Raw genomic sequence first — 114,061 nt, 5'->3', positions numbered from 1 at the left:
TCAGCTGCTGCTCTTCTCGGGCTGCCGAGCTTCTCAGCTGTCGGGTCTGCTCAGCTGTCGCCGATCATCAGGGCTTGCCCCTGCCATCCACCCTACGGCGAAACACGCCCCCGGCGCGGCCCTTTGCGTTACTCGGTCGGGCTGCGCTGCCGGGGGCGTGTCGCGGTGGTCGTCCGCCGTCTCAATGACGGTGGGCCGTCAGATGTCTCGATGATGGTGGGGTTGGCCGGCTCGGGGATCGGTTGGCCGGGGTCGGGGGATCAGAGGCCGCTGAGCCGCTGTCCGGCCCGTACGACCGCCATCGCGTGCCGGTCACCCGGGCGCCGGCCGAGTCGTTCGATCGGCCCGGAGATGCTGATCGAGGCGATGACCCGTCCGGTCCGGTCCCGGATCGGAGCGGAGACGCTCGCCACACCCGCCTCCCGCTCGGCGACGCTCTGCGCCCAGCCGCGGCGTCGTACCTCGGCCAGGGTGCGACCGGTGAACTTGCACCGGGGCAGGAGCGGCATCACCGCCTCCGGCGGCTCCCAGGCGAGCAGGACCTGGGCGGCCGATCCGGCGGTCATCGGCAGCACCGAGCCCACCGGGACGGTGTCCCGTAGCCCGCTGGCCCGCTCGGCGGCGGCTACGCAGATCCGCTCGTCTGCCCGACGCAGGTAGAGCTGGGCGCTCTCGCCGGTGGCGTCCCGCAATGCGGACAGCAGCGGCTCGGCGGCGGTCAACAGCACATCGGGTGCGGCGTTGGCCAGTTCGCCCAGCCTGGGGCCGGGTCGCCAGCGTCCCTGGGTGTCCCGGACCAGCATTCGATGGATCTCCAGTGCCTGCGCCAACCGATGTGCGGTGGCACGCGGCAACTTCGTGCGCTCGACGAGTTCGGCCAGGCTGGCGCCGTCGACGCAGGCGGCCAGGATGACCACCGCCTTGTCGAGAACGCCGACACCGCTCATACTGTGTCCCACAAGCCGAAACATACCTCCCAGAATTTAGGATGTCCAGATGGTGGGAGTCACATCGAAGGCGGCATCGCCAAGGACCCTGGCCGAAAAGGTCTGGGACGCCCATGTGGTGCGATCCGCCGAGGGCGAACCAGACCTGCTCTTCATAGATCTGCACCTGCTGCACGAGGTCACCAGCCCGCAGGCCTTCGACGGCCTACGAATGGCCGGCCGTCGGGTACGCCGGACAGATCTGACCCTCGCGACCGAGGATCACAACACCCCAACCGGCTACGCCGACCCGGCGTTCCAGGCCCGGCGCGGCGACCTGCTGACCATCGCCGACCCGACCTCGCGTACGCAGATCGAGACCCTGCGCCGCAACTGCGCCGAGTTCGGGGTCAAGATCCACCCGCTCGGCGACGACAACCAGGGGATCGTGCACGTCATCGGCCCCCAGCTGGGCCTGAGTCAACCCGGCACGACCATCGTCTGCGGCGACTCGCACACCGCCACCCACGGTGCCTTCGGGGCGCTGGCCTTCGGCATCGGTACCAGTGAGGTCGAGCACGTCCTCGCCACCCAGACGCTGCCGCAGAGCCGCCCCAGGACCATGGCCGTGACGGTCACCGGAGAACTCAGGCCGGGCGTCACCGCCAAGGACCTGGTGTTGGCGCTGATCGCCCAGGTGGGCACCGGCGGCGGGCGCGGCCACATCGTGGAATACCGGGGCGAGGCGATCCGCAAGCTCTCCATGGAGGGCCGGATGACCATCGCCAACATGTCCATCGAATGGGGCGCCAAGGCTGGCATGATCGCGCCGGACGAGACCACCTTCGCCTACCTCAAGGGCCGCCCCAACGCCCCGCAGGGCGCGAACTGGGACGCGGCGGTGGACTACTGGCGCAGCCTGCCCACCGACGAGGGGGCGACCTTCGACACCGAGGTCTTCCTCGACGCCAGCCAGATCAGCCCATTCGTCACCTGGGGCACCAACCCGGGGCAGGGCATCGGGCTGGCCGAGGCCGTGCCGGACCCGGCGAGCTTCGGCACCGAGGCGGAACGGACCGCCGCCCAGCGGGCCCTGGAGTACATGGACCTGCGCCCCGGCACCCCGCTGCGGGACGTACCGGTGGACGTCGTCTTCGTCGGCTCCTGCACCAACGGCCGCCTGGAGGATCTCCGCGCCGCCGCCGACGTACTACGCGGGCACAGGGTCGCCGACGGAGTACGGATGCTGGTCGTGCCCGGCTCCGCCGCCGTACGGGCCGCCGCCGAGGACGAGGGGCTGGACAAGGTCTTCACCGAGGCCGGTGCCGAGTGGCGGTTCGCCGGCTGCTCCATGTGCCTGGGCATGAACCCGGACACGCTCACCCCGGGGCAGCGTTCCGCCTCCACCTCCAACCGAAACTTCGAGGGCCGGCAGGGCCGGGGGGCGCGTACCCACCTGGTCTCGCCACCGGTCGCCGCCGCCACCGCCGTGGCCGGTCGGCTGGCCGCCCCGGCCGATCTGTGAGGGGCAGACATCAATGGAAAAGTTCACCGTTCACACCGGCACCGCAGTTCCACTCCGCCGATCCAATGTGGATACGGATCAGATCATCCCGGCCGTGTATCTCAAGCGGGTAACCAGAACGGGCTTCGCAGACGGGCTCTTCAGTGCGTGGCGGGAGGATCCGCAATTCGTGCTGAATGATCAATCCTATTCCGGATCGTCGATACTTGTGGCCGGTCCGGAGTTCGGCACCGGGTCGTCGCGAGAGCACGCCGTATGGGCGCTGCGGGACTGGGGCTTCCGAGCCGTACTCTCCCCCCGCTTCGGTGACATCTTCCGGGGGAACGCACTCAAGGAAGGGCTTCTCCCGGTCGAGCTTGAATTGAGTGTCATCGAAGAATTGTGGGCGCGGATCGAGGCCGAGCCGGCCACGCCGATCACGGTCGACCTGATCGAGCGGCAGGTCCGGGCCGGCGCCTCGGCCTGGGCGTTCCCCATCGACGACTTCAGTCGTTGGCGCTTGATGGAAGGCTTGGATGACATAGGACTTACCCTTCGGCATGAAGCTTCCATCACCTCCTACGAGCAGCTCCGGCGCCCCTTCCTGCCGGTTGTGAGATAGCCCTTACGCCTGTCGCAGAGCGATTTTCGCCCCCGTCGGATCATCCGGCGGGGGCGAATCCGTTACGACACAACGGCTTTTTTCCAGCAGATGTTTGTGTCCCGGTGGCACAGGGCATACCGTGCGCGCAGAATGGCTCGCGTTGAGTCCAGTTGCACATATGGGAGGAAGTCGTGAACAAGGCCGAGCTCATCGAGGCTCTCGCCGTACGCCTGGGGGATCGTAAGGCGGCGACGGCGGCGCTCGACGCGGTCCTCAACGAGGTTCAGACTGCGGTCACCAAGGGCGACCGCGTGGCGATCACCGGTTTCGGGGTGTTCGAAAAGCGGGTGCGGGGCCCACGAACAGCGCGCAACCCACGTACCGGTGAGGCGGTGAAGGTCAAAAAGACATCGGTGCCGACCTTCCGCGCGGGGGCCGGCTTCAAGGAGATGGTCGCCAGCGGCAAGGCACCCAAGAGCGCCGCGCCGACAGCGAAGAAGACCGTCGGTACGACCGCAGCGAAAAAGACCACCGCTGCCAAGACCACCGCTGCAAAGACGGCCACCAAGAAGGCCGCCACCAAGAAGGCAGCAGGGACGAAGGCGGCCACCAAGACCGCTACCAAGAAGGTGACCACCGCCAAGGCCACTCCGGCCAAGAAGGCGGCCACCGCGAAGACCACGACGGCCAAGAAGACCACCGCGGGGAAGAAGACCACGGCCGCCAAGAAGACCACCACGACCAAGAAGACCACTGCGGCGGCCAAGAAGGCGCCAGCGAAGAAGACCGCGACCAAGAAGGCCGCGACCAAGCGCTGAAGCCCGCTCCAGCGCCGATCCAGGAAGGGCGTCCGCCAACCGGTGGGCGCCCTTTCACCGTCTTCCGGTCCGGCACCTCCACCTCCTCCGGTCCGGCACCGCCACCTCTTCCGGTCCGGCACCGCCGGTGGGGCGAGCTCGAACCGAGCGGGTACGCCACACCGCCGCCATTGACCCGACCGGCCCAGGGGCAGACAATCGCCGGCACATCACGATCCCATCGCAGTCCTCCTCGCCCCCGGGAGTGCCGATGCGCCGCCCCGCCCCCGCCACTGTCGCAGTCTGCCTGGGAATTCTCGTTCTCGTGGACGTCCTGCGGATCTGGTTGCCCGGCATCATCACCATCTTCGGTCAGGCCGCGTCCACCCCGGCCGAGCTGATGGGAGCCTTCGCACTGCTGTGGTTCCTGCTGCCACTGGCCACACCAGTGCTCATCCGGCGCACCGGTCCCCGGCCCGTCGCGAGCATCGCGGTGGTCGTACTGGCCGCCGCACGGCTCGCCCTGACCAGCACCCCCGGCGGGCAGCTCCAGCTCTACCTGGCCAGTGTCGGCCTGCTGGCCGGGCTGGTGTGGCTCGCGGCGACCGCCGCCACGACCGTACGACCCGGCCCGGGACTGGTGTTCGGGCTGGCCCTCGGTGCCGCCCTGCACACCGCGCTGGACACGTACGACCTGGTGTGGCGGGGCGGCTGGCTGGCCTGGACGGTCAGTGCCGTACTGGCCGTGCTCCTGGTGGCGGCACAGATGGCCGTACCGGCCCCGGAGACGGCCGCTGCCGCCCGTACCGCCTCGGGGGGTGGTGATGTCCGCACCTGGCTACTTGTCGGCCCCACGGTGCTGTTCACCGGCATGGTGGCCCTGTCCCCGGCGGTGGCCGGCAGCACCGCGTCCTACCTGTTCGCCGACAACGCGCGGACCCCGGACAACGCATGGATCGCCCAACCGTCGTACCTGGCGGATCTGCCGCAGGGGGCACTCGTCGGGGGCTCCGTCGGCCTCCTCGTCCTGACCGCGCTGGCCCGGCCGGTGCGCGGCGCCCTGTGGACGGCACCGCTGACGCTCGTCATCGGTGTGGGTGGCCTGGCCACCAGTCTGCCCCGGCTGTGGGGATACGCGATTTGGTGGACCGCCTACGGTCTCGGACTCTGTCTCGCCCTGACCGGCACCACCGCGCCACCCCCGGCGGCGGCAGCGTCGGGCACTGCGGGCACGTCCCCTCCGTCGCCGGTGCGGGGCACCGTCGACCCCGCTGGACTGCGGCGTAGCTTCGCCGCCCTGGCCGGAATGCTCGGCTTCGTCGTCGCGGCCATCGTCTACTACGCAGCCTATGACCTTGGTTATCCCAACTGGCGGGTGCCGATCGTGATGGCCGGGCTGGTCATCGCGGTCACGCTCTGGGACACGAAGGCCGTCACGGGTAGCTGGTGGTCCAACTTTTCCACCCGTCCGCCCGAGCGGATCGCCGCCGCAGGGTTGGCAGGACTCACCCTGCTTGCTGCCGTCGTCATCCCCGGCCACCTCCGGGAACCAGCCCCGGACCAAACCTCCGGACCGGTACGACTGGTCGCCTACAACATCCGGATGGGCTTCGGTCTGGACGGCCGCTTCGACCTGACCGGACTGGTGGACGTCATCGCGCGGCAGCGGCCCGACGTGGTGGTGCTCAGCGAGGTCGACCGGGGCTGGCTGCTCAACGGCGGGCACGACACCCTCGAACTGCTCGCCCGACGGCTCGACCTGCCCTACCGGTTCGCCCCCGCCGCCGACCCGGTCTGGGGCGACGCCGTGCTGACCCGCCTGCCGATCCGGCACAGCAAGTCGCTGGCGCTGCCCCGCGTCGGCGCACCGACCGGCGCGCAGGCGCTCGCGGTCACCCTCGACCTCGCCGGCCGGGAGGTGGTGGTCGTCTCCACCCACCTGCAACCGCCACCGGACGACGGACCGGTGGTGCAGGCCCGTGCCGTGGCCCGCTTCGCCACCGAGTACGCCGCCGGCCGGCCGCTCGTGGTGGCCGGGGACATGAACACCGAACCGGGGGAGCCGGCATTCGCCGAGTTCACGAACGCCGGGCTGGTCGACGCGCTGGCCGCCGCCCGGCCGCTACCCACCAGCCCGGCAGACAGGCCAGGACAGCAGATCGACCACGTCTTCGTCTCGGCCGGAATCCTCCCCAGCGAGGCGGGCGCAGCCCGTAGCACCGCCTCCGACCATCTCCCGGTCGCGGTGACCCTGGCCGTCAACTGACCCGCTACAGGCGGTCGGCGGCGAGTAGCCGATCCCCGGCGAAGGCAAGCAGCCAGCCGGTGCCGGTGGGGGTGGTGTAGTCGCCTGAGGCACTGGTCAACCGTTCCAGCGCGTCGGGAATCACCCTGCCCTGGCTGCACACCGCCACTGGCTCGCCGGCCACCGCCAGCTCGACGAGCCGGCCGGCGGCGGCGAGGCCGCATTCCTCCGGCAGGTGCGTGGTGAGGCCGCAGCCCTCCGGCAGGTGCCCCGGCGTCGGCTCGTCGAACGCGCCGTCCACCTCGATCGGCAGGTCCAGCCGCTCGGCCGTCGGATCGAGGGTCTGTACGCACCGGCGGGCGGAGGCGGACAACAGTCGTACCGGGCGGATCAGAGGTACCAGGCGGGCCAGTTCCCGCGCCTGCGCCCAGCCTGTCTCGTCCAACGGCCGGGCGGTGTCCGGCCCCGACCAGGTGTCCCGGGTGCCGGCGGCGGCGTGCCGGACCAGGATCAGCGTCACGCTCACCGGAGGCAGCTCGGCGAAGGAACGCAGCACCGTGGCGTCGTGCGGATAGCTGACCAGCCGGATCGCGTCGGCCACCGGCAGCCAGCGCAGCTGGTCGACCTCGGTGTACGGCTGGAACCCGCCGACCCCCACCGCCCGCATCGACCAGTATTCGACGATTTTCGGGTGGCCGTTGCTGACGTACCGGGTGGTGTCCAACCGGACCTGCGGCACTGCTTGGACATCCGCCTCTTCGGCGATTTCCCGGACGGCGGCCAGCAGCGCCGGTTCGCCCGGATCCAGCTTGCCCTTGGGCAGCGACCAGTCGTCGTAGCGGGGACGATGCACCAGGCAGACCTCGACGACACCGTCGTCACCGCATCGCCACGCCACTCCACCGGCGGCCCGGATCACCGGGTGCTCGGCAACCGTGGCCCGCCACCTTCCACGTGCCATTTTGTCAGGGTATGTCGGCTGCCTACGCCGGGTAGCCGCGATGTGTCAGCTCTGCTGCCGGGTAGGCCGGCCGACGCCAGGTCAGCCGGTGCGGGTCAGCGGAATGTTGGCAACGTGATCCGGGTCAAGGCACCCGAGTCGTCGTGCTCGAGGCGTACCCGCTGGCCGAGGCGAAGCAGCCGCAACCCAGAGGCGTCGAACGCGGCGGCCGGAAACTCGACCTGAGTGCCATCGTCGAGCAGCAGCGTGCCGGAACGTAGCTGCGGGTCGAAAGTCGCCACGGTGCCCTGCATGCCAGCACCGTACACCGGGCCGGCGCGCTCCAGCAGCGCGCCGGTGTGCCCGCCCAGCCCCAGCGCGGCGGCGGCCATCAGGTCGGCCGGGGTGTCCACATCCCGACGCAGCGTTGGCCCGACGGTCGGCAACGCCACCGCCCCGGAGCCGGCGTGCGCAGCGGCCGAACCCACCCCGAACCGGGGCGACAGCGGCACCCCGGGCGGGGCGGTGAGCAACGTCGTACCGGTGCCCGGGGCGTCGGCCACGAACCGGCGTACCCCCGGGTTGTCGGCGGCAGCGGACCGCAACGCCGCCGCCAGCTCCACCGGCCGCAACGCCGGCAGGTCGGCGGTGAGCGCCGCCACCCAGCGCCCGGCAGCCTGCGCCGCGCCCGCGACGAACGCCGGGTTGAGCCCGGCCTGCGGCGGCTCCGGCACGGTACGCGCACCCAGCGCACGCAACGTCTCCGAGGCGGTACGGTCAGCGGTCACCACCAGCACCTCGCCGACCAGCGGGCAGGCCAGCGCCGCCCCCACCGTGTCCTGCGCCAACGCCAACGCCAACGACTCGTGCGGCACCCCGTCCAGCGCACCCCGCAGCCGACTCTTCGCCGCGTCGAGCCGCTTCACCGGCAACACCACAGTCCAGGACGGCTCCACCACACGCCAATCCTGCCAGCCGGCCAGATGGCGCTCCTGCATGCCGGCCCCATAACGCTCCTGCCAGCCAGGCTGAGGAGGGCCCTCGCTAGCCGTACCCGGGGCGAACAGGCATGATTTCGCTGCGGACGTTGGCGGCGTCCGCAACGCTGCCGGCATACGTACCGGCGTTGCCGGCACACTGATCGGCAAGGTCAAAGGCATGACGAGGAGGGGCCGTGGCACGGCGCAGGCTGGGAATCTGGCGACGGTTCGCCGTGATGTTGGTCAAGCCGGTGATGACCGGCTGGACCCGGCGTACCTGGCGCGGGATGGAGCACCTCGCCGGCGACCAGGGCATCATCATCGTGGCCAACCACCTTTCCCACGCCGACCCGCTCGTCCTCGCGCACTACATCTACGACGCCGGCCGATGGCCGCAGTTCCTCGGCAAGGCCAGCGTCTTCCGGGTACCCGGCATCGGCTGGCTGCTCCACAAATGCCGACAGATCCCAGTCGAACGCGGATCGGTCGAAGCCGTTCGCTCCCTGGACAAACTGGTCGAGGCCGTCCAGGCCGGCGGAGCCGTGGTCATCTACCCGGAAGGCACCACCACCCGGGAACCCGACCTCTGGCCGATGCGCGGCAAGACCGGCGCGGCCCGGCTCGCCCTGACCACCGGAGCCCCGGTGATTCCGGTCGCGATGTGGGGGCCCGAGAAACTGTTCGACCCGCGCACCAAGAAACTAGGCTTGCGACCCCGCCTACCGGTGACCGTCGTCACCGGGCCGCCGGTAGACCTGAGCCGGTGGGCCGACGCCGCACCCTCCAAGACGACCCTGGACGAAATGACGGACGAGATAATGCTGCGACTGCGGGACATGCTGGCCGAGCTCCGGGGCGGAACACCACCACCGCTGTGGGCACCCGCAGCCCGTACCGCCACCGACGCCCAGGCAACCGCCGAACAGCGACGGGACAGCGGCACCGCCACCTCGGGCCTGGGCGGCGTGGCATGAGCGGCACCAGCGCCGCCGTCCTCGGCGCCGGATCCTGGGGTACGGCCTTCGCCAAGGTGCTCGCCGACGCCGGCACCGACGTACGCATCTGGGCCCGCCGCGAACAGGTCGCCGCCGCCATCAACGACACCCGAACCAACCCCGACTACCTGCCCGGTCGACGCCTACCCGACCGGATCACCGCCACCAGCGACGCCGCCAAGGCAATCGACGGTGCGGAGATCGTGGTGCTCGCCGTACCGTCGCAGACCCTGCGCCGCAACCTCGCCGAATGGGTCCCCTACTTCGCCCCCGACTCCACCCTCGTCTCCCTGATGAAGGGCATCGAACTCGGCACCCTCAAACGGATGAGCGAAGTGATCGTGGAGGTCACCGGCGTGGCCGCCGACCGGGTAGCCGTCGTCTCCGGCCCCAACCTGGCCCCCGAGATCGCCGACGAGCACCCCGCCGCCACCGTCGTCGCCTGCACCGACACCCGCCGGGCCACCCTGATCCAGGCGGCGATCAACACCCCCTACTTCCGGCCGTACACCAACGACGACGTGATCGGCACCGAACTCGGCGGCGCGGTCAAGAACGTCATCGCCCTCGCATACGGCATGGCCACCGCCATGAACCTCGGCGACAACACCAAGGCCACCCTGATCACCCGGGGACTCGCCGAAACCTCCCGGCTCGGCGTCGCCCTCGGTGCCGACCCGCTCACCTTCGCCGGCCTCGCCGGCATGGGTGACCTCGTCGCCACCTGCTCCTCCCCACTGTCGCGTAACCGCACCTTCGGCGAACACCTCGGCCGCGGCGAAACCCTCGAAGAGGCTCAGGCCGCCACCAAGCAGACCGCCGAAGGCGTCAAGAGCTGTCTGTCGATCCGGGACCTGGCCCGGCGCAACGGCGTCGAAATGCCGATCACCGAACAGGTCGAACGGGTCTGCCACGAGGGCCTCTCCCCCCGGGTGGCAATGACCGCCCTGATGTCCCGCTCCACCAAACCCGAATAATCCTCTCGGAGGTACGGATGGTCGACCGGCCCGACCACAGCTCTGACCATGGCTCCGACCACAGCTCTGACTATGGCGACGGCACCCGGTGCTCCCACGCCGGGCTGCCCGACCCGGTCCCCGGACAGCCGTTCCTGCCAAGCCCGGTCTTTGCCGCGCCCTACCACATAGGAACCGGGCCGGACGTGGCAACCGCCGGCTACGACGGCTACGCCCGTACCGGCAACCCCACCCGACGCCACCTCGAAACCGCCATCGGTGAACTCGAAGGCGGCGACTGCCTCACCTTCGCCAGCGGACAGGCCGCCATCACCGCACTGCTGCTCGCCGTGCTCCGCCCCGGCGACACCGTCATCCTGCCCGCCGACGGCTACTTCAGCGTCCGCAAATTCGCCGCCGTCACGTTGGAAGGCATCGGCGTCACCGTCCAGTACGTGCCCACCGCCGGGCCGTACCCCAGCTTCGACGGCGTACGCCTGGCCCTGGTCGAAACCCCGGCCAACCCCGGCCTGGACGTCTGCGACATCGCCGCCCTCGCCACCCAGGCCCGCGCCACCGGCACCCTGCTCGCCGTCGACAACACCACCGCCACCCCGCTCGGCCAACGCCCCCTCGACCTGGGCGCGGACGTCGTCGTCGCCTCCGGCACCAAAGCCCTCAGCGGACACTCCGACCTGCTGCTCGGCTACGTGGCCACACGCAGCCCGGAACTGCTCGACAAGATGAGCACCTGGCGGGACACCACCGGCGCGATCCCCAGCCCGTTCGACGCCTGGCTCGCCCACCGCTCGCTCGCCACCCTGGACCTGCGGCTGGCCCGGCACACCGCCAACGCCGAGGCGATCGCGCGCGCACTGCGCGCACGCTCCGACGTGGAGAACGTACGCTGGCCCGGCCTCGCCGACGACCCGTCGTACGCCGTGGCGAGCACCCAGATGCGCCGCATCCCCGGCATCGTCGCCTTCGACCTCGGCACCGCCGAGCGAGTCGAACGCTTCCTCAAGGCCACTCGGCTGATCTTCGCCGCCACCTCCTTCGGCGGGCTGCACACCACCGCCGACCGGCGCGCCCAGTGGGGGGACGACACCACACCCGGTTTCATCCGGCTCTCCTGCGGCATCGAGGACGCTGCGGATTTGGTCGCCGACATCACCACCGCCCTCGACGCCGCCCGGTAACCGCCGACCGCTGATTCTCGCTCGATAGCCACGGCAGGGCGCGGAGACTCCGCGCCCTGCCGATCCTTCATGGGCGTCGTCGCCTAGGCCGTCCGCTCCGCTTGTCGCTAGTGTCAGTAATCCGCACCCAAACCCTTCGACGCTTCTGGATAAACTGTGCACGAACCTTGAGGAAACCTTGAAAGCCCTGGACAAGCGCCGACCAGCATAGGTAGCAGCCAATGGCGATGGAGTTTGCTTTGCTCGGTGAAGTCGAGGCGCAGCTAGCCGGAGAACAGGTAGATCTCGGACACGCTCGGCAGCGATGTGTCCTGGCGGTACTGCTCGTCGAAGCCAACCGGGTCGTCCACGTCGACCAGTTGGTGGAGCGGATATGGGCGGGTGATCAACCACAGCGAGCCCGAAATTCGCTCTACAGCTACCTCTCCCGACTCCGTAGCTGTCTGGAGGCGGCCGACGGCACGACCATCACCCGCAGGTCAGGTGGCTATCTACTCACCGTCGACCCGGCGCTGGTGGACCTACACCGGTTTCGCAACCTGATCAGCCAGGCCCACGCCGCAGAAGACGACGAATCGGCCCTACGCATGTTCGATGAGGCGATCACGCTGTGGCGGGGCGAGCCGTTCGCTCAATTGGACACCCCATGGTTCAACACGATGCGTGAGGTGCTGGAGCGGGAACGGCGAGCCGCAGAAGCTGACCGGACAGACGTCGCCCTACGCTGCGGTCAACACGCGGCCATCCTCCCCGACCTGCTACGCCGCATCCAGGAACAATCATTGGACGAGCGGCTGACCGGGCAGGTCATGCTCGCCCTCTACCGCGCCGGCCGACAGGCCGAAGCCATCGACTACTACCAGCGGCTGCGGCGCGAGTTGGCAGAGGTGACCGGCGTCGACCCAGGACCAGAGCTACAAGAGACCTACCTGCGGATCCTCGACGCGGACCCGGCCGTGGCCGCCCCGCCGGCGACGTCGGTAACCGGCCCGGTGCAACATCCAATACCTCGACAGCTACCGCCACCGCCACCGCTGTTCAGCGGTCGCGAACCCGAACTGGCAGAGCTGACCATCGCCCTGAATGCGGATTCCACCGACAATGACGCCGTCATGATCACCGCGATAGCGGGACCCGGCGGCATCGGCAAGACCTGGTTGGCCCTGCGCTGGGCGTACGACAACATCGACCGATTCCCGGACGGACAGCTCTACGTCAACCTGCGCGGGTTCGACCCGTCCGCCGAACCGATGCCGCTGCTGGCTGCGCTACGCGGCTTCCTCGACGCGCTCGGCGTAGCACCGGATTCGATCCCGGTCGGGGTGGACGCACAGACCGGTCTCTACCGCAGCCTCATGTCCAACCGGCGCATCCTCGTCGTCCTCGACAACGCCTACGACACCGCCCAGGTCGTTCCCCTGCTTCCCAACAGCGCGACCTGCACCGTACTGGTGACCAGCAGACGGCGACTCGGTGGCCTTGTCGCCGCCCACGGCGCACACGCACTCGCCCTGGAGGTGCTCGACGACGAAGCGGCCCGGCGTTTACTGCTCCGGCGGCTCGGTTCCCGTCGCGCCGACGACGAAAACGGCTCATTGACCGCACTCCTACAACGGTGCGGTGGACTACCGCTCGCCCTGAGCATCGTGGCAGCCCGTGCGGCCACCCACCCCGACCTGCCGCTGAAAGCCTTCGCCGAGGAACTGTCCGAACACGCCACCCGGCTGGATGCACTCAGCATCGGTGAACTCGGAGCCGACCTACGCGCGGTCTTCGCCGCCTCGTTACGGGCACTCACCCCCGAGGCCGCCAACACCTTCGGACTACTCGGCCTCGTCCCCGGACCCGACATCGGCCTACTGGCCGCAGCCAGCCTGCTCGGTGAACCCCCGACCCGTACCCGAGTAGTGCTGCGTGAACTGCACGAAGCGCACCTGATCCACCAGCACGCTCCAGACCGCTACCGAATGCATGACCTCGTACGCCTCTACGCCACCGAGCGAGTCGACCAAGACCAGTCGCCCGAAACGTGTCAGGCCGCCCGGCATCGCATCCTGGACCACTACCTCCTGACCGCACACGTCGCGACCACACTGATCGAACCGAGCCGAAACCCGATCACGCTGTCCCCAGCCGTACCCGGCGTGGCCACCACCCCACTCACCGATGAGAAACAGGCGAGCAGCTGGTTCAACACTGAACGGCAAGGACTGGTCGGCCTCGTCGACTGGGCCGCGAACAACGGCTTCGACACGCACAGCTGGCAATTGGCCTGGGCGCTGGAAAGCTTCCTCGACGACTCCGGCCACTGGCACGACTGGACAGCGACCCAGGAGACGGCGCTGCGCTCGGCGTACCGTCTCGGGGCGCGGCCCTGGCAGGCGCAGTCCCACCGCAGCCTCGGACTGGCCCACACCCAACTGGGGAAACTCGACAGCGCGCACGACCACCATCAGAAAGCGCTCCAGCTCTACGGCGAGCTGGGTGACCTGGTGAGCCAGGGACACACCCACCGGGCCCTCGGCTGGGTGTGTGACCAGCAGGACCGATGGCGCGAGGCGATCAGACACAACGAGCTTGCCCTGGAGCTGTACCGGCAGGCTGGCCACCAGGCCGGACAGGCCATGGCACTGAACAACGCCGGCTGGCTCCTTGCCCAGCTTGGCGACCACAAAGCGGCGATCAGCTACTGCGAACAAGCTGTCACCATCAACCAGGAGATCGGCGATCAGAACGCCGAGGCCGGCGCCTGGGACAGCCTGGGCTACGTCCACCACCAGCTCGGGGCCCACCAGGACGCCATCCACTGCTACCAGCAGGCCCTACTCCTGGTACGACGGTTCCACGACCGGTTCAACGAGGCAGACATCCTGGCCCACCTGGGCGACAGCTACCTCGCCATCGGCGAAGTCGACGCGGCCCGACACTCATTGCGGCAGGCCCGAAACATCCTCCACGAGATCGGGCACCCCGCACTGAAGGAAGTCGACATCAAGCTTCGCAGCCTTGACCAACGAGCCGAAGCGGGCGCTGGCTGAAGTCAGGCGGCGGTCAGGTTTCGTCGATTCAAGGTTTTCTCAGGGTTCGCCCAATGTCGCACCGGCAGAGTCGGGTCACATAGCCGGACCCGGGGGACGATCCCGATCGATGGGGGAGCGGTGCCCACGAGTCCGGACACGACGGGGCTCAGGAGGTTGAAATGATCCGTACCACTGCCAGACGGATGACCGCCGGCATGGCGGTCGCCGTTGCGGGATCGGTCACGGGGGTCATGCTCGCGGTGCCCGCCGCTGCCGCACCGACCGCTGCCCCTGCGACCGGTGCGCCCACGGCAGCTGCGCCCGCCGCTGCTGCGGCGCCAACCGAGCAGGACTTCATCGACTTCTCGCTGCGACGTCAACCGTATCCTGCGGCACAGGCCATTCCGTTGGACAAGGCCAGCATGACCTCGGTTATCGACAAAGGAAACTACCAGATCAAAAAGGCAACAAAGAAAAACTGCGGAAAAGCCATCAAGAGTGCGAAGCCGACGGACGCGTACTGCTTCGATGCGAAGGACGAGAGTAGCCATAGGTCGGAGACGGCAGCGGCACGCGCATGGGTCCCGCAGGGAGTGACCTCGTCGGCGGACGCGAACAACAACGAGCGTTGGAACAGTCGCGACGTGATGATTATCGGCTGGTACGACAATGCCGATACGCAGGGTGTCCGGATCACCGTTCTTAACAAGCGCACCAAGAAGTATCGGCACGTGTTGTTGGTCAACCCAAGCTACAATAGCGCCGGCATTCCGGACTACCGGCCAGTCGATGTCATCTCGCCAGATCCGCCGGCCAGAGAGTCGGTCCACGCGGGTGGTATCGCCTGGTACGGCACCCGACTCTATGTGGCAGACACCAACTACGGTGTTCGCGAGTTCGACCTGAGTAACATCTATGACCTTGCGACCTCGGGCAACGGATATACCGATCAAGGGCACCTCATCGGCTATCGGAAGCCGAGGATCAACGACGACCCGGACCGGTCAGCTGGATACTATGCCCACGGCTACCGGTACATCTTGGCGCAGAGCGCCATGTGGGAACACGGCGGAGAGGTCAGCCAGCCATCAGGGTGGTGCAAGGGTGAAAAGAACCCGCGCTTCTCGTATCTGTCGGTGGACCGCACGTCGACAGCGCACCGCTTGATCGCCGGAGAGTTCTGCCGTACGGGTATCGGCCGGTTGGCCACCTACAACATGGCAAACGGAGGGCCGCAAGCAGTCAACGGCGACTGGGCGCGTCCCACGGGCGTCTACGAATTACCGGTGGCAAAGATCCAAGGGGCCGCCTCCGATGGGCGCTATTTCTACCTCAACTCCAGCAACGGTAAGAAGAACGGCACGCTCAGGCGAGTCGAGATCACCGGTGACACCCTGAAAGTCAGAGGCAAGGGAGTGCGGACCCCGGTCGGGCCCGAGGACCTGTCCTACAGTCGATCCTCGAAGAAGCTGTGGTCGGTCACCGAGTACAAGTCGCCGGGACGAATGATCTACTCGATCCCCACGACCGCATTCCGCCGATGACGGTGGTGTGAGTTTTTAGCACGGTGCCTCCACGCGCCACCGGACAGGACCTCTGGCTCGGCGACCGTGGAGGCACCGGTTTGCATCGGTCGCCCCTGCTGGCTCCATTGTCAGCGGGGGCACCTTCACGTGCGGATACAACCGATAATGCAACGATGATTGACTCGTCGAAGGATCCCGAGCCCGGTTGGTTCTCCGTACGGTGCGTTTTCCGCTTCGCGGGCGAGCCGCAACCCACGTACGAAGAACGAATCACGCTGTGGCGGGCGGACGGGTTTGGGCAGGCAATGACGCTCGCCGAGGAAGAATCGCGGGAGTACGCCGCCATGCTCGACGGCTGCGAGTACATCGGCCTGGCCCAGAGCTACCGAATGTTCGACGAGCCGGTGCACGGCGCGGAGATCTTCTCCCTACTGCGGGACAGCAGCCTCGACCCGGACGACTACCTCACGGCATTCTTCGACACCGGCGACGAACGGCAGGGCAGTATCGACGGTGCATAATCGGTATTTGATACGACCAGCGCGCTTGGCCGCTGGATGCCCGAGTGGCATCTGATCAGGTACATCCCTGATCGGGCTCGGGGTCTGCAGACCCGGGATCTGTCCGGGGCGACGCCGGATCACAGAACGATGCGGTGCGACAACGCTGAAAACATGAATTCCCAGCGTCGGCAGCTGCTCTGGCACCCACGAATGCTCGCCCTGGTCACCGTTGGCGGCATCGCCCTGGCCACCATCTTGACCGTCGTCGCCCACCTCGAACCCAGCCCAGGAATGAGCCCTCTGACGCTGACTTTCTCCGACTACGCGGTATCCAACCGGGGCGGGCCAATGGACATCGCCATGTTCGTCCTCGGAGCGGCCTCACTGGCTCTGCCGCTCGGGCTCCGCGCTGCCCGCGTACGGGTGGGTGTGCTGCCGATGCTGCTGCTGGTGATCTGGGGAGTCGGCCTGGTCATGTCGGCGATCGTGCCCACCGACCCAATCGGCGTGGCGATGACCATGGACGGATACATCCACCGGTACGTCTCGGTCACCGCCTTCGTCTGTCTCCCGATTGCCGCGTTGCTGCTGGTGCGGCGGCTGGCTATCGACCCACGCTGGCAGGTAAGTCTCCGGTCGATTCGGGCACTGGCGATGGCGAGCATGTTGGGACTCGCCGGGCTCTATTACTCGGCCTTCCCCGGAGAACGGTTCCTGATGGGACTTGTGGAACGCTTTCTGGTCGCGGTGGAGGTGGCCCTGCTCGCCGTCATCGCCGTACGGCTCTATCGAGTGGCAGGCCCTGTCCAGCGTGAGCGCACCTCCGCGAGCCGGCCCGCAGAGCTCCAGCCTTCTGTGGCCACTGATTCGAATACCTTGGTCAGAGTGCGTTGATGCGGTCGGGCCACTGCCTCCATGAGCGGTGCGCCGGGTAATTTGAGCCGTTTACAGACGGGACAAGCTCCGCTAGTTGATCTAGGAACCCTCGGCGTGCACGAAAACGCCGTAGGCTCCTAACCCCGAGATGGTAACAAGGTGGACCTTCCGGCTTTTGGGATGGCGGCTAGGTCATCGTTAGATGGCATCTCCGCTGTTTGTGAGCCGCTGCGCCCGGTCTCCGGACCAGGCGAGGATCGCAACTCGTACGCGGTGGCCCAGGCTGGCCGCTTCAGGGGGCTGCGCCCGGTCTCCGGACCGGGCAACGATCGCAACAAGGCTGAGAGAGCTTGTCAACCCCTGTCACCTGCTTTCATCGGGTACGGAAGGCGGTTGGCCTCCTGTCTTGAGGAAGACGGCGGCAATCTCTATGGCTGCTTTAGGCCGGATCCGTAGTCGCTCAGCGGGATATTCAGTGGGTACGCCGCCGAGGTCGAAGCTGACTACTCTGTTCAGGGGCTGGACTGTTGGGTCGTTGAGGTAGTCGCCGTCATCGGCGATGTGTACCGCGAAGGCGTGGGTGGGGTGGCCGAGCCCAATCTGCAGGCCGGGTGGTAGTTCATCGGGATCGTCGGCCGTTTCGTTGAAGATGGTGACCGCGACAGGCTCACCGACCCGTTGGATCTCCTGGAGTAGGGTCTTCAGAGCCGTAGGGTCGGTCAGGTCAACCTCATGCTTGTCGCGGTGGTCGCCTCGGTCGTATGCCCACGTCACCTTCATGCGATGGCCTTTCCGTTGCCGATGTAGGTACGCCAGAGGCGTACCTGTCCGTCATCGTCGCGTACATATACCGTCAGCTGCGCGCCGACTGGCAACAGCCGACAGAGGATCCTGTCGCAGCCGTAGGGGTCGTAGTCGCACGGCGGGTTGTTGACCAGCACGACTGCATGTGTGACCTGTTCGTGGCGCATACGGGCGGCGAGCTTAGCCTCAAGGTGGTCGGTCGTGGTGGCGATGAGTTTGTAGGCCGGTTTGAGGTCAGCAGCGGCGTTCGGGGCCCGACCAGACCTCATAGGGATTTGTTTGCCGTTGATCAACGCGATACCTGAAGTTGGGTCTTTTGCTTGTCGTCGAGGCAGGTCACGCGCGGCCTCCGTCAGCCAACTGGGAAGCCGCTCTGATTCCGGCGCTTGGGTGGGGTCGATAGAGGTGTCGTACGTGCCGGGCGGTCGGGTGATGCCACCGCCCATGATCAGTTTCCCAGTTCACCGACCTGCTGGGCTTGCGTCAGTGCCGTTTCGGCATGGTGCCGTCCCTCGCCTCCCCGAGCCCTGATGGCCGCGAGCTGCTGACTGAGCTGCTGCAGGCGGGCTAGCGTTGGACCGGGCTGACCTCCCTGAAGCGCCGTTGTGGCGAGCTGCTTCGCTTCTTCGATCCCGGCTGCCGCCACCGCGAGTCCGTTGTCGACGGAAGCGAGAGTAGCCATTACCGGCGTAAGCGTGTTGATCGTCTCCTGGGGTGATGGCTGTTGTGGCACTGCGGTGAGCGTGCGTGAGGCTTGCCCCAGGGCTCCGCTGGCCGTCGTCAGTTGTGCACGGGTTCGGCCGATCGCCTCGCGTACCTGAGCCAGCCCCACCGCGATGCCCGCGAAGCCTGCGGCGGCGGCTTGGACGGCGATTTGCTCAACAGCGTGGTCGACCGCAGCGGCCTCCTGCTGCGCTGCGTCGATCCCCGCATGGATTGCTTGTAGATCACTATTGATTTTGTCGATCAGCGACATGGCTACCCCTCAGCCTGACAGCTACAGTTTCTCTTCTCGCTTTCGAGTTGCCAGTGTAGGGATCGAGGTAATTTTCTCCTCGCTAAGTTCTTGCCAATCGATTCTAGTTGGGCGGCTGGTGGTCGGAACCTTAATCGCGCCCTTTGGAGTGACGATGAAGTTGACGATGAAATCGTGAGGCTCGGTGGGAAGGTCGACATCTACGACCTGTAGATCGTGGACCGTGGTCGCGAAGATTGTATTGGGCCCTATGCGATTTGCTTCGTAGAGCAGTGCAACCTCGATGTCTGAATAACCGGCACCTTTGCCCACTCGTATGCCTTTGCGATTTACTGCTACGCTGCCGCAGATGACGATGTCCACCGGGTGCATTTTGGGAATTGAGGTTTTGGGGGCGTGGATTGCCGCCCCGCTGCTGGTGGCGATCTGGTCGGGTGCGTTACCTAGGTAATGCTGATCGAGGACATAGAATGGGCTGATGTTGGCGATCCTTGGTACTGCCATGTAGACGAGCTTGCCTTCGGTCAAGGCTTTGATCCGCACGGGTAGTTGGGCGCTGTCGGGGTTACATTTGATGGTCTGTGCTTTCTGCCATTGGGGCAGTCTCGCGAGATGCTCGGCTGCGAGTTCGGCGCCGGTGAAATCCGGGATGTGGCCATGGACACCAGGCGGGACGACGCCGGCCCGATCGAGGCGAGACCACATCTCTTCGCGTACGGCTTGCTTGGCCTTGAGAATGTCCATTTGAGCCCCTATGAGGAGATGAGGGTGAGGGCGCGGTCTTGGACGTCGTTCACATCGACGCGATCCCGCCAGGGCTGAAGCTCTTTGATGGTTTTGAAGATGACGTTCAGTGCCCCACCACCACGTGTCTGTTCGGTGAGGTCGAGCGCGTAATGCAACGCGACTGTCGCGTCTTGGATTTGATGCTGGCGGACGAGCGCTAACGAGAGGTTGCTAAAAGCGATGGCTCCTACCTTTTGCTGGTCGCCTTGGTGGGAGAGGAGCGGTTGGAGGAACTGTTGCGCCTTAACAGGTTTCCCCAATGAGAGATAGCAGGATCCGGCAAGCCGTTCCAACTGGTGGGCCTGGGCATAATCCTTGCCAGGGTCGGAATCCTTGATCTGAGAAAGCTGGGACTCCGCCATGCTGAGAGTGCGTTCGCAGGACCGCTGATCACCCAGCATTGCGTACGCCTCTCCCACGTGTAGAAGCGCGACGCTGGAAAGAGCGTTGCTGTTGGCGCGGGCGGCAAGTTGGGCGGCCAGGCTAGCTTGGGATAGGCCGGCCTGATGGTCTTGCGCTCCATAAAGGGATATGTAGCTCTTGCGTAGCCATGCGTACGCCTGGAGGAAGTGACTTCCGCCCTGCTGCGCCATGCTGATCGCGTTTTTGTAGTGCGTGGCGGCGGTGGCGCAGTCACGTCGTTGTGAGGCGTCCCAGATGAGCTGGCCCATCAGCAGTGCTGATTCGGATTCGACTACGCACAAAGCATTCTTCACGCCTTCACCGTGTGCGTTGGAGCGCAGGTAGGAAACCTCGGCATGGAGTCTTCCGGTAGCGGTCAGCAGGGCTGTGGACGGAACACTGCTGTAAGCGGTAGTCAGCCCAGCCAGTGTCTGTTGGAGCTGGGCAGCGGTGGCGAGGTCTGCTGAGCGCGGGTTCTTCAGCGCGTGCGTGAGCCGTTCCGGACGGCCGATCGCGATTTCAGCAACGTCAGCGAGCAGCTGAGCAAGTTCGTCTACGGAAACCTGAAGCTCCTGGGCCAAGCCACGCCGTACCCAGGGTTGCGGTTCTGACTCCGCACGCTCCCAGCGGACGACAGTGGTGCGATCCACACCAAGTCGATCGGCAAGACTCTCCTGGGTGTGGCCAACTGCCTTCCGCCGCTGAGCAAGGCTCTGACGTCTTAGGGGCATGGGCGCGCCCTCCAAGTGATCGTGACCCTATGGCGCTTGATGGTTACGCAGGATAGATCGAGATGCGACATTGATGCATCTGCCGCGCCCAGTTTCCGCGCTGGGAACCGATGACCCGAGCCGGAAATCTGGTGGCACGGCCCGGGGCGGGTGCTGGCAAGCGGTCGCCTCCCCACAGGACTGAATCCCGCCCGTCCCGGAGCCGTTCCAACGCAAGGAGCGGAGGAGGGCAGCGTGGCGGAGACGACTGAGGCGATCAACGCAGAATCGGCCGGGGATGCGGCTTGGGCGGTGTGGGAAGGGGTTGCCGAGCTGCGTGAGCTGGTGGTGGCCGTACCGCAGGACGGGAGCGGTGACCGGTCGGCCGTCCTGCACCGGGCGGCGGAAGCCGTACGGAGGGCTGCCGAGGTCGTCAACCGGGTCCGGACGCAGACCGAGGGGGTCGGATCGCAGTTGCCCGAGTGCGATCCGACGGTCGTGACGGCGATGGTGCAGTGGCAGGTGGGGGTGGGTTGTCTTGACCTGCTGACCGCCCGGCTGATGCACGGCGTCGTGACGATGTCCGCGTATCCCGAACCACCCGGCGGGAATCTGCGGCCGATGCGGCGGTCGCAGGTGGTGCGAGGGCTGCGGCAACAGCCCATCCCGCCAACGGATCAGCGGTACGCGGGGGCGGTGGTGGCGGACCGGCTGGTCGGACCGGTCCGCCACCACCCGGGGCCACAGCCCTGCCGCTACGACCAGCGGGTCACGGTGGTCGGCCACGACCGGCTCCTTGACGGGTACGCCGAGTTGGTCGCCGCTGCCTTCCAGCTGGCGGTCGAGCGGCGGTTCGGGGCGGATCGGAGCACCGTGAGCGTGCTTCGCTTCGTCGCCGGGGTGCGAGCGCACTATGACCCGTACGGCGGGGAGCTGGACCTGGCCGCGACGACGGCGCTGGTCCGCGCCGCCATCAACCCGGCCGAACAGGCCGAGCACGTCAAGCAAGCCGAGCCGGAATCGCTGGACCTTCGGCCGACGCAGGTGGTGGCCCTGCGGACGCTGCTGCTGATCGAGTTACTGATGGCTGAGCGCCTGGACCGAGCGGCGTTGGCCGGGTTCTTCGCCACTGCCATCGAAACAGGAGCGGGCCGGTGTTGAGTGGGCCGAGCGCTGGTCAGCCGGCCCCGATTTCGGAGCTGATGGTGGCCCACTACCGGGACACGATGCTCGCCCATGCTGACGATCCGAGTCTGGGGGCTTGTCCGCGCTGTCTGCGTACCCGATGTCCTGATTGGTGGTGGGCGTACGAGCGGCTGGCCGCCGCCGGACGACTGACCGACCTGCCCGGTGCTGCGTCGTCCGGCGGCGGCGTTGGGGCCCCGGAGTAATGCTGGTGGCGTCGGCTGCCGTCAGGCGGCGTCGGCGATCGGGGCGGCCTTGGCGAATGCGGCCCAGGCGGTGGGGGAGAAGCTCAGCGTCGGACCGGCCGGGTCCTTCGAGTCGCGTACGGCGATGGTGTCGGCGACGGCGGCGACCTCGACGCAGGCGCCCTGGTCTCCGCTGTAGGTGCTCTTGCGCCAGTTGGCGTTGCGCAGGGTGTCACTCGGTGTCATCTCAGTTTCCCTTCATGAGTTTGTGGATGATGTCGCGGCTGTCGGCAGGGCTCAGCGCGACGGACCGCAGGTGCTCCATGATCTTCGTGCAGGTACGGAGATCGGCCGGGCGGTCCAGGATCAACTGCCCGGCGACGGTCTCGACCGAGGCGAGGATCGGATCTTCTGGGTCGGCGAATTCGAGGATGTGCAGCGAGCCGCGGGTGCCTCGGTGGTAGCCGGCGGCGAGCGGGATGACCTGCACGGATACGTTCGGCAGCTCGGAGATCTTGAGCAGGTGTTGGAGCTGCGCGTCGTTGATCGCCTTGCCACCGACTGGGCGGCGCAGGGCACCTTCGTCGACGATGGCCTCGATGATCGGCGGGTCGGTGCCGACCAGCCGCTTCTGTCGGTCCATTCGGATGTCGACCCGCTCCTCCACCTCCTTGTCGTTGAGGGTGTGCGGGCCGCCGCGCATGATCGCCCGGACGTAGTCGGCGGTTTGGAGCATGCCGGGGACGATGGATGGTTCGAAGTTGGCGATCGCGGTCGCTTCGGCTTCGACGGCGATGAAGTCGATGGTGCGGCTGTCCAGCAGGTGCGAGTAGGACACCCACCAGCCGGGCTTGCGGGCGTCCTTGGCGAGTTGGACGGCGGCGGCCAGGTCGTCGTCGCCCACCCCGTAGACCGTCAGCAGGCCGTGCACTGTCGCCGGGCTGGGCAGGCCCTGGGCGTTCTCGTAGCGGGACAGGGTGCTGCGGGTGCTGCTGATCTGGTCAGCGGCTTCTTCAAGGGTGAGTCCAGCCGCCTCTCGGTGCTTGCGCAGGGCGATACCGAGTCGGCGTCCGCGAGCGGTTTTCGGGGCCATGTATAGATCCTGACACACGTTTGCGGGAAAGTGTGCATGAGAGAACGGCCGTGAGAGTTGCATTCATGCGTTCGCAGGTGCCAATCTGTTAGTGCGTCCTCACCGCCGGTTGTCGTGGCGACGGTGGTGGTGGGTGACCGCGAGGGGAAATGAGGTGCACGGCGATCGGTTCTCCCCGTTCCCGATCGCCGTGTTCCTCCGCCACCGAGCTGGAGGGAGTCGGATGCCGACCACCGGTTGCTGGCCTCGGGTCTCGCGGTGCCGCTGGTGCGCGAACCCGGTATTACGGGACAACGACGGGGCATGGATCCACGCCAACCTGGCCTACGTCTGCCGGGACAGCTCAGGCGGCCTGGCCGCCACTACAGCCGAGCCCGAGGTGATTCGCCGTGCGGACTGACCAGAGTGGACTACCATGACGCGCTTCCTGGTGGTGCTCACCGATGTCCGGCCGCTCACCATCGCCGGGCGTAACGAACGACTCATCCCGGAGCGTCGTCGTCAGGTGGTCGGTGCGACCAGCCGGGAGGCGGCCGACAAGATTGCTGGCGCGTTCATGGCGCTGGGCATGGTTCGCGCCGGTCGGCAGCGGGTCAAGGTGATCGCGGTCGGTCGGCGGCAGCTGGTCCCGGCCAGCTCTGCGGCCTGACTTCCGCCCAGCTCTGCGGCCTGACTTCCGGCTCTAGTCTGCCGGGCTGACCTTCGGACCGGGCCGGGGGTGCAGCCGGAACCAGCATCGGCGGGCCAGGTAGTAGACCTCGCTGAACAACCAGTTACGCGCCCGCAGGAACAGCAGCAACAGCGGCCAGCCGGCCAGCGCGCTCCCGATCGCCTCCACGGCAGCCGGCAGATATCCGCCGATGATCATCAACAACCCGGCCCCGGCGAGGGAGACCACGCGCAGCGGCCCGGTCACGAAGGTGACCTGAAACCGGTACGTCCGCAGCAGTGTCCGGGTGGCGTGCGGCAACCGACCCAGCCGCCACCGCAGGAACAGGGCCACACCGAGCGTGCCCACCACCAGGGTCGCTGCTGCGCTGGTCGTACCGGCCCAGCCGTCGAGGTTTTCCAGCAAACCGGCGATCGCGATGGTGACCACAATCTGGAGCAGACAGGCCACATCGGTCAGCAGCCACAGCATTCGCCGAGCAGCCAGGATCGAGGTACGCAGGGCGGCCGGATCGTTGGGGGACGTGCTCAATGCCGTACCCAGGGTTGGTGCGGCGCGCAGCGCCCGACCCCGGTCGGCGTCCAGGGCGGCGAGGGCGTGCAGCGTCCTCGGGTCGGCCGGTGCGATGGCCAACGCCCGTTCGTACGCGGCGCGGGCCCGGCCGAACTCGGCCATCCGGCGCTGAACGTTTCCCTCGGCCCGATGGACGTCCACATCCTGGGGTGCCAGTTGCCGGGCTCGGGCCGTACTGGCTGCGGCGGCGAGGATGGCTTGGGTGCCACCGATCGCCAGCAGCGCGTACACCCGCATGATCTCGGCTTCGGCGTCGTCCGGGGCGAGGGACCGGGCCTGGTCGGCGGCGGCCAACGCCTCGGCGTACCGGCCCAGCATCCGCAGCGCCACCGAACGGCTGCGATGTGCTGCCGCGTTACCCGGGGCGGCTGCGACTGCCCGGTCGGCGGCGTCCAGCATCTCGACCGGCTGACCCGCCTGCTGGTGGCAGTACGCCAGCAACAGCAGGGCGAAGACGTGGTTCGGTTCGCTGGCCAGTATCGCGCGCACCGCGTCGAGGGCGGCGGGGATCCGACCGAGTTGGGCGAGGTGCCGGGCCCGCTCCAACTGTGCCGGGGCTGTCATCGGGGCTGCTTCCGCTCGATGGTCGGGGCTGTTTTCGTCCGGCGGTCAGAGCAGTTTGCGTTTCTTCAGGTACGCCGCGAGTTCGTCGTAGAGTCCACTCTCGTTGGCGAACTTGGCGACGTTGCGGGCGCTGGCGAACCAGGATCCGACCGAGGGGCGAACCTCGCTCAGCGCCCGGTCGAAGTCGCGTTGCTCGATCATCCGTACCTCGCCGGAGCGGATGGAGTCGGCCATCGCGAACTCGGCGGCGGTCTCGCACAGGTGGGCCAGGTCCGCGCCGGAGAAGTCCTCGGTGGCGGCGACCAGCCGGTGCAGGTCGATGCCGGCGATCGGCCGGTCCCGCAGGTGGTATTCGATGATCGCGGCGCGGGCCGGCGGGTCCGGCGGGAGCACCAGCACCATCCGGTCGAGGCGACCGGGTCGGCGCAGCGCCGGGTCGACGTCCCACGGGGTGTTGGTCGCGGCGAGCACGAAGACGCCCTCGTTGCTGCCTTCCATACCGTCCAGTTCGGCCAGTAGCTGGTTGCCCAGCACCCGCATCGACGACGACGAGATGTGTGAACGTTTGTGGCCGAGGGCGTCCACCTCGTCGAGGAAGAGTACGCACGGCGCGTTACGGCGGGCGGTCTGGAACAGTTCGTGCAGGTTCCGCTCCGAGGTGCCGATGTACATGTCCAGCACCTCGACGATCGACAGGGAGAGGAACTTCGCCCCCATCTCACCAGCGATCGCCCGAGCCAGGAAGGTCTTGCCGCAGCCGGGTGGGCCGTACAGCATCAGGCCGCCGCGCAGGCTCTTGCCGTACAGCTTGCGCAGTTCGGGGTTGCGCAGTGGGCCGAGGAAGGCCAGCTCCAGGCGTTCCTTGACGTCGGTCATGCCACCGACGTCGGCCAACCGGATCGGGGAGGTCTCCACGTCGAAGGCCCGATCCTCGTTGCCGGTCACCGGTTCCGGCTCGGTGGTGACGGTGGCGAACCGGGGCGGGACGAACTCGGACAACTCCTGCTCGTAGTCGGTCAGCGAGTCCGTGCCGGCCGATGACGACGGCGTATCGGCGGGCGGCGGTGCGGTGGTGGTGGTGCTGGTGGTCGACTCGGGGGCTGGGGCGCGCAGTGCCCGCTGCATCAACGCCTGCGCCTGTTTGCTGTCCGGGTCCCGGGCCAACACCTGCGCGACGTGCGCGATCGCTTCCCCGAGCTTGCCGGTGTCGAGCAGCAGCCCGACCAGGTGCAGCCGCAGCGGAAGGTCGTCCGGGCGGTCGTCCAGGGCGGCGGTGAGACTGACGATGAGGGGTTCGTGGCTCACAAGGCCGATACCCTACCGTTCGTATCCGCATCCGAGGAGAATCCGCTTTCGCCTGACCGGCAGCCGGGACTGATGGGTGGGCAATCGGGGACTGGTGGACGGCCAATCGGGGACTCCGGCAACCCGGGACAGCGAAGCACGATCTGCCCATGACCGGCCTCGGCGCTACGTTCTGTTTGATTAACCACGGTTCCACCGGCCAGGACCCGAAGGCCGGCCACGCAGAGTAGGGTCACCCGCGTGAGCGCGAGGAGCGGGTACGGTCCGGCGGACCTCCTCCTCTTACCGTTGCGGCGTACGTAGTCGCGAACGAGAGGTGACTCTTTGACCACCCCACGTAAGACCCGCGTGGCTGTCGTCTTCGGCGGCCGCAGCACCGAGCACGGGATCTCCTGCGTCAGTGCGGGCAGCATCCTCGCCGCCCTCGACTCGGACCAGTTCGAGGTGGTGCCGATCGGCATCACCCGGGCCGGCCAGTGGATGCTGGCCAGCGGTGATGGCGGCAAACTCGCCATCGACGACCGGCGGCTGCCGGAGATCACCGCCGGCACCGGATCGGCGGTCGTCCTGCCAGCCGACCCGACCGGCAACGGGCTGATGGTCCTGGACGCCCCGGACGGGCCACGTGCCCTGGCCGGCGTGGACCTGGTCTTCCCGGTGCTGCACGGCGCGTACGGCGAGGACGGGACCATCCAGGGGCTGTTGGAGATGGCGGACATCCCGTACGTGGGATCCAACGTCTTCGCCTCGGCCGCCGCGATGGACAAGGAGTTCACCAAGAAGCTCTGCGCCGCCGAGGGCATTCCGGTCGGGCCGTACGCGGTGCTGCGCAACGGTGCGACGCTCAGCGAGGCCGACAAGGAACGGCTCGGGCTACCGGTCTTCGTGAAGCCGGCCCGCGCCGGCTCGTCGTACGGGGTGAGCAAGGTCTCCGACTGGGCGGAGCTGGACGCGGCGATCGAGGCGGCCCGGCAGCTCGACCCGAAGGTGCTCGTCGAAGCGGCGATCGTCGGTCGGGAGATCGAGTGCGGGGTGCTGGAGAGCGACGCCGCCGGTGGCGCGCCGGAGGCATCCCCGCTGGCCGAGGTACGAGTCATGCCGGGGCGTGACTTCTACGACTTCGAGGCCAAGTATCTCGACGACTCCTGCGAGTACGACCTGCCCGCCCGCCTGCCGGAGGAGGTGACCCGTCAGGTCCAGGAGTACGCCTGTCGGGCGTTCACCGCCCTGGACTGCGCCGGCCTGGCCCGGGTCGACTTCTTCGTCACCGACGACAACCAGGTGTACCTCAACGAGCTGAACACCATGCCGGGATTCACCTCGACGTCGATGTTCCCGCGGATGTGGGCGGCGGCGGGGCTGGAGTATCCGAAGCTGGTCGACCGGCTGATCCGGATCGCGTTGAATCGCGGCACCGGCCTGCACTGATTCCATCGACAGGGCCCTCGGTCGACAAGTCGTCGACCGAGGGCCCTGTCGCGTAGTTTCCGTTCTGCCGGCTCAGCCGGTGCAGCCGAACGGGACGTTTTTTGCGGCCGGCACCGAGGAGACCAGAGCCTCGGCGAGCGAGGGGATCCACTGCAACGGGGACTCGTAGGCACTGGGCACCGTGACCTGCACCGGCACCTCACGGTCGACCGTGGTCAACACGGTCGCATCGGTGCCCTCCTTGGCGTGCCAGCACACCGCGTTGACCACCCACAACTTCTCCTCCGGGTGGTACGACGGCAGGGTCGCGCCGCAGGCCACGGTGAGCGCCGGGTCGCCGTACGCGGCGTTCTGCTCGGCACCGGCGGTCACCGGCCGCTGGGCCAGGTCCCGTACGGTCGCCGGCAGCTTGGCCAGCAGTGCGCGGCAGACCACGGTCGCCCGTTCCGCCAGCGGAGGCGCGGCCATCTCGACCGGTGCGCTCGACTGCGCACGGGGAGTGGTGGGCGTCGGGCTCGGCTCGTCCGCCGGGGTGTCCGGGCGGAGCGCCACAAAACCGAGGATTGCGACTAGTACGGTCACTGGCAGGGCGATGATCGTGGCCCACAGCGCAGCACTGCGTGTGGTCCGGTCCTTGCTCTCCTGCTCAGGCCGTACCGGGGTGAGCTGGTCCACTTACAGTTGCACCACCGAACATGTGACGGTACGCGTGATGCCCGGCACCAGTTGTACCTTGCTGACAATCATCTTTCCCAGCTCGTCGACGTTGTGTGCCTCGGTGAGGACGACCACGTCGTACGGGCCGGTCACCGCGTCGACGCGAACGACTCCGGGAATATCCGTGATGGACGCGGCCACGTCACGCGCCCTGCCGACCTCGGTCTGGATGAGGATGTACGCCTGTACCACGATCCGACTCCCGTCCGCCGCCGCAGAGCGGCTCGACCGTGAAACTACCGTACGGACCAGGGCGGATGTCTATCGGTGGTGGAGGAGGCAACAGTGAGCGAGGGAATCGGTCGGTTCGGTGAACGTCGAACTGGCCCGCGACTCGCAGAGCATTACCGCTGGACGGTGGAATCGACGGGGCCGTTCGGCTTGCCGTGCTTCGCGGTGGCGTCCCAGCCGCGTACGCTTCCGGGCGTGAAACGCCAGGATGTGCCGATATGAGTGTCGCGCGGGTCGGCGAGTTCGGGCTGATCGCCCGAGTAACCGCCCGGCTGGGGGTCGGACCCACCTGCCTGCTCGGGCCGGGCGACGACGCAGCCGTGATCAGTGCGCCCGACCAACGGGTGGCCGCCTGCACGGACGTACTCGTGGAGGGCCGGCACTTTCGACGGGACTGGTCCAGCGCGGCGGACATCGGGCACCGGGCGGCGGCAGCCAACCTGGCCGACATCGCGGCCATGGGGGCGATCCCGACCGCGCTGCTCGTCGCGCTCTGCCTGCCGCCGGATGTGGACGTGCGCTGGGTCGAGGAGCTGGCCGACGGTCTGGCTGCCGAAGCGGCCCTGGTCGGGGCGAGTGTGGTCGGCGGGGACATGTCCGCCAGCCCTACCCTCACCGTCGCTGTCACCGCCCTCGGTGATCTGGGCGGCCGGGCACCGGTGGTCCGGGACGGGGCGCAGGCCGGGGACGTGGTCGCCATCGCCGGTCGCCTCGGCTACGCCGCCGCCGGTTACACCGTGCTCTCCCGTGGGTTCCGTACGCCGAAACTGCTGGTGGAGGCGTACCGCCGGCCGCAGGTGCCGTACGCGGCGGGGCCGCAGGCCGCGATGCACGGGGCCACCGCCATGATCGACGTGTCGGACGGGTTGCTGTCCGACCTGGGGCACGTGGCCACCGCCAGCCAGGTCGGGATCGACCTGGTTGCGGACGCCTTCGACGTACCGCAGCAGATGCGGGATGCGGCGAACGCGCTCGGCGTCGACCCGTACTCCTGGGTGCTCGGCGGTGGGGAAGATCATGCGTTCGCCGCCACCTTCCCCGAGGACCACGGGATACCCGACGGTTGGCGGATGGTGGGACACGTCGTACACGGCGGTGGGCTGACCGTTGACGGCAAGCCGTACAAGGGCAGCACCGGCTGGGATCACTTCCGCTGAGCGCCCGCCCTCGCCCACTCCGCCGGCTCCACCCCGCCCCCGCCCTCGCCCCCGCGCTTTGGTGTTAGGAAGGGCCCCTTTATAGGCAGAAAGCGATAACAAGGGGCCCTTCCTTACCGGTGGGTACGCTCTAGCGGTGAGTGAGATCGAGATCCGGACCGTACGCTTCGACTCGCCGGTGGCCCGGCAGTTGGTGACCGCCGCGCTGGCCGAACTTGGGGCCCGTTACGGCGGCAGCGGGGACGACACGCCGGTCGACGCGGCCGAGTTCGAGCCCCCGGTCGGGGCGTTCCTGGTGGCGTATCTGGATGGCGAGCCGGTGGGCTGTGGGGGCTGGCGCAGTCACGGCGAGCCCGGGGACACCGACACCGCCGAGCTGAAGCGGATGTTCACCACGGCGTCGGCCCGGGGCCGGGGTGTGGCCCGTGCGGTGCTGGCCGCGGTGGAGGACTCAGCCCAGGAGTACGGGCGCAAGCGGATCATCCTGGAGTGCGGCGACAAGCAGCCCGAGGCGATCGCGATGTACCGCAGTGGCGGCTACGAGCAGATCGAGAACTTCGGCTACTACCGGGACGCTCCCGGCTGTCTCTCCTTCGGCCGCACCCTCTGAGGACCGATCACCGCCGTACCCTCTGAGGACCGGTCACCGGGTGAGAGTTGCGACTCACCCGGCAGTCAGCTCAGGCCACCGTCACCTGGATCGCATTGGCGGCGGTACGGGCGTTCGTCTCGGCCTCGGCCGGGGTGTCGCCGAGCGCCATGATCTGCCCGATCCGGTCGGTGGAGGCGGTAACGGCGCGGATCTGAGCGTCCGGTTCGACGGTGACCTGGGCGTCCACCACGCCCGGGGATCGGCTCGCCTGTTTGACCCCGGCCACCGCGACCACACGGCCGGGTGGGGCGGTGAGGAACTGCACCGCCGCCGCCCCGGCCGGCTCGGTCGGCAGCCTTAGCTGGTCGCCGCGCAGCACCCGCAAGAAGGTCTCGATGAACCGGAATTCGTAGGCCATTGAGATGAGGGTGCCGATGCTGTCCCCGGGGAGCCGCGCGGCACACTCCACCAGGGTCGGTACGCCCGCCTGGACGATCCATTCGCTGTGCAGGACGCCACTGCCGAAGCGGGCGGCGGCGGCGAGGGCTTCCGCTGAGGCGAGCAACGTGGTGCGTAGCTCGGCGGGGATCGGTGCCGGTACGGTGTGCCCAAGCTCGACCGGGAACCGGCCGGGCACCAGGCGTTTGGCGGTGACGTTGCGGAAGATCACCTCGCCGGCGCTGACCAGCAGTTCGACGCTGAACTCTGGGCCGGTCAGGGCCTGTTCCAGGAGTACGCCGGTGGGCGTACCGGGATCCGTGGTGTCCGGCTCGGCGGTGTGTGCCCAGCATTCGGCGATCTGGGTGTGGGCGTCGATGAACTGCACGCCACTGCTGCCCTGCCGATTGGTGGGCTTGAGCACACATCTGCCGCCGACCTCGGCGAAGAACTTCTCGGCCTCGGCGGGGCTGCGTACCAGTCGGTGGACCGGGTTGGCGATGCCGTTGGCGGCAGCCAGCTGACGCATCTGGTACTTGTCCCGGAAGATGTCTCCGGCCGGCAGCCCGGCACCGGGCAGCCCCAGCCGGTCGGCGAGGCGGGCGGCGGCACCGACGGCGTATTCCCGACCGGGGACGACCAGGGTGGCGTTGGCCAGGCCCGGTTCCCGGGTCAGCAGGTCGTCGAGGTCGAAGTCGGTGCGGTATTCGGCGGCGATGAGCCGGCCCACCACCGGACTCTGCCGGACGACCCGTTCGAAGTCATGGTTGCGGATGCCGTCCGGGGTTTCGATGATCACCACGCTGCGGTCCGGCAGGTACTCCGACTGCCAGGCCAGTAGCCCCAGCGGGCACCCGACGAGTACGAGTTCCTCTTGGCCTAACTGGATCATCAACCCGTCCTCCAGGGCGCAAACGGTTTGTCCCGAAGTGCGCAACTCTGGGGGATCGATGGCACGCCCTCCGGTTTGCGACGTCAGCCGCATCCGTGGCGCCAATTGTGATGCTCGCCCAGCCGGAACTGCTCCCGTGGATGTCCGTCAAACTTCGACTGAAGGTCTACGTAAATCTGTCGATTGATCGAAGGGGAGCCCGCCGGACGGACAGTCCGGCCGGGGTACTGGAAGCCCGGGAAGCTCTCCCACTACGGGCCTCAATAACCCGGGAAACACGACATTGCCGGCGGATCACTTGGATCCGCCGGCAATGTCGAAGTTGACAGGAAGGGCTGAGCCCCGCCTCAGGTCAGGCGCGGGCGACCTTGCCGGCCTTGATGCACGAGGTGCAGACCTGGAGTTTGCGGGTGGTCCCGCCACCGGCCGGGGTACGCACCGACTGGATGTTCGGGTTCCAGCGGCGGTTGGTCTTCTTCTTCGACCACGGCACGTTGTGGCCGAAGCCCGGACCCTTGCCACAGACGTCGCACACGCTAGCCACGGGATACTCCTGGGATTGATCGTTCATGAGGGCGTGCAAAGACATCGCCCTCGGCAACCTGGTCAGGTTACCCGATGCCCCGTAGAGTCGGCCAACCGGCTCCGACCTGCGGAGGAGCCGACCGGTAACGGAGCGGGAAAGGCAACCGGTGATGCTGCGGGAAGAGCGACCGGTGACGGAGTCTAGCCGAGGGCGGCCAGCGCTGTCCGGCAGCCGCGACGCAGCTCTTCGTCGTCGGTGACCTGCGCACTGCTGTAACCGCCATCCATCGCGTTGTGTCGGCGTACCCGGGCCAGTTCCTCGACCAGCAGCGGCCGTACAGCGGCGGCGGCCGAACCGAACTCCGCCCAGGCCGGACCGAACTCCGTTCCTGCCGGACCGATCTCTGCCCGGGCCGAACCAATCTCCGCCCAGACCGAGGCGACGGTCCGACGCGTGTGCGGATTCTGGCGCCAGGCCCGTTCCAGCATCGGCAACGCCGGTACGGGGTCGCGGGTCACCCGCCACAATGCCCGCGCCGCGCTCAGGGGGAGCCAGCCGAACTGGTCCTTGCGGCGGGTGAGCTGCCGTAGCCGGCCAGCCCGGGCCCGTGCCGCCGGTCCCAACTCGGCGAGCAGTTCCACGGCGGCGCGCCGGTCGTACTCGTCGCCGCCGAGATACCGGTCCGCGACCTCGAGTGCGGCGGCCACATCCCCGGCGACCAGCCACAACGCCTTCGCGGCAGCGGTCGCGGTCGCCCGCTCCGGGGACTCCACCGCTCTCCGCAGGATCGGTAGGGCAGTCTCAGCCGTCGGGCCGATCGCTGATGCCGTAGAGCCGATCGCCGCGAGTGCGCGCAGCACGGCCGGGGTGACCGGCAGGTCCAGTAACTCGGGTAGGGCTTCGGCGGCGGCCGGACCGATCCGGGCGAGCGCCCCCACGAGACTGTCCCGCCGGCCGTCGCGCGGATCGTCGGTGGGCAGATCGGCCAGGCGCTGGCGGATGGTCGGCACGAGAGACGCGGCCTGCGTGCCGTAGCTGGCAAGGAGATAGCCCACGTCGCGTGGCAGGTTTTCGCGCTCCAGCGCCCAGGCCAGCATTGGCAGCGCGCGCGGGTCACCGGTACCGGCCAGGGCCCGTAGACCAGGCCCGACAGTCGGCAACTCCTGCGCCCATTCGATCACCCACGGTGGCTGCTCGTTCGTTCCTGAGTGCTGAGCCACCCGCTCGGCGGCGGACAGCGCCGCTGCCAGGGCGTCGGCGGCGGGCGTGGCAAGCTCGCCCAGGTTCTCCAGGACGTGTACGGCACGAGAGCCGAGCTGTGGCGGTTGCCCGTCGCGGAGTTGCTCGCCGATCAGGGCGATCAGCTCGGCGTAGTCACCGCGCCAGCGGTCGATGAGGTTGCCCGCCGGATACAGCGCGTCGAGGCGACACTCCGGCTCCGGTGAGCGCAGTAGGGCGGTCAGCAGACGTACCCGGTCGGTCACCCGATCACCGAACGAGGCGGCGACGGTGCGGACCAACGCGGCTGCCTGGGGAGCGTGTCGTCCCTGATCACTCTGTTCGCGCCGTTGCCGGATCGCGCCGATCAGGGTGTCGGTCTCGAATCCGGCGGGCGGTGTGGTGGGCGTACCCGTCTGGTAGACCGCGTCGATCAGGGGGAGTACGTCGTCGACCGCGACCAGCGGCCCGCCGCCCGGTCGCCCGTCGGATGGGACCGCGCTGTCGGATGGGACCGCGCTGTCGGGCGGGACCACGCCGTCGGCCAGCCCGGTATCGTCCGACAGGGTGGCGAGCTCGGCCAGGACCACCAGCCGTAGCTGCGGGTCGGGTTCGGTCGTGAGCAGCCCGGCGAGCCGCTCACGCACCGGTCCGACGCTCGCCCCACGGCGGGCCAACTCGGCCGCGACCTGCACGATCGCCGCCCGGACCGTCGGATCCTCCTCCTCGGGCAGGCGTTCCAGCAGCCGGGTGACCGCCGCCGACGCCTGATCCGGGCAGGCCGGCAGGACCGTGATCGCCGCCGCGCGCACCTGCGGCTCCGGGTCGTCGGCCAGCAACGCCGCAAACATCGGGTACGCCTCGGCGACCGCCCGGTTGGCCTTCCGGTACGGGCCGGTCAACCCGGTCGGGTCCTCGGCGCTGCCGATGCTGGCCAGTAGGCGGAGTACCTCGGCCCGGCCGGGCAGTGCGGGGCGCCCGGCGATACGCAGCAGGAACGGGATCGTCGCGACCGTGCAGGGATAGACGTCGCCCTGGTGGTGCACCGCGCCGTACATGCCGTCGAGGGCGACTTCCCGAACGGCGGGGTCCGGGTCGGCCAGACCGCGTAGCAGTTCGGGAACCTCGGCGGCGGAACCGTAGGCGTGCCGCAGGCGACCCCAGCGGATCTCGTCGAGGCCGGCGAATGGATCATCCGTCATGCTGCGGCATCCTGCCCGGACGGTCCGACAGCGCCCGTCCGAGGAACGGCGGTAGCTCCCTGGCGTGGCCACGGTGACTCCCCAGCACGGTCAGCGGTGACTCCCCAGCGTGGCCACGGTGACGCTGCGGCGCGGCTATGGTGCCGGAGTCCGTGGTCAGCAGCTCGTCGGGGGACGCCAGTAGGCTTTGCCCATGCTGGAGAGCGTGGACGCCGCCGCCGTACACCGGTGGTGCGCGGACGGGCTCGCGGCCCTCAAACGGCACCAGGGCGAGATCGACGGCCTCAACGTCTACCCGGTGCCCGACGGGGACACCGGCACCAACCTGGTGCTCACCCTGTCCTCCGCCCACCAGGCGCTCGCCTCCGGCACCCCATCGCAGGGGGAGTCGACCGCCCACGGGCGGGCGTTACAGCTGATGGCCCGGGGGGCGTTGCTCGGGGCGAGGGGCAACTCCGGGGTGATCATGGCGCAGATCCTGCGTGGTCTCGCCGACGCGCTGGCCGAGGTGCCACAGGTGCGTGGGCGGGCGTTGACGGCCGCGCTGCGTACCGCAGCCTCGGCGGCCTACGCCGCGGTGGCCCGCCCGGTCGAGGGCACCCTGCTGACCGTGATCGGGGCGGCGGCGTCCGCCGCCGAACGCGCCGACTCCGACGACCTGGCCGAGGTGGTCCGGGTTGCGTCGGACGCCGCTGCCGACGCGCTGGGGCGTACCCCGGACCAGCTGCCCGAGTTGGGCCGCGCCGGCGTGGTCGACGCCGGTGGGCGGGGCCTCTGCGTCCTGCTCGACACCCTGGTCGAGGTGGTTACCGGCGAACGTCCGCACCGCCCGGCCATCGCACCACCCCCGGTCCGGCATGCGGCGATCGCGCCCCGGGAGACCGGCTCCCCGGAGTACGCCTACGAGGTGCAGTATCTGCTCGACGCCGACCACATGGCGGTGGAGCGGCTGCGGGCGGTGCTGGCCGGGCTCGGCGACTCCCTGGTGGTGGTCGGGGACGGGGCGACACCGTCGGAGACGTCCACCTGGCGGGTGCATGTGCACGTCAACGACGTGGGCGCGGCGGTGGAGGCCGGGGTGGTGGCCGGCCGGCCGCACCAGATCTCCGTCACCCGCTTCACCGACCAGACGACCGGCGCCGATCGGGCGGCCGTGGTGTTGGCGGCCGGGGCTGGCCTCACCGACCTGTTACGTGCCGAGGGGGCCACGGTGGTGACCGACCTCCCGTCGGCCGACGACCTGCTGACGGCGATCCGGTCGACCGGTGCCGCCCAGGTGGTGGTGCTGCCCAACGGTCGCGACACCCAGGCGGTGGCCGGTGCGGCGGCCCGCGCCGCCGTACCGCTCGGGGTGAAGGTCAGTGTCGTGCCCACCCGGTCACCGGTGCAGGCGCTGGCCGCGCTGGCCGTACGCGATCCGTCCCGCCCGTTCGAGGATGACGTGATCGCCATGGCGGAGGCCGCCGGGGCATGCCGGTACGCCCAGATCTGCTACGCCAGCCGCGAGGCGCTGACCGTGGCCGGCCCGTGCCAGCCCGGTGACGTGATCGGCCTGGTCGACGGCGAGGTGCACCTGATCGGGGCGGACCTGCTGGCCACCTGCGAGGCGCTGCTCGACCGGCTGTTGGGCGGCGGCGGCGAGCTGGTGACCCTGCTGCTCGGCGCGGACGCGCCGGACGAGCTGGCCGACGCGGTCCAGGCCCACGTGGCCCAGCGGTGGCCCTTCGTCGAGGTGCACCACTACGTCGGTGGGCAACCGCACTATCCGCTGCTGGTGGGGGTCGAGTGACAGAGCCGTTGGTGGGGGTCGAGTGACCGAGCAACAGTCCACGGTGGACACGCCGCTGAAGAAGCTGGTCGGGGAGAAGACGGCCAAGGCCCTGGCCAGCCATCTCGACCTGCACACCGCCGGTGACCTGATCTACCACTTCCCGCGCCGGTACGACGAACGCGGCGAGCACACCGACATCCGCTCCCTGGACGTGGGCGAGGACGTGACCGTACTCGGCCAGGTGCGCCGTACCGCCGTCCGGCCGATGCGCCAGCGGCGCGGCAACCTGCTGGAGGTCACCGTCGAGGACGGCTCCGGCGGCCAGCTCACCCTGACCTTCTTCGGCAACCAGGCGTGGCGGGAACGGGACCTGCGGCCCGGCCGGTGGGGGCTGTTCGCCGGCAAGGTCACCGAGTTCCGGGGCAAACGCCAACTCAACGGTCCCGACTACGTGCTGCTCGGCGACGGCCCGGCCGACGGAGAGGTAGCGGCCAGCGACGAGATCGAAGAGTTCGCCGGAGCGCTGATCCCGGTCTATCCGGCCGCCTCGGCGGTGCCCACCTGGGTGATTGCCCGCTGCGTACGGGTGGTGCTGGACACCTTCACCCCGCCCGAGGACCCACTGCCGGCCACCGTGCGGGCCAGCCACAATCTGATCGGCCTGGGGCAGGCCCTGCGGGAAATCCACCGCCCGTCCACCAAGGAGGACCTCTACCGGGCCCGGCACCGGCTGAAATGGGACGAGGCGTTCGCCGTACAGATCACGTTGGTGCAGCGCAAGCATCGGGCGGCGGCCTGGCCGGCACAACCCCGGCCGCCGCGCGAAGCGGGCCTGCTCACCGCCTTCGACGCGAAACTGCCGTACGAGCTGACTGGCGGCCAGGTCACCGTCGGGGCGGAGATCGCCGCCGACCTGGCCACCGCACATCCCATGCACCGGCTGTTGCAGGGGGAGGTCGGCTCCGGCAAGACGCTGGTGGCGTTGCGGGCCATGCTCCAGGTGGTGGACGCGGGCGGTCAGGCGGCGCTACTCGCCCCCACCGAGGTGCTCGCCGCCCAGCACTACCGGGGCATCCTCGACCTGCTCGGCCCGCTCGGTCGCGCAGGTGAGCTGGACGGTGACCCGGACGGCACCCGGGTCGCCCTGGTCACCGGTTCGCTGAATGCGGCGGCCCGGCGGCACGCGCTGGAGGAGGTCGCCAGCGGCCGGGCCGGCATCGTGCTGGGCACCCACGCCCTGCTCTACGAGGGGGTCGACTTCGCCGACCTCGGGCTGGTGGTGGTGGACGAACAGCACCGGTTCGGGGTGGAACAGCGGGACGCGTTGCGAGCCAAGGCCGAGCAGCCGCCGCATGTGCTGGTGATGACGGCGACGCCGATCCCGCGCACGGTGGCGATGACCGTCTACGGGGACCTGGAGGTCTCCACCCTGGCCCAACTGCCCAGCGGGCGCTCGCCGATCGCCTCGCATGTCGTACCGGCCGCCGAGAAACCGGCGTTCCTGGACCGGGCCTGGCGTCGGTTGCGCGAGGAGGTGGCCGCCGGCCATCAGGCGTACGTGGTGTGCCCGCGGATCGGCGCCGGGCCGGAGTCCGAGGAGGAGCCGCCGTCCGGGGACGAGTCGGCTCGGCGGCCCCCACTGGCCGTCACCGAGGTCGCGCCGCTGCTCGCCGAGGGGCCACTGCACGGGCTGCGGATCGGGGTGCTGCACGGCCGCTTGCCGGCCGACGAGAAGGACACGGTGATGCGTACGTTTGCCGCCGGTGACCTGGATGTGCTGGTGGCGACCACGGTGATTGAGGTCGGCGTGAACGTGCCGAACGCGACCGTGATGATCGTGCTGGACGCCGACCGGTTCGGCGTTTCCCAGTTACACCAGTTGCGTGGCCGGGTCGGGCGAGGTACGGCACCCGGGCTGTGTCTGCTGGTCTCCGAAACGCTGGAGGGTTCACCGGCCCGGGAACGGCTGGACGCGGTCGCCTCGACCACGGACGGGTTCCGACTGGCCGAACTGGACCTGGAGCAGCGCCGCGAGGGAGACGTACTCGGGGCCACCCAGTCCGGGCGGCGTTCGCACCTGCGGCTTCTGTCGCTGCTGCGGGACACCGAGTTGATCCGGGAGGCTCGGGCCGAGGCGATGACCCTGGTCGAGGACGATCCAGACTTGGCGCAACATCCCGCCCTGGCGGCTTCGGTGGCAACCCTGGTCGACGAAGAACGCGCCGGCTACCTGGAAAAAGGCTGACCCCGCCTCGCCCCGTCGATCAGCAAGGACAGGTCTTCCTTGCGTCCAGGCAGGTGGTGGGCCGCGACTTCCGGGCCGAGTCGGCGTTCCAACCGAAAGCACCGGGGGCGGGTCGACCAGTTTCGGTCGACCCGCCCCCAGGCGGTTAACTCAGTTTCGGTGTCGGCTCATCGCCAGAAGGCCAGGTGCAGCCTCAGGCGGTGAACCGCAGCCGGCGGCGACGAGCCACCAGGAACAGCGCCACACCGGCACCCAGCAGGACCACGGCACCGGCCGCGATCCCACCGGCGGCGGCGCCGGTCACGGGCAGGCCGCCCCCGCCACCACCGCAGGTGGCCGGCTTCTCGTAGACCGCCTCGAACGGCTCGACGTCCAGCCCCTCGAAGGTGACGGTCGCGGTGGTTCCGGTTTCCTTGGCCGGGAACTTGACGGTCTTGGTCTCACCCGCCGGCACGGTCACCGTCTCGGTCCTGCCACCGAAGGCGATCTTCGCGGTCGCCGGGGTCACCCCCTCCGGGTTCTTCACCGCGACGGTGAAGTTCTCGCAGTCGGACTCGACGACCACGGTCGGCAGGGCGCAGTTCTCCGGCCGCTGCCAGCGGTAGGTCTTCGGTTCCATGCCGTCGGCGCTCACCACGATCTCGGTGGCGTCACTGGCCGGGACCTCGACGCTCTCAGCCTTGTTGGGAGCGACGGTGACCTTCTTGCTGAAGTTGCCGGCGGTGATGGTGAACTCCACCGCGTACTTGCTGATCTTGCCGTTGTTGCTCAGGTTGACGATCACCGTGCCGTCGCAGTTGGACACAAAATCCATGGCCGGCTGCTGGCAGGCCTTGGTGCCGCCGTTGTACCAGCCCTGCGGGCCCTTGGACCGGTTACCCGGCGCGCCGGGGCTGCCCAACTTCTTGTTGCCGTAGGTCGGGCCGTCCTTGACGATCTCCTCGATGACCTGGTCCCGGCCACCCCAGATCAGGTCGACCTGGGTGTGGCAGTCCGGAAGCTCGACCTTCAGCTCGATCTTGGTCTTGCCGGCCTCGATGGTGTCCGTATCGGGTTCGCCATAGACGTACTGCGGGACGGAGAACTCCGGCCGGGGCGCGAAGTACGACACCAGGGTGAACGACTGCTTGACGCCCTGGCACAGCGGCAGTTCGCCGTCGAGTTCGACGGTGGCGACGCCGTTGGGGCCGTCGAAGGTGTGCTTGAACTTTGCCTGACTCGCCTCGACGCACGGCGGCGGAGCCTGGGAGCAGGTGTCCTTGCCGAGGTTGACCCGGCCCTTGTTGGTGTTCTCGTACTTGTTCTTGCCCTCGGAGGTCTGTCCGTCCTGGGACCAGCGGGCGAAGACGCTCAGCTCGACTGTCCCGGTCGCGTCGCCGGGCACCTCCTGGGTGCCGGAGACCGAGTCGCCCTTCTTGCCCTTGGGGGCGAGGACGGTGCCCTGGATGTCCTTGACCGGAGTGTCGATGCTGGACGTGACCTTGACCAGGGTGGCGTACTTCTTCGTCTCGCTGTGGGTCACGGTCCAGGTGATGATCTTCTTGCCGGTGGTGGGCTCGCACACCACCGTGCCCTTGATTTCAGTGTGGTGGGCGCTCGCAGGCGCGGCGACGGCTACCGCCGCCGTGAGGCCGACGAAGACGGCCCCTAGAAATGCCAGCGGTCGCCGCAGCGACAGCTTTGGACGGATCACGCGTGCTCCTGGAAGAGAGGGGGGTTAGAAGCGTGGCGACAAGGTGGCGATCGCGGGGCTCGGATCTTCTGGAATGAGTGCCGATGCCGGACGGTCGGCCAACCGTGCCCGCCCAGCGCCAGACCTTAACGGTTGCGCACATCCCGCAACGTCCCTCAGGGAATCTTAAGGATGATGTTGTGAAGCCGAGACAATTCATCTACCGAAAGTGAGTGCGTACGCTATTTTCGTCTACTTCCTGTGTCGATCAGGCGACAGTCGACCTTGGCGTAACGTCATCACTATGCAGGGAGGACAGACGTGACCCGGATCATCGCCGGAGCATTCGGTGGTCGGCGCATCGTTGCCCCAGCCGGGGCGAACACCCGACCGACTTCCGACCGGGTACGCGAGGCGCTATTCAGTGCTTTGGACACGATGACCGACCTGACGGACAGTCGATTCCTCGATTTGTACGCCGGGTCTGGTGCGGTCGGGTTGGAAGCATTGTCCCGAGGGGCAGCTCACGTACTACTGGTCGAATCCGATGTCCGGGCCGCCCGGATCATTCGCGACAACTTGTCGACTCTGCGCGCTACTCCGGCCGCGAAGTTGGCGAACGGAAAGGTGGCGCAGATCCTCACCGCCGGCCCGGAGGGCGGGGCGTACGACGTGGTCTTCGCTGACCCGCCGTACGCCGTGCCGGACGAGGAGATCACCACGATGCTGGCGGCGCTCGTCGGCGGCGGCTGGCTGGCGGCGGACGCTGTGATCGTGGTGGAACGTTCCACTCGCAGCGGGGCGGTCGAATGGGTGGAAGGAATCACTGCACAGCGCAGCCGGCGGTACGGGGAGACCACACTTTGGTACGGTCGCCGCTCATGAGACGTGCGGTCTGTCCCGGCTCGTTCGATCCGGTCACCAACGGTCACCTGGACATCATCGGTCGGGCCAGCCGACTGTTCGACGAAGTGATCGTCGGTGTGCTGATCAATCAGTCGAAGAGTGGTCTGTTCACCATCGACGAGCGGATCGCCATGCTCCGCGAGGTGACGGCCTCCTACCCGAATGTCCGGGTCGAGTCGTTCCGCGGGCTCCTGGTGGACTTCTGCCGCGACCAGCAGGCGGCTGTCCTGATCAAGGGCCTACGGGCGGTCAGCGACTTCGACTACGAGTTGCAGATGGCGCAGATGAACATGGGGTTGGCCGGGGTGGAGACACTTTTCATGCCGACCAACCCGCTCTACTCGTTCCTGTCGTCGAGTCTGGTCAAGGACGTCGCCAAGTGGGGCGGGGATGTCTCGGCGCACGTCCCGGACCTGGTTCGCGACCTGTTGCGGCAGCGGCTCACCGCGAACCGGGAGCCCGGTCAGCCCACCTGACCCTGCCGGCCAGCATGTCTGGCCAGCTCACCTGACCCGGGCAGCCTGTGGGTCAGCCCGCCTGACCATCTTCGAACCGCGTAACGGCGGTGGGTAGCGCGGCACCTCGGAGCAGTGCGGGTCCGGTCGGCGCGGGGCGGTCGGGCCTGCGGCGACGCGCCGCGCGGAAAGAGGTTTGGCCACCCGGTCGTATCCGGGACGCATCATTGGGTGAGCTGTAATTCGGTCGGACGTCGCATTATGGAGGTTCGGCTGACTAATGACAGGCAGGAGTGAGGTACCGGTGGACCCGCTCGATCGCATCGACGAGATCATCGCCATGGTGGAGGCGGCGCGATCCGTCCCGATGTCGCGCAACAACTGCATGGTGGATCGCGGTGAGACGATCGCGATTCTCGACGAGCTGCGCGCCGAACTCCCCGCCGACCTGCGCCGGGCCGCTGTGCTCCTGGCGGAACGGGACAAGATCATGGACGCCGGGAAGCGGGAGGCCGACCGGATCATCAGCGAGGCGGAGGCCGAGCATGCCCGACTCGTCTCGGTGAACGAGATCACCGTGTCGGCGGAGCATGAGGGGGCCCGGATCGTCGCGGAGGCGCGGGCGGAGGCACAGCGACTGCGCGAGGAGGTCGACGACTACGTCGACACCGCACTGGCCAACTTCGAGCAGTTCCTCACCCGGGCGCTCGCCTCCATCGAGCGCGGCCGGGACAAGATGCACGCGCTTCGGGAGATCGGCACCTTCGCCGCGGAGGAGAGCGAGCGCCCGCTGTCGTTCTGAGCAGCCCCGGGTGTCGTGCGTGACACAGCGGTGTTGTCCGTGGCCTGGGCGTTATGTGCTGCGCTGGGCGTTGTGGGTAGCCCCACCGGCCACCCCGGCGGCGGCCAACCCGGCGCGGGTGCCCCGGCCAGCCGGCGGCGGCCACCTGGCCTGCCCCGGTGGGGTGCCCCGGTTCGACGCTGGGCTCCCTGCCCAGGTAACCTGATTTGTCGGCCGCACACAGGCCGGAGTCTGACTATGCCTAAACCTTCGCCAAGCTCACTCAGCCCCAGGTCGCCGCTGGTCCTCGACACGAGGGAACTGCCGCGCCGACCTGGCGCTTTGCGTACGGTCGAGCGGGTGGTGCCGGCGCCGGCGGACCTCGGGCTGGAGCTGATCGGCGTGCCGGAAGGCGCGGACCTGAGCCTCGACCTGAGGCTTGAGTCGGTGTCCGAGGGCGTGCTCGTTTCCGGGACCGTTTCCGGTCCGATCGAAGGCGAGTGCGGCCGTTGTCTGCGCCCGATCAGGGACTCGCTGGCTGTCAAAATCCAGGAGCTGTACGCCTACGAGAACAGCACCACGGACGAGACGGCCGATGAGGACGAGGTGGGCCGGATGCAGGGCGATCTGATCGACCTGGAGCCGGTGTTGCGGGATGCGGTGGTGCTCACACTGCCGACCAACCCGCTGTGCCGAGACGACTGCCCAGGGCTGTGCCCCGACTGCGGGGTGCACTGGGACGAGCTGCCGGCTGACCACAGCCACCAGCAGATCGACCCCCGCTGGGCTGGCCTGTCGCAACTGACCCGTCAAGAGGAGTAAGAACCGTGGCCGTCCCCAAGCGCAAGATGTCGCGCAGCAACACTCGGTCCCGCCGGGCGAACTGGAAGGTTGCGGCGGTCGCGACCGTGGCGTGCCCGCAGTGCAAGTCGCCGAAGCTGCCGCACGCCGCGTGTGGTGTCTGCGGCACCTACAACGGTCGTCAGGTTCTCGAAGTCTGACGCCGGACGCCGAGTGACGCCTCCGACCACCGGTCGGGTGGCTCGCGCGCCCTGGCGACTGCCCGGTGCACCGGCTTCCACCAACGCCGGCCGTGAATCCTCGGCCGGCGTTCCCGTGGAGCCGGGCACCGCGCGGATCGCCGTTGACCTCCTCGGCGGGGACGATGCTCCCGCCGTCGTGGTTGACGGCGCTCTGCGGGCGTTCGACGCCGACCCCGACCTGCACCTACTGCTCGTCGGGCCACCCGAAGTGGCCGGCGGGCTCCGCGACGCGCTGCCGCCGACCCGGCGGCACCGGATCTCCGTCCGGGTCGCCCACACCGTCGCCGTAGCCGACCAACCGGCCCGATCCGGCCGAGCCGACACCTCCGTACGAGCCGCCGTGGCCGCCGTCGCCGAAGGTGCCGCCGACGCTGTGGTCTCGGCCGGTGCCACCGGCGCCACGGTGACCGCCGCCGCGCTCCTGCTCGGGCGCTGGCCCGGCGTACGCCGACCCGCCCTGGTCGCCACCCTGCCCGCGATCGCCGGCCCGGTCGTACTGCTCGACGTGGGCGGGTCACTGGAGGCGAGCCCGGCCACCCTGTCCCGGCACGCGGTGCTCGGCGCCGCCTACGCTGCAATCGCCCACGCGGTCGACGAACCCCGGATCGGGCTGCTTTCCGTCGGTACCGAGGCCGGCAAGGGCGATCGGGCCCGGCGAGCCGCCGACCCGGTGCTCGCCGAGCAGCCGCTGCCCGCCGGCGGGCGCTACATCGGCCTGGTCGAGGGGTACGAATTGGGGCAGGGTGAGCACGCCGACGTGGTCGTCACCGACGGGTTCACCGGAAACGTGCTGCTCAAGGCGATCGAAGGGGCGTACGCCATGGCCGGTGGTCCCCCGGCCAGCGGTGGGTCAGCCCGGGCCGCCGCGCTGCTGGGCATCGCCGGTACGGTCGTCGTCTGCCACGGCGCGGCCCGGGGTGACGATGTCGCCTCCGGTATCGCCCTCGCCGCCCATCTACATCGTCGCGGCGCCGCCGCGGCGGTCTCCACGCTGCTCGCCGATCCCGGTCGGGATCTCCGCACGATCAACACCGAGGTAACCGCATGAGCAACGACAAGCGGGTAACCGCATGAGCAACGACAAGCGGCGGCGCGCGCCCGTCGGACATCTGGAGGCGGCGTTCGGCGTCTCACTGGACCCGGAACTGCTGGAACGCGCGTTGACCCACCGGTCGTTCGCGTACGAGAACGGTGGGCTGCCCACCAACGAACGGCTTGAGTTTCTCGGCGACTCGGTGCTCGGTGTGGTGATCACGGCGGCGCTCTTCCACAACCACCCTGACCTGCCCGAGGGGCAACTGGCCAAGCTTCGGGCGAGTGTGGTCAACATGCGGGCGTTGGCGGACGTCGCCCGAGGGTTGGGGCCGGAAGGGCTGGGGCAGTATCTGCTTCTGGGCCGGGGCGAGGAGATCACCGGCGGTCGGGACAAGGCGAGCATCCTGGCGGACACCCTGGAGGCGCTGCTCGGCGCGATCTACCTCCAGTACGGGCTGGACACCGCCTCGACCGTGATCCACCGGTTGTTCGATCCGCTGATGGCGGAGTCCGCCGGCCGGGGCGCGGCGCTGGACTGGAAGACCAGCCTCCAGGAGCTGACCGCCTCCCTGGGGCTCGGCGTCCCGGAATACCGCATCGACGAGGCGGGGCCGGACCACCTGAAGACGTTCACCGCCTGGGTGGTGGTGGCCGGCAACCGGTACGGCGGGGCCGAAGGCCGCAGCAAGAAGGAAGCCGAGCAGCGCGCTGCGGAGACTGCCTGGCGCACGCTCTCCGAGCAGACCGCCGAACCGACCGGGGCCGTGGAGCCGGTGGAGTCGACCGGACCGGTGACGCCGGGGCAGGAGTCGCCGTCGAAGCAGGAGTCGTCACCGGAGTACGGGGGGTCGGGTGCCTGAGCTGCCCGAGGTGGAGACGGTCCGCCAGGGGGTGGCCAGATGGGTGGCCGGCCGGCGGATCGCCATGGTCGAGGTGCGCCACCCGCGCGCCATCCGGCGGCACCTGCCCGGCGCGGAGCACTTCGCCACCGTACTCGTCGGGCGGACCGTGCTGGACGCCTGCCGGCGCGGCAAGTATCTCTGGCTGCCGCTGGACAGTGGTGACGCGATCGTCGGGCATCTCGGTATGTCCGGACAGCTCCTCGTGCAGCCGGCGGAGGCACCGGACGAGACGCATCTACGGGTCCGGTTCACCTTCGACGACGGTGGGCCGGAGCTGCGCTTCATCGACCAGCGCACCTTCGGCGGGTTGGCGGTTTCCGAAGGCGGTGCCACCCTGCCCGCCGAGATCGCACACATCGCCCGGGATCCGATGGACCCCGAGTTTTCCGACGCCGACTTTCTGGCCGGGCTGCGCCGCCGGCGTACCGAGGTGAAGCGGGCGCTGCTCGACCAGACCCTGATCTCCGGCGTGGGCAACATCTACGCCGACGAGGCGCTGTGGCGGGCCCGCCTGCACGGTGCCCGGCAGACCGACACGCTTACCGGGCCGGCGGTCGGCCGGCTGCTCGGGCACATTCGGGACGTGCTCGGTGAGGCGATCAAGGTCGGCGGTACGAGTTTCGACGCGCTCTACGTCAACGTCAACGGCGAGAGCGGCTACTTCGACCGGGCCCTCAACGTGTACGGCCGGGAAGGACTGCCCTGCCCCCGGTGCGGTACGCCGATCCGGCGCGAGGCGTTCATGAACCGCTCGTCGCACAGTTGCCCGCGCTGCCAGCCCCGTCCCCGGGTGCTCGGCGGTAAGGCATGACCGACCATGAGGCCTGACCGGTAAGGCCGGATGGGCCGTAGGACCTGACCGCTCTACCCGCTCGCCGTTGTCTGCCCATTGTGCCCGCTGGTCTTGCTGCTCGTGGCTGGTGCGCGTCCGATAGGCTGCGGTGCCGTCAAACGCCGTCCCTTGTGCATTCACTGCGGCAGCGGTGGCAGCGACAATGCGATTCTCGGGAGCGGGGAGGCAGGAACAGCGTGCGTCGGTGGACTCGAAAGGCTGTCCTGAGTCTGGGCGGCGTCCTCTGCATGGTGCTGGCGACAGCCTGCGCGCCGACCCAGGCCGGGATTCCCCGAGCGGGGGCCTACACGCCGAACCTTGAGGACGAACTGGCGGGTGTTCGTGGGGTCGACATGCGGACCGACTTCGCGGACTCCCCGCAGTCGGTCAATGACTATTGGACCAGTGACCGGGTCAAGGACGCCAAACCGCCAAACCTGCCCGGCCCGGATGGGGACTCGAACGGCGGCGCCGCCGAACCGCCGATCTCGGTGGTTGTCCACCCCTCCATCGGTCCGCTGGGCACGGTGTCGCCAACTGCGAACGGCACAAGCAGCGCCGGCAACCCCTGGTCGATGGCGGGGTTGAGCCGGCGGACCGTAGGGCGGCTCTACTTTACCTTCGATGGCCGGAACTACGTCTGTAGCGCTTCGGTGGTCAACTCGACGTCGGGCAGCGTGGTGGCGACGGCGGCGCACTGCCTGTTCGACACGGGATCGAAGCGGCAGTGGGCCCGGAACGTGCTTTTCGTACCCGGTGACGAAGCAGGTCGGGCACCGTTCGGCCGGTGGACCGCCGCGAGTGGGCATGTCACCCAGCAGTTCCTGAAAAATGCCTTTTCCAGCGACAAGGGCACTCGGGGATCCGGCTGGCAGTTCGACACCGCGTTCCTGAAGATGCGACCCCAGGGCGGCAAGACCATCCAGCAGACGCTGGGGGCGCAGGGCATCGCCTTCGGTGAGGCACCGGAAGGCCTGATGGTGCTGGGATATCCGACCGCGCCACCGTTCGACGGCACCAAGATGCGCTACTGCTCCACGCCCAGCACGCGTACGGATTCGAGGGTCTACGGAGACTACGGACTGACCTGCGTCATGACCCCGGGATGTTCCGGCGGGCCCTGGCTGACCCGGTTCGATCCGGTGAAGGGGGCGGGCTACGTGGTGTCGACCAGTTCCGTCGGCAATGGCCAGCGACTCTACGGATCCCCAATGGGTAAGACGGCATATGACCTCTATCTCCAGGTGGACAAGAAATGACAGTTTCGCTCCACCCTCGGCTCCGTATCACCCGCGCGAGTCGAATCCTGGGGGCGCTACTGGGGTGTGCGCTGCTGGTGGGTTGTGGCGTGACCGAGGACGGGCTGGCGCTGCCCAGCCAGGAGCAGGCCCGGGAGTACCAGGGCGCCAAGTTCACCGAGTCGCTGCAAGGGCTGGTCAAATACTTTCGTGAGGCGACGAACATCAAGGGCACGGTCTTCTCGTTCGCCAGTTTCGAGGGGAAGAAGGCCAAGTCCGAGATGGACACCTACGTGCTCGGTGCGCCGCCGGCCATGTTGGCCAAGTCGCGGTCCGGGCTCGAGGGTGACAATATCGACACCTATCATCCGGCGGGGAGTGACAAGGATCTGCTGCTGCTCGGCAGCATGTATCGCAGTCTCGCTCCCACACCCTGGGTTTCCCACAAGACCAGCTTTCCGGCTGACGGCTACTACATCTGCATCATGGCTGGGGTCATGACCGGCTGCAAGATGCTGTCGGCGATCGAGCTGACGCAGAAGGAGAACCCCAACGGGTTGCTGCGGAAGTACACCAAGCACCCGGATGGACGGGTCGAGTTACTTACCGGCGTGACCCTGAAAGCGTTCCTGGAGGCGCGGGTCTTGGTCTTTCCGGACGCACTCCGCGCAAAGATGACCGACAACATGATGACGCAGATGCTGCCGGTGCGGATCAAGTTCGACCCCGATGGCAGTCTGGACATGTTTGAGGTAAACGGGGTGGTGGAGGGTGGGCCGTCGCCCCTTGAGGTCCAGATCGGCTACGACATCACCGGTACCGCGACCGCTGCCGACTTCCCGCCGCTGCCGTCGGGTTTCGACGTCACCCACTTGGACGATAAAGCTCGGCGTGAGTTCTACGACAAACTCGGTGACATCAAGAACAAGATCGCGTAGTTGTCCACGTAGGACAGGAGCACCTTCGTGACCCAGCCACCTGGCCAGGGCCCTCACCCACCCGTACCGCCGCAGCCCGGGCAGCAGCCACCCTTACCACCCCCGCCTGGTTGGCCCGCGTCAGGTCAGCAGCAGCACAAGCCTCAGCCGGGTCAGCCTCAGCCTGGTCCGCCCCAGCCTGGTCCGCCCCAGCCTGGTCTGCCCCAGCCTGGTCAGCCGCAAGGCATGCCTGGTCAGCCGTGGCCGGCACAGCCGCCGGCTGGTTGGCAACAGCATCCCCACCAGCAGCCGCCTGGCCCTGGCCCTGGCCCTGGCCCGCATCAGCCTGGCCCGCATCAGCCTGGCCCGTACCAGGCTGGACCGCCCCGGCCGGGGCAGCCGTGGCCGGGCCAGGCCGGTCCGCAGCCGACATCGAGCCCGGGGCCGCCGCCAATGCCCGGACATCCAGGGCCCGGACATCCAGGGCCGCCGGCCGGTTGGCAACCACCGCCGGGCATGCCAGATCAGCGGTACGGAAACCCGCCGGCCCCGCCGGTTCCCCCGTCAACTGCTCGGCTGACTCCACCGCCGCCCCCACCGCCGGCAGCTCAGCCGACTTTGTTGCCTCCGCCGCCCCCACCGCCGGCGGGTCGGCCGACTCCACTGCCGCCTCCGCCGCCCTCGCTACCGACTGCCCCAGGGATCCCGCAGCAGCCCGTCCAGGGACAGCGACCGCCCGGTGGGCAGCAGCCCGCCCCGTACGCCGCTCCCGCCCCACCCCGGGTCGGGGCCGGGCCAGGACAGGCCACCGGAGCAGCCCAGTGGGCCACCCCACCACCGGTCGGTGCCCCGACGGTCGGAGCACCGATGGACAAGCCTCGGCGGAAGACCGGCAAGATCCTGCTGATCACCACCGGCGCGGTGGCGGTCGTGATTGTCGCTGCAGTGGTGCTCGTACGTCTGTTCAGCACGCCGGTCTTCGACAGTAAGGCGATGGAACGAGGCATTGCCGGGGTGATTGCCAAGGACTTCGGTGAAGGCGACGTTGCCGACGTGCGGTGTCCCTCGGGTCAGAAGATCGTGAAGGATGCCACCTTCACCTGCACCGCAAAGGTCAAGGGTGCGGAGAAGCGGGTGACGATCAAAGTCCTCAACGAGCAGAACGGCGAGTACGAGGTGGGCCAGCCGCACTAGTCGATCTCTGCCTCGGCAGATCTTGGTGAGATATTGCCCCTCGATGGGCCATTTTTCACCAAGATCTGAGGGCAGGGCAGGGCAGGGCAGGGGCGATCGAGATGCCGTCGAGCCGGTCCGGCTCACCGATTGGGTAAGGGCCTGACTGATCAGTCAGGACAGGGATCGCGCCAGGCATCCAGCGTGCGGTTCTTGCGCATGGATACGAACCCGTAGCCGATCGTCTCCACACAAAAGGCTGCGGGCGGCTGGTCGTACTCGACGTGGAGGACCGGTTTGCCGGCCTCGACGAACGGCAGGAGTCGAGCGCATTCGCGGTTACGGAAGCACCCTTCGTTGACCGCGAAGTCGAACTCGGGCTGCAACGCCATGACCTGGTCGACGTCGTTGGTAAGCCCGGGGGAGAGGTGTAGGGAGCGGATCAGTCCGGCCAGTCGGCGGTTGAAGACGAGTTGGTCGTCGAAGGTGAGCGGAAAGCCGGACCGCTGGGCGTACCCGTCCATGTCGGCCGGCATGACCGCCTCGAACCCCTTGCCCCGGCACAGTCGGAACCGGTCGGCCAGGATCGGCTCGATCACCGCCCACTGGCGGATATCCAGCCAGCGTCCCCCGTCCCGGCTGCCGCCCGTACGAGGGAGACCGGTGGTCGCTCCGAGGATCTGGGCGGGGAAGCGGGCGGCGTCCGGTCGATCCGGGTAGTACGTCCCGACCTCGACGTAGCAGACGAGCCGTCGGTCGCGAGCTACCAACCGGCGTACGTCCTCGGCCGGGGTGGTGAACGGGTCGAGAACGAAGATCCGAGCCGCTGCCTCCGGGTCGAGTTCACCGCTGAGCTGCCACTGCCAGTTCGAAACGGGACCGTGCGGCCACGGGGTCGCGGGTGGGCGATCGCCAGGGATCCGGCACCCGGCGAGCGCCCCGAGCAGGGCTAGCAGGGCCAGTACGACCAGCCCGACGGTCGTGGTCCTCGGGCCGTTCCGGTGGCCGAGGCTTCTGCCCGGCATCTCAGTGCGTTGCGCCCCGCACGGGCACACCCCCTCGCCCGGACAACGATCCGGCGGCCGGTGGCGGCACGGGGAGCCTCGCACTGGTCTGGCTGCTCCTAGTGCGGATCGCCCCGGCCCCGGCCCGGATCAGGAGCAGCTGATCGTCGATGTCAGAGCCAGGCATTACGGTCACTGCCATGACGATGATCCAGACTTACCAGCTTGCCGTACCCGGGGCCGAGCTGACCTACGACGTGCGTGGGCCGCTTCCGCCGGTTGGCGGTCAGCCGGCGCTACTCATGGTCGGTCAGCCGATGACGGCGGAGGGTTTTACCGCTCTCGCCGACAACTTCACGGACCGTACGGTTGTCACCTACGACCCGCGCGGCTTGGGCCGCAGCGTTCGTACCGACGGCCGGTCAGACCACACGCCGCAGCAGCAGGCAGCTGATCTGCACCTGCTGATCGAGGCACTCGATGCCGGTCCGGTCGAGGTCTTCGCGAGTAGTGGTGGCGCGGTGACGGCGCTCGAACTGGTCGCGTCCCATCCTGCCGACGTTGTCACGCTGGTGGCGCACGAGCCCCCGATCAATGCGGTGCTTCCCGATGTCGTAGCCGCCGAGCGTGCCCGGGCCGCCTTCCACGAGGCGTACCAGGCGAACGGCTTTGGCGCGGGGATGGCCGCGTTCGTCGCAATGACGTCCTGGCAGGGCGAGTTCACCGACGCCTACTTCGCCCAGCCCGCGCCCGACCCAGCGATGTTCGGCATGCCGACCGACGACGACGGCACCCGCGACGACCCGCTGTTGTCGAAGGCTTCCTGGGCAATCACCGACTACCGTCCCGACGTGAGGGCGCTCACCGCAGCACCGACCCGGATTGTGATCGCGGTCGGCGAGGAGACGGCGGGGACGTACACGGCGCGTACCGCGCACGGCACCGCGGCACAGCTCGGCCAGCAGGCGGCGGTGTTCCCGAGCCATCACGGCGGCTTCGTCGGTGGCGAGTCGGGTTACGCGGGCAAGCCCGAGGAGTTTGCCGCGAGGCTTCGTGAGGTCCTGGCCACCAGCTAGCTGGCTAGGCGACCGAGCCGAAGACCTGGGTCCAGTAGAGGGTGCCGTCGGCAGCGGCGACGACACCGATGCCGATCGCCTTGGCCTGGCAGTTGAGGATGTTGGCCCGGTGACCGGAGCTGTTCATCCAGCCCTCCATGACCGCAGTCGGGGTCCGGTAGCCGGCGGCGACGTTCTCGCCGATCGCGTTCTGGTAACCGGCCCGCTGCGCCCGCTGTACGAAGGAGCTGCCGTCACTGCCGGTGTGCGACATCTTGTCGTTGGCGGCCTGGTCGGCGCTGTGCTGGCGGGCCGAGGTGGCCAGTTTCGCGTTGATCTTGACGGCACCGCACCCGTTGGCGCTGCGCTCCTGGTTGACGATCGCGAGCACCTGTTCTTCCCGGCTGTCCCCGGCGGAGACCTGGGCCGGGGTCCGGCTGGGGGTCTGCTTCGGGGCGGTGGTGGCCGGTGTCGCCTTGCGGCTGGGTGAGGCGCTGGGGGCGGCGCTCGTAGGGGAGCCGGTGGGCGGTGCCGGGGACGCTGCCGAACTGCCGGAGGGGGTGGCGGCGGTCGGCGAGACGAGGTCGGCGTCGATGGTGGTTTCAGACCCGCCCGTCCCGCCGGGCAGCGTCGCACTGTCGGCAGGGGCGGAGGACGTGGAGGTGCCGGCGAAGTTCGCCGGCAGCTGGGTCGCGCCGAGACCGACGAGGCCCACCAGCGCCGTACCACCGGCGGCCAAGGCCAGTCGGCGGGGGAACCGTCGCGGGGTGCGGTGCCGTCCACGGCTGGACGATGGTAGGACGTGCGGATCCGTAGAAGGCCAGTCAGCCTCGTCGGTGTGGTCGAATCCGTCGGTCCTGTCGTACACGCCGTTGCCTCCGTTGGCTCGTCTTCGTGGGCCGCTGTGACGCTACGTGGGGCGGCCGGCCTGCGGCAACGTGGCTAAGAAAGACCTAAGGAAGGCTGCGAAGATCATCGTTGATGTCTGCGAGGTTTGCCGGCTTACCCGGTTCGGTGTCCGAAACAATGATCTTTGTTTGTGCCGTGCGACGGCTCTCTGAATGGGTGTAGTGGTTGCCGCAAGAGTGACCTGCGCCCCGCTTAACTTGACTTGGGGCGGGGGCAACTCCAATATGTAAGGGTCGCCAGTCGCGCCCAGTCATGCCCGCGTTTGCCTGCGGGAAGATAGTCGCGAACGAGTGGGCGCGCGTTGGCCGGCCTTTCCGGCAGCGCATTACAAGGAGACAATATGGCGAAGGCCCTCTACGGCCACGTTGGCGCGGCGCCCGATCGGCGCATGCTCGACGAGGTCACCCGACTGCGTGCCAGGGTTCAGGCACTGGAGTTCGAGATCACCCGGTTGCGTGCCGAGAATGATCGGCTTGCGGCTGCGGCGGCTGAGGCGGACGACCTGCTACGTCTCGCCGAGCCCGCCCTGACCTGATCTTCAGTGCATCGGTGGAGCGACGCACACACCTGAACATCTGATCGCGCCAAACGAATCGCGCGCCGACACAGAGCCTGTGGCGGCGCGCAGTTTTGTGTCCAGGGTGCCATTCTTGCCCGGCGCGTCCGGGCCGCTCCGCATCGGGTCCGTTCCCGGTCCGCATCGGGTCCGTTCCCGGCCCGTAGCGGGTCCGTTCCCGGCCCGTAGCGGGCTCCGTTCGGGCCAATCCGATCCGAGCACCGACGGTGATCGGAACAGAACAGATCATCGGATACGCTGGTCGCGCGTGCCGCCGCCTGGCAACGGCGGGACCGGGGCTACCCTGCGGTTGGACCACTGGTTGGGGCACCTGCCCGCCCGCGTCCGGCCCCGCAACTGGCTGCCGACGCCGCCGGCGGTCACGTCGGACGAGGATCGGGAACGTGCATCTCAAGACCCTGACGGTGCGGGGCTTCAAGTCCTTCGCCTCCGCGACGACCCTGAAGCTGGAGCCGGGCATCACCTGTGTGGTGGGCCCCAACGGCTCCGGCAAGTCGAACGTCGTCGACGCCATCGCCTGGGTGCTCGGCGAGCACAGTGCCAAAGCCCTGCGGGGCGGCAAGATGGAGGACGTCATCTTCGCCGGCACCGCCGGTCGGGCACCGCTCGGCCGGGCCGAGGTGACCCTCACCATCGACAACACCGACGGCGCGCTGCCGATCGACTACACCGAGGTGTCGATCACCCGGCGAATGTTCCGCTCCGGTGAGAGCGAATACGAGATCAATGGCAACACCTGCCGATTGTTGGACATCCAGGAACTGCTTTCCGACTCCGGCATCGGCCGGGAGATGCACGTCATCGTCGGCCAGGGACAGCTCGACGCCGTACTGCACGCCAAACCGGAGGACCGTCGGGCGTTCGTAGAAGAGGCTGCCGGCGTACTCAAGCATCGCAAGCGCAAGGAAAAGGCGCTGCGCAAGCTCGACGCGATGCAGACCAACCTGAACCGGTTGACCGACCTGACCGCGGAACTGCGCCGCCAGCTCAAACCGCTGGGCCGGCAGGCGGAGGTGGCCCGGCGGGCCGCCGTGATCCAGGCCAACCTGCGCGACGCCCGGCTGCGGCTGCTCGCCGACGACCTGCACACCCTGCGTTCCACCCTCGACAAGGAGATCGCCGACGAGACCGCGCTGCGGGAGCGACGGACGATCGTCGAGCAGGAGCACACCGAGGTGCAGCACCGGTTGGCCGAACTGGAGGCCGCGCTCGCCGAGGACGCGCCGCTGCTGGCCTCGGCCCAGGACACCTGGTACAAGCTCTCCGCACTCCAGGAACGGTTCCGCTCCACCGAGCAGCTTGCCCGGGAACGGCTGCGTCACCTGAGCGCCACGCCGGACGACGAACGCCCCGGGCGGGACCCCGAGCAACTGGCGGCCGAGGCCGAGCAGATCCGGGAACAGGAGGAGGAACTGCGGGAGGCGCTCACCGACGACCAGGTACGCCTGGCCGAGGCGGTGGAGGGCCGTCAGCAGCTCGAACGGCAGCTCGCCGAGGCCGAACGGGCCCTCGTCACCGCCGCGAAGGCGATCGCCGACCGTCGGGAAGGGCTGGCGAAACTGACCGGTCAGGTCAACTCGGCGCGGGCCCGTACCGGCTCGGCGGCCGAGGAGATCTCCCGGCTGGCGGCCGCGCACGCCGACGCCCTGGCCCGAGCCGAGAAGGCCCAGGCGGAGGTGGACGCGGTCGCCGAACAGTCCAGCGAGGCCGACCGGGACAACGCCGACCTCGACGCCCGGCACGCCGAGGCGGTCGCCGCGCACGAGGCCGCCTCGGCGACCGTACGGGCGTTGTCCGATGCCGAGCGCACGGCGGAGAAGGATGCCGCGACGTGGAAGGCCCGGGAGGACGCCCTGGCCATGGGGCTGCGCCGCAAGGACGGCGCGGGTGCCCTGCTGGCCCGGGCGGACCAGGTGCCCGGCCTGCTCGGCGGCCTGGCCGGGCTGCTCACCGTCGCCCCCGGCCACGAGGCGGCGCTGGCCGCTGCGCTCGGGACCCTGGCGGACGCGGTCGCGGTCAGCGGCATCGACGAAGCAGCCGAGGCGATGCGGCTGCTGAAGATCCAGGACGCGGGTCGGGCCAGCCTGTTGGTCGGCGGCCCAGCCGGACCGGGCATGGAAGGATCCGCCGACAGCCTGCGACCCGCCCTGCCAGACGGCGCGCGATGGGCACCGGACCTGGTCGGCTGCCCCGACGAGATCCGTCCGGCGGTGCACCGGGCACTGCGGGACGTCGTACTCGTCAAGGATCTTGAAGCGGCGACCCGGCTGGTCGCCGACAACCAGGAACTGCGCGCGGTGACCCCTGACGGGGACGTGGTCGGGGCCTACGCGGCGGCCGGCGGCTCGGCCAAGGCACCCAGCTTCATCGAGGTACAGGCGGCGGTCGAGGAGGCCCGGACCAACCGGATCGCCGCCGAGGAGACCATCGCCGAGCTGCGCGAACAGCTCGCCGAGGCGCGCGCCGAGGTGACCGCTCGCAAGGAGGAGGTCAGCGCCGCGGCGGCGGTGAAACGGGAGGCCGAGGGGCAGCGCAACGCCGCTGCCCGCCGGCTGGCCGAACTGGGCGCCGCCGCCCGGTCGGCGAAGGGCGAGACCGATCGGCTCGCCGAGTCCCAGGCCCGCGCCGAAGCCGCCCGCGACCGGGACCTGGCCGGCCTGGCCGAGCTGGAGGAGCGGCTGCGGCTGGCCGAGGCGACCCCGATCGACGAGGAACCCTCCACCGCCGAGCGCGACGAACTGGCCGCCTACCTGCCGGCGGCTCGGCAGAACGAGATGGAGGTCCGGCTCGCGGTCCGCACCGCCGAGGAGCGGGTCGCCGCCATCGCCGGCCGGGCCGACTCGCTGCTGCGGCAGGCCAACGCCGAGCGGGCCGCCCGGGAACGAGCCGCTGCCCGCCGGGCCGCCCGGGCCCGGGGGGCGAACATCGCCCGCGCCGTCGAGACCGGGGCCCGGGAGGCGCTGACCCGGCTGGTGGTCTCACTCGCCACCGCCGAGCAGGTACGCGACGAGGTGGCGCAGGCCCGGGCTGCCCGCGAGGCCGAGTTGCAGGAGGTACGCGGCGCGGCCAAGCGGCTCGGTGCGGAACTGGACCGGCTGACCAGCGCCGTACACCGGGACGAGGTGGCCCGCGCCGAGCAGCGGATGCGCATCGAGCAGCTGGAGGTCAAGGCCGCCGAGGACTTCGCCCTGGACGTGGAGACACTGCTCACCGAGTACGGCCCACAGCAGCTCGTGCCGCCGACGGAGGCGGACATCGCCGCCGCCGAGCGGGATGGCGTACCGGTGCCGAAGCCGGTGCCGTTCGAGCGCCCGGTGCAGGAGAAGCGGGCCGCCAAGGCGGAACGGGAACTGGCCCTGCTGGGCAAGGTGAACCCGCTGGCGCTGGAGGAGTTCGCCGCGCTGGAGGAGCGCTACAAGTTCCTCTCCGAGCAACTCGAAGACCTGAAGGCTACCCGGCGTGACCTGCTCACCGTGGTCAGGGACGTGGATGACCGGATCCTGGAGGTCTTCGCCAGCGCGTTCGCCGACACCGCCCGGGAGTTCGAGCAGGTCTTCACCGTGCTCTTCCCCGGTGGCGAGGGCCGGTTGGTGCTGACCGACCCGGAGAACCTGCTCACTACCGGGATCGAGGTGGAGGCCCGACCGCCGGGCAAGAAGATCAGACGGCTGTCGCTGCTCTCCGGCGGCGAGCGGTCGCTGACCGCGGTGGCGATGCTGGTGGCGATCTTCCGAGCCCGGCCCAGCCCGTTCTACATCATGGACGAGGTGGAGGCGGCGCTCGACGACGTCAACCTCGGCCGGCTGATCACGCTCTTCGCCCAGTTGCGCGAAAAGAGCCAGCTGATCATCATCACTCACCAGAAACGCACGATGGAGGTGGCGGACGCGTTGTATGGCGTGACCATGCGCAGCGGCGTCACCGAGGTGATCAGCCAGCGGCTGTCCCGCGAGGAGGAGGACTGATGGCCCGGCAACGCCCGACGGCGCTGCTCATCGACCTGGACGGGGTGCTGCGGCAATGGGACCCGGAGGTCCGTGCCGTGGTTGAGCGGAAGTATGGCCTGACCCCCGGAACGGTCCTCGACACCGCCATGCGATGGTCGCTGCTGCAACCGGCGGTCAGCGGCCAGGTGCGCCACGCGGACTGGATGGCCAGTGTGGCCGACGCCCTGACCGAGACGGTCGGTGGAGCCGACCGGGCCCGCGCGCTGGTGGACGAGTGCGAGATCGACCGGGGCGCGGTGGACGCCGAGGTGCTGGCCTTCGTCCGGGCGGTACGCGCCAACGGCGTCCGGGTCGGGCTGGCCACCAACGCCACCGACGCCCTCGATGCCGACCTGGTCGCACTCGACCTGGTCGACGAGGTCGACGTGGTGGTCAACTCCTCGGTACTCGGCGTGCACAAGCCGACCAAGGACTACTTCCAGCAGGCGTGCCTGGCCGTGGAAACCCCGCCGCAGCGGGTGCTCTTCGTCGACGACGACGATCGGGCGGTACGGGGTGCCCGGGTTGCCGGGCTGTCCGCGTACCGGTGGAGTGGCCCGCAGGGCCTGTCGTACCTGCGGGCCGCATTGGCCGCCTGAGGGTGTTGCCGGCCGGCTGACCGGTTAGTCGTCGTGTGACGTACCGCCCGGTCGGCCGTGCTTGGCGGGCTGGCCGGTCAGCAGTGTTGACCGGTCAGTCGCCGGTGACGCCGTCGATGCGTTCCCGGATCAGGTCGGCGTGGCCGTTGTGCCGCGCGTACTCCTCGATCATGTGGATGTAGACCCAGCGCAGGCTCATCTCGTTGCTGGTGCCGTCGGGGCGTCGCCGCAGGAGCGTCTCGTCCAGTCCGCGGCCCACGACCGCCGCCCGGCACGCGTCGAGCTCGGCGTGGAAAGCGGCGAAGTCGGCCTCGGCGTCGGCCTCGGCCACATCGTCGAAGTCGCCATCGACGTTGGTCGGCGAGCAGTAGAGGTCGTCGAGTTGTTGGCCGGCGAAGCAGCGGCGGAACCACCACCGTTCGACCTCGGCCAGGTGGCGGACCAGGCCGAGCAGGGTCATCCCCGACGGCTCGACGCTGGCGATCTTGAGTTGTTCGGCGGTGAGACCGGCGCACTTGAGCAGCAGGGTCTGCCGGTGGAATTCCAGCCAACCCTCCAGCATGGTGCGCTCGTCACCGAGATAGGGCTCGGTTGCCCGGTTCACTTCAGGGGCGGTCCATGTCATCGGGCCATCATGGCAGGGAAGATCATCCGGGGCGGCGGGATTATTCGGCGGTCGCGTCATGCTGCTGCCTTGGTGCTGATTGGTTGACAGTGCGCTATCGGGCGTCGTCGTTGAACTGGTGCAGCAGTCGGGCGAACTCGGCCCGATCGCCCGGCGACCATTCCCGCAGGATCTGCTGCAACTGTGCGGTACGGGCCTTGCGGGCGTTGTTGAACCGGCGGTGTCCCTCGTCGGTCAGGTCCAGCCGGAAGGCCCGACCGTCCACCGGATCGGCCTGCCGTTGGAGTAGCCCCATCGTTTCCAGGGCGGAGATCTGTCGGCTCAGGTTGCCCTTGCTCATGCGCATCTCGGTGGCCAGGTCGGTGAGCCGGGCCGGTCCGCAGCGACGAAGCCAGACCAGCAGCCCGTACGCGGTCGGCTCCAGCTCCGGATGGACCTCCCGGGCGATCTCCCCGGAGGTGGCCCGCCCCCGGCGAAGCAGGACGGCCAACTCGTGCTCCACTGCCGAGAGGCTGTCATCGTCCACCGGCCGTCTCCTTCACGGGCAGTTCACCGGTCGCCTCGTTCCCGTGCAGGTGGCCTCGGTCCGCCGTCGGATCCGGTGCGTCGGTCAGCACCCGCTGGGCGATGGTACGCAGCCGGCCGTCCTTGTCGGTGCCCTCGATGAGCACCTCGGCCACGGCGTTCCGATGCACCAGGGTGCCCACCGCGTTGCCGAAGTACGGCCCGGCGAGTTTGCGCCAGCGTACGGTCTCCCGACGCAGGCCAGCCGATCGGGCCAGGGCCCGGGTCGCCCCGGTCGGGCCACGCCACCAGCCCAGTCGCATCAGCGGCCGCATCGCGGCGGGCACCTGGTTGTGGATCGGGGAACAGGTCAACTGGTGCACCGGGGTGAGCACCGGGTCGGTGAACCGGGCTCGGGCCACGTACGAATGGTGCACGTCACCGGAGAGCACACTGATCGATGCCGGTGCGGCGTACGCCGGTCCCGCTCCGACTTGGTTGCCCGCTCCGACTTGATCGCCGGTCCCGACTTGATCGCCGGCTCCGATCCGGGCGAAGAGTGCCGCCAGCGCCTCGAAGGACCGATGGAAGGCGGCCCAGTGTTCCAGGTCCAGACCGCGCCGCACCCGCTCGGAGAGCCAGGCCACCCAGCGGTGGGACGAGTCGGCGAGCCGTTCGTTCCACGCCTCAAGGTGGTGGATGCCGGGCGGCAGTAACCAGGGCAGCGACGACCCGACCACCAGGTGGTCGTAGTGGCCGTGTGCCTGGTCGGTGAACCACGCCCATTCGCCGGGGGGCAGCATCGCCCGTTGCCCCGGTTCGAGGACCCGGCTGCACCGGTTGTCCAGCACCACCAGTCGGGTGCGGCCGAGGTCCAGGGCGTAGCTCCACTGGTACTGCGCGGCCCGCCAACGTTCGGTGTCGTGCGCCACGTCCGACTCGGTGTCGACCCGCCGACCGAACTCGGTCAGTATCTCGGTGGCGTCCTCGACGGCGGTGACCTCGCGGTATACCGGGTCGGCCGCGACCTCGTCCGGGCTGAGGTTGCCGAGGTGCTGATAGACCCAGTACGACGCCAGCCCGGCGGTGATCCGTTCCCGCCACCAGGGGTAGTCCCGCGCGTCCGAGCGCCAGGAGGCCGAGGTGTTCCAGTCGTCGATGATCTCGTGGTCGTCGAAGATCATCACGCTGGGCAGGGTGGAGAGCAGCCAACGGATCTCCGGGTCGCGCCACGACTCCAGATAGAGCTTGGTGTACTCGTCGTAACTGACCACCTGATCGGCCGGGGCCCCCTGGGGGCGGCGACGCCGCCGCTTGAGCAGGTGCCGCACCGTCGGCGAGGTCTCGTCGGCGTAGACCTGGTCGCCGAGGAGGACCAGCAGGTCGGGCAGGCCGGCGGCGGGATCGTCCGCGGCCATCAGCCGCCGGGCGTACGCGTCCAGCGCGTCCGGGGGCAGCCGGCGAGCGGTCGCGTGCTGGGTGGTCTCCCGGCACGAGCCGAACAGCAGCTTCACCGGCTGATCGGTGTCGTCGGCGGCCCGGGTCCGGATCACGCTCGGCGGGAAGTCGGCCTCCGGCTGCGGCCAGACCAGCTCGTCGTCGACGTACACCTGGTACGGCGTCGCACTGTCCGGCTCCAGCCCATCCACCATGACCAGGGCGTAGTGGTGGTCGTACGCGCTGAAGGTGGGTGCCTCACCACGGGCGCCGGTGCGGGTCTCCACCCGGACCACGGCGGGGGCGCTGGTCTCCACCCAGATGGTGGCTCGGGTGCCCACGACCCGACGCAACAGCGGACCGATGAGTAGTCGAGAGCTGGACATGCCGGAACCTCCAGAGGCGGGGGGTTCATCCTTCCTACCCTGTCGGTGGCCACGCCAGCCGCGGGTATCGGCTAGTTCACTGGGCTGGGCGGGTGCGCCGGCTGGGCCGCCCGAGCCGCCATCTGTCAGGATTTGCCGCATGGACTACCTCGTCGTCGCGCTGATCCTGCTGGGCGTGCTGGTGCTCGGCACCATCGGCCTGATGGTGCCCCGACTCCGACGCCGACCGGCCCCACCCGAGCCAGCGCAGACCCGGCCCCCGGTGGTGGTCGAGGAACCGCCGCCGACCGAGGTGGCTGCCCCGACCGACGTCGTCGTACCGCCGGTCGAGATCGAGCCCGAGGTCGAGGTGGCACCGCCCACCGAGGTCGAGGTGCCGGCACCTGTCCTGGAGACACCGGAACCGACCGCCGGTCGACTGATCCGACTGCGGGCCCGGCTGTCCCGGTCGCAGAACGTCTTCGGCAAGGGGCTGCTCAGCCTGCTCTCCCGGGACCGGCTCGATGAGGACGTGTGGGAGGAGATCGAGGACAGCCTGATCACTGCCGATGTCGGCATCGAGGCGACCCACGAGATTGTCGACCGGCTGCGGGAGCGGACCCGGGTGCTTGGCACGCGTACCGCCACCGAGCTGCGGGCGCTGCTCGCCGCCGAGTTGGTCAACGCCCTCGACCCGAGCTTGGACCGGTCGCTGAAGACCACCACGCGCGAGGGTGCCCCGACTGTGGTGCTGGTGGTGGGCGTCAACGGTGCTGGCAAGACCACCACCTGCGGCAAGGTCGCCCGGGTGCTGATCGCCGACGGGCGCAGCGTGGTGCTCGGTGCCGCCGACACCTTCCGCGCCGCCGCCGCCGACCAGCTCGCCACCTGGGGCAGCCGAGTCGGGGCCGAGGTGGTCCGGGGACCGGAGGCGGCGGATCCGGCCAGCGTGGCATTCGACGCGGTCCGCCGGGGTATCGACGTCGGCGTGGACACGGTACTCATCGACACCGCCGGCCGGTTGCAGAACAAGATCGGCCTGATGGACGAGCTGGGCAAGGTCAAGCGGGTGGTGGAGAAGCACGGCCCGGTCGACGAGACCCTGCTGGTGCTCGACGCCACCACCGGGCAGAACGGCCTGGAGCAGGCCCGGGTCTTCACCGAGGTGGTCGACGTCACCGGTGTCGTGCTGACCAAGCTGGATGGCACCGCCAAGGGCGGCATCGTGATCGCCGTACAGCGCAAGCTGGGCATTCCGGTCAAGCTGGTCGGACTGGGCGAGGGGCCGGACGATCTTGCTCCGTTCGAGCCGACACAGTTCGTCGACGCGTTGCTCGGCACCGAACCACTTGGCGCGGACGCGTAGCCTGGAGTGATCATCGTGAGCCGGTGTCGCCGATCGGGGGACCGTACGTGACCGCACAGGAGATCCCGCTGCACGGCGGGAACGTCAGCACCGTCGTACGGGTTGGCGACACGGTCCGGCGCAACGTCGGCCCGTGGACCCCGTCGGTGCACGCCCTGCTGCGCCATCTGGAGTACGTCGGGTTCACCGGCTCGCCCCGCGCCCTGGGCATGGACGAGCGCAACCGCGAGGTGCTGTCGTACCTGGAGGGGGAGTGCGGGGAATATCCGCTCGCCCCGCACTGGGTCACCGACGAGGCACTGGTCACCGTGGCGACCATGCTGCGCATGTTCCACGACGCGCAGTACGGTTTCACCCCGGCGCCCAACGCGGTGTGGCGCTCGTTCGGGCCGCCGCCCCCGGACACCGAGGTGATCTGCCACCACGACGCCGCCCCACACAACGTGATCTGGCGGCCGGACGGCACCCTCGCCCTGATCGACTTCGACCTGGCCTCACCGGGGTCACGGATCTACGACGTGGCCTACGCCGCCTGGACCTGGGTGCCGCTCTTCTCCGACCGGGACTCCTACACGCTGGGCTGGAAGCGGCCCAACCGGCCGCGCCGGCTGCGGATGTTCGCCGACGCGTACGGGCTGATCCCGCGTGACCGGCACCGGCTGGTCCGGACCATCCGCAAACGGATCGTCGACCACATCGAGGGGATCCGGCGGATGGCGGCGGCCGGTGAACCGGCCTTCGTCCGGATCGTGCACAAGGGGCACCTACGTCGGCCGATGCGGGACCTGCGGCTGCTCGACTACGAGCGGCACACCCTGGAGTACGCGCTGCGCTAGGCCCACCGTCGGGCAGCGGTCGGGTAACCGATCTCCCGCACGTCAGCCGTCAGATCGCTGAGTTGCACATCCGGGTTCAGCGTCGAGACGATCTCCTCGGTGAGTGGCTTCAGGCCATAGACGTGCGCAATGGCGTCCAGCTCCAGCGGTCTTGCTGAGCCAAAATGCCGCTGGTACGCCTCCGGGGTGCCGGCGATGAGCATCGTGAAGAGCTCGTTCGCGCCGTCGGCATCCTCCTCGTCCTTCTGCTCCTCGTCCTTCGGCATCGTCACGTCCCCGGTGTGCCAGGCGTCAGCGGACACCAGCCGCCAGAAACACACCGTCGCCCGGGGAGTCCCGTCCGACTCGCAGAAGGCGGACGCTCGCAGGAGCGGCTGGAACGCCTCAGGCACGGTGTCGATGAGCCCGGGCCACACCGTCAGCGGGCTGGACCGCCACGGCGACATCCGTGACTCGTGGGCGAACCCGCGAGCAAAGGCCCCGGCCGGGGAGAAGACGATGGAGTAGTCATCCCCACAGCCGTTCCGCATCGAGGCCACCTCCTCGCCCCGGCCCCAGGCCCGGTCGAAGGCGAATGTGCGTAGCCACTCCTGAGGCTCCAGGATCGCGTCCAGCATCGCCAACGCACGACAGCGATCGCGAAGGGTGGCAATGTCGGGCAGTTGACGGATCACCTCGTGAACGGTCACGAGCGGATTGAAGCAACCACCGCTGACACTCTCGTGAAGGAAGGAAAAGGGTTCCGACGAGTAACCACCGCTGCAGTTGTCACACGTCGGAAACAAGCTGTGACCAGTTGGAAACCGGTGCGTGCCCCCTGGCGAAACAGGCGCGCAGGAAGCTTCCGCGCAACCGGCGTACGGGCAGCGCTGCCTCGGTGGGCCGGGAAGGAGGGAACCCCCGACTCTAGGAGGCCAGCGTGCCTGAAGCACCGACGATCGACACCGGCAACACCGCGTGGTTGCTGGTGTCGAGCGCCCTCGTGCTGCTCATGACACCGGGTCTGGCGCTGTTCTACGGCGGCCTGAACCGGTCCAAGGGCGTTCTCAACATGATGATGATGAGCTTCTCCTCGATAGGGCTCATTTCGATCCTCTGGCTCTTCTACGGCTTCAGCGTCGCCTTCGGCGACGACGTCAACGGCGTCTGGGGCAATCTGGGCCAGTACCTCGGCACCAAGACGTTCCTGGCCGAGACCGACCTGTGGGGCGAGACCGGCATCCCGCTCTACGTCTTCATGGCCTTCCAGATGATGTTCGCGATCATCACGGTTGCGCTGATCAGCGGCTCGATCTCCGACCGGGCCAAGTTCTCCGGCTGGCTGCTGTTCGCCTTCGGGTGGGCAACGCTGGTCTACTTCCCGGTCGCCCACATGGTCTGGGGCGGTGGCTTCATCGGCGCGGATATCGGCGCGCTGGACTTCGCCGGCGGTACCGCCGTACACATCAACGCCGGAGCGGCGGCGCTCGCCCTGGCTCTGGTGCTCGGCAAGCGGGTCGGCTGGCCCCGGGAGGGCATGAAGCCGCACAACGTACCGATGGTGGCGCTGGGCACCGGTCTGCTCTGGTTCGGCTGGTTCGGCTTCAACGCCGGTTCGGAACTGACCGTCGACGCGATCACCGGTATCGCCTTCCTCAACACCCAGGTCTGTACCGCCGCCGCCATCCTCGGCTGGATCGTCGTGGAGTGGCTGCGTAACGGCAAGCCGACCCTGGTCGGTGCCTCCTCCGGGGCGGTCGCCGGCCTGGTGGCGATCACGCCCGCCTGCGCCTTCGTCGCCCCCTGGGCCGCGGTCCTGCTCGGTCTGATCGCCGGTGCGGTCTGCGCGTTGGCCGTCGGACTGAAGTACCGGCTCGGCTTCGACGACTCGCTCGACGTGGTCGGCGTGCACTTCGTCGGCGGCTGGATCGGCTGCCTGTGGATCGGACTCTTCGGTACCAGCCAGATCAGCTCGCTGGTGGCGAACGAGGGCCTGTTCTACGGCGGTGGGGTCACCCAACTGGGTGCCCAGGCGCTCAGTGCCCTGATCGTCTCGGTCCTCTCCTTCGTGATCGCCTACGCGCTGGGCTTCGCCATCGAGAAGACCATCGGTTTCCGGGTCAAGGAGGAGGCCGAGGTCGACGGCATCGACATCGCCGAGCACGCCGAGAGCGGCTACGACCTTTCGCCGGCCGGCGGTGGTGGTGGTGGCGGTGGCGCGTTTGCCCTGGCCGGAATCGGTACGCCGAGCAGCAAGCCGGCCGCGGCAGTCGAGGAAGCGGAGCCAGCCAAGCCAGTCAGCGAGAAGGTCGCTGGTTAACGTCTATCCATGGAGGGACTGGACATGAAACTGGTGACCGCGGTCATCAAACCGCACCAGCTCGACGGGGTGAAGGAGGGGCTACAGGCCCTCGGGGTCGCCGGCCTGACCGTCAGCGAGGTGCAGGGGTACGGACGGCAGAAGGGGCACACCGAGGTGTACCGGGGTGCCGAGTACACGGTGGAGTTCCTGCCCAAGATCCGGGTAGAGGTGCTGACCGACGAGATCGACGTCGACAAGGTGGTCGACGCGATCGTCACGGCGGCGCGTACCGGCAAGATCGGTGACGGCAAGGTGTGGGTGACCGCCGTGGAGGACGTGGTGCGCGTCCGTACCGGCGAGCACGGCCTCGACGCTCTCTGATTCCCATGCCCGCCTCGTTGATCAAGAGATTGGCGTCAGCCGGAACCGGTCCGGATGACCTAAATCTCTTGATCAACGAGGCGGGCCTCCTGAACGACGAGGCGGGGCGGATCGGCGAGGCGGGGCGGGCCGGGCGGGCGGTGGTGTGGGAGCGCTGGTTGGCCGGGCTGTTTCCCGCCGACCGGGCCGGGGTGGCACTGGTTGCGGTCGGTGGGCTGGGGCGGCGGGAATGCGCCCCCCATGGGGACCTTGATTTGGTGCTGCTGCATGCCGGGGTGCCCGGGATCGACGAACTTGCTGCCGCCCTCTGGTATCCGATCTGGGACGCCCGGATCGGCCTGGACCACTCGGTACGCACCATCGAAGAGGCACTGTCGGTGGCCGGGGACGACGTCAAAGTCGCGACCGGGCTGCTCGACGCCCGACACCTGGCCGGCGACCCCGAACTCTCCACCCGGCTGATCACCGCCGCCGGGGAGCAGTGGCGACGTACCGCCGTCCGGCGGCTGCCCGAACTGCGCGAGGTGACCGCCGCCCGCTGGGAGGCCCACGGCGAACTCTCCTTCCTGCTCGAAGGCGACCTCAAAGAGGCCGCCGGCGGGTTACGCGACGTCGGACTGCTGCGCGCCATCGGGTACGCCAGGATCAGCGATGCCCTGCGCCCCGCCGTACGGGCCGCACACCGGCGACTGCTCGACACCCGGGACGCCCTGCACATCGCCACCGGACGCCGGGTCGACCGGCTGATCGCCGAGGAACGGGCTGCCGTTGCGGCCCTGCTCGGTCTGGACGATCCGGACACGCTGCTGCGTCGGGTGGCCGGCGATGCCCGTACCGTCAGCCACGCCCTGACCGACGCGTGGCGGGCCGCCGACCGGCTGCGGTCCGGGTCCCGGGCACGTCGGGGCGCCGACGGTCGGCCGGTACGCCGCCCCGTCGCCCGGGACGTGGTCGAACACGACGGGGAACTGGTGTTGGCGCGTACCGCCATCGGGGCCCGCCCCGACCCGAGCCTGTCGCTGCGGGTCGCCGCCGCCGCAGCCAGCACCCGGCTGCCGATCGCCCGGGCCACCTGCGAATGGCTGGCCGCCTACTGCCCGCCGCTGCCGAACCCGTGGCCGCCGGCCGCCCGATCCGCGCTGGTCACCCTGCTCGGTGCCGGCCCCGGCCTGCCCCCCACCTGGGAGACCTGCGACCGGTACGGCCTGGTCGACGGCTGGCTGCCGGAGTGGCCCCGGATGCGCAGCCTGCCGCAGCACAACCCGGTACACCGGTTCACCCTCGACTGGCACCTGGTGCAGAGCGCCACGAAGGCCAGGGCGTACACCCGAGAGGTGGCCCGGCCCGACCTGCTGCTGCTCACCGCCCTGCTGCACGACGTCGGCAAAGGGCTCGACGGTGACCACAGCGTCGTCGGCGCACCGATCGCGGCACAGATCGCCACCCGGATCGGTCTGCCCCCGACCGAGGTGGCGCTGGTCGAGAAACTGGTCCGGCTGCACCTGCTGCTGCCCGAGGTGGCCACCCGACGCGACCTCGGCGACCCGGTGACCGTCGCCAGCGTGGCCGAGGCGGTCGGCGATGTCGACACCCTCGACCTGCTGTACGCGCTGACCCGGGCCGACGCCCGCGCCACCGGGCCAGCCGCCTGGTCGGGCTGGAAGGGACGACTCGTCGCCGAACTCGTCGACCGGGTACGCACCACGCTGGACACCGGGACACCGCCCGCGCCGGCCGTACCCGATCCGGCGCTGGTGGCCGGGGCGCTGCCGGTCGTACACCTGGGGGATGGTCGGGTGGCGGTGGCCGCGACCGACCGGCAGGGCCTGCTCGCCACGGTCGCCGGCTGTCTGACCCTGCACCGGCTCGACGTGCTCGCCGCCGACGCGGCCACCATCGACGGCCGGGCACTGGTCGAGTTTCGGGTGCAGCCACGCTACGGCAGCCCGCCCGATCCTGTGGCGCTCACCGCAGACCTCCGTCGGGCGGTGACCGGCGACGTGTCGGTGCTCGCCCGACTGCGTCGCCGTACGCCAGCCGACGGCGCTGCCGGGGCGGACCCGCGAGTGGTGTGGCACCGGGACGCGGCCACCGACGCGGTGCTGTTGGAGCTGCGTGCCGCCGATGCCCCCGGGCTGCTGCACCGGGTGTGCGCGGCGCTGGACGAGGCGGGCACGCTGGTCCGGGCCGCTCGCATCGCCACCCTCGGCGGCGACGTCGTGGACACCTTCTACCTCGTCGGCACATGGCCCACCGACGACGAGCGCACCCGCCTGGAATCCGCCGTCCTCACCGCTGCGGGGTAAGGAAGGGCCCCTTGTTATCGCTTTTTGCATAGGAAGGGGCCCTTCCTAACACCAAATGCTCGGGGAACCGGTCAGCTCACCACGGTTTCACGCTTCTGACGTCGCCTCGGGTTTGCGCGCCCGTCGCGTCGCGGGCGGCTACGGTGCCGAGGTGATCGTCTGGATCAACGGTGCGTTCGGGGCCGGGAAGACCACGGTCGCCGCCGAGTTGTGCCGACGGTTGTCCGCCACCCTGCCGCCCGACGGGCCGCGGGTCCGTCGGTTCGACCCGGAACGGGTCGGCTTCGTGCTCCGCCGGATCCAGTCGGTGCCGACCGGAGACTTCCAGGACCTGCCGTCGTGGCGACGCTGGGTGGTACGGGTGGGTCGGCTGCTCGCCTGGAACGGCCGGCTGGTGGTCGTACCGATGTCGTTGTTGCGTTCCGACTACCGGGCCGAGGTCTTCGACGGGTTGCGGGATCGTGGTGTGCCGGTCCGGCAGGTGGTGCTCCGGGTGCCGGAGCCGGTGTTGCGGTCCCGCATCGACGGCGACCTGGTGGAGGCCGGGGCCCGGGCCTGGCGGCATTCCCACGTGGTGCAGGCACTGACCGAGTTGGCCGGTGTCGCCGGCCGGGAGTGGGACACCTATGAGATCGACAATCACGGTAGGACGCCCGCCGAGGTGGCCGGGGAGATCATCGTGCGGTTGGGCCTGGCGGGGGAGCCGGGCCCGGGGTCGGGGCCGGCACCCACGCGCCGAGGTTGACGGGCGGTTACCCTTGCAATGGCCTGGCGGCTATCCGCGCCGGCCGCGCTCTGTCCGCCGGAATTCGACAAACGGGATGTTAAGTCGTGTTTGACACCTTGAGTGACCGCCTTTCCGGGATCTTCACCAAGCTTCGCGGCAAAGGACGGCTTACCGACGCCGACATCGACGCCACCGCCCGGGAGATCCGGCTGGCGCTGCTGGAGGCCGACGTAGCCCTGCCGGTCGTCAAGGGGTTCATCGCCGCAATCAAGGAGCGGGCGCGCAGCGCCGAGGTCTCCCAGGCACTCAACCCGGCCCAGCAGGTCATCAAGATCGTGCACGAGGAGCTGGTTGGCGTCCTCGGCGGCGAGAACCGCCGGTTGCAGTTCGCCAAGCAGCCGCCGACCGTGATCATGCTGGCCGGTCTCCAGGGGTCGGGTAAGACCACCCTCGCCGGCAAGCTGGCCCGCTGGCTCAAGGGGCAGGGACACCAGCCGCTGCTGGTCGCCGCCGACCTGCAACGTCCCAACGCCGTCGGGCAGCTCCAGGTGCTCGGTGGTCGGGCCGGGGTCGAGGTGTACGCCCCGGAGCCGGGCAACGGCGTCGGTGACCCGGTGCAGGTTGCCAAGGCGTCGATCGAGTACGCCAAGCGGGCCGCCCGGGACATCGTCATCGTCGACACCGCCGGCCGGCTGGGCATCGACGCGGAGATGATGGCCCAGGCCGCCGCCATCCGGGCCGCCGTCAACCCCGACGAGGTCATCTTCGTCATCGACGCGATGGTCGGTCAGGACGCGGTCCGTACTGCCGAGGCATTCCGTGACGGGGTCGGGATCACCGGTGTGGTGCTCTCCAAGCTCGACGGCGACGCCCGGGGTGGTGCGGCACTCTCCGTACGGGAGGTCACCGGCCAGCCGATCCTGTTCGCCTCCACCGGCGAGAAGCTGGAGGACTTCGACCTCTTCCACCCGGACCGGATGGCCAGCCGGATTCTGGGCATGGGGGACGTACTCACTCTGATCGAGCAGGCCGAGCAGGCCTTCGACGCCGATCAGAAGGAGAAGATGACCGCCAAGCTGATGGGCGGCGAGCAGTTCACCCTGGAGGACTTCCTCGACCAGCTCATCGCGGTCCGGCGGATGGGTCCGATCGCCAACGTGCTGGCGATGATGCCCGGCATGGGGCAGGTGAAGGACCAGCTGGCCGAGGTCGACGACAAGCACTTCGACCGGATCACCGCGATCATCCGGTCGATGACCCCGGGCGAGCGGACCAACCCGAAGATCATCAACGGTTCTCGGCGGGCCCGGATCGCCACCGGTTCCGGGGTCACCGTCATGGACGTCAACCAGCTGCTCAACCGCTTCGCCGATGCGCAGAAGATGATGAAGCAGATGGGCGGGATGATGGGCCTGCCGGGTGGTGGCCGGCGTAAGGCGACGAAGTCGCCGAAGAACAAGCGCAAGGGCACGAAGGGCGGCGGTCGTTCACGCGGGGCGGTGCAGGGCGGTGGCGGCGGGTTCCCGGGTGGGATGCCGCAGTTGCCGCCAGGGCTGGACCCGAGCGCGTTGGCCGGTGGTCAGGGCCTGCCGCCGGGCTTCAAGCTGCCCAAGCTCGACTTCGGCAAGCTGGGCAAGCGGGACAACGAGCCGAAGGGCTGATCCCCGGCGCGTTGTGGACCGTGAGCGATGTTCTAATCGCCTAGGGTGACAGGGTCCCTGGAAGGAGTAGGCCATGACCGCAGCGCCGATTCTGCCGGAACGGCCGGAGTGGACGGTCGACGACCTTGGTGACCTGCCGAAGGACCTTCCTTACGAGTTGGTCAACGGAAGGTTGATCGTGCCCTCGCCCACCCACCTGCACCAAGACCTGTGTGTCCGAATTCTGCTCGCGCTTGAGGTCAACTGCCCGCCGGAGTACGTGGTTAGCATCGACCTGTCGATGCGGATCGACCTACGCAACGAGCCCCGCCCGGACGTGGTCGCGATCCGGCCCGACCACATCAACCGCAGTCCGGTGCCGGTGCGGGACGCCATTCTGGCGGTCGAGGTGATCTCCCCGGAGTCCACCTTCCGCGACATGTACGACAAGGCGCGGGTCTATGCGCACGCGGGTGTGCCGACGTACTGGGTGATCGACCCGCTCCACGAGCGGATGACGCTCACCGAGATGGTGCTCGGCCCGAAGGGCGAATACGAGCCCACCGTGCACACCGACGACGTGTTCGTCACCGAGCGGCCGTGGAAGGTGACCGTCGACCTGCCGGCGCTCACTGCCCGCAGGGCAGGGCTGCGGGAGCGCGGCGAGGCGTGATCGGGTAGGACTGTGCACATGGCTCTGCATGTGCGTGGCGTGGTGCTGCCCGACGACGAGGTACGCGACCTGTGGCTGGTGGGTGACCGGGTGACGTACACCCCGGTCCCCGGGGCGGAGACCGTCGCCGATGGCGGGTTCGTCCTGCCCGGCCTGGTCGACGCGCACTGCCACATCGGCATCGCCCCCGGGGGTGCCCCGATCGGTTCGCTGGACGAGGCGCGGCGACTGGCGACACTCGACCGGGACGCCGGTGTGCTGGCGATCCGCGACGCGGGCTCGCCGTACCCGTACCCCGAATTGGAGGACGAGCCGGAGCTGCCGCGACTGGCTCGCGCCGGCCGGCACGTCGCGCCCCCGCGCCGCTACCTGCGGGACATCGGGGTGGAGGTCTCGGCGGCGGAGGTCGCCGCCACCGTGGCCGAGCAGGCGCGGGCCGGCAACGGCTGGGTGAAGCTGGTCGGGGACTGGATCGAACGCGACGCCGGGGACCTCGCGCCGGCCTGGGACGTGGACACGATGGCCGCTGCGGTCAAGGCCGCACACGCCGCCGGGGCCCGGATGGCGGTGCACACCTTCTCCGAGTCGGCCGTGGACATCATGGTGCGGGCCGGGGTGGACTCGGTCGAGCACGGCACCGGCCTGAGCCTCGACCTGATCGACGAGATGGCCCGGCGGGGGACCGCCCTGGTGCCCACGATGATCAACATTCAGACCTTCGGGTCCATCGCGGAGCGGGCCGCAGAGAAATTCCCCGGGTACGCCGCCCACATGCTCGCCCTGCGCGACGGCTTCCCCGAGGTGGTGCGCTCGGCGTACGAGGCCGGGGTGCCGATCTACCTCGGCACCGACGCGGGCGGGGGCATCGCGCACGGGCTGGCGGCCAGCGAGATGCTGCTGCTGCACGAGCAGGCCGGCATGTCCCCGGTTGACGTGCTGCGTGCCGCGTCCTGGGGGGCTCGGGACTGGCTCGGCTTCCCGGGACTGGTCGAGGGTGGGCTGGCCGATCTGGTGGTCTACGACAGCGACCCGCGAGCCGACCTGCGGGTGGTACGCGACCCGCACCGGATCGTCCTACGCGGCCGGGTTATCCGCTGACGGCGATCCGGTCAAGGTGCTCGGACCGGAGATCCGGGTCAGTTGCCCAGAGCAGCGATCCGATCGAGCTACTCAGACCGGCGATTCGGGCGATTACTCAGACCAGGAACCTGGGCGGTTACTCAGACCAGGCCGTGTCGGACCGCGAAGACGGCCAGCCGTACCCGGTTCGACGCCCCGGTCTTGGTCATCGCCGCCGAAACGTGGGTCTTCACCGTGGTCACGCCCAAATGCAGCCGCTCACCGATCTCCGCGTTGGACAGGCCCGCCCCGACCAGGGCCAAAACCTCCGACTCTCGAGGCGTCAACCGCACATCCGATGGGTGCAGCTCGGCCTCCGCCGTACCGGTATGCGCCGTTACCGCTGCCACTACCAACCGCCGCAGCACCGTCGGACTGAACGGACTGTCCCCGGCGGCGGCCCGCCGGATGCCGTCCAGCAGATCGTCCGGTGCCGCGTCCTTCACCAGGAATCCACACGCGCCCGCTGCCATCGCCGGATAGAGGTGGTCGTCATCGTCGAAGGTGGTCAACACCAGCACCCGTGCCGATGGCCGGGCCTGGATGATCCGCGCAGTCGCCTGTGTGCCGTCCATCCCCGGCATTCGCAGATCCATCAAGATCACGTCCGGCGCGGTACGGGCCGCGAGCTGCACCGCCTCCTGCCCGTTACGCGCCTCGCCGATCACCGCCAGGTCGGGCGACGCCTCGCACAGCATCCGCAGTCCTGCCCGTACCAGGGTCTGGTCGTCGACCAACAGCACCCGGATCACCGCTTGTCCCCTCCGCTGTCACCCGCCGCCGGCAGCAGCGCCGACAACCGCCAACCCGGCCCGTCCCGGCCCACCGTCAGTGATCCGCCCAGCACCGCGACCCGTTCCCGCATGCCGATGATCCCGTGACCGCCCGTCGCGTCCGTGATCGTCGACCCCACCGCCCGGCCGGCCGACAGTTCCGGGTGCTCCCGACTGCCTACCGCGCCTGACGGCAGTCCCGGGTAGCGTTGGCCGCCACCGCCACCGTCGTCGGCGATGTCGACTTGTGCCGTACCGGCCTCGATCAACCGTACCGACACCGTCGTCCGGGCCTGCGGCCCCGCGTGCCGGGCCACGTTCGCGAGCCCTTCCTGGGTCAACCGCAGCACCGCCAGGCCACGCATCGTGTCCAGCCCGGCGATGCCGGGGTCGATCTGTGCGGACACCGACAAGCCGAGCCGTTCTGCCCGATCCACCACCTCGGACAGTGCAGCCGGCAACTCGCCGGGCTCCACCAGCCCCACCTGGCCACCACCGACCGGGTCTCGTAGCACGGTCACCAGACGCCGTAGATCCGCCAGGGTCGCCACCCCGCTGCCGTGCACGTCGTCGAGCACCTCACGCACCTTCGGGTCGGCGTCGTGCAACACGTGCCGGGCCACCCCGACCCGCAACACCATCGAGGCGACGTGGTGGGCGACGAGATCGTGCAGTTCCCGGGCGATCGCCGTACGTTCGTCGGCCCGGGCCGCCCGGGTCTCCGAGCGCCGCCGCAGCCGCTCCTCCTCCGCGCGCCGCTCCGCCTGCGCGGAGAGCAATCGCACCGACCGGACGTACGCCCCGAGCAGCACCGGGACCAGCGTCACCACGGCACCCCGGTAGAGCGTCGACCAGGACAGCTCCACCAGGTACACCGCCAGCAGCGGTACCGCCCCGGATACGCAGTACCAGCCGGAGCGGCGCATCGCCAGTTCGAACAGTGCGACCCCGGCGCCGACCTTCACGATGACCGGGCTGACATCGCCCGCCCACAGGGCCACCGCCAGCAGGACGGCCTGCACCAGAGGACTGGCCAGCGGCCAGCGTGCGCTGCCTGCGTACACCAGCACTGAGGCGCCGGACAGTAGCCAGTCGATGATCGACGGCTCCGCCGAAGGACCACGGGCCAGCAGGTACCCGACGGCCAACGCCGCGAGGATGGCCAGCCGGAGCGGCCACGCCCGGGTCTCGAACAGCACGCTGATCCGCGGGAGGGTCACCCGTGAAAGGTAGCCAGGGCAGGAGCGCGGAAAGGTCCTCCCCGGGCAGGAGCCGCCTCCTGCGAGAGGCCGGCCCGGCGGCCGTACACACCGGCCTGCGGGCCGACGTTGCGGCGTGCGCCCGTACCCAGACTCGAATGCGGCGGGTGAACGTCGCCCGCCAGCCGAGGAAGGGACGTCATGACAACCCCCAACGAACACGTCGAACCGCCCATCGAGTCGACCACCGCCCCCGTCGAGGCGACCGCCCCCGCTGAGCCGGCCACCGCCCGTGCCGAGTCGAGCGCCACCCGCGCCGGGTACAGCCGTCGAAGGCTGATCGGCACCGGGGTGGCCGGGGTCGGTGCCGGAGCCGTCGCCGGTCTGGTCGGCGGGCTGGCCCTCGGTCGTACCGCACCGAGCCCCGAAATCCGCCCCGGCGGCAACCAGCGCTTCGCCGACAAGGTCGTCCTGATCACCGGCGCCACCTCCGGGATCGGCCGCGCCGCTGCCATCCAGTACGCCGCCGAAGGCGGGCAGGTCGGCTTCTGCGGCCGGCGGGAGAACCTGGGCCGGGACGTCGAGCGCCAGATCCGCGCGGCCGGTGGGGAAGCCACCTACGTACGCGCCGACGTCCGCGACGAGTCGCAGGTCCAACGGTTCGTCGACACGGTCGCCGAGCGGTACGGCGGCATCGACGTCTGCTTCAACAACGCCGGCATCACGGTCCAGAAGCCGTTGCACGAGTACACGGCCGACGAGTGGGACGACGTGGTCGGCACCAACCTGCGCGGTGTCTTCCTGGCGCTGAAGTACCAGATTCCGTACCTGCGGCGTCGGGGTGGCGGTGCCGTCCTGGTCACCTCCTCCTCCAACGCCATCTCCACCAGCGGCGGGAAGGCCGCGTACGCCGCCTCCAAGCGGGCCCTCGTCGGCCTGGTGCAGAGCGCCGCCCACGACTACGCCGCCGAGAACATCCGGATCAACACCCTGCTGCCGGGCACCACCAAGACCGACTTCGTCCGGCGACTGGCCGGGGCGGCGGACCTGCCCGATGTGGCGTGGGACGTCATGGCGGCCCAGTTCGGCAAGTCCAGCGTGCCGGGAGTGGGGCGGTTGGCCACCGCTGAGGAGGTGGCCGCATTCGCCGTCGCCCTCACCTCCGGCGACTTCCCGTACGCGACCGGAGCGCAGATGGTGCTCGACGGTGGCAAGACGGCGTACGCCGGGTAAGGGGCGTCGTAGGTCGGCGAATAGGATGTGCGGTTATGGCACGCGTGCTCACTCCCCGGGCGGAAGACTTTCCCCGCTGGTTCCAGGACCTGATCGCCAAGGCGAAGCTCGCCGACAACGGGCCGGTGCGGGGCACCATGGTCATCCGACCGGCCGGCTGGGCCATCTGGGAGCGGATGCAGGCCGAGATGGACGCCCGGATCAAGGTGACCGGGGCGGAGAACGCGTACTTCCCGCTCTTCATCCCGGAGAGCTACCTGAAGCGGGAGGCCGAGCACGTCGAAGGCTTCTCGCCGGAGCTGGCCGTGGTCACCCACGGCGGCGGCAAGCAGCTTTCCGAGCCGGTGGTGGTCCGACCCACCAGCGAGACGGTCATCGGCGAGTTCATGGCCAAGTGGATCGACTCCTACCGGGACCTGCCGCTGCTGCTCAACCAGTGGGCGAACGTGGTCCGCTGGGAAATGCGGCCCCGGATCTTCCTGCGGACCACCGAGTTCCTCTGGCAGGAGGGGCACACCGCGCACATCGACGAGGCGGACGCCCGGGCCTACGCGCGTCGGATCCTGCACGAGGTCTACGAGGACTTCATGGTGCGAGAACTGGGCATCCCGGTTCTGGTCGGGCTGAAGACCGCCCGGGAGCGGTTCGCCGGGGCGACCGCCACCTATACCTGCGAAGGCATGATGGGTGACGGCAAGGCGCTGCAACTGGGCACCAGCCACGAGTTGGGGCAGAACTTCGCCAAGGCGTTCGACATGACCTTCACCTCGGCGAGCGGCAGCGTCGAGCACGCCTGGACCACCTCGTGGGGCACCTCCACCCGGATGCTCGGTGGCCTGATCATGGTGCACGGGGACGACAACGGGCTGCGGGTGCCGCCCCGGCTGGCCCCGGTGCAGGCGCACATCATGGTGGTCAAGGCCGGCGACGGGGTGATCGAGGCGGCGGCGAAGCTGCGCGACGCGCTGCGCGACGCCGGGGTCCGGGTCGCCCTCGACGACCGGGTGGACACCCCGTTCGGCCGCCGGGCCGTCGACGCCGAGCTCAAGGGCTATCCGGTACGCGTCGAGGTCGGCCCCCGGGATCTCGCCGCCGGTAACGCGGTGGTGGTCCGGCGTACCAACGGGTCGAAGACCCCGGTTCCGGTGGCCGACGTGGTGGCCTCGGTGCTCGCCGCCCTCGAAGCGGACCAGAAGGCGCTGTACGACGAGGCGCTGGCCCTACGCGAGTCGCGGACCACGACGGTGGCGACCCTGGACGAGGCGATCGAGGCGGCGGCGACCGGCTGGGCCCGGGTGCCGTGGTCGGCGGTGGGTGAGCAGGGCGAGCTTGCGGCCAACGGCAAGGGTGTCACCGTACGCTGCCTGGTCCGGGCCGACGGTTCGGTGCCGGATTCAGCCGACGAGCCGGACCTGGTGGCCGTCCTGGCCCGCGCGTACTGATGCTTTGATGTTAGGAAGGGCCCTTTCTTATCGCTTTTTGCATAGGAAGGGGCCCTTCCTAACCGCGCAGCGGTCGGAGTGCGGGCGGGCGGTCGCCCTGTGCCGGGGCGGTAGGGTGCGCACATGGGATTTCAGCCCGGCGAAGTGATCCTGCACCGTAACGTCCGCCGTGGGCGGATCGGCTGGGTTCGCCCGGCACGGGTGGTCAGTGACGACGCGCGGGGGCTGCTGCTCTGGATCGCCCGAGACACTCCGGTGGCCAGTGAGGTGGCCGACGATGGTCGCGGCATGCGGAAGATGCCGTTCGCTGAGTGGATCACCCGGTCCTACCAGTTGGCGGTGAGCATCTGGAACGGCCCGCCGCTGCTGAAGTTTCTGCCGACGGAAGGGGCGTACTCGGTCTGGTGGTTCCAGGCCGAGGCTGGTGGGTTTGCCCGGTGGTACGTCAACCTCGAAGAGCCTGGGGTCCGCTGGGACGATGGTGCCGTGGCCGGGGTCGATGTGGTGGACCAGGACCTCGACGTCGTGATCGAGCCCGACCGGAGTTGGTGCTGGAAGGACGAGGACGAGTTCGTCGAGCGGCTCGCCTTTCCTGAGCACTACTGGGTGGCCGACGAGGCGGCGGTACGGGCCGAGGGCGAGCGTGTGATCAAGATGGCCGAGGCGGGGGAGTTCCCGTTCGACGGCACCTGGTGCGACTTCGTCCCGGACCCGACCTGGACCGTGCCGACGCTACCGCCCGGCTGGGACCGGCGACCGGCCCGCCCCTGACGCCAACCGGGTGCTCAGCCCCTCGGCAACCTGTCGTTCGGCAGCGGTGAGCAGGCTCCTCAGCAGGTCGGAGTCGATGGCGAGGGTGCTCCGCGGGCTGACGTGGCCGAGGGGGCGCCTCGGCCGCCGGATCCGTCTGGCACAATGGTGAGCTGGTATCCGGCACGCGTGCGGCGCCCTCTAACCCGGGCGCGTTGCCAGTCCACCCGAGTAGTCTCCGGCTCAAACCCCACTGAGCTGGCCGGCTCTCACCCGCGCACCGCCCGACTGGGCCGGTGAGAATCGCAACAGGAGCGAACACACGTGGCCGTTAAGATCCGGCTCCTGCGGATGGGCAAGATCCGCAACCCGCAGTACCGCGTCGTCGTCGCCGACTCGCGCACCAAGCGCGACGGCCGGGCGATCGAGTTCATCGGCATCTACCAGCCGAAGGAACACCCTTCGGTGATCGAGATCGACTCGGAGCGGGCCCAGTACTGGCTCTCCGTCGGCGCCCAGCCGAGCGAGCCGGTGCAGCGTCTGCTGGAGAAGACCGGCGACTGGCAGAAGTTCAAGGGCCTGCCGGCCCCGCCGCCGCTGCTGGTAGCCCCCGAGCGGGCCGACCGCAAGGCCGCCTACGAGGCCGAGGCCAAGGCGGCGGCTGGCGTGGCCGAGACGACCGCGAAGCCGGCGAAGAAGTCCGCCAAGGCGGAGGCCCCGGCCAAGGCCGAGGCAGCGGCGGAGGTTCCGGCAGAGGCCCCGGCCAAGACCGAGGAGCCGGCCGAGGCGGGTTCCGGTGAGCAGGGCTGAGGTGGCCCTCCGGCCAGCGCTGGAGCACCTGGTCAAGGGCATAGTCGATCATCCTGACGATGTGCGTGTCCGGATGATCGATTCGCGCCGGGGTAAGCGGCTTGAGGTGCGCGTGCACCCCGAGGACCTGGGCACGGTCATCGGGCGTTCCGGGCGTACCGCCAAGGCGCTCCGCCAGGTGGTCGGGTCGATCGGCGGCCGTGGCGTACGCGTCGACATCGTCGATTCGTACTGATGCAGCTGATCGTCGGCCGTATCGGAAAACCGCACGGTATCCGCGGTGAGGTCACCGTGGAAGTGCGGACCGACGAGCCCGAAGCGCGTTTCGCCGCCGGTTCGGTGTTGCACACCGAACCGGCGGTCCCGGTCAGAGGAGCGCCCGCCGCCGTCGCGGACCTTGGTGAGCTGGTACGGGTGCCCGACCAGCTGACCGTCGAGGCCATCCGCTGGCATCAGGGGCGACTGCTGGTCGCCTTCGACGGCGTCTACGACCGCAATGTCGCCGAGGCGTTGCGCGGCACCCTGCTCTGGGTGGACAGCGCCCAACTGGCCCCGCCCAGCGACCCGGACGAATTCCACGACCACCAGTTGGTCGGCCTGGCCGTGGTCAACCCAGCCGGGGAACGGCTCGGCGAGGTGGCCCGCATCGACCATGCGCCCGCCTCGGACCTCCTGGTTCTGCGTCGCCCCGAGGGGCGTACCGCGCTGATTCCGTTCGTTCGGGCGATCGTCCCAGAGGTGGATCTAGCCGGGGGACGGGTCGTGGTTGACCCGCCGGAGGGGTTGCTCGACCTGTGAGTCGTCATGCGCGTTGACGTCATATCCATCTTTCCGGACTATTTCGCCCCGCTGGACCTGTCGCTGATCGGCAAGGCACGGGCCAGCGGGACGCTGGACCTGGCCGTACACGATCTGCGGACCTGGACCCACGACGTGCACCGTACGGTGGACGACACGCCCTATGGCGGCGGTCCCGGCATGGTGATGCGGCCCGAGCCGTGGGGATCCGCGCTCGACGCGGTCGCCCCGGTGTTGGCGGACGGGCCGCCGCCGCATCTGCTGGTGCCCAGCCCGGTCGGGCGGCGGTTCACCCAGGAGTTCGCCTACGAGCTGGCGGCGCAGCCGCACCTGGTCTTCGCCTGCGGCCGGTACGAGGGCATCGACCAGCGGGTCCTGGACCACGCTGCCACCCGGATGCCGGTGACCGAGGTATCGCTCGGTGACTACGTGCTCTTTGGCGGCGAGGTGGCCGTGATCGTGATCCTGGAGGCGGTGACCCGGCTGCTGCCCGGGGTGCTGGGTAACGCCGACTCGCTGGATGAGGAGTCGCACGCGCACGGCCTGCTGGAGGCCCCGGTCTACACCAAACCGCCCGCCTGGCGCGGGCATGAGGTGCCGGCGATCCTGCGTTCGGGCGACCACGGCCGGATCGCCCGCTGGCGGCGAGACGAAGCGCTGTTGCGCACCGCCACCCGGCGGCCGGACATGCTGGCGGCGCTGCCACCCGGGGCGCTGGACAAACGGGACGTCGCGACGCTCACCGGGGCCGGATTTCAGGTGCCGGTCGAGGATGTGGCAAAGTAGTACGTTGCCGCAGTCGTCTGCGGTTGCCGCAGCTCGCCCGCGCCGCGAGCGGCTGCGAGGATCCCCACCGGGTCAGTCGTGAGATAGCTGGTCACGAACGAGACAGCTGGTCACGAACGAGACAGCTGGTCGTGAGACAGCTGGTCGCGAGCTGGCCCACTGGGGTTCAGAATCACCCATTCGCGTACCGACGACCGGTACGCCGCGACCCTTACGAGGATGCAGCGATGAACACCCTGGACGCCCTTGACGCCCAGTCGCGCCGGGCCGACCTCCCTGACTTCCGTGCCGGTGACACCGTCAAGGTGCACGCACGGGTCGTTGAGGGTAACCGGTCCCGGGTCCAGATCTTCCAGGGCACCGTCATCCGGCGCCAGGGCTCGGGCCTGCGGGAGACCTTCTCCGTACGGAAGATGAGCTTCACCGTCGGGGTCGAGCGGACCTACCCGATCAACAGCCCCGCGATCGACCGGATCGAAGTTGTCACCCGCGGTGACGTGCGCCGGGCGAAGCTCTACTACCTGCGTGAGCTGCGGGGCAAGAAGGCCAAGATCAAGGAGAAGCGCGAGAAGCAGCCGAGCTGATCCTCGCTCACTCCGTTCCCGCGTCGATCCGGCTGTCCGCTGGGTGGGCACGGGACACCGTGGTCGTGACGCCATGGTCACGATGAATCATGACGCGATGTTCGTTGACGCCATGATCGTGACGCGATTCGTGGCAGCGGGACACATCTACGCTACCGCCCGGGGAGCCGGTATCAGGGCTCCCCGGGCGGTAGCGTTGTATTCCGGGATCGGGGAGATGTGTAGTGCGTGAAGTGGACGAATCCGACGATGTCGAGCCGGTACGCCGGCGGGCCCGCCGCCCGCGCCGGCAACTGCCCATGTGGCAGGAGTTGCCGCTTCTGCTCATCGTGGCCTTCGGCATCGCGATACTGATCCGCACCTTCCTGTTGCAGCCGTTCTTCATCCCCTCGGGGTCCATGGAGGACACGTTGCTCGTCGGCGACCGGGTGCTGGTCAACAAAATCGTCTACGACGTACGGGACCCTCGGCGCGGTGAGGTAGTTGTCTTCCGGGGCACCGACCGATGGGTGCCGCAGGCAGCCAGCCAACCGGAGACCGGCTTCTTCCAGCGCATCGGACGCACCCTGGGGGACCTGGTCGGATTCGGTCACCCCGGAGAGAAGGACTTCATCAAGCGGGTCATCGGAGTTCCCGGTGACCGGGTGGCCTGCTGCGACGAGGTGGGGCGGGTGACCGTCAACGACGTCCCGCTCGACGAGACGTACATCCCTCGGAACTCGCCGCTGGAGGTCCCACCGAACAGCCAGGAATGTCGGTCCCGCCGCTTCGACGAGGTGGTGGTGCCACCGGGGCAGCTCTTCGTGATGGGCGATCATCGACTCGTCTCGCTGGATGCCCGATGTCAGGGGCCGGTCCCCATCGACAACGTGATTGGGCGGGCAATCGCGGTCGTGTGGCCGTACGACCGATGGACGTCGTTGTCCGTACCACCGATCTTTGAGGACTTGCCCAAGGTCGAGGCCGCCGCAGGCGGCAGTCCGGCGTTACCGGTCGACCGGGGCGCACCGGGTGGCATCGCCGTCGTGATGCCAATTCTGGGCTCGACGCTCATCACCGCGCGTTCGCGACAGCCGCGCACAGCCAGACACCGTAGGCTCCACTCGTGATTGACGAGCAGACCGACAAGCCCAAACCGCGTAGCTCATTCTGGCGAGAACTGCCCATTCTGCTGGGTGTGGCGATCCTCGTCGCGGTCCTGGTACGCGCCTTCGTCGTACAGACCTTCTACATCCCGTCCGGTTCGATGGAGCACACCCTCGAGCTCAACGATCGGGTCCTCGTCAACAAGCTGGTCTACGACTTCCGGTCCCCCGAACGGGGCGAGATCATCGTGTTCCGTGCACCAGTCGAGTGGAGCGGACGGGAGAACGAGGACTTCATCAAGCGGATCATCGGGGTCGGCGGTGACCGGGTGGTCTGCTGTGACGAACAGCAGCGGCTGGTGGTGAACGGCCACCCGCTCGACGAGCCGTACATCTACTCCCGCGACGGCGTCCGTGATCCAGTCGCCGATGAGGAGTTCGACATCACCGTCCCCGCCGGCCGGCTCTGGGTGATGGGTGACCACCGCTCGGCCTCCGGCGACTCGCTGGAACACTGGCAACGGTTCCAGAACATCGAACTGGCGACGATCCCGGAGAAGTCGGTGGTGGGACGGGCCTTCACGATCTTCTGGCCATTCAACCGGGCCACCCTGCTGTCCGTACCCGACCCCTTCAACGGGGTGCCGGATCCGAAGGGCTGACCAGCCGGTAACACCGATCTTTCGGTCTCCTAGGCTTGACCGGTGACCACGTTCACCCCTCGGCGCGCCGCCCGCGTGCTCCTTGTCGATCGCACCGACCGGGTGCTGCTGTTCCGAGGGTTTGATCCGGCACGACCCGACCACCGCTACTGGTTCACCCCGGGCGGGGGCCTGGACGGTGCCGAGGCTCCAGCAATCGGTGCCGCCCGTGAGCTGGCCGAGGAGACCGGACTGCTCCTGGATCCTGGCGAGTTGGGGGAGCCGGTCTGGCAGCAGACGATCGAGTTCTCGTTCGACGGCCGGTGGTACCGACAGGAACAGGTCTTCTTCCTGGTCCGTGTGCAGGACTGGGAGGTGGACACGACGGGCTTCACCGAGATCGAACGGGCCAGCGTCGACGATCATCGATGGTGGACCCTCGGGGAGCTGGCCCGAACGGCGGAGCGGGTGTACCCGGAAGATCTGACCGCGATACTGCGCGGGGCAATGGATGGTGCCGCCAGCGCGGAGGCTGGCGCTCGGACGGAAGCTGCCGTTCCGGCGGAGGCCGGCGCTCACGTGGAGGCTGGGGGCGCTCACGTGGAGGCTGGGGGCGCTCGCGTGGAGGCCAACGGCGCTCGCGTGGAGGCTGCTCGTGCGGACCTTGGCGTTCGGGTAGGCCGGGAGGGGGAGGAGCGATGCTGACCCCATCCCGCACCGTAGTCCGGCGCGACGGCGGCCTCTACGCGCTGGAGCGCGCGTTGCAGCGGCGCGGCTTCGAGCACGTCGCCGGAGCCGACGAGGCCGGTCGAGGTGCCTGTGCCGGCCCACTGGTCGCCGCTGCGGCGGTGCTGCCGGCAGGCCGACGCGGCGAGATCGAAGGCCTGACCGACTCCAAGCTACTGACTGCAGCGGCGCGGGAACGGATCTACGACGAGGTCCTGGCCCGAGCCCTGGCGTACGCCGTGGTGGTCATCCCTGCGGACGAGGTGGACACGCGCGGACTGCACGTGTGCAACCTTGCGGCGATGCGCCGGGCATTGGCGGCGTTGTCGACCCGGCCGGACTACGTGCTGACCGACGGGTTCGGGGTGGACGGGCTGGGCGTGCCGGGGCTGGCTGTCTGGAAGGGCGACCAAGTGGCTGCCTGTGTCGCCGCCGCGAGCGTATTGGCCAAGGTCACCCGGGATCGGATCATGGTGGAGCTGGATGCCCGGTTCCCGGGCTACGGGTTCGGCGAGCACAAGGGGTACATCACCGCCGAGCACAGCGCGGCACTGCAACGGCAGGGACCGTGCCAGGAGCACCGCTTCTCGTACGTCAATGTGGCGACGGTCTCCGGTCGAGCCGGCAGCCCGCCACGGGCCCGGCGGCCGGCGAAGATCGCCGAACCCGGGGGATTGAGGCATCACAGTTAGTAGCCGGATCGTCCGAGCGGAGCACGAAGGGTGCCGGAGCGGGGCGAGCGGCTTCGAGCCAACGGGGCGACCAGCCCCGATAGGGAGTACCGTCGGCGTGGCGTTAGGCGAGCAGCCTCGGCCGTCAACGCCGGTGGGGGAAGATGTGGCCATGGAAGGCGGAGTGCGATGAGCGCGGAAGATCTCGAAAAGTACGAGACCGAGATGGAGCTGCAGCTCTACCGGGAGTACCGCGATATCGTCCGCCAGTTCTCCTACGTCGTGGAGACTGAGCGCCGGTTCTACCTGGCCAATCAGGTGGATCTACACGTGCGGAACTCCGACGGTGAGGTCTACTTCGAGGTGGAGATGCACGACGCCTGGGTGTGGGACATGTACCGCCCTGCGCGTTTCGTGAAGAACGTCAGGGTCATGACGTTCAAGGACGTAAACGTCGAAGAGCTGGAGAAGCCGGATATCTCACTACCGGCGGACTCCGGCTTCGGGGGCTGAGGTGTTAGGAAGGGCCCCTTCTTATCGCTTTTTGCATAGGAAGGGGCCCTTCCTAACCGGCGACGGCATCAGCCACTGAACGGCTCGCAAGCACCCGATAGCAGATCAACTGCCGTTGCGGACGTTTTCCACAGGCGGGTCGGTTGTCCACAGATCGTCGCCGAGGTGCTGCCAACTACGCCAGCGCCGAGCATGCTCGGTGGTCATGCGGATTCCCCAACTGATGTCGGCGCTGCTGGCGTTCATGTCCCTGGTCGGGTCGACTCCAGCACTCCGGATCCCGGCGAATGCTGTCGCAGACAAGCGCATTGCGCCGGTTGCGGATCTTGACCGCGGGACGTTGGCTGACCGGCGTGCGGCAAGGGCGGAGGCGGAAGCCACCAGAGCATGGACCGCTCCGGCTCGGGGCAGCTTCCAGTGGCCGCTCGATGGCCGGCCCCGACCAGTACGTCGGTTCGATCCCCCGCCTCGGCCCTGGCTGCCCGGGCATCGGGGCGTCGATCTGGCCGGCGAAGCCGGCGTCCTGGTTCGTACGGCGGGTGCCGGCGTGGTGCTCTTCGCCGGCATGGTTGCTGGTCGGCCCGTGGTCAGCGTGCTCCACTCCAACGGCCTGCGAACCACCTACGAACCGGTGCAGCCCGCCGTCCGTACCGGGGACCGGCTGGGCCGAGGAGACCCGATCGGCATCCTCCTGTCCGGACACCCGGGCTGCCCGAGCGTGGCCTGCCTGCACTGGGGCCTACGCCAGGGTGACGACTATCTGGACCCGCTCGCCCTGCTCGGACCCGCACGGGTACGGCTGCTGCCGATGGGCGGCCGGACGCCGCCAGTCAGGCTGGCACGGCGAGCAGGGCGGGCAGTCGGTGAGCGAGGCGGTCGTACTCGTCGGCCCGGTTGTAGACCTGCCCGCTCAGGCGCAGCCACCCTCGGCCACCCCACGCGTTGACCGCGACCTCCGTGGCCAGCGCGTCGGCAATGCGTAACCGCAGCGCCGTCGCGTCGGCGACCGTGGTGGCCAGGCCCGCCGGCAGCGGGATGATCCGCATGGCGACTTCCGGACCGCCAGGGTCAGGCAGGTCGGCCGGTGACAGGCCGAGCGCCTCGCCCACCACCCGTTGCCCGTACGCGGCCAGGGCCGCGTTGTGCGCGCGTACCCGATCGACACCGAGGGTACGAAGCGTGTGGAGCCCGACCGGCGCGGCCAGCCAGGACGTGTAGTCCAATGTTGCCTGCCACTCCACACTGCTCGGAAAGCCCGATTCCTGTTCCCAGGACACGACGAGCGGTTCGATCCGTTCCCGCCACGCGGGTGCCACCACCAGCACGGCAGTGCCCCTCGGGGCGTACGCCCACTTGTGCAGGTTGCCGACCCAGAAGTCGGCACCGATCGCGTCCACCGGTAGCGACAGCATGCCCGGGGCGTGGGCAGCGTCGACCAGCACCGCCACGCCATGCTCGTGTGCGGCACCGGCGATCGCGGCCACCGGCAGCAGTCGGGCGGTTGGCGAGGTGATCTGGTCGACGATGAGCAGCCTGGTCCGGCCGGGTCGGAGCCCGGCTCGGACGATCTCGACGATTTCGGCGTCGGTGGCGCGCAGCGGCACCGGCAGGGTACGCAGGATCGCTCCGGTACGGCGGCACTCGCGTTGCACCGCGAGGCGTACCGCGCCGTACCCATGATCGGTGCAGACGATTTCGTCGCCCGGCTGCAGCCCGAGCGACTGGAGCACGACCGCGGAGCCGGCGGTGGCGTTCCCGACCAGGGCGGTGCCGTCTGGGTCGGCGCCGAGGAACGCGGCCAGATGCCGTCGGGTGTGGGTGATCCGATCCACCAGTCCCTGGGTGAAGAACCGTTCAGGGCTGGCCTCGGTCTCGTCGCGCAGCCGCTGCTGGGCGCGCTGTACGCCGATCGGTACCGACCCGAATGAGCCGTGGTTGAGATGGGCGACGGCCGGATCGAGGGAGAAGAGCAGCCGGGCACCGGAAAACGGGTCGGGCGGCTGTGGTTGTCCGGTGCTCACCCGGGTGATCCTATCCCCGGGACTCCCTTGTGCTGGCCGGGTGAAGAACAGGATTCCGGTTGGGAACGAACGCCTACTACCGCCAGCTTGGCGTCCGGGCACAAGCCGGCAGGGGAAGATGACTGTCGGCGGTTAGGCCCGGGGGTGGGCCTGCCGGTAGGCGGCGCGTAGCCGGTCCACCGAGACATGGGTGTAGATCTGCGTGCTCGACAGCGAGGAGTGCCCCAGCAACTCCTGTACCGCTCGCAGATCGGCACCACCCTCCAGTAGATGGGTGGCGGCGGAGTGACGTAGCCCGTGTGGGCTGGTCCGAGGCAGGCCGGCGGCGCGGGCATAGCCGCTTACGATGCGCCGGGCCATTGTGGTCTGCAACCGTCCACCCCGCGCCCCCAGTAGTAACGCCTCCCCGGAGGCGGGGCCGGCCAGGGCGGGACGACCCTGGCGCAGCCAGGCGTCCAGTGCTTGCTGGGCCGGCACTCCGTACGGGACGGAGCGCTCCTTGCTGCCCTTGCCGAGTACTCGGATCACCCGACGACTGTGGTCGACGTCGCCGGTGTCCAAGCCGCACAGTTCGCTGACCCGGACTCCCGTGCCGTAGAGCAGTTCGAGCAGGACCCGGTCGCGCAGCAGTACCGGTTCTGCCTCGTCGCCCGGGGCGGCACCGTCCACGACGGCCGGGGCGGCAGGAGTGCCGCAGTCCGCGACGGCTGCCTCGTTGCTCGGGACGGTGCTGTCCACGGCGGCAGGGGCGTTGGGCGGGCTTGTGTTGCCGGGGGCCAGGACGAGCGCTGCTGCCTGGTCGGGGCGGAGCACGGTGGGTAGCTCACGGTGGGCCTTGGGGCTGGCCAGCGGCGCACCCACGTCGGTGTCGAGCAGCCCGGTGCGGTGTGCCCAGGAGCTGAACGTGCGGGCCGATGCCGCCCGCCGGGCCAGCGAGGTACGGGCGGCCCCCTGGGTACGGAGTCTGGCCAGCCAACTCCGGAGCGCGGCGAGGTCCAGGTCACCGGCGCGGGCACAACCCATCCGGGCGGCATGGTCGAGCAGGGAGACAATGTCGGTGACGTAGGCCCGGACGGTGTGTTCGGACCGGTTGTCGACCCGAGCCAGGTGGCGCGCAAAATCGTCCACCGCGGCACGCATCGGCTCCGGCAACTCCTCGTGGAGGTCCCGGGTGCTCCTACGGTTACGACTCATCACCTCCGACCGTGGCGCGTGGCTTGGGCCGTGTCAAGTTCGGTGGCGGCAGCGCGTAGCCGCCGTCCCGGCGGATCAGTAGACCGAGTCCTTCCAGCAGGGACAGCTTCCGCAGTGTGGTGCGTACGTCCACACCGGCACGGGCGGCCAGGCTGTCCGGGCCGAGCGCTCCACGCCGGGGCACCGATTCGAGGATCAGTGCCGCCTCGTCGTCGAGCCGGTCCTGGGGGCGCTCCGGCCCCTGGACCAGTGGTGCCAGGTCGGCCCCGATCCGTCCGACCTCCTCCAGGATGTGCGTCACCCCGGTTACCAGCCGTGCCTCCGGATGCTCGCGGAGCACTTCGTGTGCTCCGATCGACATGGCGGAGGTGATCGGGCCGGGCACCACCATCGTCGGGCGGTGTAGCGCCAGGGCCCGGTGGGTGGTTTGGGTGGCACCGCTGCGTGCGGCGGCCTCCACCAGGACGGTGCCGACCGTGGCTGCCGCGATGACCCGGTTGCGGATCAGGAACCGGGGGCGCAGTGGCTCCGCACCGGGCATCCACTCGCTGATCAGGAGTCCGGTGTCGGCGATCCGGTCGAAGAGCGCGGTGTTGCCGACCGGATAGGGACGATCGACGCCACAGGCCAGCACCGCCACGGTCGGGCCGCCGGCATTGAGCGCCCCGCGATGCGCGGCGGCGTCGATCCCGTACGCGCCACCGGAGACGACGGTCCATCCCCGGTCGGCCATTCCATAGCCGATCTCGGTGGCGACATGGCTGCCATAGGGCGTGGCGGCCCGGGAGCCGACCACCGCCACCGAGCGGTCGAGTATCTCGCCCAGGGGCCACGAGCCGCGTGCCCAAATGCACAGCGGCGGTGCCGTCTCCTGGTCGACCCGGCGATCGGCACCGGCGAGCGAGAGACGTACCAGGTCCTTCACTCGGGTCGGCCACTCGTCGTCCTCGGGGATCACGATCCGCGCGCCGAGCCGCTCGGTGTGCTCGATCGCGCGCTCGGCGATCTCGCGCGGATCGCCGGCGGCCAGCCGGGCTCGTACGGCCGCGCGCAGCTTCGGGTCGGGTACGTCGCCGAGGATCAGCCGGTGCAGCGCCTCGATCGGTCCGACCCGGCTGGTCAGTCGGTAGACCGAGCGGGTGCCTGGCTCGGCCAGCCAGGTCAACGCGATCCGGGCCAGCCGAACCTCGTCCAGCCGTGGCTCGACGACGCCGACCACGGGAATCGGATTGGGCAGGCTCGCTTCCTGTTCGGTCATCAGGACTCCCCGGTACGCAGTTGGCAGGCCTCGTCCACGTCGTCCCGGTCCGGGCGGTCCCGACCGTCCAGGTCGGCGATGGTCCAGGACAGGCGAAGGACCCGGTCGAAGCCGCGGGCGGAAAGGGATCCGCTGTCCAGCCGCTGCCGCAGGGCACCGGTGGTGTGCGCGGGCAGCTGCCATGGCGGACGTCGCAGCCAGGGCCCCGGTACGTCGGCATTGACCTTCCAGCGCCGGGCAGCCCAGCGGGCGGCTGCGGCCTCTCGCGCGGCGGTGACCCGTTTCGCCACGACTGCGGAGGATTCGGATTCCGTGTCGGTCGCCATCAGGTCGGCGGCGCGGAGCGGGTCGAGGGTCACCCGTACGTCGATGCGGTCCATCAGCGGACCGGAGAGCCGCCCGAGATAACGCCGTCGGGCCAGCGGTGTGCATTCGCAGAACGTGTCGCCAGCGGGTTTCGCGCAGGGGCACGGGTTGGCGGCGAGCACCAGTTGCACCCGGGCGGGGTATTCGGTGCCACCTCGGCTCCGGTTCAGCACTACCCGGCCGTTTTCCAGTGGTTGGCGAAGTGCCTCCAGGGCGTTTCTGCCAAATTCGGGGGCTTCGTCCAAAAAGAGTACGCCTCGGTGGGCCAGTGAGAGTGCTCCGGGGCGGGCCAGTCCGGTGCCGCCACCGACCAGGGATGCGACGGTGGCCGAGTGGTGGGGGGCCTGGAACGGTGGTCGGCGGAGTAGCCGTCCGTCCGACGGAAATCGGCCAGCGATCGAGTGCAGGGCGGTCACCTCCAGCGCGGCCTCGTCATCGAGCGTGGGCAGGATGGAGGGCAGCCGCTCGGCGAGCATGGTCTTGCCGGCGCCCGGTGGGCCCAGCAGGGCGAGGTGGTGTCCGCCGGCGGCGGCGACCTCCAGGGCGCGGCGGCCCAGCCCTTGGCCGGCTACCTCGGACAGGTCCGGCCCGGTCGTCGGCCCGTCGGCCAAGACAGCCGGTGGGGCGAGCAGGGGTGCGTCGTCGCGGATGAAGGCGATGAGCCGGTGCAGGGTGTCGACCGCGCTGACGCGTACGCCGGGCACGATGGCGGCTTCGGCGGCGTTGGCCAGCGGTACGACGACCCGGGGCACTCCGGCCTGGGCGGCTGCCGCCACCATCGGCAGTACGCCCCGCACCGGTCGGACTGTGCCGTCCAGCCCCAACTCGCCGAGGACCACCACCTGTTCGAGGGGGAAGAGTGGTAGTTCGCCGGAGCCGCCGAGCAGGGCCACTGCGATGGCCAGGTCGAAGGCCGAGCCGTGCTTCGGCAGCGGGGCCGGGAGCAGGTTGACGGTGATCCGGCGGTTGGGCCAGCGTTGTCCGGAGTTGACGATGGCGGCGCGTACGCGGTCGCGGGCTTCGTTGAGCGTGGTGTCCGGTAGCCCGGACAGCACGACGGCGGGCAGCCCCGGGGCCAGGTCGGCTTCGACCTCTACGAGATGGCCGGTCACCCCGATCAGGCCCACGGAGAGCACCTTGGCGTAGCTCATCGGGCTGCCGCCTCGGCAGTCGGCTCGTGGCGAGGGTGTGGGTGCGCAGGGAGAATCGTCGCCGGTCGCGATGGTCGCGATGGTCGGTCCTGGCGCTGTGTGTTGCTTGCCTGTCCTGGCGTCATCATGGGCAGACAGTGACCGATGTCCGGGGCGAGCAACAGTCCGATCCGGACGGTCTGTGGATAACCAGGTGCCCTGTGGACAGTCGGACGATCAAGCCTGCCCTGTGCTATTGCCTGCCCGAGGCCCAGCTCAACCTGGCGTCGAGGTGGTCAGAACGCGGCCTTGAGATGCTCGACCCGGGCCGCGCCACGTCCAGACACGAACACCTCGAGCACGTCGAAGCGCACCTCACGGGGCTCAGCGGGATGCTGCGCCAGCCACTGCGCGGCGAGCCGACGCAACCGTCGGGCCTTGGCTGGCACCACCGCCTCGGCGGGGGAACCGAAGGTGTCGCTACGACGCGTCTTTACCTCGCAGAAGGCCAGTATGTCGCCGTCCCAGGCGACGATGTCGACCTCGCCCTGGTCACTGCGCCAGTTGCGGGCCACCACCCGCAGTCCAGTTGCCACCAGGTGGCGTACGGCGCACCGTTCGCCGTACGCACCGACCGCCTGTCTGACCGTCGTCATGACGGCGAGGATGCCCGGACACCCGGCTGACCAGCTACCCCGTGCACGGAGCCTGTGGACAACCGGGCGTTCTGTGGACGGCCGGACGATCATGCCGGCGATGTGTTAGGCCCCGATCGTGCCGACCGTGCCGGGACCTCATCCGGTACGACGTCCGGCTGGACTCGGTTGCGGGCAGGCTGGCGGAGGAAGACCCCGATCATCAGCGCGGCGATCAACGCGAGGCCGGCATTGGCGGCGATGGCGGTGGTGATGCCGGCGAGGACGGTATCAGTGGTCTGCGTATCAAGAGCGTGCATGGTGCCGGTCGCGATGGTGGACATGATCGGAGTGCCCAGCGTGATGCCGACCTGCTGGCTCATCGTGGTCAGCCCGGTTGCCAGCCCCTGTTCCCCGTCGGGCAGGCCGGAGGTGGCGGTGACCATGAAGCCCACGATCGCTACCAGGTTGGCCACCCCACCGGCGAAGGTAGCGATCAGCAGTCCGATGATCCAGGCCGGGTTGGGGCTGAGCAGCACCAGTGGAAGCGTGGCGACGGCTTGGGCGAGGAAACCGACGACGAGCGTCTTCTTGCTGCCGATTCGTCCGATGAGTTTCGGACCGAGGATGCCACCGAGGACGGTGCCCACTCCGAGGACCGCGAACGACATTCCGGCGGCCAGGGCCGAGTAGCCGAGCACCTGCTGGAGATAGAGGGTGAGCAGGAACACCAGGGAGGTCTCGGTGGCGAAGGCGAGCAGGCCGGCGATGTTGCCCCAGCCGAGGTTGGGCCGCCGGAGGATCGCGACCGGGACCAGCGGTGAGCCGACCCGCTTCTCGACCATCCAGAACACCGCCAGCAGGATCACGCCGACGGCCAGCGCGAGCAGCGCCCCGGGGTGGGTCCAGGACTTCTCGCCCGCGGTGGTCAGGCCGTAGACGATCGCCAGCAATCCGAGGGTCACGGTGACCGCTCCGGGGACATCGAGGGCGGGCCGCTGGGCCGGTCGGCTCTCGGACAGCACAGCGGGTGCGGTGGCGAGCACGCCGGCGGCGATCACCACGTTGATGAAGAAGGCCCATCGCCAGCTCAACCCATCGGTGAGGACCCCGCCGAGGATGGCGCCGGTGGTGAAACCGGCGGCCATCAGCGCGCCATTGAGCCCGAGCACCCGGTCGCGCAGCGGCCCCTCACGGAAGGAGGTGGTCAGCAACGACAACGCGGCCGGAGTCACCGCAGCGGTGGCCAGCCCCTGCGCCACCCGGGCGATCAGCAGTACTTCGGGGGTCTCGGCCAGGCCGCCGATCAGGGAGGAGACACCCAGCAGCGCGATGCCGGCCAGGAATATCCGCCGCCGACCGAAGAGATCGGCGACCCGCCCGAAGAGGAGTGTGAAGCCGGCCGCGAAGAGTGCGTACGAGGTGGCGATCCACTGGAGGTTCTCCAGCGAGAAGCCGACGTCGGCGCCGATCGCTGGCAGCGCGACGTTGAGGATCGAGAAGTCCACGGCGAGTGTGAAGCTCGCGGTCATGAGTACGACGAGGATGAGTCGCTCCCGCCGAGTCAGCCGGGTGCGGGCCCGCTCGTCCGATGCGGTGCTGGTCATGATCGGGTCTTGCCTTTCGGAGATCTGGTGACGTTTTCGGATCGTCACCACCCTCGGCCGGGCGGCGTGCGGCAACCAGGTCCCCGATCTGCCTAGCCTGACGCTGCCTGGCACTGACAGGGGTAGGCGGCGGTTTCGACGACCGGGTCATGATGGGGACATGCGGAGTGCAGGCAGCCTGGATGCAGGCACCCTCGGGGACTTTCTACGGACCCTTCGTGCGCGGATCACCCCGGAGTCGGTCGGCCTGATCTCCTACGGTGCTCGCCGAGTGCCTGGACTGCGGCGCGAGGAACTGGCCCAGTTGGCCGGGGTGAGCCCCACCTACTACACGCGGCTGGAGCAGGGGCAGAGCGTGAACGCCTCCGAGTCGGTCATCGAGGCACTGGCCCGCGCCTTGGCGCTGGACAACGACGAGCGGGCCCACCTGTACGAGTTGGCCCGACCACAGCCGGGTCGCCGGAGCCGACCGCCCCGACCGGAGGTGGCCCGACCGGGTACGAGACAGCTCATCAACGCCATGACCGAGGTGCCGGCGGTGGTGCTGGGACTTCGGAACGAGGTGCTGGCGTGGAACCGGCTCGGACATCTGCTGCTCGCCGGTCACCAGGACTTCACGGCACCGGATCGGCCGGCTGATCGGCCGAACCTGACCCGGATGCTGTTTCTCGACCCGCACACCCGTGAGCTCCATGTCCGGTGGGACGAGGAGGCGGCCCGAGCGGTTGCGGCGCTGCGGCTGGTCGCCGGGCGGTTTCCCGACGACCCGGCGCTCGCGACGTTGATCGGCGAGCTCTGCATGAAGAGCCCGGCGTTCGCCGGTCTGTGGGCGAAACACTCGGTTCGTAGTTGTATTTCGGGAACCAAGCAGCTGCGACATCCGGTCGTCGGTCAGCTTGAGGTCGCCTTCGAGGTCATGCACCTGCCTGACGATTCCGGTCAGCGGATCATCACGTACACCGCGGCACCCGGTACCGGGTCGGAGGCGGCGCTTCGGCTGCTCGGTGCGGGGCTCGACCTGCCCGCGTACGCCCCGGCCGTCCGCTGACCAGGGGGCCAGAAGGTCGAACGCGGACAGCGCGACTTCGCGGCAATTCACGACGATAGGGAACGTTTCCGGACAAAACCGCCGGCAGGGGTTTGTGTGCGGGCGGTTCAGGTAGGGGGCGTACACTGGTCGACTGGCGACCGCCTCGTGCGGTCGACCTCGCGTGCCCTCTCCACGGGTCCCCGTCTTCCGGGTCTCCGTGGGGCGCCGACTCCCTGGTCTCGATCTTGATCGAGTCCACCCTGCCGGCGACCAGGCACCAGGGTGCCCGGCCACCGGCCGGGTCATGACAACCAGGGACTTCAAAGGAGCACCCCACCATGGCCGTAGTGACCATGCGTCAGCTGCTGGAAAGCGGCGTCCACTTCGGGCACCAGACCCGGCGCTGGAACCCGAAGATGAAGCGCTTCATCTTCACCGAGCGCAACGGCATCTACATCATCGACCTGCGCCAGACCCTCGACTACATCGAGAAGGCGTACGAGTTCGTCCGTAACACCGTTGCCGAGGGCGGCAGCATCCTCTTCGTTGGTACCAAGAAGCAGGCCCAGGAGGCCATCGCCGAGCAGGCGACCCGGGTTGGCCAGCCCTTCGTCAACCACCGCTGGCTGGGCGGCATGCTGACCAACTTCCAGACGGTCTACAAGCGGCTCCAGCGGATGAAGGAGCTGGAGGCGCTGGGCGACCTGTCCGGCACCGCGGCTGGCTACACCAAGAAGGAGACCCTGCAGCTCTCCCGCGAGAAGATCAAGCTCAGCCGTACGCTGGGTGGTCTGCGGGACATGCAGAAGCTGCCGTCGGCGATCTGGGTGGTCGACACCAAGAAGGAGCACATCGCCGTCGACGAGGCCCGCAAGCTGGGCATCCCGGTGATCGCGGTGCTCGACACCAACTGCGACCCCGACGAGGTCGACTTCCCGATCCCGGGTAACGACGACGCGATCCGCTCCGCCGAGCTGCTGACCAAGGTCATCGCGGCTGCCGTCGGCGACGGCCTGATCGCCCGCTCCGGCAAGCGCCGTGGCGCCGACGAGAAGCCCGAGCCGGGTGTCGTCGCCGCCGACGAGCCGCTCGCCGAGTGGGAGCGGGAGCTGATCGAGGACACCGAGAAGAAGGCTGACGAGCCTGCGGTGGCCGCCGCAGAGTGACCTCGCTGTCTGGTCCGCCGGCCGCCTCGTGCGGCCGGCGGACCGACCGGGTACGACTGCTCCGTCGCACTACCGGGTAACCCCACTATCGGGTAAGCCCCATCGACCACCCAACCAGCCGCGTCACACACGAAGAGAGAGTCATGGCCAACTTCACCGCCGCGGACGTCAAGAAGCTCCGGGACCTGACCGGTTCCGGAATGATGGACTGCAAGAAGGCGCTCACCGACGCCGAGGGCGACTTCGACAAGGCCGTAGAGATCCTGCGCGTCAAGGGCGCCAAGGACGTCGGCAAGCGGGCCGGCCGTACCACCGCCAACGGTCTGGTCGCCCACTCCGGCAAGGCGCTGCTCGAACTCAACTGCGAGACCGACTTCGTCGCCAAGAACGACGCCTTCATCGCGCTGGCCCAGCAGCTGGTCGAGCACGGTGAGCAGATCGGCGCCGCCGATGCCGAGGCGCTGCTCGCCTCGACGATGGCCGACGGCCGTACCGTGGCCGACCTCCTCCAGGAGCAGTCCGCCAAGATCGGCGAGAAGCTGGTGCTGAACCGGTTCGGCGTGCTCGCCGGCACCGTAGCGGTCTACCTGCACCGCAAGAGCCAGGACCTGCCGCCGCAGGTGGGCGTGCTGGTGGAGTACACCGGCAAGTCCGACGAGGCCGCCGACGCCGACGCGCGTGCCGTCGCGATGCAGATCGCCGCAATGCGTCCGAAGTACGTGATCCGCGACGAGGTTCCGGCCGACATCGTGGAGTCGGAGCGGCGGATCGCCGAGCAGACCGCCCGCGAGGAGGGCAAGCCGGAAGCGGCCATGTCCAAGATCATCGAGGGCCGGGTCAACGCCTTCTTCAAGGACTTTGTTCTGATCGAGCAGGCGTCCGTCGCCGACAACAAGAAGTCGGTCAAGCAGGTGCTGGCCGAGGCCGGCATCGACGTGACCCGCTTCCTGCGGTTCGAGGTCGGGCAGGCCTGATCAGCATCCGATGAGCTGGGCGCGGGACCACCGCGCCTGGACCGGGACGACATCGCAGAGGAGGCCGCTGGTGTATGCGACAGGCACCGCGGCCTCCTCGTCACATAGGGTCATCACCGGCAGGTTGGGTGACATCGTGCAGCGGGCATGCCCGCGAAGGAGAGGCGGGTCGGATGACGCAGGTTGTTGATGGTCGGCCCCGGGCGGAAGAGGACCCTACCGCGCCCCCGCCCGGCCGGGCCCGACGCGTGGTCCTCAAGCTGTCCGGCGAGGTCTTCGGCGGTGGCGCCATCGGGGTGGACCCCGACGTGGTCCAGGCCATTGCGCGCCAGATCGCGACGGTCGTACGGCGAGGCATCCAGGTCTCCGTCGTGGTCGGTGGCGGCAACTTCTTCCGTGGTGCCGAGCTGCAGAAGCGCGGTATGGACCGGGCTCGAGCCGACTACATGGGCATGCTCGGCACCGTGATGAACTGCCTGGCCCTCCAGGATTTCCTGGAGAAGGAGGGCGTCGAGACGCGGGTGCAGAGCGCGATCACGATGGCCCAGGTCGCCGAGCCGTACATCCCCCTGCGGGCGATCCGGCACCTGGAGAAGGGCCGCGTGGTGATCTTCGGCGCGGGTGCGGGGATGCCCTACTTCTCCACCGACACGGTCGCCGCCCAGCGCGCGCTGGAGATCCGCGCCGACGTGGTGCTGATGAGCAAGAACGGGGTGGACGCGGTCTACACGGCCGACCCCCGGACCGACCCGACCGCGAGCAAGCTGGACACGATCACCTTCTCCGAGGCGCTGCGCCGGGGTCTGCGGGTCGCCGACGCGGCAGCCTTCAGCCTGTGCATGGAGAACGGCCTGCCGATGCTGGTCTTCGGCGCCGAGGGGGACGACACCATCATCCGCGCCGTCGGCGGCGACCGGATCGGGACGTTGATCACGGCGTGAGCCGTGACCGATAGGGCGAGCACGGCGTGAGCCGTGACCGGTAGGGCGAGCACGGCGTGAGCCGTGACCGATAGGCGGGAACCGGTCTAGGCCGTTCCCGGTGGCGGGAAGCGGCGTGAGCCGTGACTGGTAGCCGGAGGCGGTGCAGGCCGTGACCGGCGGCCGGGTCGGACGTGAGTTGAGCGCCTTCGACGACGGCGCTCAGAAGAAGGAGGCGACGGAAAAGGTGATCGACGATACGCTCCTCGAGGCCGAGGAGAAGATGGACCGGGCGATCGAGCACGCCAAGGAAGAGTTTGCGGCGATTCGCACCGGCCGGGCTCACCCCGCGATGTTCTCAAAGATCGTCATCGACTATTACGGCACGCCCACCCCGTTGACCCAGATGGCGTCGATCGGCGTTCCCGAGCCGCGAATGGCGCTTATCAAGCCGTACGACGCGTCGCAGCTGGGCGCGATGGAGCGGGCGATCCGCGATTCCGACCTCGGGGTCAACCCCAACAACGAGGGCAACCAGCTCCGAATTCTGTTGCCGCAGATGACCGAGGAGCGGCGGCGCGAAATGATCAAGATCGCCCGAGGTAAGGGCGAGGATGCCAAGGTGGCGATCCGCAACATCCGGCGGAAGGCCAAGGAGGAACTCGACCGTATCGTCAAGGATGGCGAGGCGGGCGAGGACGACGGACGGCGCGCCGAGAAGGAGTTGGACGACGTCACCCACAGGTACGTCACCAACGTGGACGAGCTGGTGAAGCACAAGGAAGCCGAGCTGCTCGAGGTCTGATGTCATATTCCGACCCCCACGGCAGGACTGAGCCTCGTGGCTGGCCGCCCCCGGAGACCCCCATCCGGCACTGGGACGACAGCGATGACGAGCCTCCGCGTCGGGTGCGGCACACCGGTGCCGCGCCCGACCCCTATGCCGCCGACTCGCGTTTCGACTTGGGCGAACGTCCCTGGGACGAGGACCCGCCCACCCTGGTTCAGCCTCGCGTCGAGACGGATACGACGCCCGGCGAGGGCGGACCGGATGAGTGGTCCGGTCGGCACGAGGTGCCGCTGTCCGCGTACGCGGAGGCTGTCGGCGACCACGACGTAGCCGAGCCGTATCCGGCGGCCGACCCGGGTGCCGTCCCGATGCCGGACCCGGCCGAGGAGGTCGCCCCGCCACGGCGGGGTCCCGGCCGACGTCGGGCCAGCCGCTCTCGGCCGCCCACCCGGGCCAGCCGGGCCGGCCGGAACCTGCCCGCCGCGATCGCCGTGGGGCTCACCCTCGGTGCCCTCGTTGTGGTGCCGCTCTTCCTGTACAAGCTGGCCTTCGTCGCCGTGATCGGCGCTGCGGTCGCCGTCGGCATCTGGGAGATGACCCGCGCGATCCGGACCAGTGGTGCCAACCCGCCGCTGGTGCCCCTGGTCGGTGGCGGTCTGCTGATGGTCGGGCTGGCCTGGTGGGCGGGGCCGGACGCGCTGAGCCTCGGTCTATTGGTCACCGTGCTGTCGGCGCTGGTGTGGCGGCTCGGTGACGGGCCAGCGGGCTTCCAGCGGGACCTGACCGCGAGTGCTTTGATTGCGGTCTATGTGCCGTTCCTCGGTGGCTTTGCCGCGCTGCTGGCCGCGCCTGCGGATGGGGACCTGCGGGTGCTGGTCACCCTCGCCGCGGTAGTGCTCTCCGACACCGGCGGGTACGTCGCCGGAGTGCTCTACGGCAAGCACCCGATGGCACCGACAGTGAGCCCGAAGAAGTCCTGGGAGGGGTTCGCCGGGTCGGTGACCGCGACCGCGTTGGGCAGCGCGTTGCTGCTGTGGCTTCTACTCGACGTCGCCCCGTGGTGGGGAGCAGTGTTCGGGCTGGCGGTCTCCGGCGCGGCGGTCCTCGGTGACCTGGGCGAGTCGATGATCAAGAGGGATCTTGGCGTCAAGGACATGAGCAACCTGCTGCCGGGGCACGGCGGCCTGATGGATCGGTTGGACTCCATACTGTTCGCGCTGCCGACCGCCTATCTGCTCCTGGCGATCTTCGCCCCGGCGGGCTGACTCGGCAGGATGACCGTGTGGAGTCACACTTTCCGGACCCCGGCCCGAGGAACTGACCCGCTTCGGGCCACACGGCCCCGCACCTTGGTGCGAGAACGTGGGAGACTGGACGGGCCATGACAAGCCTGCCCGTGATCCCGATCAGTCCGGACGCCCCCGTCGGAGCCACCACCGCTTCGCCCCGCGCGTCGATGCCACCCCGCCATCTTGCCGACCTCGACCTGCCCGGGCGGCAGGCGCTGGTCCAGGAGTTGGGCGAGCCGGCGTTCCGCGCCAAGCAGATGTCCACCCATTACTTCGGCCGGCTGGTACGCGATCCGGCACAGATGACCGATTTGCCAGCGGCGACCCGGGATCGGCTCGCCGAGGCGCTGCTGCCCACCCTGCTCCGGCCAATACGGGAACTGGTCTGCGACGACGGTGCCACCCGCAAGGCGCTGTGGCGGCTGCACGACGGTTCGATGGTCGAGAGCGTGCTGATGGGTTACCCGGACCGGGTGACCGTCTGCATCTCCAGCCAGGCCGGCTGTGGCATGGCCTGCCCGTTCTGCGCGACCGGCCAAGCCGGGCTGACCCGTAACCTGTCCACCGCCGAGATCGTCGACCAGGCCGTCTACCTCGCCGGGGTGGCCGCTTCCGGTGCGGTGGCCGGGTCTCCGCCCCGGTTGTCGCACGTCGTCTTCATGGGCATGGGCGAGCCGTTGGCCAACTATTCCCGGGTGATGGCGGCGATCCGACGGCTCTGCGCCCCGGCACCCGAGGGGCTCGGTCTGTCCCAGCGGCATATCACCGTCTCCACGGTGGGGCTGGTGCCGGCGATGCGTCGGCTGGCCGCCGAGGATCTCTCGGTGACGTTGGCGCTCTCCCTGCACGCACCCGACGACGAACTGCGCGACGAGCTGGTCCCGGTCAACCAGCGGTGGAAGGTGGCCGAGGTGCTGGACGCGGCGTGGGACTACGCCGCCCGTACCGGCCGTCGGGTATCGATCGAATACGCGATGATCAGAGACGTGAACGACCAGCCCTGGCGGGCCGACCTGCTCGGTCGGTTGCTGGCCGGTCGGTTGGCCCATGTGAATCTCATCCCACTCAACCCAACTCCGGGTAGCCGCTGGGATGCCAGCCCGAAGCCGGTCGAGCGGGAGTTCGTACGCCGACTGCGTGCAGCCGGGGTCTCCACCACGGTCCGGGACACCCGGGGCCGGGAGATCGACGGTGCGTGTGGGCAGTTGGCCGCTGCGGAGGGGGAGACGTGAGCCTGCGTCGTGGACGACGTGACGACCAAGCAGACCAGGAGACATAGTGGCGGAACAGGGTCAGCGTTTCCGGCGTAAGGCGCTGCGCCGGGGCTACAAGGTCGACGAGGTGGACGACTTTCTCGACCGGGTCGAGGCCATCCTCGCTGGTGAGCAGTCTGGGGCGCCGATCACTGCCGAAGACGTCCACGACGTCGTCTTTCGCGTCCGCTTCAACGGCTATGACGAGTGGCAGGTCGACCTGCATCTGGACCGGGTCGAACGGCAGTTGGCCGAGCTGGAGGAGCGCGGCGGGCGAAAGCGTACCGCCGACTCTCGCCCGGCGGACCGGCCCGAGCGGATGGGGCCGCCCGACCGGCTGGGACCGCCGGATCAGCCGGATCGGATGGGCCCGCCGGCTCGGATGGGCGCACCGGATCGGCCGGATCGGATGGGCCCGCCCGACCGGCTAGGACCGCCCGATCGGATGGGGCCGCCGGATCGGATGGGGCCGCCCGACCGGCTAGGGCCGCCAGATCGGCCGGACCGGCCGGACCGAATGGGCCCACCAGCAATGCGCGACGAACCGGGTCACCCCCCGGTTGCCCCGCCGATGCCACCCCGCCAGATGCCGGCTCCGGCCGGCCCGCCAGACCGGTACGGCCGCTACGACCAGCCACCTGGTGGCTCGTATGGGGGCGGCGACTACGAGGGTTCTCGTGGCGAGTTCGATGGTCCGCGCGGGCCGGGTGGCCCAGGCCGGTCCCGGGGCCCAGCCGGGTACGACGGTCGTCCCGACCTGGACGACGAGTTCGAGCAGTTCGAACGGCGTGAGCCGGGCCGGCACGGTAAGCCGGAGATGACTACCGAGATTCTGTTGCCGGAACCGGGTAGCCGACTGGGTGGCGGCCGGAGTCAACCCGAGCCGCGTGGCCCGGGCCGAAAGGCGGGGCCGGGCGTGCCGCCGATGGCAGGCCCGCCGCCGGGTGGAGGGCCGTCGGGTGGTCCAGGGTTCGGTGGACCGCCTGTGGCTGGTCCGCCAGCCGGGGGACAGGCCGGTGGTCCAGGGTTCGGGGGACCGCCCGTCGGGGGACCGCCCCTTGGTGGACCCCCGATGGCTGGCCCGCCGTTGGCCGGTGGCAGCGACGCACAGCGGATCGACCACATCCGTCGGACCTTCCAGGTACGGCGGTTCGGCAGCGGCTACGACCGACGACAGGTCGACCAGTTGTTCGAGGACATCCTGGTGAGCATGGCGGGCCGTGGCCCGATGCCGGTCAACCCGGCCGAACTGGAGACGATTCAGTTCGAGCTGGTGTCGGGTGGCTACTTCGAGGCTGAGGTCGACGCAGCGCTCAAGGAAGTCAAGGACCTGCTCATGCGGCGGCGCTGACCGGCATCTTCGACACACAGGTAGGCCCGCCCCGGAATTCCGGGGCGGGCCTACCTGGTTTAGTCGTTCTGGTCTAGCGGTTCCGTCAGCGCCGGTTCGTCAGGAGCGCAGGCCGTTACGGCGCAGTACGATGTCGCCGACGACTATGCCCAGCAGGCTCAGCGCGATCCCGACCAGCCAGATGTTCTCGACGTTGCCCTCGTGGTTGCCGATCAACATGAGCAGCAGCAGTACTGCGGTGACGACCGCACCGATCTGGCCCGCCTTGCGGTTCCCCGGCTTGTGCTGGTCTGGCGACGTTACCGGCTCGCTTCCTGCCACTTTCGGTCCTTCCCTAGCGATCGGATCTCGGGCCTAGTCTGGCATGTCCCCTGCCACTAGGTACGTAGGGTCCGCTCACCTCGCCTCGGCCACCCCACTACCGGCGTCGCGGTTCGGGCGGGGAACCGGCTCCGGTAGCGTTTGACGCGTACACCTGGATTTTCTTCCTAGGGAGAGTGTGCGGTGCGACTCACCGGTACGGGACACGCCAGCATGCGGATCGACACAGCCGCGGGCAGCATCTTGTGTGACCCGTGGGTTAATCCCGCCTATTTCGCCTCGTGGTTTCCATTCCCCGACAATTCACAGCTGGACTGGGAGACCCTCGGCCAGACCGACTACCTCTACGTCTCCCACCTGCACCGGGACCACTTCGACGCGGAGCACCTGAAGCGCTTCGTGTCGAAGAAGGCGACCGTGCTGTTGCCGGAATACCCCACCTCCGAGCTGGAGGACGAGCTGCGTGAGCTGGGCTTCACCAGCTTCCTGCGGACCAAGACCAACGAGGTCGTCGAGCTCGACGGCGGACTCAAGGTCATGATCCAGGCGCTGACCAGCCCGACGGACGGCCCGATCGGCGACTCCTCGCTCTGGGTGGAACACGACGGCATCCGGCTGCTCAACCAGAACGATGCCCGCCCGACCGACCTGAGCGTCTTCACCGAACTGGGCCACGTGCACGCGCACATGCTCCAGTTCTCCGGTGCCATCTGGTATCCGATGGTCTACGAGCTGCCCACCGCGGCGAAGACCGCCTTCGGCAAGCAGAAGCGGGACCGGCAGTTCGACCGGACCTGGCGCTACATCGACGACCTGAAGGCGTCGCACGTCTTCCCGATCGCCGGTCCGCCGTGCTTCCTCGATGACGAGCTGTGGCAGTTCAACGACATCCACGGTGACGAGGGCAACATCTTCCCCGACCAGCAGGTCTTCCTCGACGAGTACGCCAAGGTCGGCGGCACCAACGGCGTGGTGCTGCTCCCCGGCAGTGTCTCCGAGATCACCGCCGACAGCTGCGAGACCACGCACCCGATGCCGGTGGCTGAGTTCTTCGCCAACAAGGTCGCCCACCTGGAGGAGATGCGGGAGCGTAAGCGGCCGATCCTCGAGGCGGAGAAGGCCTCCTGGCGGCACCCGGAGATCGACGTCCTCAAGGAGATGAAGCGGCGGATCGAGCCGCTGCTGGAGGAGTCGGTCTACCTCGCCAAGGGGGTCGGTGGCCCGGTCCGGTTCGACCTGGTGGGCTACGACGGCGAGTCGATCGAGTCGATCGTGGTGGACTTCCCGGGCAAGCAGGTCCGGCCGTACGCCGACGAGAAGGTCCGCTACCGGTTCCGTACCGAGCGGGCGCTGATCGAGCACCTGCTGCACATCGAAGAGGTCGACTGGGTCAACTCGCTCTTCCTCTCCTGCCGGTTCTCGGCGGCCCGGATCGGCCAGTACAACGAGTTCGTCTACGCCTTCTTCAAGTGCCTGTCGCAGGAGCGGTTGCAGTACGCCGAGGGCTGGTACGCCGAGCAGAAGCCGGACGCCGAGGACATCAAGCTCGGTGACTGGATCGTGCAGCGGCGCTGCCCGCACCTGAAGGCCGACCTGACCCGGTTCGGCGTCATCGACGGTGACCAGCTCACCTGCCAGTTGCACGGCTGGCGTTTCGACCTGCCCAGCGGACGGTGCCTGACCAGCGTCGGCCACGAGCTGCGCTCCCGCCGGGCGGGCGAACCCGCCCCCAGCGAGGCAGCCTCCAGCGAGACAGCCTCCAGTGAGGCAGCTGACGCGTAGGGAAACACCGTGACCCGGACAGCGGCAACCGGCTATGACGGGCTGTCGTCCCGGCGCATTTCCGAGGCCGAGCTGCGGGCGTTCCTGCGGGACTGCTTCGCGCTCGGCGACGAGGAACTGTTCGTCGGCCACGCTGACCGGGTCACAGAAGCCCTCGCGGCCGTCCCAGCGGACGCGAGGTTCGCCGCCTTCTGCACCTATCGCGAGGCTGGCGGCCATTTTGCGATGGCCTTCGACGTCGGGATCGAGGGCCATCTAGCCGACCGGGTCGGCCGTCGGCAATTCGCCGTCCGGCTCGCTGCGCGGTTCGCGGCGTACGTGTTGTACGGGGACACGGAACCGCCGGGACGCTGGACCCTGATCCTGCCCGACGGCAGCCGCCTGCTGGCCACGCTGGCCGAGACCGACGACCGGTATCTGCTCGACGCGGTCACCGCACCGGTGCCGGGGCTGCCCCAGGTACGCATCGACGACAAACTCTGGCAGGTCGGCTGAGAATCCGTACGGTGGGCAGTGCGCCCGATGCTCCGTACGGTCTGGGCCATGACCGCGACCCCGCCTCTCCACCCGGCACCGGTACGGGGGCAGACCGTCCTGCGGCTGACCGTGGTGTTGTTGCCCCTCGGCTGGCTGATTGGCCTGAGCATTCTGTTCAGCTCCTGGGCGACCGTCAAGCCGTGGTTCTACGACCCCGGGGACGATGTGGCGCTGGCGCGTCAACTCGACCTGGAAGTCGCCTGGTGGCAACTGTGGTTCGGGTTGCTGCTGGTTGGCGGCCCGTTGCTCATCGCCGTGCTGGCGGCGGTGGGGCGATTCAAGATCACAGTAGTTGTCTTCGGCATCATCGGTGTCCTACTCGCGGTGCCGGCGGGATATCTCGCGCTCGACGCGTGGCGGACGCTCCATCCGGCGCCCGCGCCGCCCGCCCCAGAGCACTGCATCGAGCGCAGCGGCGGCGACACGCGGTGCCCCGGCGGCTGACCTTCGGTCCGTCGATCAAGATGACTCGATCGGCGGCGCGCTGCCGGGAGTGGCTCAGCGGCCGGGAGGTGGTTCAGCGGCTGGTGGTGGTTCAGCGGCCGAGGTCGGTGAGGATCCGACGGGCGGCGTTGTGCCCGGCGGCCCCGATGACGCTGCCGGCCGGATGGCAGCCGGCGCTGCCGGCGTACACCCCGTCGACTCCGGTGGCGTACGGCATCCGGTCGGTGAACGAGACCGTGTTGTCGACGTGGTGGATGTGCCCGCCGGTGATGCCGAAGTGCTCCTCGATTCCGGGCGGGGCCAGCGGCACCGCGTCGGCGACCAGGTCGGCGGTGCCCGGGGCGTACCGCTCGCAGATGGCCAGTAGCCGGTCCACGTAGGACGGCAGTGCCGCGTCCCAGGTCGTACCGTTCAGCGAGTAGGGCACAGACTGCACGAACAGGGCGGAGGAGTGGTGCCCGGCCGGGTCCTGTAGCGACGGGTCGACGGTGGTGTGCAGGTACCACTCGATGGTCGGCTCGTCGGGCAGCCGGCCGGCCTGCACGTCGGCCCACATCGCGCGCAGCGCCGTCAGCGGTGACTCCCCGCCGCCACCGGCCAGCTGGGAGGCGGAGCCGGGCAGCAGGTGGATGGTCGAGCCGAACGGGCTTGGCGCGTCCGACGGTAGGCAGGTGAAGCGGGGCAGGCCGGTCAGCGCCAGGTTGAGCTTGAGCGTGCTGCCGGGGCGGCGGGCCGTCGCCATCCGCGCGGTCAGTTCGGCCGGTGCCGCACCGTCGGGCAGCAGGTCCAGCAGCCGGTACGGGTCACACGCACCGAGCACCACCTCGGCCGCGATCTCCCGCCCGTCGGCCAGCACGACTCCGCTGGCCGCGCCACCGGCCAGGGTGACCGCGCTGACCGGCGTACCGGTGCGGATCCTGGCCCCGGCGGTGCGGGCGGCTGCGGCGAAGGCCCGGGAGACGGTGCCCATCCCCCCGGCGGCGATCATCCAGGTGCCGTCGGCACCGGGGAGCCGGCACATGTTGTGCACCAGGAAGTTGTGCCCGGTGCCGGGGTCGTCCGGGCCGGCGGTGAGCCCGGAGAGGCCGTCGGTGACGGCGTACATGGAGATCAGCAGTTCGGAGCGGAAGTCGAAGCGGGCCAGGTAGTCGACGACTGAGCCGCGGACCAGGTCGACGAAGGTCTGCCGCAGGGTGGGCCGTAGGTAGCGTTCGGTGGTCTCCTCGACCGGCAGTGGTTCGGCGAGCCAGGCCGGGGCCAGGTCTTCGCGCAGTTGCGCCAGTTCGGCCTGCATGGCGTCGTCGGCGGCCACGTCGGCGGGGGAGAAGAAGGCCGCCAGCTGCGCGCGGGTCGCCGCCCGGTCGGAGCCCATCAGCAGGTACGGCGAGCCGGGGCCACCCGGGGTGGGCAGGAAGTAGTGCGGGTCGCGGCGTAGCACCGGGATGTTCACGCCGAGGGTGCGGATCAGCTCCGGGGGCATCAGCCCGAGTAGGTACGAGCCGGTGGAGTGGCGTAGCTGGGGCACCTTCGGGAACGGCTGCTCGGTGCGGGTGGCCCCGCCGATCATGCTGGCCGACTCCAGCACGAGCACGTCGAGCCCAGCGCGGGCGAGCAGGATCGCGGACACCAGACCGTTGTGCCCGGACCCGACGATCACCACGTCGGCCCGGGTCGGCAGCTCGTCACCCATGCCGGGGGAGCCTAGCGCCCCGGGTGCCGCTGGTCAGCCCTTTCGTCCACGGGCGGCGTTGGATTTCGGGTACGCGGACCGGCCAGCAGCTGGCCGACGAATATCTCCAGTTCCAGTTCGAACAGCGGCTCTGGATCGGTCACCACCCAGTCGAACAGGTGGAAGACCTCCATGGCGACCAGGCCGTAGAGCCGGCTCCAACCGGCGAGGAAGACGTAGGCGACCTCGACTGGCAGATCGGGATAATTACGCAGTAACGGCTGGAAGAGGTGCGCCAACCGCTGTTCAACCTGGTCACTGGGTGGGGCAGAGAACGAGCCGCGACGCCACAGTTCGATGATCGGCTGGATGAATTGCTCGCCGAGTCGGGCGCTGGGCTGATCCGGGTCGCCGTACTCCCGGGCGGGCATCAGCTCGGGTACCGGCGTGCCGAAGATCAGCGCGAACTCGACCGGATGTCCGACGGACCAGTGGCGGAAGGCTCGGGCCATAGCGCCGAGCTGCTGGGCCGGATCATCGCCGGCGGCATCGCGGGCTGCGGCTACGGCCTGCCGCATCTCCTCGAACAGGTCGCCGACGAGCGCGGTGACGAGCGCGTCGAGGCTGGGGAAGTAGCGATAGATGGCGGGCGCGGTCATGCCCATGTCGCGGGCGATGGCCCGCAACGAGATCGCCTGGGGGCCGCCGGTCACGAGGAGTCGGCGTGCGTTTTCCTTGATTTCGGCAAGGGTGGCGGTACGCAGTCGTTCCCGGCGGGTAGATACGGACATCTACGCACTCCCTTGACCAATGGTGAACAGCGTTGAGATAGTTAACGGCGTTTACTTAGCTAATCATCGCTACAGCTTACGTCTTGATCATGTGGTTTGAGGAGACCGATGTTCACGTGGTGGGGAAGAGCCGTGGTCCGGCTCCGCTGGGGTGTCCTGGCGGCCGCCGTGCTGCTGGCTACGGTCGGCGTGACCTGGGGCACCGGCGTGTTCGGCTCGCTGACCGGCGGCGGCTTCGACGACCCGGCCAGTGAGTCCAGTCAGCTTCGCAAACAGGTCACCGAAGGGCTGGGCAGCTACGGTGCCGACCTGGTGGTCCTCTACTCCAGCGACACCGCCACTGTGGATCAGCCGGCCTTCCGCGACCCGGTGACCGCAACCCTGGACCAGGTCCGACAGCGGCCGGAAGTGGCCGGCGTGACCACCTGGTACGCGACACCCGACCCCAGCCTCGTCGCCACCGATCAGCGCGCCACCTACGCCCTGATCGTGCTCCATGCCGGGGATGAGGACGGCAAACGGGACGCATACGATGCGCTCCGCCCGGCGTTGGCCGCCCCCGGAGTGACCACCGAGATCGGTGGCGAAGTGGCCATCCAGGCGACCGCCACCGACCAGACCACCGAGGACATCACCAAGGCCGAGATCGTGTCGATGCCGATCCTGCTGGTGCTGTTGATCCTGATCTTCGGTGGGCTGGTCGCCGCCTCGACTCCGCTACTCATCGGCGGGCTGGCCATCGTCGGCGGATTCGTCCTGATGCGACTGCTCGCCATGGTCACCGACGTGTCGATCTTCGCTATCAACGTCGTCACCCTCATCGGCCTCGGCATGGCGATCGACTACGCGCTCTTCGTGGTCAGCCGGTTCCGGGAGGAGTTGGCCGCCGGCCACGCCACCGAAGTGGCGATCGGCCGGACCATGGTCACCGCTGGTCGTACCGTCATGGTCTCCGGTCTCACCATCGTGTTGGCGCTGGCCAGTCTGCTCATTTTCCCGCAGGCGTTCCTCCGCTCGATGGGACTCGGTGGCATGGCCGCCGTGCTGTTGGCCATGCTTGCCTCGCTGACCGTGCTGCCGGCCCTGCTGGCGGTGCTCGGGCCGAAGATCAACGCGCTGCGCGTACCCCTGCCCCGGCTGCGTCGCCGGTCCACCGGCGGCGGCCAAGGCACCTCCAGGGGCGGCCAGACCACCTCCGGTGCCGGCTGGGCCCGGCTGGCGCACAGTGTGATGCGCCGCCCGGTGCTCTACGTCAGCGCGGTCGTGGTGCTGCTCGTCGTACTGGCCGCGCCGTTCCTGCGGATCACCTTCGGCGGCTTCGACGAGCGGGTGCTCCCCGCCGAGGCGCAGGCGCGGATGGTGAGTGAGCGGATCCGGACGGACTTCCCGGGCGGCAACGCCACCCCGATCGAGGTGCTGGTCTCCAGGGCGTCGGCCGAGCAGGTCCAGCAGTTCACCGAGCAGGTCAAGGGGGTCGCTGGGGTGACCGGCACGCGGGTCTCCGGCACCTGGGCTGACTCGACTCTGCTGTCGGTGGCCTACCCCGGCGACCCGATCGGCGACCAGACGAAGGACACCGTACGGGCGATCCGTGACCTGGCACCGCCGCCCGGTGTCGAGGTGCTCGTCGGTGGGCGGACCGCCATCGACATGGACCTGTTGGACAGCCTCCTCTCCCGGCTGCCATGGATGGCGCTGCTGATGGCCGCGGCGACACTGGTGCTGCTCTTCCTCGCCTTCGGCTCGGTGGTGCTGCCGATCAAGGCGGTGCTGATGAACCTCGTCTCGATCGGTGCGTCGTTCGGGGTAGTGGTCTGGGTGTTCCAGGACGGACACCTCTCCGGCCTGCTCAACTTCACCCCGTCCGGCTTCATCGAGCCGAGCAGTCCGATCCTGATGCTGGCCGTACTCTTCGGTCTCGCCACCGACTACGAGGTCTTCCTGCTCTCCCGCGTACGGGAAGAATGGGACCGGACCGGCGACAACACCGCCTCGGTGGCGACCGGCCTGCAGCACACCGGTCGGATCATCACCGCCGCCGCGCTGCTGCTGATCGTGGTGGTGGCTGGCTTCGCCACCGGCGGCATCATGATGATCAAGCTGATCGGGGTCGGCATGATCGTGGCGATCGTGGTGGACGCGACCCTGGTACGGGCGCTGCTCGTACCGGCCACGATGCGGCTGCTCGGCCGGTGGAACTGGTGGGCGCCCGGTCCGCTGGCCCGGTTTTACCAGCGGTACGGCATCCACGAGTCCGCCGAACCGCAGCCGGCCGTGACGACGGAACCAGAGGCGGTTGTGCCGACGGAACCAGAAGCCGAGGCGGGGAGCCGTCACCACGCGTTCACCCGATAGCGGGTGTTGTCGATGTCCTGATGGCTCTAGGGTCATCAGGACATCGACCGTTGTGGAGGTAATCGTGGACCGTCGTACGATCCTGCGCGCCGCCGCCCTCGGTACGGGCACCGCGACCTTCGCCGGAGCGCTCTGGCAGCAGGCGTTCGCCCGTCAGCGATGGCAGGAACAGCTCACCGGGACAGATCGGCAGGGGCAGCTCGCCGGGACCGATCGGCTGGACCAGCTCGCCGACCCGGCCCAGCCCGGCCCCAGCCCGTACGGCGACCTGCTGGCCGCCGACGCCAACGGCATCCAACTGGCCGCCGGCTTCACCAGCCGGGTCATCGGCCGCTCCGGACAGTGGGTCGCCGGTACGTCGTACCTCTGGCACTGGGCACCCGACGGGGGTGCCTGCTTCCCGACCGGCGACGGCTGGATCTACGTTTCCAACTCCGAGATCCCGCTAGCCGGTGGCGCCTCGGCGGTGCGCTTCCGCGCGGACGGCTCGATCGCCTCGGCGTACCGGATTCTCGGCGGCACCAACGTCAACTGCGCGGGTGGCGCGACCCCGTGGGGCACCTGGCTCTCCTGCGAGGAGGTGCCGCTCGGGCGGGTCTTCGAAACCTGGCCGGACGGTAGCCGCTCAGCCGCGGAGCGGACCCGGATGGGTCGGTTCAAGCACGAGGCTGCCGCCTGCGATCCGCAGCGCCGGGTGATCTACCTGACCGAGGACGAGTCCGACGGCTGCTTCTACCGGTTCATCCCGGACACCTGGGGTGACCTGCGTACCGGGAAGGTGCAGGTGCTCTGCGCCCCGGCCGACCAGACCGCCGGGCCGGTGACCTGGCAGGACGTACCCGATCGGGACGGTTTCCCGACCCCCACCCGATCGCAGGTGGCGGCGGCCAAGCACTTCAGCGGCGGCGAGGGCTGCTGGTACGACCGGGACATCTGCTGGTTCACCACCAAGGGCGACAACCGGGTCTGGGCGTACGACGCGGTGGGCCAGCGCCTCGACCTGGCGTACGACGACTCGCTCGTGCCGGCGGGTGCGGCCCCGCTGACCGGGGTGGACAACATCACCGGTACGACCGGCGGGGATCTCTACGTGGCCGAGGACGGCGGCAACATGGAGATCAACGTCATTACCCCGGCCGGTGTGGTCGCCCCCTTCCTGCGCATCCTGGGGCACTCCGAGTCGGAGATCACCGGCCCGGCGTTCTCCCCGGACGGGTCCCGCCTCTACTTCTCCTCCCAGCGTGGCACCTCGGGCAGCAGCACCGGCAGCGGTGGCATCACCTACCAGGTGACCGGCCCCTTCCGCCAGGGCCCCCTTCCCGCTCGCTGACCGCCCCACCCCTCCCCGCTTTTTGCAGGTTGATCAAGAGGTTTGCGTCAGCGTCGGGGAGCTATCTGACGCAAACCTCTTGATCAACAAGGAGGAATACAGTCGCCGGCATGATGATCTACGAGACTGAGCGTCTGGTGGTGCGGGACTGGACCGAGGATCCGGCGGACCTGGATCAGGCCTACGACATGTACGCCCGTCCCGAGGTCAGCCGCTGGCTGAACACGTCGTATCTGCCGTTGACTGCTCCGGCCGGGGCGACCGACCTGATCCGGAGCTGGCACACCCGTAATGCGACCTTCGGCACCGGTTATGGCATCTGGGCGGTACAGCTCCGGGGCACCAGTCGAATTGTCGGCACGGTGATGCTCAAGCCGCTGCCCGGACGGGACGAGGGGACGCTGACCGACGACATCGAGGTGGGCTGGCACCTGCACCCCGACTCGTGGGGGCACGGGTACGCCACCGAGGCGGCCCGTGGCGCGGTCGCGCGGGGCTTCGACCAGGGCGTGGCCGAGATCTACGCGGTGGTGGCACCCGGCAACGAGGCATCGATGGCGGTCGCCCGCCGGTTGGGCATGACCGGGATCGGCCGGCGTACCGACTGGTACGGCGGTGAGGAGGTGGAGACCTTCCGGCTGGCCCGACCCTGAGCGGCGTGACGCGTCACGCGTTAGGAAGGGCCCCTTATACAACAGAAAACGATAGGAAGGGGCCCTTCCTTACACTGGCCGGATGAGTCCTCCGCGTGACATCGTCCTGCTCGGCTCCACCGGATCGATCGGCACCCAGGCCATCGACATCGTCCGGCGTAACCCGGACCGGTTCCGGGTGGTTGGACTTGGTGCGGGGGGCGGCAACATCGACCTGCTTGCCGCCCAGGCACTGGAGCTGGGAGTCGAGGTGGTCGGGGTGGCCAGAGCCTCCGTGGCCCAGGATCTGCAACTGGCCTTCTACGCGGAGGCGCAGAAACGCGGTTACGCCACCGGCGACTACCGGATTCCGAAGATCATTGCCGGGCCGGACGCGATGACCGAGCTGGCCGGCTGGCCCTGTGACGTGGTACTCAACGGGGTGGTCGGCTCGTTGGGGTTGGCACCCACCCTGGCGGCGCTGCGCGCCGGTCGTACCCTCGCCCTGGCCAACAAGGAGTCGCTGGTGGCCGGCGGCCCGCTGGTCCGGGCCGCGACCACCCGACCGGGACAGATCGTGCCGGTCGACTCGGAGCACTCGGCACTGGCCCAGTGTCTGCGTTCCGGCGACCGCGCCGAGGTACGCCGCTTGATCGTCACCGCCAGTGGTGGCCCGTTCCGGGGTCGGCGGCGCGATGAGTTGACCGAGGTGACCGTCGAGCAGGCCCTGGCCCACCCGACCTGGAACATGGGACCGGTGGTCACGATCAACTCCGCCACCCTGGTGAACAAGGCGCTGGAGGTGATCGAGGCCCACGAGCTGTACGACGTGCCGTACGCCGACATCGAGGTCATGGTCCACTCGCAGTCGGTGATCCACTCGATGGTGGAGTTCGTCGACGGTTCGACCATCGCCCAGGCCAGCCCACCGGACATGCGGCTGCCGATCGCGCTCGCGCTGGGTTGGCCGGACCGGGTGCCGGGGGCGGCGGCCGGCGTCGACTGGACCACCGCACACACCTGGCAGTTCGACCCGCTGGACGACACGGCGTTCCCGGCGGTACGGCTGGCCAAGCAGGCCGGAATCGAGGGGCGCTGCCGGCCGGCGATCTACAACGCCGCCAACGAGGAGTGCGTCGCCGCCTTCGTCTCGGATCGGCTACCGTTTCTCGGCATCGTCGACACCCTCGAACGGGTTCTGGAGGCGGCGCCCGACTACGCCGAACCGGGTACGGTCGAGGATGTACTCGCTGCGGAATCCTGGGCCCGCGGGTACGCCCAGGAGATCATCAAGACGGTGGTGGAAGGAGCTTGATGCTGTATCTGCTCGGGGTGGTGGCGTTCGCCCTGGCGATCCTCTTCTCGGTGAGTCTGCACGAGGCCGGGCACATGCTTTCGGCCAAACGCTTCGGGATGAAGGTCAGCCGTTACTTCATCGGCTTCGGGCCGACCGTTTTCTCCTTCCGTCGGGGCGAGACCGAGTACGGGCTCAAAGCGATCCCGCTGGGCGGATTCTGCAAGATCGTCGGAATGACCCCGCAGGACGACGACGTCGATCCGGCCGACGAACCTCGCGCGATGTGGCGCTTCCCGGTGTGGAAGCGCACGACCGTAATGGTCGCCGGGGTGCTCACCAACTTCGCGGTTGCCATCGTCACGCTCTGGATCGCCGCGATGTCCATGGGGCTGCCCAACCCCGACTATCCGACCACCGAGGCGCAGGCCCGGCAGGAGCCGGCGGTGATCTCGATCGCCGAGTGCGTCGTGGTGGAGAACGCCGCCCGTGCCTGCGCGCCCGGCGATCCGGCCAGCCCGGCCGCCCAGCAGCTGCGCGACGGCGACCGGATCACCGCGATCAACGGCACCCCGGTGACGAACTGGGGCGAGATGCTTCAGGTGGTCCGGGCCACCCCACCCGGGGCGGCGACGGTGTCCTACGTCCGGGACGGGACACCCGGTACCGCCCAGATCAACCTGGCGTCGGTGCAGCGTACGCCGCTGGACGGCAACGCGGAGACGACCACCACGGTCTCCGCGATGGGCGTCGGGCTGGACATCCAGACCCCGAACATGCTGACGTACGGCCCGATCGACGCGGTCGGGGCGACCGCCGACTACACCGGTGACATGGCGGTGGCCACCGTCCAGGCGATGGCCCGGATCCCGGAGAAGGTCCCGGCGCTCTGGGACGCCATCACCGGTGCCGAACGGGACATGGACACCCCGATCAGCGTGGTCGGCGCGAGCCGGTTGGGCGGCGAGGCGGTCCAGCACGGGCTGTGGGAGATCTTCGTGATGCTCTTCATATCCCTGAACTTCTTCCTCGGCGCGTTCAACCTGTTGCCCCTGCTTCCGATGGATGGCGGGCACATCGCCATCGCCTGGTTCGAGCGGGCCCGGTCCTGGGTCTACGCCCGGCTCGGCAAGCCCGACCCAGGTCGGGTCGACTACTTCAAGCTCATGCCCCTCACGTACGCGGTGATCCTGATCGGTGGTGCCTTCACACTGCTGACCGTCACTGCGGACGTGATCAACCCGATCACACTGATCCCAAGGTGAGTGCACCAGTGACCGCAGTCAGTCTCGGCATGCCCGCCGTACCACCCACGCCGCTTGCTCCCCGCCGGGCCAGCCGCCAGATCATGGTCGGCTCGGTCCCGGTGGGCGGCGGCGCCCCGGTGTCGGTGCAGTCGATGACCACCACGCTGACCGCCGACGTCAACTCGACGCTGCAACAGATCGCCGAGTTGACCGCCTCCGGCTGCCAGATCGTGCGAGTGGCCGTACCGTCCCAGGACGACGTGGAGGCGTTGCCGGCGATCGCGAAGAAGTCGAAGATCCCGGTCATCGCCGACATCCACTTCCAACCCAAGTACGTCTTCGCCGCCATCGACGCCGGTTGCGCGGCGGTCCGGGTCAACCCGGGCAACATCCGACAGTTCGACGACAAGGTCAAGGAGATCGCCCGGGCGGCCTCGGACGCCGGGGTGCCGATCCGGATCGGCGTCAACGCCGGGTCACTGGACAAGCGGCTCCTCGCCAAGTACGGCAAGGCGACCCCGGAGGCGCTGGTCGAGTCGGCGCTGTGGGAGTGCTCGCTCTTCGAGGAGCACGGCTTCC

The 114,061-nt window shown here is 69.1% G+C and carries 109 protein-coding genes and 1 pseudogene (1 of these 110 cut by a window edge); 75 read left to right on the top strand and 35 right to left on the bottom strand.

Features of this window, described 5'->3' with window-relative positions:
• Positions 1 to 260: 260 nt before the first annotated feature.
• Entirely contained in the window at positions 261 to 947 is a 687-nt protein-coding gene (locus tag ACWDV4_RS16035) for an IclR family transcriptional regulator (RefSeq protein WP_184533662.1), read from the bottom strand.
• A 49-nt stretch (positions 948 to 996) separates the two neighbouring features.
• Between ACWDV4_RS16035 and leuC the strand changes: the two genes are divergently transcribed.
• The 4 genes from leuC to ACWDV4_RS16015 all read left to right on the top strand — a co-directional run bounded on the left by leuC (position 997) and on the right by ACWDV4_RS16015 (position 6,097).
• Entirely contained in the window at positions 997 to 2,451 is a 1,455-nt protein-coding gene (gene leuC, locus ACWDV4_RS16030) for a 3-isopropylmalate dehydratase large subunit (protein ID WP_449979092.1), read from the top strand.
• A gap of 13 nt (positions 2,452 to 2,464) precedes the next feature.
• Positions 2,465 to 3,052: a 3-isopropylmalate dehydratase small subunit gene (leuD, locus tag ACWDV4_RS16025; RefSeq protein ID WP_449979090.1), complete on the top strand. Its 588-nt coding sequence runs from the start codon at positions 2,465 to 2,467 to the stop codon at positions 3,050 to 3,052.
• Positions 3,053 to 3,225: 173 nt separating this feature from the next.
• Positions 3,226 to 3,852 (top strand): HU family DNA-binding protein, encoded by a 627-nt coding sequence (locus tag ACWDV4_RS16020; RefSeq protein ID WP_449979087.1) that lies wholly within the window; start codon positions 3,226 to 3,228, stop codon positions 3,850 to 3,852.
• Positions 3,853 to 4,102: 250 nt separating this feature from the next.
• Positions 4,103 to 6,097 (top strand): endonuclease/exonuclease/phosphatase family protein, encoded by a 1,995-nt coding sequence (locus tag ACWDV4_RS16015; RefSeq protein ID WP_449979084.1) that lies wholly within the window; start codon positions 4,103 to 4,105, stop codon positions 6,095 to 6,097.
• 4 nt (positions 6,098 to 6,101) lie between these two features.
• Here ACWDV4_RS16015 and ACWDV4_RS16010 read toward each other — a convergent pair whose 3' ends face one another.
• Both ACWDV4_RS16010 and cofC read right to left on the bottom strand, forming a co-directional pair.
• Positions 6,102 to 7,037 (bottom strand): NUDIX hydrolase, encoded by a 936-nt coding sequence (locus ACWDV4_RS16010; protein ID WP_449979081.1) that lies wholly within the window; start codon positions 7,035 to 7,037, stop codon positions 6,102 to 6,104.
• 302 nt (positions 7,038 to 7,339) lie between these two features.
• Positions 7,340 to 7,972, bottom strand: a pseudogene (cofC, locus tag ACWDV4_RS16005) (2-phospho-L-lactate guanylyltransferase); the annotation flags it as partial.
• A gap of 218 nt (positions 7,973 to 8,190) precedes the next feature.
• Here cofC and ACWDV4_RS16000 point away from each other — a divergent pair.
• From ACWDV4_RS16000 to ACWDV4_RS15970, 7 genes are all read left to right on the top strand, one after another.
• A complete protein-coding gene (locus ACWDV4_RS16000; RefSeq protein ID WP_449979079.1) occupies positions 8,191 to 8,970 on the top strand; it encodes a lysophospholipid acyltransferase family protein in 780 nt (259 codons plus the stop codon).
• Complete coding sequence (locus ACWDV4_RS15995) at positions 8,967 to 9,968, top strand: NAD(P)H-dependent glycerol-3-phosphate dehydrogenase (RefSeq protein ID WP_449979077.1); 1,002 nt, start codon at positions 8,967 to 8,969, stop codon at positions 9,966 to 9,968. Before ACWDV4_RS16000 ends, ACWDV4_RS15995 begins: the two co-directional genes overlap by 4 nt.
• Positions 9,969 to 9,985: 17 nt before the next feature.
• Entirely contained in the window at positions 9,986 to 11,146 is a 1,161-nt protein-coding gene (locus ACWDV4_RS15990; protein WP_449979074.1) for a cystathionine gamma-lyase, read from the top strand.
• Between the two features lie 227 nt (positions 11,147 to 11,373).
• Positions 11,374 to 14,184 carry an AfsR/SARP family transcriptional regulator gene (locus ACWDV4_RS15985; RefSeq protein ID WP_449979072.1) on the top strand — a complete coding sequence of 937 codons (2,811 nt, stop codon included), beginning with the start codon at positions 11,374 to 11,376 and terminating at the stop codon, positions 14,182 to 14,184.
• Positions 14,185 to 14,345: 161 nt separating this feature from the next.
• Complete coding sequence (locus tag ACWDV4_RS15980) at positions 14,346 to 15,710, top strand: hypothetical protein (RefSeq protein ID WP_449979069.1); 1,365 nt, start codon at positions 14,346 to 14,348, stop codon at positions 15,708 to 15,710.
• A gap of 155 nt (positions 15,711 to 15,865) precedes the next feature.
• On the top strand, positions 15,866 to 16,213 hold the full coding sequence (locus ACWDV4_RS15975) for a hypothetical protein (RefSeq protein ID WP_449979067.1): 348 nt from the start codon (positions 15,866 to 15,868) through the stop codon (positions 16,211 to 16,213).
• A 153-nt stretch (positions 16,214 to 16,366) separates the two neighbouring features.
• Positions 16,367 to 17,089 (top strand): DUF998 domain-containing protein, encoded by a 723-nt coding sequence (locus ACWDV4_RS15970; protein ID WP_449979064.1) that lies wholly within the window; start codon positions 16,367 to 16,369, stop codon positions 17,087 to 17,089.
• A gap of 345 nt (positions 17,090 to 17,434) precedes the next feature.
• Here the strand turns inward: ACWDV4_RS15970 and ACWDV4_RS15965 are convergent, their stop codons facing one another.
• Genes ACWDV4_RS15965 through ACWDV4_RS15945 form a run of 5 tightly spaced genes read right to left on the bottom strand, consistent with a single transcriptional unit; the run spans position 17,435 to position 20,770 of the window.
• Positions 17,435 to 17,851, bottom strand: a complete 417-nt coding sequence (locus ACWDV4_RS15965; RefSeq protein WP_449979063.1) for an Imm1 family immunity protein — start codon at positions 17,849 to 17,851, stop codon at positions 17,435 to 17,437.
• Positions 17,848 to 18,321: a DddA-like double-stranded DNA deaminase toxin gene (locus tag ACWDV4_RS15960; RefSeq protein WP_449979060.1), complete on the bottom strand. Its 474-nt coding sequence runs from the start codon at positions 18,319 to 18,321 to the stop codon at positions 17,848 to 17,850. Before ACWDV4_RS15960 ends, ACWDV4_RS15965 begins: the two co-directional genes overlap by 4 nt.
• Before the next feature lie 2 nt (positions 18,322 to 18,323).
• Complete coding sequence (locus ACWDV4_RS15955; protein ID WP_449979057.1) at positions 18,324 to 18,851, bottom strand: DUF6244 family protein; 528 nt, start codon at positions 18,849 to 18,851, stop codon at positions 18,324 to 18,326.
• 21 nt (positions 18,852 to 18,872) lie between these two features.
• Positions 18,873 to 19,595 (bottom strand): 5-formyltetrahydrofolate cyclo-ligase, encoded by a 723-nt coding sequence (locus ACWDV4_RS15950; RefSeq protein ID WP_449979053.1) that lies wholly within the window; start codon positions 19,593 to 19,595, stop codon positions 18,873 to 18,875.
• Between the two features lie 8 nt (positions 19,596 to 19,603).
• Positions 19,604 to 20,770: a helix-turn-helix domain-containing protein gene (locus ACWDV4_RS15945; protein WP_449979050.1), complete on the bottom strand. Its 1,167-nt coding sequence runs from the start codon at positions 20,768 to 20,770 to the stop codon at positions 19,604 to 19,606.
• Positions 20,771 to 21,004: 234 nt separating this feature from the next.
• On the opposite strand from ACWDV4_RS15945, the gene ACWDV4_RS15940 reads away from it, so the two are divergent.
• Complete coding sequence (locus tag ACWDV4_RS15940) at positions 21,005 to 21,910, top strand: hypothetical protein (protein WP_449979047.1); 906 nt, start codon at positions 21,005 to 21,007, stop codon at positions 21,908 to 21,910.
• Positions 21,904 to 22,140 (top strand): hypothetical protein, encoded by a 237-nt coding sequence (locus tag ACWDV4_RS15935; RefSeq protein WP_449979044.1) that lies wholly within the window; start codon positions 21,904 to 21,906, stop codon positions 22,138 to 22,140. The genes ACWDV4_RS15940 and ACWDV4_RS15935 overlap by 7 nt, the downstream gene beginning before the upstream one ends.
• Before the next feature lie 21 nt (positions 22,141 to 22,161).
• On the opposite strand, the gene ACWDV4_RS15930 is transcribed toward ACWDV4_RS15935, so the two are convergent.
• The gene (locus ACWDV4_RS15930) at positions 22,162 to 22,365 is read right to left on the bottom strand and encodes a DUF397 domain-containing protein (protein ID WP_449979042.1); all 204 of its coding nucleotides are present in this window, start codon (positions 22,363 to 22,365) and stop codon (positions 22,162 to 22,164) included.
• A 1-nt stretch (position 22,366) separates the two neighbouring features.
• The gene (locus ACWDV4_RS15925; protein ID WP_449979040.1) at positions 22,367 to 23,212 is read right to left on the bottom strand and encodes a helix-turn-helix domain-containing protein; all 846 of its coding nucleotides are present in this window, start codon (positions 23,210 to 23,212) and stop codon (positions 22,367 to 22,369) included.
• 415 nt (positions 23,213 to 23,627) lie between these two features.
• On the opposite strand from ACWDV4_RS15925, the gene ACWDV4_RS15920 reads away from it, so the two are divergent.
• Positions 23,628 to 23,861, top strand: a complete 234-nt coding sequence (locus tag ACWDV4_RS15920; protein ID WP_449979038.1) for a hypothetical protein — start codon at positions 23,628 to 23,630, stop codon at positions 23,859 to 23,861.
• A 33-nt stretch (positions 23,862 to 23,894) separates the two neighbouring features.
• On the opposite strand, the gene ACWDV4_RS15915 is transcribed toward ACWDV4_RS15920, so the two are convergent.
• Both ACWDV4_RS15915 and ACWDV4_RS15910 read right to left on the bottom strand, forming a co-directional pair.
• Complete coding sequence (locus tag ACWDV4_RS15915; protein ID WP_449979035.1) at positions 23,895 to 25,019, bottom strand: tetratricopeptide repeat protein; 1,125 nt, start codon at positions 25,017 to 25,019, stop codon at positions 23,895 to 23,897.
• Positions 25,020 to 25,064: 45 nt separating this feature from the next.
• Positions 25,065 to 26,324: an ATP-binding protein gene (locus tag ACWDV4_RS15910; protein WP_449979032.1), complete on the bottom strand. Its 1,260-nt coding sequence runs from the start codon at positions 26,322 to 26,324 to the stop codon at positions 25,065 to 25,067.
• 324 nt (positions 26,325 to 26,648) lie between these two features.
• On the opposite strand from ACWDV4_RS15910, the gene ACWDV4_RS15905 reads away from it, so the two are divergent.
• Positions 26,649 to 27,752, top strand: a complete 1,104-nt coding sequence (locus tag ACWDV4_RS15905) for a D-alanine--D-alanine ligase family protein (RefSeq protein WP_449979029.1) — start codon at positions 26,649 to 26,651, stop codon at positions 27,750 to 27,752.
• A 72-nt stretch (positions 27,753 to 27,824) separates the two neighbouring features.
• Here the strand turns inward: ACWDV4_RS15905 and ACWDV4_RS15900 are convergent, their stop codons facing one another.
• Both ACWDV4_RS15900 and ACWDV4_RS15895 read right to left on the bottom strand, forming a co-directional pair.
• On the bottom strand, positions 27,825 to 28,427 hold the full coding sequence (locus tag ACWDV4_RS15900; RefSeq protein WP_449979026.1) for a DUF3515 domain-containing protein: 603 nt from the start codon (positions 28,425 to 28,427) through the stop codon (positions 27,825 to 27,827).
• Complete coding sequence (locus tag ACWDV4_RS15895) at positions 28,428 to 28,661, bottom strand: Lrp/AsnC ligand binding domain-containing protein (protein ID WP_184533618.1); 234 nt, start codon at positions 28,659 to 28,661, stop codon at positions 28,428 to 28,430.
• Between the two features lie 257 nt (positions 28,662 to 28,918).
• On the opposite strand from ACWDV4_RS15895, the gene ACWDV4_RS15890 reads away from it, so the two are divergent.
• Positions 28,919 to 29,857 (top strand): thiamine-phosphate kinase, encoded by a 939-nt coding sequence (locus tag ACWDV4_RS15890; protein WP_449979023.1) that lies wholly within the window; start codon positions 28,919 to 28,921, stop codon positions 29,855 to 29,857.
• Between the two features lie 136 nt (positions 29,858 to 29,993).
• A complete protein-coding gene (locus tag ACWDV4_RS15885) occupies positions 29,994 to 30,467 on the top strand; it encodes a GNAT family N-acetyltransferase (RefSeq protein ID WP_449979020.1) in 474 nt (157 codons plus the stop codon).
• 70 nt (positions 30,468 to 30,537) lie between these two features.
• On the opposite strand, the gene ACWDV4_RS15880 is transcribed toward ACWDV4_RS15885, so the two are convergent.
• From ACWDV4_RS15880 to ACWDV4_RS15870, 3 genes are all read right to left on the bottom strand, one after another.
• Complete coding sequence (locus ACWDV4_RS15880) at positions 30,538 to 31,779, bottom strand: ATP-grasp domain-containing protein (RefSeq protein WP_449979017.1); 1,242 nt, start codon at positions 31,777 to 31,779, stop codon at positions 30,538 to 30,540.
• A 352-nt stretch (positions 31,780 to 32,131) separates the two neighbouring features.
• Positions 32,132 to 32,323, bottom strand: a complete 192-nt coding sequence (gene rpmB / locus ACWDV4_RS15875) for a 50S ribosomal protein L28 (protein ID WP_184533614.1) — start codon at positions 32,321 to 32,323, stop codon at positions 32,132 to 32,134.
• Positions 32,324 to 32,505: 182 nt separating this feature from the next.
• Positions 32,506 to 34,725: a HEAT repeat domain-containing protein gene (locus ACWDV4_RS15870; RefSeq protein ID WP_449979014.1), complete on the bottom strand. Its 2,220-nt coding sequence runs from the start codon at positions 34,723 to 34,725 to the stop codon at positions 32,506 to 32,508.
• Between the two features lie 193 nt (positions 34,726 to 34,918).
• On the opposite strand from ACWDV4_RS15870, the gene ACWDV4_RS15865 reads away from it, so the two are divergent.
• Both ACWDV4_RS15865 and recG read left to right on the top strand, forming a co-directional pair.
• Complete coding sequence (locus ACWDV4_RS15865; protein ID WP_449979011.1) at positions 34,919 to 36,514, top strand: DAK2 domain-containing protein; 1,596 nt, start codon at positions 34,919 to 34,921, stop codon at positions 36,512 to 36,514.
• Between the two features lie 22 nt (positions 36,515 to 36,536).
• Entirely contained in the window at positions 36,537 to 38,741 is a 2,205-nt protein-coding gene (gene recG / locus ACWDV4_RS15860) for an ATP-dependent DNA helicase RecG (protein WP_449979008.1), read from the top strand.
• A gap of 193 nt (positions 38,742 to 38,934) precedes the next feature.
• Here recG and ACWDV4_RS15855 read toward each other — a convergent pair whose 3' ends face one another.
• On the bottom strand, positions 38,935 to 40,434 hold the full coding sequence (locus ACWDV4_RS15855; protein ID WP_449979005.1) for a cell wall anchor protein: 1,500 nt from the start codon (positions 40,432 to 40,434) through the stop codon (positions 38,935 to 38,937).
• A gap of 300 nt (positions 40,435 to 40,734) precedes the next feature.
• Here ACWDV4_RS15855 and rsmD point away from each other — a divergent pair, with 300 nt between their 5' ends.
• The 12 genes from rsmD to ACWDV4_RS15795 all read left to right on the top strand — a co-directional run bounded on the left by rsmD (position 40,735) and on the right by ACWDV4_RS15795 (position 49,716).
• On the top strand, positions 40,735 to 41,298 hold the full coding sequence (rsmD, locus tag ACWDV4_RS15850; protein WP_449979002.1) for a 16S rRNA (guanine(966)-N(2))-methyltransferase RsmD: 564 nt from the start codon (positions 40,735 to 40,737) through the stop codon (positions 41,296 to 41,298).
• Entirely contained in the window at positions 41,295 to 41,795 is a 501-nt protein-coding gene (gene coaD, locus ACWDV4_RS15845) for a pantetheine-phosphate adenylyltransferase (protein ID WP_449978999.1), read from the top strand. Before rsmD ends, coaD begins: the two co-directional genes overlap by 4 nt.
• Positions 41,796 to 42,078: 283 nt before the next feature.
• Entirely contained in the window at positions 42,079 to 42,576 is a 498-nt protein-coding gene (locus ACWDV4_RS15840) for a hypothetical protein (RefSeq protein ID WP_449978997.1), read from the top strand.
• Positions 42,577 to 42,595: 19 nt separating this feature from the next.
• Positions 42,596 to 42,781: a hypothetical protein gene (locus tag ACWDV4_RS15835; protein WP_449978995.1), complete on the top strand. Its 186-nt coding sequence runs from the start codon at positions 42,596 to 42,598 to the stop codon at positions 42,779 to 42,781.
• A 32-nt stretch (positions 42,782 to 42,813) separates the two neighbouring features.
• Positions 42,814 to 43,377, top strand: coding sequence for a YceD family protein (locus tag ACWDV4_RS15830; RefSeq protein WP_449978992.1), 564 nt, complete (start codon positions 42,814 to 42,816; stop codon positions 43,375 to 43,377).
• 5 nt (positions 43,378 to 43,382) lie between these two features.
• Positions 43,383 to 43,556, top strand: coding sequence for a 50S ribosomal protein L32 (gene rpmF / locus ACWDV4_RS15825; RefSeq protein ID WP_377578586.1), 174 nt, complete (start codon positions 43,383 to 43,385; stop codon positions 43,554 to 43,556).
• Positions 43,557 to 43,671: 115 nt separating this feature from the next.
• Positions 43,672 to 44,646 carry a phosphate acyltransferase PlsX gene (locus ACWDV4_RS15820; protein WP_449979177.1) on the top strand — a complete coding sequence of 325 codons (975 nt, stop codon included), beginning with the start codon at positions 43,672 to 43,674 and terminating at the stop codon, positions 44,644 to 44,646.
• Between the two features lie 22 nt (positions 44,647 to 44,668).
• On the top strand, positions 44,669 to 45,493 hold the full coding sequence (rnc, locus tag ACWDV4_RS15815) for a ribonuclease III (protein ID WP_449978988.1): 825 nt from the start codon (positions 44,669 to 44,671) through the stop codon (positions 45,491 to 45,493).
• Positions 45,486 to 46,346, top strand: coding sequence for a bifunctional DNA-formamidopyrimidine glycosylase/DNA-(apurinic or apyrimidinic site) lyase (gene mutM, locus ACWDV4_RS15810; protein WP_449978986.1), 861 nt, complete (start codon positions 45,486 to 45,488; stop codon positions 46,344 to 46,346). Before rnc ends, mutM begins: the two co-directional genes overlap by 8 nt.
• 269 nt (positions 46,347 to 46,615) lie before the next feature.
• Entirely contained in the window at positions 46,616 to 47,626 is a 1,011-nt protein-coding gene (locus ACWDV4_RS15805; protein ID WP_449978984.1) for a trypsin-like serine peptidase, read from the top strand.
• Entirely contained in the window at positions 47,623 to 48,543 is a 921-nt protein-coding gene (locus ACWDV4_RS15800; RefSeq protein WP_449978981.1) for a hypothetical protein, read from the top strand. The genes ACWDV4_RS15805 and ACWDV4_RS15800 overlap by 4 nt, the downstream gene beginning before the upstream one ends.
• Before the next feature lie 846 nt (positions 48,544 to 49,389).
• Positions 49,390 to 49,716, top strand: a complete 327-nt coding sequence (locus ACWDV4_RS15795; protein WP_449978978.1) for a DUF4333 domain-containing protein — start codon at positions 49,390 to 49,392, stop codon at positions 49,714 to 49,716.
• Between the two features lie 149 nt (positions 49,717 to 49,865).
• Here ACWDV4_RS15795 and ACWDV4_RS15790 read toward each other — a convergent pair whose 3' ends face one another.
• Positions 49,866 to 50,720 (bottom strand): endo alpha-1,4 polygalactosaminidase, encoded by an 855-nt coding sequence (locus tag ACWDV4_RS15790; RefSeq protein ID WP_449978975.1) that lies wholly within the window; start codon positions 50,718 to 50,720, stop codon positions 49,866 to 49,868.
• Between the two features lie 179 nt (positions 50,721 to 50,899).
• On the opposite strand from ACWDV4_RS15790, the gene ACWDV4_RS15785 reads away from it, so the two are divergent.
• Complete coding sequence (locus tag ACWDV4_RS15785) at positions 50,900 to 51,775, top strand: alpha/beta fold hydrolase (RefSeq protein ID WP_449978973.1); 876 nt, start codon at positions 50,900 to 50,902, stop codon at positions 51,773 to 51,775.
• 4 nt (positions 51,776 to 51,779) lie between these two features.
• Here ACWDV4_RS15785 and ACWDV4_RS15780 read toward each other — a convergent pair whose 3' ends face one another.
• Positions 51,780 to 52,622: a CAP domain-containing protein gene (locus ACWDV4_RS15780; RefSeq protein WP_449978970.1), complete on the bottom strand. Its 843-nt coding sequence runs from the start codon at positions 52,620 to 52,622 to the stop codon at positions 51,780 to 51,782.
• A gap of 381 nt (positions 52,623 to 53,003) precedes the next feature.
• Between ACWDV4_RS15780 and ACWDV4_RS15775 the strand changes: the two genes are divergently transcribed.
• The 3 genes from ACWDV4_RS15775 (at position 53,004) to ACWDV4_RS15765 (ending at position 57,825) form a co-directional block, all read left to right on the top strand.
• Complete coding sequence (locus ACWDV4_RS15775) at positions 53,004 to 53,198, top strand: hypothetical protein (RefSeq protein WP_184533582.1); 195 nt, start codon at positions 53,004 to 53,006, stop codon at positions 53,196 to 53,198.
• 425 nt (positions 53,199 to 53,623) lie between these two features.
• Positions 53,624 to 57,205, top strand: a complete 3,582-nt coding sequence (gene smc / locus ACWDV4_RS15770) for a chromosome segregation protein SMC (RefSeq protein ID WP_449978967.1) — start codon at positions 53,624 to 53,626, stop codon at positions 57,203 to 57,205.
• On the top strand, positions 57,205 to 57,825 hold the full coding sequence (locus ACWDV4_RS15765) for an HAD-IA family hydrolase (protein ID WP_449978964.1): 621 nt from the start codon (positions 57,205 to 57,207) through the stop codon (positions 57,823 to 57,825). Before smc ends, ACWDV4_RS15765 begins: the two co-directional genes overlap by 1 nt.
• 94 nt (positions 57,826 to 57,919) lie before the next feature.
• Here the strand turns inward: ACWDV4_RS15765 and ACWDV4_RS15760 are convergent, their stop codons facing one another.
• The 3 genes from ACWDV4_RS15760 to ACWDV4_RS15750 form a co-directional block, all read right to left on the bottom strand.
• Positions 57,920 to 58,450, bottom strand: coding sequence for a DinB family protein (locus ACWDV4_RS15760; protein ID WP_449978962.1), 531 nt, complete (start codon positions 58,448 to 58,450; stop codon positions 57,920 to 57,922).
• Positions 58,451 to 58,544: 94 nt separating this feature from the next.
• A complete protein-coding gene (locus ACWDV4_RS15755; RefSeq protein WP_449978959.1) occupies positions 58,545 to 58,976 on the bottom strand; it encodes a MarR family winged helix-turn-helix transcriptional regulator in 432 nt (143 codons plus the stop codon).
• Positions 58,966 to 60,777 (bottom strand): alkaline phosphatase D family protein, encoded by a 1,812-nt coding sequence (locus tag ACWDV4_RS15750; RefSeq protein WP_449978956.1) that lies wholly within the window; start codon positions 60,775 to 60,777, stop codon positions 58,966 to 58,968. The genes ACWDV4_RS15755 and ACWDV4_RS15750 overlap by 11 nt, the downstream gene beginning before the upstream one ends.
• Positions 60,778 to 60,916: 139 nt before the next feature.
• On the opposite strand from ACWDV4_RS15750, the gene ftsY reads away from it, so the two are divergent.
• On the top strand, positions 60,917 to 62,122 hold the full coding sequence (gene ftsY / locus ACWDV4_RS15745; RefSeq protein WP_449978953.1) for a signal recognition particle-docking protein FtsY: 1,206 nt from the start codon (positions 60,917 to 60,919) through the stop codon (positions 62,120 to 62,122).
• A 23-nt stretch (positions 62,123 to 62,145) separates the two neighbouring features.
• On the top strand, positions 62,146 to 62,958 hold the full coding sequence (locus ACWDV4_RS15740) for a phosphotransferase (protein WP_184533570.1): 813 nt from the start codon (positions 62,146 to 62,148) through the stop codon (positions 62,956 to 62,958).
• Here the strand turns inward: ACWDV4_RS15740 and ACWDV4_RS15735 are convergent.
• On the bottom strand, positions 62,955 to 63,647 hold the full coding sequence (locus tag ACWDV4_RS15735; protein WP_449978950.1) for a hypothetical protein: 693 nt from the start codon (positions 63,645 to 63,647) through the stop codon (positions 62,955 to 62,957). The genes ACWDV4_RS15740 and ACWDV4_RS15735 overlap by 4 nt on opposite strands.
• Before the next feature lie 230 nt (positions 63,648 to 63,877).
• Between ACWDV4_RS15735 and ACWDV4_RS15730 the strand changes: the two genes are divergently transcribed.
• The 7 genes from ACWDV4_RS15730 (at position 63,878) to ACWDV4_RS15700 (ending at position 72,064) form a co-directional block, all read left to right on the top strand.
• Positions 63,878 to 65,257 carry an ammonium transporter gene (locus ACWDV4_RS15730; protein WP_449978947.1) on the top strand — a complete coding sequence of 460 codons (1,380 nt, stop codon included), beginning with the start codon at positions 63,878 to 63,880 and terminating at the stop codon, positions 65,255 to 65,257.
• Between the two features lie 24 nt (positions 65,258 to 65,281).
• Complete coding sequence (locus tag ACWDV4_RS15725) at positions 65,282 to 65,620, top strand: P-II family nitrogen regulator (protein ID WP_449979176.1); 339 nt, start codon at positions 65,282 to 65,284, stop codon at positions 65,618 to 65,620.
• A gap of 5 nt (positions 65,621 to 65,625) precedes the next feature.
• A complete protein-coding gene (locus ACWDV4_RS15720) occupies positions 65,626 to 67,926 on the top strand; it encodes a [protein-PII] uridylyltransferase (protein WP_449978945.1) in 2,301 nt (766 codons plus the stop codon).
• A 151-nt stretch (positions 67,927 to 68,077) separates the two neighbouring features.
• Complete coding sequence (locus ACWDV4_RS15715; RefSeq protein ID WP_449978943.1) at positions 68,078 to 68,671, top strand: AAA family ATPase; 594 nt, start codon at positions 68,078 to 68,080, stop codon at positions 68,669 to 68,671.
• An 86-nt stretch (positions 68,672 to 68,757) separates the two neighbouring features.
• Positions 68,758 to 70,314 (top strand): signal recognition particle protein, encoded by a 1,557-nt coding sequence (gene ffh, locus ACWDV4_RS15710; RefSeq protein ID WP_449978941.1) that lies wholly within the window; start codon positions 68,758 to 68,760, stop codon positions 70,312 to 70,314.
• Positions 70,315 to 70,387: 73 nt separating this feature from the next.
• Positions 70,388 to 70,966, top strand: coding sequence for a Uma2 family endonuclease (locus ACWDV4_RS15705; RefSeq protein WP_449978938.1), 579 nt, complete (start codon positions 70,388 to 70,390; stop codon positions 70,964 to 70,966).
• Between the two features lie 18 nt (positions 70,967 to 70,984).
• Positions 70,985 to 72,064: an amidohydrolase family protein gene (locus tag ACWDV4_RS15700; protein ID WP_449978936.1), complete on the top strand. Its 1,080-nt coding sequence runs from the start codon at positions 70,985 to 70,987 to the stop codon at positions 72,062 to 72,064.
• Positions 72,065 to 72,186: 122 nt separating this feature from the next.
• On the opposite strand, the gene ACWDV4_RS15695 is transcribed toward ACWDV4_RS15700, so the two are convergent.
• On the bottom strand, positions 72,187 to 72,837 hold the full coding sequence (locus tag ACWDV4_RS15695; protein WP_449978933.1) for a response regulator: 651 nt from the start codon (positions 72,835 to 72,837) through the stop codon (positions 72,187 to 72,189).
• Positions 72,834 to 74,078 (bottom strand): sensor histidine kinase, encoded by a 1,245-nt coding sequence (locus ACWDV4_RS15690; RefSeq protein ID WP_449978931.1) that lies wholly within the window; start codon positions 74,076 to 74,078, stop codon positions 72,834 to 72,836. The genes ACWDV4_RS15695 and ACWDV4_RS15690 overlap by 4 nt, the downstream gene beginning before the upstream one ends.
• Positions 74,079 to 74,258: 180 nt before the next feature.
• Between ACWDV4_RS15690 and ACWDV4_RS15685 the strand changes: the two genes are divergently transcribed.
• The 14 genes from ACWDV4_RS15685 (at position 74,259) to ACWDV4_RS15620 (ending at position 85,042) form a co-directional block, all read left to right on the top strand.
• Entirely contained in the window at positions 74,259 to 75,290 is a 1,032-nt protein-coding gene (locus tag ACWDV4_RS15685; RefSeq protein WP_449978928.1) for an SDR family NAD(P)-dependent oxidoreductase, read from the top strand.
• 35 nt (positions 75,291 to 75,325) lie between these two features.
• Positions 75,326 to 76,732: a proline--tRNA ligase gene (gene proS, locus ACWDV4_RS15680; protein WP_449978926.1), complete on the top strand. Its 1,407-nt coding sequence runs from the start codon at positions 75,326 to 75,328 to the stop codon at positions 76,730 to 76,732.
• Positions 76,733 to 76,855: 123 nt separating this feature from the next.
• Positions 76,856 to 77,503, top strand: a complete 648-nt coding sequence (locus ACWDV4_RS15675) for a DUF402 domain-containing protein (protein ID WP_449978923.1) — start codon at positions 76,856 to 76,858, stop codon at positions 77,501 to 77,503.
• A gap of 303 nt (positions 77,504 to 77,806) precedes the next feature.
• Positions 77,807 to 78,292: a 30S ribosomal protein S16 gene (gene rpsP, locus ACWDV4_RS15670; protein ID WP_449978920.1), complete on the top strand. Its 486-nt coding sequence runs from the start codon at positions 77,807 to 77,809 to the stop codon at positions 78,290 to 78,292.
• A 1-nt stretch (position 78,293) separates the two neighbouring features.
• Entirely contained in the window at positions 78,294 to 78,527 is a 234-nt protein-coding gene (locus tag ACWDV4_RS15665) for an RNA-binding protein (RefSeq protein WP_184539299.1), read from the top strand.
• Positions 78,527 to 79,090 (top strand): ribosome maturation factor RimM, encoded by a 564-nt coding sequence (gene rimM, locus ACWDV4_RS15660; protein WP_449978917.1) that lies wholly within the window; start codon positions 78,527 to 78,529, stop codon positions 79,088 to 79,090. The genes ACWDV4_RS15665 and rimM overlap by 1 nt, the downstream gene beginning before the upstream one ends.
• 6 nt (positions 79,091 to 79,096) lie before the next feature.
• Positions 79,097 to 79,876 (top strand): tRNA (guanosine(37)-N1)-methyltransferase TrmD, encoded by a 780-nt coding sequence (gene trmD / locus ACWDV4_RS15655; RefSeq protein ID WP_449978914.1) that lies wholly within the window; start codon positions 79,097 to 79,099, stop codon positions 79,874 to 79,876.
• Between the two features lie 227 nt (positions 79,877 to 80,103).
• Positions 80,104 to 80,460, top strand: a complete 357-nt coding sequence (gene rplS / locus ACWDV4_RS15650) for a 50S ribosomal protein L19 (RefSeq protein ID WP_449978911.1) — start codon at positions 80,104 to 80,106, stop codon at positions 80,458 to 80,460.
• 224 nt (positions 80,461 to 80,684) lie between these two features.
• Positions 80,685 to 81,569 carry a signal peptidase I gene (gene lepB / locus ACWDV4_RS15645; protein WP_449978908.1) on the top strand — a complete coding sequence of 295 codons (885 nt, stop codon included), beginning with the start codon at positions 80,685 to 80,687 and terminating at the stop codon, positions 81,567 to 81,569.
• On the top strand, positions 81,566 to 82,207 hold the full coding sequence (gene lepB, locus ACWDV4_RS15640; protein WP_449978905.1) for a signal peptidase I: 642 nt from the start codon (positions 81,566 to 81,568) through the stop codon (positions 82,205 to 82,207). Before lepB (ACWDV4_RS15645) ends, lepB (ACWDV4_RS15640) begins: the two co-directional genes overlap by 4 nt.
• Before the next feature lie 42 nt (positions 82,208 to 82,249).
• Positions 82,250 to 82,891 (top strand): NUDIX hydrolase, encoded by a 642-nt coding sequence (locus ACWDV4_RS15635; RefSeq protein ID WP_449978902.1) that lies wholly within the window; start codon positions 82,250 to 82,252, stop codon positions 82,889 to 82,891.
• A complete protein-coding gene (locus ACWDV4_RS15630; protein WP_449978899.1) occupies positions 82,885 to 83,604 on the top strand; it encodes a ribonuclease HII in 720 nt (239 codons plus the stop codon). The genes ACWDV4_RS15635 and ACWDV4_RS15630 overlap by 7 nt, the downstream gene beginning before the upstream one ends.
• A 168-nt stretch (positions 83,605 to 83,772) precedes the next feature.
• Positions 83,773 to 84,096, top strand: a complete 324-nt coding sequence (locus tag ACWDV4_RS15625) for a DUF2469 domain-containing protein (protein ID WP_007075222.1) — start codon at positions 83,773 to 83,775, stop codon at positions 84,094 to 84,096.
• A 223-nt stretch (positions 84,097 to 84,319) separates the two neighbouring features.
• On the top strand, positions 84,320 to 85,042 hold the full coding sequence (locus ACWDV4_RS15620) for a murein hydrolase activator EnvC family protein (RefSeq protein ID WP_449979172.1): 723 nt from the start codon (positions 84,320 to 84,322) through the stop codon (positions 85,040 to 85,042).
• On the opposite strand, the gene ACWDV4_RS15615 is transcribed toward ACWDV4_RS15620, so the two are convergent.
• The 6 genes from ACWDV4_RS15615 to ACWDV4_RS15590 all read right to left on the bottom strand — a co-directional run bounded on the left by ACWDV4_RS15615 (position 84,927) and on the right by ACWDV4_RS15590 (position 92,307).
• The gene (locus tag ACWDV4_RS15615; RefSeq protein ID WP_449978897.1) at positions 84,927 to 86,117 is read right to left on the bottom strand and encodes an aminotransferase class V-fold PLP-dependent enzyme; all 1,191 of its coding nucleotides are present in this window, start codon (positions 86,115 to 86,117) and stop codon (positions 84,927 to 84,929) included. The genes ACWDV4_RS15620 and ACWDV4_RS15615 overlap by 116 nt on opposite strands.
• 132 nt (positions 86,118 to 86,249) lie before the next feature.
• Positions 86,250 to 87,311: a tyrosine recombinase XerC gene (locus ACWDV4_RS15610; protein ID WP_449978895.1), complete on the bottom strand. Its 1,062-nt coding sequence runs from the start codon at positions 87,309 to 87,311 to the stop codon at positions 86,250 to 86,252.
• On the bottom strand, positions 87,301 to 88,569 hold the full coding sequence (locus tag ACWDV4_RS15605; RefSeq protein WP_449978892.1) for a DNA-processing protein DprA: 1,269 nt from the start codon (positions 88,567 to 88,569) through the stop codon (positions 87,301 to 87,303). The genes ACWDV4_RS15610 and ACWDV4_RS15605 overlap by 11 nt, the downstream gene beginning before the upstream one ends.
• Entirely contained in the window at positions 88,569 to 90,086 is a 1,518-nt protein-coding gene (locus ACWDV4_RS15600) for a YifB family Mg chelatase-like AAA ATPase (protein WP_449978890.1), read from the bottom strand. Before ACWDV4_RS15600 ends, ACWDV4_RS15605 begins: the two co-directional genes overlap by 1 nt.
• Before the next feature lie 275 nt (positions 90,087 to 90,361).
• Positions 90,362 to 90,721: a YraN family protein gene (locus tag ACWDV4_RS15595; protein WP_449978888.1), complete on the bottom strand. Its 360-nt coding sequence runs from the start codon at positions 90,719 to 90,721 to the stop codon at positions 90,362 to 90,364.
• Between the two features lie 89 nt (positions 90,722 to 90,810).
• The gene (locus tag ACWDV4_RS15590; protein WP_449978885.1) at positions 90,811 to 92,307 is read right to left on the bottom strand and encodes an MFS transporter; all 1,497 of its coding nucleotides are present in this window, start codon (positions 92,305 to 92,307) and stop codon (positions 90,811 to 90,813) included.
• A 160-nt stretch (positions 92,308 to 92,467) separates the two neighbouring features.
• Between ACWDV4_RS15590 and ACWDV4_RS15585 the strand changes: the two genes are divergently transcribed.
• From ACWDV4_RS15585 to ACWDV4_RS15550, 8 genes are all read left to right on the top strand, one after another.
• Positions 92,468 to 93,355: a helix-turn-helix transcriptional regulator gene (locus ACWDV4_RS15585; RefSeq protein WP_449978882.1), complete on the top strand. Its 888-nt coding sequence runs from the start codon at positions 92,468 to 92,470 to the stop codon at positions 93,353 to 93,355.
• A gap of 320 nt (positions 93,356 to 93,675) precedes the next feature.
• Entirely contained in the window at positions 93,676 to 94,503 is an 828-nt protein-coding gene (rpsB, locus tag ACWDV4_RS15580; protein ID WP_449978880.1) for a 30S ribosomal protein S2, read from the top strand.
• Positions 94,504 to 94,646: 143 nt separating this feature from the next.
• Complete coding sequence (gene tsf / locus ACWDV4_RS15575; protein WP_449978878.1) at positions 94,647 to 95,477, top strand: translation elongation factor Ts; 831 nt, start codon at positions 94,647 to 94,649, stop codon at positions 95,475 to 95,477.
• 173 nt (positions 95,478 to 95,650) lie between these two features.
• Complete coding sequence (pyrH, locus tag ACWDV4_RS15570) at positions 95,651 to 96,418, top strand: UMP kinase (protein ID WP_449978875.1); 768 nt, start codon at positions 95,651 to 95,653, stop codon at positions 96,416 to 96,418.
• Between the two features lie 226 nt (positions 96,419 to 96,644).
• Positions 96,645 to 97,202 (top strand): ribosome recycling factor, encoded by a 558-nt coding sequence (frr, locus tag ACWDV4_RS15565; protein ID WP_449979170.1) that lies wholly within the window; start codon positions 96,645 to 96,647, stop codon positions 97,200 to 97,202.
• A complete protein-coding gene (locus ACWDV4_RS15560; RefSeq protein ID WP_449978872.1) occupies positions 97,202 to 98,452 on the top strand; it encodes a phosphatidate cytidylyltransferase in 1,251 nt (416 codons plus the stop codon). Before frr ends, ACWDV4_RS15560 begins: the two co-directional genes overlap by 1 nt.
• Positions 98,453 to 98,568: 116 nt before the next feature.
• Complete coding sequence (gene rlmN, locus ACWDV4_RS15555; RefSeq protein WP_449978870.1) at positions 98,569 to 99,708, top strand: 23S rRNA (adenine(2503)-C(2))-methyltransferase RlmN; 1,140 nt, start codon at positions 98,569 to 98,571, stop codon at positions 99,706 to 99,708.
• Positions 99,709 to 99,754: 46 nt separating this feature from the next.
• Positions 99,755 to 101,080 (top strand): DivIVA domain-containing protein, encoded by a 1,326-nt coding sequence (locus tag ACWDV4_RS15550; protein WP_449978867.1) that lies wholly within the window; start codon positions 99,755 to 99,757, stop codon positions 101,078 to 101,080.
• A gap of 99 nt (positions 101,081 to 101,179) precedes the next feature.
• Here ACWDV4_RS15550 and ACWDV4_RS15545 read toward each other — a convergent pair whose 3' ends face one another.
• Positions 101,180 to 101,401 (bottom strand): DUF2631 domain-containing protein, encoded by a 222-nt coding sequence (locus ACWDV4_RS15545; RefSeq protein WP_449978865.1) that lies wholly within the window; start codon positions 101,399 to 101,401, stop codon positions 101,180 to 101,182.
• A gap of 183 nt (positions 101,402 to 101,584) precedes the next feature.
• Between ACWDV4_RS15545 and ACWDV4_RS15540 the strand changes: the two genes are divergently transcribed.
• The 3 genes from ACWDV4_RS15540 to ACWDV4_RS15530 are packed head-to-tail and all read left to right on the top strand — an operon-like array spanning position 101,585 to position 104,164.
• On the top strand, positions 101,585 to 103,183 hold the full coding sequence (locus ACWDV4_RS15540) for a Rieske 2Fe-2S domain-containing protein (RefSeq protein WP_449978862.1): 1,599 nt from the start codon (positions 101,585 to 101,587) through the stop codon (positions 103,181 to 103,183).
• A 9-nt stretch (positions 103,184 to 103,192) separates the two neighbouring features.
• Positions 103,193 to 103,678: a hypothetical protein gene (locus ACWDV4_RS15535; protein WP_449978859.1), complete on the top strand. Its 486-nt coding sequence runs from the start codon at positions 103,193 to 103,195 to the stop codon at positions 103,676 to 103,678.
• 48 nt (positions 103,679 to 103,726) lie between these two features.
• Complete coding sequence (locus ACWDV4_RS15530; protein ID WP_449978856.1) at positions 103,727 to 104,164, top strand: DUF6234 family protein; 438 nt, start codon at positions 103,727 to 103,729, stop codon at positions 104,162 to 104,164.
• Positions 104,165 to 104,255: 91 nt separating this feature from the next.
• Here ACWDV4_RS15530 and ACWDV4_RS15525 read toward each other — a convergent pair whose 3' ends face one another.
• Positions 104,256 to 105,854, bottom strand: a complete 1,599-nt coding sequence (locus tag ACWDV4_RS15525; protein WP_449978853.1) for a phytoene desaturase family protein — start codon at positions 105,852 to 105,854, stop codon at positions 104,256 to 104,258.
• Between the two features lie 11 nt (positions 105,855 to 105,865).
• A complete protein-coding gene (locus ACWDV4_RS15520) occupies positions 105,866 to 106,624 on the bottom strand; it encodes a TetR/AcrR family transcriptional regulator (protein ID WP_449978850.1) in 759 nt (252 codons plus the stop codon).
• Between the two features lie 108 nt (positions 106,625 to 106,732).
• Between ACWDV4_RS15520 and ACWDV4_RS15515 the strand changes: the two genes are divergently transcribed.
• From ACWDV4_RS15515 to ispG, 6 genes are all read left to right on the top strand, one after another.
• The gene (locus ACWDV4_RS15515) at positions 106,733 to 108,979 is read left to right on the top strand and encodes an MMPL family transporter (RefSeq protein WP_449978848.1); all 2,247 of its coding nucleotides are present in this window, start codon (positions 106,733 to 106,735) and stop codon (positions 108,977 to 108,979) included.
• A gap of 64 nt (positions 108,980 to 109,043) precedes the next feature.
• Complete coding sequence (locus ACWDV4_RS15510; RefSeq protein WP_449978846.1) at positions 109,044 to 110,309, top strand: alkaline phosphatase PhoX; 1,266 nt, start codon at positions 109,044 to 109,046, stop codon at positions 110,307 to 110,309.
• Positions 110,310 to 110,419: 110 nt separating this feature from the next.
• Positions 110,420 to 110,962 (top strand): GNAT family N-acetyltransferase, encoded by a 543-nt coding sequence (locus ACWDV4_RS15505; RefSeq protein WP_449978843.1) that lies wholly within the window; start codon positions 110,420 to 110,422, stop codon positions 110,960 to 110,962.
• Positions 110,963 to 111,044: 82 nt separating this feature from the next.
• A complete protein-coding gene (dxr, locus tag ACWDV4_RS15500; RefSeq protein WP_449978840.1) occupies positions 111,045 to 112,256 on the top strand; it encodes a 1-deoxy-D-xylulose-5-phosphate reductoisomerase in 1,212 nt (403 codons plus the stop codon).
• Positions 112,256 to 113,500: a M50 family metallopeptidase gene (locus tag ACWDV4_RS15495; RefSeq protein WP_449978838.1), complete on the top strand. Its 1,245-nt coding sequence runs from the start codon at positions 112,256 to 112,258 to the stop codon at positions 113,498 to 113,500. Before dxr ends, ACWDV4_RS15495 begins: the two co-directional genes overlap by 1 nt.
• An 8-nt stretch (positions 113,501 to 113,508) precedes the next feature.
• Positions 113,509 to 114,061: the 5' end (the start) of a flavodoxin-dependent (E)-4-hydroxy-3-methylbut-2-enyl-diphosphate synthase gene (gene ispG / locus ACWDV4_RS15490; RefSeq protein ID WP_449978835.1), read on the top strand. 623 nt of this gene lie beyond the right edge of the window; 553 of the gene's 1,176 nt are visible here — the first part of the coding sequence; its start codon is at positions 113,509 to 113,511; the stop codon falls past the right edge of the window.

The organism is Micromonospora sp. NPDC003197 (assembly GCF_053590565.1).
Note: the sequence above shows the minus strand (reverse complement) of the source record. Positions and strands in the feature narration are given on the sequence as shown.

Bases quoted from the DNA above. Each gene is read 5' to 3' on its own strand.
- ACWDV4_RS16035 (WP_184533662.1), bottom strand. From the start codon at position 947: ATGAGCGGTGTCGGCGTTCTCGACAAGGCGGTGGTCATCCTGGCCGCC.
- leuC (WP_449979092.1), top strand. From the start codon at position 997: ATGGTGGGAGTCACATCGAAGGCGGCATCGCCAAGGACCCTGGCCGAA.
- leuD (WP_449979090.1), top strand. From the start codon at position 2,465: ATGGAAAAGTTCACCGTTCACACCGGCACCGCAGTTCCACTCCGCCGA.
- ACWDV4_RS16015 (WP_449979084.1), top strand. From the start codon at position 4,103: ATGCGCCGCCCCGCCCCCGCCACTGTCGCAGTCTGCCTGGGAATTCTC.
- ACWDV4_RS16010 (WP_449979081.1), bottom strand. From the start codon at position 7,037: ATGGCACGTGGAAGGTGGCGGGCCACGGTTGCCGAGCACCCGGTGATC.
- ACWDV4_RS15995 (WP_449979077.1), top strand. From the start codon at position 8,967: ATGAGCGGCACCAGCGCCGCCGTCCTCGGCGCCGGATCCTGGGGTACG.
- ACWDV4_RS15990 (WP_449979074.1), top strand. From the start codon at position 9,986: ATGGTCGACCGGCCCGACCACAGCTCTGACCATGGCTCCGACCACAGC.
- ACWDV4_RS15985 (WP_449979072.1), top strand. From the start codon at position 11,374: ATGGAGTTTGCTTTGCTCGGTGAAGTCGAGGCGCAGCTAGCCGGAGAA.
- ACWDV4_RS15980 (WP_449979069.1), top strand. From the start codon at position 14,346: ATGATCCGTACCACTGCCAGACGGATGACCGCCGGCATGGCGGTCGCC.
- ACWDV4_RS15975 (WP_449979067.1), top strand. From the start codon at position 15,866: ATGATTGACTCGTCGAAGGATCCCGAGCCCGGTTGGTTCTCCGTACGG.
- ACWDV4_RS15970 (WP_449979064.1), top strand. From the start codon at position 16,367: ATGAATTCCCAGCGTCGGCAGCTGCTCTGGCACCCACGAATGCTCGCC.
- ACWDV4_RS15965 (WP_449979063.1), bottom strand. From the start codon at position 17,851: ATGAAGGTGACGTGGGCATACGACCGAGGCGACCACCGCGACAAGCAT.
- ACWDV4_RS15960 (WP_449979060.1), bottom strand. From the start codon at position 18,321: ATGGGCGGTGGCATCACCCGACCGCCCGGCACGTACGACACCTCTATC.
- ACWDV4_RS15955 (WP_449979057.1), bottom strand. From the start codon at position 18,851: ATGTCGCTGATCGACAAAATCAATAGTGATCTACAAGCAATCCATGCG.
- ACWDV4_RS15950 (WP_449979053.1), bottom strand. From the start codon at position 19,595: ATGGACATTCTCAAGGCCAAGCAAGCCGTACGCGAAGAGATGTGGTCT.
- ACWDV4_RS15945 (WP_449979050.1), bottom strand. From the start codon at position 20,770: ATGCCCCTAAGACGTCAGAGCCTTGCTCAGCGGCGGAAGGCAGTTGGC.
- ACWDV4_RS15930 (WP_449979042.1), bottom strand. From the start codon at position 22,365: ATGACACCGAGTGACACCCTGCGCAACGCCAACTGGCGCAAGAGCACC.
- ACWDV4_RS15925 (WP_449979040.1), bottom strand. From the start codon at position 23,212: ATGGCCCCGAAAACCGCTCGCGGACGCCGACTCGGTATCGCCCTGCGC.
- ACWDV4_RS15920 (WP_449979038.1), top strand. From the start codon at position 23,628: ATGACGCGCTTCCTGGTGGTGCTCACCGATGTCCGGCCGCTCACCATC.
- ACWDV4_RS15915 (WP_449979035.1), bottom strand. From the start codon at position 25,019: ATGACAGCCCCGGCACAGTTGGAGCGGGCCCGGCACCTCGCCCAACTC.
- ACWDV4_RS15890 (WP_449979023.1), top strand. From the start codon at position 28,919: ATGAGTGTCGCGCGGGTCGGCGAGTTCGGGCTGATCGCCCGAGTAACC.
- ACWDV4_RS15880 (WP_449979017.1), bottom strand. From the start codon at position 31,779: ATGATCCAGTTAGGCCAAGAGGAACTCGTACTCGTCGGGTGCCCGCTG.
- ACWDV4_RS15870 (WP_449979014.1), bottom strand. From the start codon at position 34,725: ATGACGGATGATCCATTCGCCGGCCTCGACGAGATCCGCTGGGGTCGC.
- ACWDV4_RS15865 (WP_449979011.1), top strand. From the start codon at position 34,919: ATGCTGGAGAGCGTGGACGCCGCCGCCGTACACCGGTGGTGCGCGGAC.
- coaD (WP_449978999.1), top strand. From the start codon at position 41,295: ATGAGACGTGCGGTCTGTCCCGGCTCGTTCGATCCGGTCACCAACGGT.
- ACWDV4_RS15830 (WP_449978992.1), top strand. From the start codon at position 42,814: ATGCCTAAACCTTCGCCAAGCTCACTCAGCCCCAGGTCGCCGCTGGTC.
- rnc (WP_449978988.1), top strand. From the start codon at position 44,669: ATGAGCAACGACAAGCGGCGGCGCGCGCCCGTCGGACATCTGGAGGCG.
- ACWDV4_RS15805 (WP_449978984.1), top strand. From the start codon at position 46,616: ATGGTGCTGGCGACAGCCTGCGCGCCGACCCAGGCCGGGATTCCCCGA.
- ACWDV4_RS15800 (WP_449978981.1), top strand. From the start codon at position 47,623: ATGACAGTTTCGCTCCACCCTCGGCTCCGTATCACCCGCGCGAGTCGA.
- ACWDV4_RS15795 (WP_449978978.1), top strand. From the start codon at position 49,390: ATGGACAAGCCTCGGCGGAAGACCGGCAAGATCCTGCTGATCACCACC.
- ACWDV4_RS15790 (WP_449978975.1), bottom strand. From the start codon at position 50,720: ATGCCGGGCAGAAGCCTCGGCCACCGGAACGGCCCGAGGACCACGACC.
- ACWDV4_RS15785 (WP_449978973.1), top strand. From the start codon at position 50,900: ATGACGATGATCCAGACTTACCAGCTTGCCGTACCCGGGGCCGAGCTG.
- ACWDV4_RS15775 (WP_184533582.1), top strand. From the start codon at position 53,004: ATGGCGAAGGCCCTCTACGGCCACGTTGGCGCGGCGCCCGATCGGCGC.
- ACWDV4_RS15765 (WP_449978964.1), top strand. From the start codon at position 57,205: ATGGCCCGGCAACGCCCGACGGCGCTGCTCATCGACCTGGACGGGGTG.
- ACWDV4_RS15760 (WP_449978962.1), bottom strand. From the start codon at position 58,450: ATGACATGGACCGCCCCTGAAGTGAACCGGGCAACCGAGCCCTATCTC.
- ACWDV4_RS15750 (WP_449978956.1), bottom strand. From the start codon at position 60,777: ATGTCCAGCTCTCGACTACTCATCGGTCCGCTGTTGCGTCGGGTCGTG.
- ftsY (WP_449978953.1), top strand. From the start codon at position 60,917: ATGGACTACCTCGTCGTCGCGCTGATCCTGCTGGGCGTGCTGGTGCTC.
- ACWDV4_RS15725 (WP_449979176.1), top strand. From the start codon at position 65,282: ATGAAACTGGTGACCGCGGTCATCAAACCGCACCAGCTCGACGGGGTG.
- ACWDV4_RS15720 (WP_449978945.1), top strand. From the start codon at position 65,626: ATGCCCGCCTCGTTGATCAAGAGATTGGCGTCAGCCGGAACCGGTCCG.
- ACWDV4_RS15705 (WP_449978938.1), top strand. From the start codon at position 70,388: ATGACCGCAGCGCCGATTCTGCCGGAACGGCCGGAGTGGACGGTCGAC.
- ACWDV4_RS15700 (WP_449978936.1), top strand. From the start codon at position 70,985: ATGGCTCTGCATGTGCGTGGCGTGGTGCTGCCCGACGACGAGGTACGC.
- ACWDV4_RS15685 (WP_449978928.1), top strand. From the start codon at position 74,259: ATGACAACCCCCAACGAACACGTCGAACCGCCCATCGAGTCGACCACC.
- proS (WP_449978926.1), top strand. From the start codon at position 75,326: ATGGCACGCGTGCTCACTCCCCGGGCGGAAGACTTTCCCCGCTGGTTC.
- ACWDV4_RS15675 (WP_449978923.1), top strand. From the start codon at position 76,856: ATGGGATTTCAGCCCGGCGAAGTGATCCTGCACCGTAACGTCCGCCGT.
- rimM (WP_449978917.1), top strand. From the start codon at position 78,527: ATGCAGCTGATCGTCGGCCGTATCGGAAAACCGCACGGTATCCGCGGT.
- trmD (WP_449978914.1), top strand. From the start codon at position 79,097: ATGCGCGTTGACGTCATATCCATCTTTCCGGACTATTTCGCCCCGCTG.
- rplS (WP_449978911.1), top strand. From the start codon at position 80,104: ATGAACACCCTGGACGCCCTTGACGCCCAGTCGCGCCGGGCCGACCTC.
- ACWDV4_RS15630 (WP_449978899.1), top strand. From the start codon at position 82,885: ATGCTGACCCCATCCCGCACCGTAGTCCGGCGCGACGGCGGCCTCTAC.
- ACWDV4_RS15625 (WP_007075222.1), top strand. From the start codon at position 83,773: ATGAGCGCGGAAGATCTCGAAAAGTACGAGACCGAGATGGAGCTGCAG.
- ACWDV4_RS15620 (WP_449979172.1), top strand. From the start codon at position 84,320: ATGTCGGCGCTGCTGGCGTTCATGTCCCTGGTCGGGTCGACTCCAGCA.
- ACWDV4_RS15610 (WP_449978895.1), bottom strand. From the start codon at position 87,311: ATGAGTCGTAACCGTAGGAGCACCCGGGACCTCCACGAGGAGTTGCCG.
- ACWDV4_RS15605 (WP_449978892.1), bottom strand. From the start codon at position 88,569: ATGACCGAACAGGAAGCGAGCCTGCCCAATCCGATTCCCGTGGTCGGC.
- ACWDV4_RS15600 (WP_449978890.1), bottom strand. From the start codon at position 90,086: ATGAGCTACGCCAAGGTGCTCTCCGTGGGCCTGATCGGGGTGACCGGC.
- ACWDV4_RS15595 (WP_449978888.1), bottom strand. From the start codon at position 90,721: ATGACGACGGTCAGACAGGCGGTCGGTGCGTACGGCGAACGGTGCGCC.
- ACWDV4_RS15590 (WP_449978885.1), bottom strand. From the start codon at position 92,307: ATGACCAGCACCGCATCGGACGAGCGGGCCCGCACCCGGCTGACTCGG.
- ACWDV4_RS15585 (WP_449978882.1), top strand. From the start codon at position 92,468: ATGCGGAGTGCAGGCAGCCTGGATGCAGGCACCCTCGGGGACTTTCTA.
- rpsB (WP_449978880.1), top strand. From the start codon at position 93,676: ATGGCCGTAGTGACCATGCGTCAGCTGCTGGAAAGCGGCGTCCACTTC.
- tsf (WP_449978878.1), top strand. From the start codon at position 94,647: ATGGCCAACTTCACCGCCGCGGACGTCAAGAAGCTCCGGGACCTGACC.
- pyrH (WP_449978875.1), top strand. From the start codon at position 95,651: ATGACGCAGGTTGTTGATGGTCGGCCCCGGGCGGAAGAGGACCCTACC.
- ACWDV4_RS15560 (WP_449978872.1), top strand. From the start codon at position 97,202: ATGTCATATTCCGACCCCCACGGCAGGACTGAGCCTCGTGGCTGGCCG.
- rlmN (WP_449978870.1), top strand. From the start codon at position 98,569: ATGACAAGCCTGCCCGTGATCCCGATCAGTCCGGACGCCCCCGTCGGA.
- ACWDV4_RS15530 (WP_449978856.1), top strand. From the start codon at position 103,727: ATGACCGCGACCCCGCCTCTCCACCCGGCACCGGTACGGGGGCAGACC.
- ACWDV4_RS15525 (WP_449978853.1), bottom strand. From the start codon at position 105,854: ATGGGTGACGAGCTGCCGACCCGGGCCGACGTGGTGATCGTCGGGTCC.
- ACWDV4_RS15520 (WP_449978850.1), bottom strand. From the start codon at position 106,624: ATGTCCGTATCTACCCGCCGGGAACGACTGCGTACCGCCACCCTTGCC.
- ACWDV4_RS15515 (WP_449978848.1), top strand. From the start codon at position 106,733: ATGTTCACGTGGTGGGGAAGAGCCGTGGTCCGGCTCCGCTGGGGTGTC.
- ACWDV4_RS15505 (WP_449978843.1), top strand. From the start codon at position 110,420: ATGATGATCTACGAGACTGAGCGTCTGGTGGTGCGGGACTGGACCGAG.
- dxr (WP_449978840.1), top strand. From the start codon at position 111,045: ATGAGTCCTCCGCGTGACATCGTCCTGCTCGGCTCCACCGGATCGATC.
- ACWDV4_RS15495 (WP_449978838.1), top strand. From the start codon at position 112,256: ATGCTGTATCTGCTCGGGGTGGTGGCGTTCGCCCTGGCGATCCTCTTC.